The sequence below is a fragment of the [Clostridium] clostridioforme AGR2157 genome (genome assembly GCF_000424325.1).
GTDB classification, from domain to species: domain Bacteria; phylum Bacillota; class Clostridia; order Lachnospirales; family Lachnospiraceae; genus Enterocloster; species Enterocloster clostridioformis_A.
The window spans coordinates 1-103902 of the sequence record NZ_AUJR01000013.1 but is presented as its reverse complement, the minus strand read 5'-3'; the positions used below and the strand labels follow the sequence as shown (position 1 = coordinate 103902).

At 50.1% G+C, this 103902-nt stretch carries 93 protein-coding genes, 6 tRNA genes, 1 rRNA gene and 3 pseudogenes; 71 read left to right on the top strand and 32 right to left on the bottom strand.

What is annotated here, in order from left to right:
- The 11 genes and pseudogenes from G614_RS0108060 to G614_RS0108010 form a co-directional block, all read left to right on the top strand.
- A 23S ribosomal RNA gene (locus tag G614_RS0108060) occupies positions 1–340 on the top strand; the annotation flags it as partial.
- 169 nt (positions 341–509) lie between these two features.
- Positions 510–582: transfer RNA gene (locus G614_RS0108055), tRNA-Asn, on the top strand.
- Between the two features lie 20 nt (positions 583–602).
- Positions 603–674, top strand: a tRNA-Glu gene (locus G614_RS0108050).
- Between the two features lie 15 nt (positions 675–689).
- Positions 690–760 (top strand) — tRNA-Cys (locus tag G614_RS0108045).
- A gap of 354 nt (positions 761–1114) precedes the next feature.
- Positions 1115–1729 (top strand): hypothetical protein, encoded by a 615-nt coding sequence (locus G614_RS0108035; RefSeq protein ID WP_027641563.1) that lies wholly within the window; start codon positions 1115–1117, stop codon positions 1727–1729.
- A 153-nt stretch (positions 1730–1882) separates the two neighbouring features.
- Positions 1883–3520 (top strand): ABC-F family ATP-binding cassette domain-containing protein, encoded by a 1638-nt coding sequence (locus G614_RS0108030; RefSeq protein WP_027641562.1) that lies wholly within the window; start codon positions 1883–1885, stop codon positions 3518–3520.
- Positions 3521–3664: 144 nt separating this feature from the next.
- Positions 3665–4150 carry an S-ribosylhomocysteine lyase gene (locus tag G614_RS0108025; protein ID WP_027641561.1) on the top strand — a complete coding sequence of 162 codons (486 nt, stop codon included), beginning with the start codon at positions 3665–3667 and terminating at the stop codon, positions 4148–4150.
- 78 nt (positions 4151–4228) lie between these two features.
- Positions 4229–4984 carry an exodeoxyribonuclease III gene (locus tag G614_RS0108020; RefSeq protein WP_027641560.1) on the top strand — a complete coding sequence of 252 codons (756 nt, stop codon included), beginning with the start codon at positions 4229–4231 and terminating at the stop codon, positions 4982–4984.
- 1 nt (position 4985) lies between these two features.
- Positions 4986–5141: pseudogene (locus tag G614_RS0108015) on the top strand (ATP-binding cassette domain-containing protein); the annotation flags it as partial.
- Positions 5132–5269: an ATP-binding cassette domain-containing protein gene (locus G614_RS35005; RefSeq protein WP_420341524.1), complete on the top strand. Its 138-nt coding sequence runs from the start codon at positions 5132–5134 to the stop codon at positions 5267–5269. The pseudogene G614_RS0108015 and the gene G614_RS35005, both read left to right, overlap by 10 nt.
- A 140-nt stretch (positions 5270–5409) precedes the next feature.
- A complete protein-coding gene (locus tag G614_RS0108010; RefSeq protein WP_027641558.1) occupies positions 5410–7269 on the top strand; it encodes an ABC-F family ATP-binding cassette domain-containing protein in 1860 nt (619 codons plus the stop codon).
- 156 nt (positions 7270–7425) lie between these two features.
- On the opposite strand, the gene G614_RS0108005 is transcribed toward G614_RS0108010, so the two are convergent.
- The gene (locus G614_RS0108005; protein WP_027641557.1) at positions 7426–7665 is read right to left on the bottom strand and encodes a hypothetical protein; all 240 of its coding nucleotides are present in this window, start codon (positions 7663–7665) and stop codon (positions 7426–7428) included.
- Positions 7666–7882: 217 nt separating this feature from the next.
- Between G614_RS0108005 and G614_RS32565 the strand changes: the two genes are divergently transcribed.
- The 15 genes from G614_RS32565 (at position 7883) to G614_RS0107930 (ending at position 26157) form a co-directional block, all read left to right on the top strand.
- On the top strand, positions 7883–8122 hold the full coding sequence (locus tag G614_RS32565; RefSeq protein WP_080664492.1) for a DUF6262 family protein: 240 nt from the start codon (positions 7883–7885) through the stop codon (positions 8120–8122).
- Positions 8123–8207: 85 nt separating this feature from the next.
- On the top strand, positions 8208–8522 hold the full coding sequence (locus G614_RS0107995) for an ABC transporter C-terminal domain-containing protein (protein ID WP_242828032.1): 315 nt from the start codon (positions 8208–8210) through the stop codon (positions 8520–8522).
- A gap of 26 nt (positions 8523–8548) precedes the next feature.
- Positions 8549–10576, top strand: a complete 2028-nt coding sequence (locus G614_RS0107990) for an alpha-amylase (protein WP_027641555.1) — start codon at positions 8549–8551, stop codon at positions 10574–10576.
- A gap of 79 nt (positions 10577–10655) precedes the next feature.
- A complete protein-coding gene (locus tag G614_RS0107985) occupies positions 10656–11633 on the top strand; it encodes a M20/M25/M40 family metallo-hydrolase (protein WP_027641554.1) in 978 nt (325 codons plus the stop codon).
- 218 nt (positions 11634–11851) lie between these two features.
- Complete coding sequence (locus G614_RS0107980; RefSeq protein WP_027641553.1) at positions 11852–14608, top strand: cation-translocating P-type ATPase; 2757 nt, start codon at positions 11852–11854, stop codon at positions 14606–14608.
- A 119-nt stretch (positions 14609–14727) separates the two neighbouring features.
- Positions 14728–15624: a fumarylacetoacetate hydrolase family protein gene (locus tag G614_RS0107975; protein WP_027641552.1), complete on the top strand. Its 897-nt coding sequence runs from the start codon at positions 14728–14730 to the stop codon at positions 15622–15624.
- Positions 15625–15640: 16 nt separating this feature from the next.
- Positions 15641–16105, top strand: a complete 465-nt coding sequence (locus G614_RS0107970; RefSeq protein WP_002586797.1) for a methylglyoxal synthase — start codon at positions 15641–15643, stop codon at positions 16103–16105.
- A 69-nt stretch (positions 16106–16174) separates the two neighbouring features.
- Positions 16175–18763 carry a 1,4-alpha-glucan branching protein GlgB gene (glgB, locus tag G614_RS0107965; protein WP_027641551.1) on the top strand — a complete coding sequence of 863 codons (2589 nt, stop codon included), beginning with the start codon at positions 16175–16177 and terminating at the stop codon, positions 18761–18763.
- A gap of 210 nt (positions 18764–18973) precedes the next feature.
- Positions 18974–20476 carry a sensor histidine kinase gene (locus G614_RS0107960; protein ID WP_027641550.1) on the top strand — a complete coding sequence of 501 codons (1503 nt, stop codon included), beginning with the start codon at positions 18974–18976 and terminating at the stop codon, positions 20474–20476.
- Between the two features lie 10 nt (positions 20477–20486).
- Positions 20487–21278 (top strand): response regulator transcription factor, encoded by a 792-nt coding sequence (locus G614_RS0107955; RefSeq protein ID WP_027641549.1) that lies wholly within the window; start codon positions 20487–20489, stop codon positions 21276–21278.
- A 189-nt stretch (positions 21279–21467) separates the two neighbouring features.
- Complete coding sequence (locus G614_RS0107950) at positions 21468–22586, top strand: TRAP transporter substrate-binding protein (RefSeq protein ID WP_027641548.1); 1119 nt, start codon at positions 21468–21470, stop codon at positions 22584–22586.
- 72 nt (positions 22587–22658) lie between these two features.
- Positions 22659–23183 carry a TRAP transporter small permease gene (locus G614_RS0107945; RefSeq protein WP_022203057.1) on the top strand — a complete coding sequence of 175 codons (525 nt, stop codon included), beginning with the start codon at positions 22659–22661 and terminating at the stop codon, positions 23181–23183.
- Positions 23183–24478: a TRAP transporter large permease gene (locus G614_RS0107940; RefSeq protein ID WP_022203056.1), complete on the top strand. Its 1296-nt coding sequence runs from the start codon at positions 23183–23185 to the stop codon at positions 24476–24478. Before G614_RS0107945 ends, G614_RS0107940 begins: the two co-directional genes overlap by 1 nt.
- A 106-nt stretch (positions 24479–24584) precedes the next feature.
- On the top strand, positions 24585–25070 hold the full coding sequence (locus tag G614_RS0107935; RefSeq protein ID WP_027641547.1) for a YcxB family protein: 486 nt from the start codon (positions 24585–24587) through the stop codon (positions 25068–25070).
- Positions 25071–25137: 67 nt separating this feature from the next.
- Positions 25138–26157: a TRAP transporter substrate-binding protein gene (locus tag G614_RS0107930; RefSeq protein ID WP_027641546.1), complete on the top strand. Its 1020-nt coding sequence runs from the start codon at positions 25138–25140 to the stop codon at positions 26155–26157.
- A 116-nt stretch (positions 26158–26273) separates the two neighbouring features.
- Here G614_RS0107930 and G614_RS0107925 read toward each other — a convergent pair whose 3' ends face one another.
- The gene (locus G614_RS0107925) at positions 26274–27512 is read right to left on the bottom strand and encodes a hypothetical protein (RefSeq protein WP_027641545.1); all 1239 of its coding nucleotides are present in this window, start codon (positions 27510–27512) and stop codon (positions 26274–26276) included.
- A 210-nt stretch (positions 27513–27722) separates the two neighbouring features.
- On the opposite strand from G614_RS0107925, the gene G614_RS0107920 reads away from it, so the two are divergent.
- The 13 genes from G614_RS0107920 (at position 27723) to G614_RS0107855 (ending at position 41300) form a co-directional block, all read left to right on the top strand.
- Complete coding sequence (locus G614_RS0107920; RefSeq protein ID WP_027641544.1) at positions 27723–28301, top strand: HD domain-containing protein; 579 nt, start codon at positions 27723–27725, stop codon at positions 28299–28301.
- Entirely contained in the window at positions 28298–29638 is a 1341-nt protein-coding gene (locus tag G614_RS0107915) for a polysaccharide deacetylase family protein (protein ID WP_027641543.1), read from the top strand. Before G614_RS0107920 ends, G614_RS0107915 begins: the two co-directional genes overlap by 4 nt.
- Before the next feature lie 388 nt (positions 29639–30026).
- The gene (locus G614_RS0107905; RefSeq protein ID WP_027641541.1) at positions 30027–31058 is read left to right on the top strand and encodes a hypothetical protein; all 1032 of its coding nucleotides are present in this window, start codon (positions 30027–30029) and stop codon (positions 31056–31058) included.
- A gap of 74 nt (positions 31059–31132) precedes the next feature.
- Positions 31133–31966: a purine-nucleoside phosphorylase gene (locus G614_RS0107900; protein ID WP_027641540.1), complete on the top strand. Its 834-nt coding sequence runs from the start codon at positions 31133–31135 to the stop codon at positions 31964–31966.
- Between the two features lie 142 nt (positions 31967–32108).
- Positions 32109–32942 carry a hypothetical protein gene (locus tag G614_RS0107895; RefSeq protein ID WP_027641539.1) on the top strand — a complete coding sequence of 278 codons (834 nt, stop codon included), beginning with the start codon at positions 32109–32111 and terminating at the stop codon, positions 32940–32942.
- A gap of 216 nt (positions 32943–33158) precedes the next feature.
- Positions 33159–35750: an ATP-dependent chaperone ClpB gene (gene clpB / locus G614_RS0107890; RefSeq protein WP_027641538.1), complete on the top strand. Its 2592-nt coding sequence runs from the start codon at positions 33159–33161 to the stop codon at positions 35748–35750.
- Positions 35751–36061: 311 nt separating this feature from the next.
- Positions 36062–36241, top strand: coding sequence for a DUF4250 domain-containing protein (locus G614_RS0107885; RefSeq protein ID WP_027641537.1), 180 nt, complete (start codon positions 36062–36064; stop codon positions 36239–36241).
- 100 nt (positions 36242–36341) lie between these two features.
- The gene (locus tag G614_RS0107880) at positions 36342–37532 is read left to right on the top strand and encodes a type II secretion system F family protein (protein WP_027641536.1); all 1191 of its coding nucleotides are present in this window, start codon (positions 36342–36344) and stop codon (positions 37530–37532) included.
- A gap of 10 nt (positions 37533–37542) precedes the next feature.
- The gene (locus G614_RS0107875; protein ID WP_027641535.1) at positions 37543–39000 is read left to right on the top strand and encodes a hypothetical protein; all 1458 of its coding nucleotides are present in this window, start codon (positions 37543–37545) and stop codon (positions 38998–39000) included.
- Positions 38987–39622: a hypothetical protein gene (locus G614_RS0107870; RefSeq protein WP_027641534.1), complete on the top strand. Its 636-nt coding sequence runs from the start codon at positions 38987–38989 to the stop codon at positions 39620–39622. Before G614_RS0107875 ends, G614_RS0107870 begins: the two co-directional genes overlap by 14 nt.
- On the top strand, positions 39606–39965 hold the full coding sequence (locus G614_RS0107865; RefSeq protein WP_027641533.1) for a type IV pilus modification PilV family protein: 360 nt from the start codon (positions 39606–39608) through the stop codon (positions 39963–39965). Before G614_RS0107870 ends, G614_RS0107865 begins: the two co-directional genes overlap by 17 nt.
- Before the next feature lie 13 nt (positions 39966–39978).
- Positions 39979–40512, top strand: coding sequence for a prepilin-type N-terminal cleavage/methylation domain-containing protein (locus G614_RS0107860; RefSeq protein ID WP_027641532.1), 534 nt, complete (start codon positions 39979–39981; stop codon positions 40510–40512).
- On the top strand, positions 40509–41300 hold the full coding sequence (locus tag G614_RS0107855) for a hypothetical protein (protein ID WP_027641531.1): 792 nt from the start codon (positions 40509–40511) through the stop codon (positions 41298–41300). Before G614_RS0107860 ends, G614_RS0107855 begins: the two co-directional genes overlap by 4 nt.
- A 27-nt stretch (positions 41301–41327) precedes the next feature.
- Here the strand turns inward: G614_RS0107855 and G614_RS0107850 are convergent, their stop codons facing one another.
- A complete protein-coding gene (locus G614_RS0107850; protein WP_027641530.1) occupies positions 41328–42083 on the bottom strand; it encodes a prepilin peptidase in 756 nt (251 codons plus the stop codon).
- Between the two features lie 72 nt (positions 42084–42155).
- Between G614_RS0107850 and G614_RS0107845 the strand changes: the two genes are divergently transcribed.
- The 10 genes from G614_RS0107845 (at position 42156) to G614_RS0107800 (ending at position 54251) form a co-directional block, all read left to right on the top strand.
- On the top strand, positions 42156–43862 hold the full coding sequence (locus G614_RS0107845) for a GspE/PulE family protein (RefSeq protein WP_027641529.1): 1707 nt from the start codon (positions 42156–42158) through the stop codon (positions 43860–43862).
- Positions 43863–43901: 39 nt separating this feature from the next.
- Complete coding sequence (locus G614_RS0107840) at positions 43902–44258, top strand: pilus assembly FimT family protein (protein ID WP_027641528.1); 357 nt, start codon at positions 43902–43904, stop codon at positions 44256–44258.
- Positions 44259–44328: 70 nt separating this feature from the next.
- A complete protein-coding gene (locus G614_RS0107835) occupies positions 44329–44745 on the top strand; it encodes a type IV pilin protein (RefSeq protein ID WP_027641527.1) in 417 nt (138 codons plus the stop codon).
- A gap of 40 nt (positions 44746–44785) precedes the next feature.
- Positions 44786–46318, top strand: coding sequence for a cardiolipin synthase (gene cls / locus G614_RS0107830; RefSeq protein ID WP_027641526.1), 1533 nt, complete (start codon positions 44786–44788; stop codon positions 46316–46318).
- A 110-nt stretch (positions 46319–46428) separates the two neighbouring features.
- Entirely contained in the window at positions 46429–46932 is a 504-nt protein-coding gene (locus G614_RS0107825; protein ID WP_027641525.1) for a putative ABC transporter permease, read from the top strand.
- Positions 46933–47037: 105 nt separating this feature from the next.
- On the top strand, positions 47038–47790 hold the full coding sequence (locus G614_RS0107820) for a lysophospholipid acyltransferase family protein (RefSeq protein ID WP_027641524.1): 753 nt from the start codon (positions 47038–47040) through the stop codon (positions 47788–47790).
- Positions 47791–47792: 2 nt separating this feature from the next.
- Positions 47793–48929, top strand: a complete 1137-nt coding sequence (locus tag G614_RS0107815) for a bifunctional chorismate mutase/prephenate dehydratase (RefSeq protein WP_027641523.1) — start codon at positions 47793–47795, stop codon at positions 48927–48929.
- A 15-nt stretch (positions 48930–48944) separates the two neighbouring features.
- Positions 48945–50213, top strand: a complete 1269-nt coding sequence (locus tag G614_RS0107810) for an ATP-binding protein (RefSeq protein ID WP_027641522.1) — start codon at positions 48945–48947, stop codon at positions 50211–50213.
- Positions 50214–50325: 112 nt separating this feature from the next.
- Positions 50326–51891, top strand: a complete 1566-nt coding sequence (locus tag G614_RS0107805; protein ID WP_027641521.1) for an exopolyphosphatase — start codon at positions 50326–50328, stop codon at positions 51889–51891.
- A 2-nt stretch (positions 51892–51893) separates the two neighbouring features.
- Complete coding sequence (locus G614_RS0107800) at positions 51894–54251, top strand: RNA degradosome polyphosphate kinase (protein ID WP_027641520.1); 2358 nt, start codon at positions 51894–51896, stop codon at positions 54249–54251.
- A gap of 139 nt (positions 54252–54390) precedes the next feature.
- Here the strand turns inward: G614_RS0107800 and G614_RS0107795 are convergent, their stop codons facing one another.
- From G614_RS0107795 to G614_RS0107755, 9 genes and pseudogenes are all read right to left on the bottom strand, one after another.
- Positions 54391–54831 carry a helix-turn-helix transcriptional regulator gene (locus G614_RS0107795; RefSeq protein ID WP_027641519.1) on the bottom strand — a complete coding sequence of 147 codons (441 nt, stop codon included), beginning with the start codon at positions 54829–54831 and terminating at the stop codon, positions 54391–54393.
- A 218-nt stretch (positions 54832–55049) separates the two neighbouring features.
- The gene (locus G614_RS0107790) at positions 55050–56414 is read right to left on the bottom strand and encodes a sulfatase-like hydrolase/transferase (protein ID WP_027641518.1); all 1365 of its coding nucleotides are present in this window, start codon (positions 56412–56414) and stop codon (positions 55050–55052) included.
- 13 nt (positions 56415–56427) lie between these two features.
- On the bottom strand, positions 56428–57291 hold the full coding sequence (locus G614_RS0107785) for a carbohydrate ABC transporter permease (protein WP_027641517.1): 864 nt from the start codon (positions 57289–57291) through the stop codon (positions 56428–56430).
- Positions 57292–57303: 12 nt separating this feature from the next.
- The gene (locus tag G614_RS0107780) at positions 57304–58203 is read right to left on the bottom strand and encodes a carbohydrate ABC transporter permease (RefSeq protein WP_242828031.1); all 900 of its coding nucleotides are present in this window, start codon (positions 58201–58203) and stop codon (positions 57304–57306) included.
- A gap of 139 nt (positions 58204–58342) precedes the next feature.
- Entirely contained in the window at positions 58343–59896 is a 1554-nt protein-coding gene (locus G614_RS0107775; RefSeq protein ID WP_242828030.1) for an ABC transporter substrate-binding protein, read from the bottom strand.
- On the bottom strand, positions 59893–61446 hold the full coding sequence (locus G614_RS0107770; protein WP_027641514.1) for a response regulator: 1554 nt from the start codon (positions 61444–61446) through the stop codon (positions 59893–59895). Before G614_RS0107770 ends, G614_RS0107775 begins: the two co-directional genes overlap by 4 nt.
- Positions 61424–63223, bottom strand: coding sequence for a sensor histidine kinase (locus G614_RS0107765; protein ID WP_330366782.1), 1800 nt, complete (start codon positions 63221–63223; stop codon positions 61424–61426). The genes G614_RS0107770 and G614_RS0107765 overlap by 23 nt, the downstream gene beginning before the upstream one ends.
- A gap of 573 nt (positions 63224–63796) precedes the next feature.
- Positions 63797–63878: pseudogene (locus G614_RS35000) on the bottom strand (hypothetical protein); the annotation flags it as partial.
- Between the two features lie 144 nt (positions 63879–64022).
- Positions 64023–64283, bottom strand: a complete 261-nt coding sequence (locus G614_RS0107755; RefSeq protein WP_155245031.1) for a UPF0236 family transposase-like protein — start codon at positions 64281–64283, stop codon at positions 64023–64025.
- On the opposite strand from G614_RS0107755, the gene G614_RS27025 reads away from it, so the two are divergent.
- The gene (locus G614_RS27025) at positions 64223–64930 is read left to right on the top strand and encodes a sulfatase/phosphatase domain-containing protein (protein WP_278245980.1); all 708 of its coding nucleotides are present in this window, start codon (positions 64223–64225) and stop codon (positions 64928–64930) included. The two genes, G614_RS0107755 and G614_RS27025, sit on opposite strands and share 61 nt — an antisense overlap.
- Before the next feature lie 207 nt (positions 64931–65137).
- Here the strand turns inward: G614_RS27025 and G614_RS0107745 are convergent, their stop codons facing one another.
- From G614_RS0107745 to G614_RS0107735, 3 genes are all read right to left on the bottom strand, one after another.
- Positions 65138–66490 carry a GntP family permease gene (locus G614_RS0107745; RefSeq protein WP_027641510.1) on the bottom strand — a complete coding sequence of 451 codons (1353 nt, stop codon included), beginning with the start codon at positions 66488–66490 and terminating at the stop codon, positions 65138–65140.
- Between the two features lie 22 nt (positions 66491–66512).
- Positions 66513–67661, bottom strand: a complete 1149-nt coding sequence (locus tag G614_RS0107740) for a CdaR family transcriptional regulator (RefSeq protein WP_027641509.1) — start codon at positions 67659–67661, stop codon at positions 66513–66515.
- Between the two features lie 118 nt (positions 67662–67779).
- The gene (locus tag G614_RS0107735) at positions 67780–68592 is read right to left on the bottom strand and encodes an MBL fold metallo-hydrolase (protein WP_207637839.1); all 813 of its coding nucleotides are present in this window, start codon (positions 68590–68592) and stop codon (positions 67780–67782) included.
- Between the two features lie 296 nt (positions 68593–68888).
- On the opposite strand from G614_RS0107735, the gene G614_RS0107730 reads away from it, so the two are divergent.
- From G614_RS0107730 to G614_RS0107690, 9 genes are all read left to right on the top strand, one after another.
- The gene (locus G614_RS0107730) at positions 68889–69593 is read left to right on the top strand and encodes a response regulator transcription factor (protein WP_027641507.1); all 705 of its coding nucleotides are present in this window, start codon (positions 68889–68891) and stop codon (positions 69591–69593) included.
- Positions 69583–70719: a sensor histidine kinase gene (locus tag G614_RS0107725; protein WP_027641506.1), complete on the top strand. Its 1137-nt coding sequence runs from the start codon at positions 69583–69585 to the stop codon at positions 70717–70719. Before G614_RS0107730 ends, G614_RS0107725 begins: the two co-directional genes overlap by 11 nt.
- Positions 70720–70753: 34 nt before the next feature.
- Entirely contained in the window at positions 70754–73270 is a 2517-nt protein-coding gene (locus tag G614_RS0107720) for a hypothetical protein (RefSeq protein WP_027641505.1), read from the top strand.
- On the top strand, positions 73270–74232 hold the full coding sequence (locus tag G614_RS0107715) for an ABC transporter ATP-binding protein (RefSeq protein ID WP_027641504.1): 963 nt from the start codon (positions 73270–73272) through the stop codon (positions 74230–74232). Before G614_RS0107720 ends, G614_RS0107715 begins: the two co-directional genes overlap by 1 nt.
- Entirely contained in the window at positions 74210–75142 is a 933-nt protein-coding gene (locus G614_RS0107710; RefSeq protein ID WP_027641503.1) for an ABC transporter permease, read from the top strand. Before G614_RS0107715 ends, G614_RS0107710 begins: the two co-directional genes overlap by 23 nt.
- A 2-nt stretch (positions 75143–75144) precedes the next feature.
- The gene (locus tag G614_RS0107705) at positions 75145–76461 is read left to right on the top strand and encodes an SPFH domain-containing protein (protein WP_027641502.1); all 1317 of its coding nucleotides are present in this window, start codon (positions 75145–75147) and stop codon (positions 76459–76461) included.
- 27 nt (positions 76462–76488) lie between these two features.
- The gene (locus G614_RS0107700; RefSeq protein ID WP_027641501.1) at positions 76489–77574 is read left to right on the top strand and encodes an ATP-binding protein; all 1086 of its coding nucleotides are present in this window, start codon (positions 76489–76491) and stop codon (positions 77572–77574) included.
- Positions 77571–78527: a TPM domain-containing protein gene (locus G614_RS0107695; protein WP_027641500.1), complete on the top strand. Its 957-nt coding sequence runs from the start codon at positions 77571–77573 to the stop codon at positions 78525–78527. The genes G614_RS0107700 and G614_RS0107695 overlap by 4 nt, the downstream gene beginning before the upstream one ends.
- A gap of 282 nt (positions 78528–78809) precedes the next feature.
- Entirely contained in the window at positions 78810–79076 is a 267-nt protein-coding gene (locus G614_RS0107690; protein ID WP_027641499.1) for a GIY-YIG nuclease family protein, read from the top strand.
- Positions 79077–79116: 40 nt separating this feature from the next.
- Here G614_RS0107690 and trhA read toward each other — a convergent pair whose 3' ends face one another.
- The gene (gene trhA, locus G614_RS0107685) at positions 79117–79788 is read right to left on the bottom strand and encodes a PAQR family membrane homeostasis protein TrhA (RefSeq protein WP_027641498.1); all 672 of its coding nucleotides are present in this window, start codon (positions 79786–79788) and stop codon (positions 79117–79119) included.
- Positions 79789–80045: 257 nt separating this feature from the next.
- Between trhA and G614_RS0107680 the strand changes: the two are divergent.
- A pseudogene (locus G614_RS0107680) lies at positions 80046–80860 on the top strand (RluA family pseudouridine synthase).
- Positions 80861–81008: 148 nt separating this feature from the next.
- Positions 81009–81497, top strand: coding sequence for a DUF6465 family protein (locus G614_RS0107675; RefSeq protein WP_027641496.1), 489 nt, complete (start codon positions 81009–81011; stop codon positions 81495–81497).
- A gap of 183 nt (positions 81498–81680) precedes the next feature.
- On the opposite strand, the gene G614_RS34995 is transcribed toward G614_RS0107675, so the two are convergent.
- From G614_RS34995 to pflB, 10 genes are all read right to left on the bottom strand, one after another.
- A complete protein-coding gene (locus G614_RS34995; RefSeq protein WP_420341523.1) occupies positions 81681–81839 on the bottom strand; it encodes a helix-turn-helix domain-containing protein in 159 nt (52 codons plus the stop codon).
- A 147-nt stretch (positions 81840–81986) separates the two neighbouring features.
- On the bottom strand, positions 81987–82550 hold the full coding sequence (locus tag G614_RS32560; RefSeq protein WP_242828028.1) for a sensor histidine kinase: 564 nt from the start codon (positions 82548–82550) through the stop codon (positions 81987–81989).
- A complete protein-coding gene (locus G614_RS32555) occupies positions 82547–83092 on the bottom strand; it encodes a hypothetical protein (RefSeq protein WP_242828027.1) in 546 nt (181 codons plus the stop codon). The genes G614_RS32560 and G614_RS32555 overlap by 4 nt, the downstream gene beginning before the upstream one ends.
- Positions 83089–83697 carry an LCP family protein gene (locus tag G614_RS27015; protein ID WP_242828026.1) on the bottom strand — a complete coding sequence of 203 codons (609 nt, stop codon included), beginning with the start codon at positions 83695–83697 and terminating at the stop codon, positions 83089–83091. The genes G614_RS32555 and G614_RS27015 overlap by 4 nt, the downstream gene beginning before the upstream one ends.
- 590 nt (positions 83698–84287) lie before the next feature.
- Positions 84288–85844 carry an ABC-F family ATP-binding cassette domain-containing protein gene (locus G614_RS0107650; RefSeq protein WP_027641494.1) on the bottom strand — a complete coding sequence of 519 codons (1557 nt, stop codon included), beginning with the start codon at positions 85842–85844 and terminating at the stop codon, positions 84288–84290.
- Positions 85845–86209: 365 nt separating this feature from the next.
- Positions 86210–86926: a gamma-glutamyl-gamma-aminobutyrate hydrolase family protein gene (locus tag G614_RS0107645; protein ID WP_027641493.1), complete on the bottom strand. Its 717-nt coding sequence runs from the start codon at positions 86924–86926 to the stop codon at positions 86210–86212.
- A gap of 97 nt (positions 86927–87023) precedes the next feature.
- Positions 87024–87194: a DUF362 domain-containing protein gene (locus tag G614_RS0107640; protein ID WP_002566904.1), complete on the bottom strand. Its 171-nt coding sequence runs from the start codon at positions 87192–87194 to the stop codon at positions 87024–87026.
- A gap of 108 nt (positions 87195–87302) precedes the next feature.
- Positions 87303–88055 (bottom strand): pyruvate formate-lyase-activating protein, encoded by a 753-nt coding sequence (pflA, locus tag G614_RS0107635; RefSeq protein ID WP_027641492.1) that lies wholly within the window; start codon positions 88053–88055, stop codon positions 87303–87305.
- 92 nt (positions 88056–88147) lie between these two features.
- Positions 88148–88393 carry an autonomous glycyl radical cofactor GrcA3 gene (grcA3, locus tag G614_RS0107630; protein ID WP_002566902.1) on the bottom strand — a complete coding sequence of 82 codons (246 nt, stop codon included), beginning with the start codon at positions 88391–88393 and terminating at the stop codon, positions 88148–88150.
- A gap of 45 nt (positions 88394–88438) precedes the next feature.
- Positions 88439–90547: a formate C-acetyltransferase gene (gene pflB / locus G614_RS0107625; protein WP_027641491.1), complete on the bottom strand. Its 2109-nt coding sequence runs from the start codon at positions 90545–90547 to the stop codon at positions 88439–88441.
- Positions 90548–90888: 341 nt separating this feature from the next.
- Here pflB and G614_RS0107620 point away from each other — a divergent pair, with 341 nt between their 5' ends.
- The 4 genes from G614_RS0107620 (at position 90889) to G614_RS0107605 (ending at position 93337) form a co-directional block, all read left to right on the top strand.
- On the top strand, positions 90889–91092 hold the full coding sequence (locus tag G614_RS0107620) for a DUF1858 domain-containing protein (RefSeq protein WP_002586865.1): 204 nt from the start codon (positions 90889–90891) through the stop codon (positions 91090–91092).
- Between the two features lie 191 nt (positions 91093–91283).
- The gene (gene uxuA / locus G614_RS0107615) at positions 91284–92351 is read left to right on the top strand and encodes a mannonate dehydratase (RefSeq protein WP_027641490.1); all 1068 of its coding nucleotides are present in this window, start codon (positions 91284–91286) and stop codon (positions 92349–92351) included.
- Between the two features lie 28 nt (positions 92352–92379).
- Positions 92380–92628 carry a hypothetical protein gene (locus G614_RS33615; protein ID WP_027641489.1) on the top strand — a complete coding sequence of 83 codons (249 nt, stop codon included), beginning with the start codon at positions 92380–92382 and terminating at the stop codon, positions 92626–92628.
- Positions 92629–92659: 31 nt separating this feature from the next.
- On the top strand, positions 92660–93337 hold the full coding sequence (locus G614_RS0107605; protein WP_027641488.1) for a GntR family transcriptional regulator: 678 nt from the start codon (positions 92660–92662) through the stop codon (positions 93335–93337).
- A 157-nt stretch (positions 93338–93494) separates the two neighbouring features.
- On the opposite strand, the gene G614_RS0107600 is transcribed toward G614_RS0107605, so the two are convergent.
- Positions 93495–94244 carry an adaptor protein MecA gene (locus G614_RS0107600; RefSeq protein ID WP_027641487.1) on the bottom strand — a complete coding sequence of 250 codons (750 nt, stop codon included), beginning with the start codon at positions 94242–94244 and terminating at the stop codon, positions 93495–93497.
- A gap of 319 nt (positions 94245–94563) precedes the next feature.
- Here G614_RS0107600 and G614_RS0107595 point away from each other — a divergent pair, with 319 nt between their 5' ends.
- From G614_RS0107595 to G614_RS0107570, 6 genes are all read left to right on the top strand, one after another.
- Positions 94564–96057, top strand: coding sequence for a serine/threonine-protein kinase (locus G614_RS0107595; protein ID WP_334291505.1), 1494 nt, complete (start codon positions 94564–94566; stop codon positions 96055–96057).
- Complete coding sequence (locus tag G614_RS0107590) at positions 96054–96584, top strand: hypothetical protein (RefSeq protein ID WP_027641485.1); 531 nt, start codon at positions 96054–96056, stop codon at positions 96582–96584. The genes G614_RS0107595 and G614_RS0107590 overlap by 4 nt, the downstream gene beginning before the upstream one ends.
- Before the next feature lie 105 nt (positions 96585–96689).
- Positions 96690–96962: a hypothetical protein gene (locus tag G614_RS0107585; protein ID WP_027641484.1), complete on the top strand. Its 273-nt coding sequence runs from the start codon at positions 96690–96692 to the stop codon at positions 96960–96962.
- A gap of 253 nt (positions 96963–97215) precedes the next feature.
- Positions 97216–98898, top strand: coding sequence for a glycosyl hydrolase family 18 protein (locus G614_RS0107580; protein ID WP_027641483.1), 1683 nt, complete (start codon positions 97216–97218; stop codon positions 98896–98898).
- 27 nt (positions 98899–98925) lie between these two features.
- Positions 98926–100386, top strand: coding sequence for a metallophosphoesterase (locus tag G614_RS0107575; protein WP_027641482.1), 1461 nt, complete (start codon positions 98926–98928; stop codon positions 100384–100386).
- Between the two features lie 66 nt (positions 100387–100452).
- Positions 100453–101166: an N-acetylmuramoyl-L-alanine amidase gene (locus G614_RS0107570; RefSeq protein ID WP_027641481.1), complete on the top strand. Its 714-nt coding sequence runs from the start codon at positions 100453–100455 to the stop codon at positions 101164–101166.
- A gap of 157 nt (positions 101167–101323) precedes the next feature.
- On the opposite strand, the gene G614_RS0107565 is transcribed toward G614_RS0107570, so the two are convergent.
- The 5 genes from G614_RS0107565 to G614_RS32140 all read right to left on the bottom strand — a co-directional run.
- Positions 101324–101395, bottom strand: a tRNA-Gly gene (locus G614_RS0107565).
- A gap of 169 nt (positions 101396–101564) precedes the next feature.
- Positions 101565–101635 (bottom strand) — tRNA-Gly (locus G614_RS0107560).
- Between the two features lie 27 nt (positions 101636–101662).
- Positions 101663–101735, bottom strand: a tRNA-Phe gene (locus G614_RS0107555).
- 237 nt (positions 101736–101972) lie between these two features.
- The gene (gene rpoN / locus G614_RS0107545) at positions 101973–103358 is read right to left on the bottom strand and encodes an RNA polymerase factor sigma-54 (RefSeq protein WP_027641480.1); all 1386 of its coding nucleotides are present in this window, start codon (positions 103356–103358) and stop codon (positions 101973–101975) included.
- A gap of 283 nt (positions 103359–103641) precedes the next feature.
- Positions 103642–103902, bottom strand: a 261-nt coding sequence (locus tag G614_RS32140; RefSeq protein ID WP_044917487.1) for a hypothetical protein, incomplete at its 5' end; no start/stop codon positions are given.

Genomic DNA, 103902 nt, shown 5'->3' with positions numbered 1-103902 from the left:
CATTAAAGCGGTACGCGAGCTGGGTTCAGAACGTCGTGAGACAGTTCGGTCCCTATCCGGCGCGGGCGCAGGATATCTGAGAGGAGCTGTCCTTAGTACGAGAGGACCGGGATGGACAGACCGCTGGTGTACCTGTTGGCCTACCAAGGCCATGGCAGGGTAGCCAAGTCTGGACGGGATAAACGCTGAAGGCATCTAAGCGTGAAGCCCCCCTCAAGATGAGATATCCCATCGCGAAAGCGAGTAAGACCCCTTGAAGACGACGAGGTAGATAGGTTAGAGGTGGAAGTGCAGTAATGTACGGAGCTGACTAATACTAATCGGTCGAGGGCTTATCCAAAAGGTTAAGGGAAGAAAAGGTTTGTGGAACAATCGGAATTCAATATGCGGTTTTGAAGGTATGTATTACCTGCATAAATAATGCAGGTTTTTCATATAATATCTTCAAAAGGTACTTGATGAATTTTTTATTATAATGTATAATAAGGAATCGGAGAGCATCAACCTATTCCTCGATAGCTCAGTCGGTAGAGCACGCGGCTGTTAACCGCGCTGTCGTAGGTTCAAGTCCTACTCGGGGAGTTTTTAATTTATATATGCAAGGCCCCATGGTCAAGCGGTTAAGACATCGCCCTTTCACGGCGGTAACAGGGGTCCGAATCCCCTTGGGGTCATTTATAGGTTAATATGGCGACGTAGCCAAGCGGTAAGGCACGGGTCTGCAACACCCTTATCACCGGTCCGATTCCGGTCGTCGCCTCTCAGAAAGAACCACGGATATGTGGTTCTTTTTATTATAGCTTTAGTGGTGTAGCAAGGGGTAATTATAGCATCTGGTACTGGCGTTACAAGAAAGTTTTTCCCAAGGAAGTTTGGGCTAAGGAAGTCCAGGGTATACTTTTAAAAAAGGAAGGAACTGCCATGGAACTGTCGTCCACAGCCAGACGTCTTGTCATACTCCTGTGTCTTCGGCATCTGCCGGGGATTCTGGGCATGAGATTGTCCGGGGTACTGGTTATGATACCGGAAAAATTAAGGGAATCTTTATTGAAATTAACAGGATATGATGGTAAGCTTCATAGGTAATCTGATATAAGATGGGAGGATTCGTAATATGAAGAGACATTCATTAATTATAACAGCTGCCGTTCTGGCTGCGGCAATGGTACTGGGAACCGGCTGTGCCAGGAAACCGGCAGTGGAGACATCAGAGACAGTTACCAGCCAGGCTTCCACTGAGGAGACCACCAAAGCGCCGGAGACCACGGAGCAGGCGGCTGTGGCAAAGGAAGTATACCATATGCTTCAGGGAACCGTCACAAAGGTGTCAGAGGACGGCTCGGTGTTCACCCTTCAGGCGGACGACGGCAAGGACTATGATATCAGTCAGTCGGACATCCGGGATGTGGAGGTGGAGATTGAGGAGGATGTTCAGATAGCCATTGCATATATTGGGGAGCCCCTGGGCAAGCTGGAGGACGTGACCCTGGTGGTGGCTCTTCCGGAACAGGAGGAGTGGAGTATCCTTACGGAGAAAGGCACCACCACGTCTAACGCGATGAGCAGCTTTACCATGAAGACAGACGACGGCCAGGAGTTAAGCTTTCTAAAGGATAACTGCCCCATAGAGGAAGGGGCCCTGGCAGGCGACAGCGGGGATAAGGTGACCGTGACCTATGTGAATTCCCAGGGAGTAAACTATCCGGTGGAGATCAAAGGAACGAAATAGACGGGCTGCCGCCACAATTTTGCGAAAAACCCTTGCAAAATAAGTGTTTTCCCTGTACAATCTGATATTGAGTAAACAGCGTGAGAGGGGCCGTACATGACCCCTCTTTTACTAGAAATAACAACAGAACAGATTAAGAGAAAGGTAACGAACATGATTAGTACAAGCAACATATCTCTTCGCGTGGGCAAGAAGGCATTGTTTGAGGATGTGAATATTAAATTCACCGAGGGCAACTGCTATGGACTCATCGGCGCAAACGGTGCCGGAAAGTCCACATTCCTTAAGATCCTGTCAGGCCAGTTGGAGCCTACCAGCGGCGATGTCATCATTACCCCCGGACAGAGGCTGTCCTTCCTGCAGCAGGACCACTTTAAGTATGACCAGTACACGGTCCTGGATACGGTCATCATGGGCAATAAGAGACTGTATGAGATAATGAAGGAAAAGGAAGCCATCTACATGAAGGAGGACTTCACGGACGAGGACGGCATCAAGGCCGCTGAGTTAGAGGGTGAATTCGCCAATATGAACGGATGGGAGGCAGAGTCAGATGCTGAAAGCCTTTTAAACGGACTTGGTATTGAGCCGGAGCTGCACTATGCTCAGATGGGCTCCCTTCTGGGCGCCCAGAAGGTTAAGGTACTGTTGGCCCAGGCCCTGTTCGGCAACCCGGACATCCTGCTTCTGGATGAGCCTACCAACCACCTGGACCTGGATGCCATTGCGTGGCTGGAGGAGTTTTTGATTAACTTTGAGAACACAGTTATCGTGGTATCCCATGACCGTTATTTCCTGAATAAGGTCTGCACCCAGATAGCTGATATTGACTATGGGAAAATCCAGCTGTTCGCAGGAAACTACGATTTCTGGGTAGAGTCCAGCCAGCTGATTGTCAAGCAGATGAAGGAAGCCAACCGCAAGAAGGAAGAGAAGATTAAGGAGCTGCAGGAATTCATCCAGCGCTTCTCCGCCAATGCTTCCAAGTCCAAGCAGGCCACTTCCCGTAAGCGCGCCCTTGAGAAGATTGAGCTGGACGACATCCGTCCTTCCAGCCGCAAGTATCCGTACATTGATTTCCGCCCTTTCCGCGAGATTGGCAACGAGGTCCTGACCGTGGAGCACTTAAGCAAGACCATTGACGGCGAAAGGATACTGGACGATATCTCCTTCATCCTGGGCCGCGAGGACAAGGTTGCCCTGGTAGGACCAAATGAGCGGGCCAAGACCGTGCTCTTTAAGATTCTGTCCGGTGAGATGGAGCCGGATGAGGGAAGCTATAAGTGGGGCCTTACCACCTCACAGGCCTATTTCCCCAAGGACAACAGCGCCGAGTTTGACAACGACGACACCATCGTAGAGTGGCTGACCCAGTATTCCCCTGAGAAGGACGTAACCTATGTCCGCGGTTTCCTGGGTCGTATGCTGTTCGCCGGCGAGGACGGCGTGAAAAAGGTGAAGGTCCTTTCCGGAGGCGAGAAGGTGCGCTGCATGCTGTCCAAGATGATGATATCCGGGGCCAATGTGCTGATGCTGGATGAGCCTACGGACCACCTGGACATGGAGTCCATCGATGCTCTGAACCGCGGTATGATTAAGTTCCCGGGCGTGATGATTTTCTCCTCCCGTGACCACCAGATTGTGCAGACCACTGCAAACCGTATCATGGAAATCATCAACGGCAGGCTGGTTGATAAGATTACCACCTACGACGAGTACCTTGAAAGCGACGAGATGGCACGTAAGAGATTTACCTTCACACTGACTGAGAGTGAAGAGGCAGATGATTAATATAGTGGCAGTGACAGGGCGGCAGGATGGATAAATCCTGCCCCTTTTCAGTCGTTCTGAAAGGGGATGTAAGGTTGAGAAAAGCAGAGGCATGTGCCAAAATTCTGAACGAATATTATGGAACGTATTGAGAGGAGAACAGACATGGAAAAGATTACAAGTTTTACCATTGACCATAATAAGCTGCAGCCTGGAATCTATGTATCCAGGAAGGACCAGGTGGAAGGAGGAATTGTGACCACCTTCGACCTGCGGATGACCTCGCCCAATGAGGAGCCGGTGATGAACACCGCGGAAATGCATACCATTGAGCATCTGGGGGCAACCTTTTTAAGGAATCATGGTACCTTTGGCAAAAGGTGCATTTATTTTGGCCCCATGGGGTGCAGGACCGGATTCTATCTGCTGCTGGCAGGGGACTACGAGTCCGCGGATATCCTGCCCCTGATGGTGGAGATGTATGAGTTCATCCGGGATTTTGAGGGGGAGGTGCCTGGGGCATCACCAAAGGACTGCGGCAATTATCTGGATATGAATTTGGGTATGGCCAGATTCCTGGCTGGGAAGTACCTGGATGTACTGTACCATGTGGACGAGTTTCCGGAATCCAGGCTTGTATATCCGGAGTAGACAGCCGTTTAAAAATGACACAGGAACATACCGGGAAACCTATTCCCGGACCATGTTCAGGAGAGGAGCCATAAAGAAATGACAAAGTTGATTTCGTGGAATGTAAACGGCCTCAGGGCCTGTGTGGGTAAGGGCTTCCTGGATTTTTTCAGGGAAGCGGACGCAGATGTATTTTGTATACAGGAAAGTAAACTTCAGGAGGGCCAGATTGAACTGGACCTGCCCGGTTATCACCAGTACTGGAACTATGCCCAAAAAAAGGGATATTCCGGCACAGCCATGTTCACAAAGGAGGAACCCCTGTCCGTGTCCTATGGCATCGGCATGGAGGAACACGATGCGGAGGGACGCGTGATTACGGCAGAGTTCCCTGAATATTATGTGGTAACCTGCTATACCCCCAATTCACAGGACGGCCTGGCAAGGCTGGATTACAGGATTAAATGGGAGAACGATTTCCTGGCATATCTTAAGAAACTGGAAGAAAACAAGCCGGTGGTATTCTGCGGGGATCTGAATGTGGCCCACAAGGAGATTGACCTTAAGAATCCTAAGACAAACAGGAAAAATGCCGGCTTCACCGATGAGGAGAGGGGAAAGTTCACAGACCTTCTGGCAGCAGGCTTTGTGGACACGTTCCGCTATTTCTATCCGGACCTGGAGGGGATATACTCCTGGTGGTCCTACCGTTTCAGCGCCAGGGCCAAGAATGCAGGGTGGCGTATCGACTATTTTTGTGTATCAGAAAGCCTTAAGGACAGACTGGTAAGCGCGTCCATCCACAATACGGTCATGGGTTCAGACCATTGTCCGGTGGAGCTGGTGATTGAATAAGAAGGGGGAGAAGATAGGTCTGATTGGCATCAACGGTACGGGCAAGTCCACTCTCCTTAAGATTGTTGCGGGCCTGGAAGATGCGGACAGCGGCAGCGTGGTAAGGGGCCGCAGCCTCTACATACGCTATCTGTCCCAGATTCCGGAATTCGCAGAGTCCCAAGCCTGTCAGGCGGGGAGAGGCGGAGGCTTTACCTGCTGCGAATCCTAATGGAGGCGCCCAGTGTGATACTGCTGGATGTAAACTCCAGCCCTCTAAATGAGTGTGTATCATGTATAGCGTGATATTAGAGGCGTAAGTAGGAACTATATACACAGAAATAAAGAAAAATGTAATAGCGTAGGGTAGAGGGTGGTCAAAGTAGATGACTGCTTTTTTAATTTATTGTATAATGGATAGAAAGATAAAAAGAAAGGCATAGTCGATGAATCTGATTAATATAGAGAACATAACAAAAGCGTATACAGAACGCAAATTATTTGAACATGCGTCGTTTTCTCTGCAGGACGGTGAGAAGGTCGGTGTAATTGGTATCAATGGAACAGGAAAGACGACGCTCCTGAAAATGCTGGCTGGGAAGGAGGAGCCGGATGAAGGAACGATTACAATCGCTAATCATGTAGTGATCCGATATTTGCCGCAGCACCCGGAATTCGACCCGGAAATGTCAAGCCTGGAGTGTGTGCTGTCTGGAAATGTGTCGGATGAGAACAGATGGACGATTGAGAGTGATGCAAAGGCAATGATGACACGTTTGGGAATCAGGGATTTTGAACAACCGGCAGGACAGCTTTCGGGAGGCCAGCGTAAGCGTTTGGCTTTGATTTCTGTATTATTATCGCCTGCGGATATCCTCCTGTTAGATGAGCCGACAAACCATCTGGATAATGATATGGCGGATTGGTTGGAGGATTACCTGAAAAAGTGGAGAGGAGCGCTGATTATGGTAACCCATGACAGATATTTCTTGGACAGTGTGACCGACCGGATTGTGGAGATTGACAAGGGTTCCATATACAGTTATCAAACGAATTATTCTGGTTTTCTGGAGTTAAAGACACAGCGTGAGGAAATGGAGGCTGCAAGCGAACGTAAACGCCAATCGATCCTGCGGGTTGAGTTAGAGTGGATTCGCCGGGGGGCAAGGGCGCGTTCTACAAAACAGAAGGCGCATATCCAGCGGTATGAAGAACTGAGGGACAGGCAGGCTCCAGTGCAGGACAGGGAGGTGGAGTTAAGCTCCATTTCTACAAGATTGGGAAAAACGACAGTAGAATTGGAACATATCTGTAAAAGTTATGGTGAAAGAAAGCTGATTGATGACTTCTCTTATATTTTCTTAAAAGGAGACAGGGTGGGATTTATAGGTCCAAACGGCTGCGGAAAATCTACATTGATGAAGATTATTGCTGGAATTATCGCGCAGGATTCTGGTCAGGTAATTGTCGGGCAGACAGTGAAGATGGGGTATTATGCCCAAGAGATTGCTTCAGAAAAACCAAAAGATGACAGCCGGGAAAGTGACATTGATTTTTCTTATATGAATCCGGAGCAGCGGGTCATTGATTATGTGAAGGACACTGCAGAGTATATTCAGACTGCAGATGGAGTATTGTCGGCATCTGCTATGTTGGAACGGTTTTTATTTCCACCGGAGAAACAGTATAGCCCGATTGGGAAATTATCCGGCGGAGAGAAAAAAAGGTTGAATTTACTGAGAGTCTTGAGTTCCTCTCCTAACCTGATCCTACTTGATGAACCTAGTAATAATCTCGATATAGCAACTTTGACGATTTTAGAGGACTACTTGGATCGTTATGAAGGAATTGTAGTTGCAATTTCCCATGACCGCTATTTTTTAGATCGTACCATGAAACGCATCTTTGCTTTTGAGGAAGGCGGCAAGCTGCGGCAGTATGAAGGTGGATATACAGATTATGCAATCCGAAAAGCTGCTGAGGAAGGTGCGGAACAGGAAACAAGGACTGGAACGGCAGTAAAAACGAATGCTCCTGCGGCTGAAAAAGGACAGCGTACCCGTGGACCGCAGAAGTTGAAGTTTACCTATAAAGAACAAAAGGACTACGAGACGATTGAAACTGATATGGCAGACTTGGAAGAGAGGATCGTAGCATTGGATAAAGATATCGAGGCATCTGCTCATGATTTTGTTAAGCTGAATCAACTCATGGCTGATAAAGAAGAATTGGAAACTGCCTTGGAGGAGAAGATGGAACGGTGGATGTATCTCGAAGAATTGGCGGCGAAGATTGCAGAGCAGTGATAGAATCATGGAAAGTCTGTTCCGGGAGGATTACCTAAGAGGAAATGGCGGAGAGGCATTCCCCATTGACCGGAAACGCCGCCGCAGACTGACAGAGAAAAAACGGTGTATCAGTCTGGCTTTACATGGCTGGAAAATCCCTGCCTGCCATTTACATTATAAAGACCGTAAAATGGCAGCAGCGCGCTGCCGTTTCCTCTTGCCCATTCCATATTCTTCCACAACTTTAAGAGCTTCGTCGGTCATTTCTTCGGACAGCATCTCCTCATATGCCGCCTGATTCTGTACATCGCGCACCGTTTCCGCAGGAACCGTCCCGCAATTCCCGGATACACAGCCGCTTGCTGCAACCAGCAGACCGAAACAGACCACCATTGTCATTCTGTACTTTCGCATGATAAGCCTCCCAGTTCATTCTGTGTGCCGCCAATTTAGCAGCGCCGCGAGGACACTTTCCTTGTTTTATCCGTCCTTGCCTATATTAACATTAAACTTTCTCAAAAGTCTACAAGTTCCTAAAAATTTCCTGCCTGCGGCATCATATTTTTTCCTGTACCTGTCCGGCATCAGCGTAATGACAACTGCCCAGGCAGCGCCTGCTCTGTAATAATGATTGTCGAGGGGATTTTTTTATAAGAATCCAGTTGTCCGCAAAGAAATCAGCCGGGCGTTGGAACAACAGGTCGAGATGCCTGATCCAAGAAGAAATATTCTGGATATGGCGATGAACAGCGAGATCGAGCTGCTCCGGCAGAAGAAGGAGGCACTGGAGGCAGAGAACAAGCGAAATAATATTTGCGTTAAACATAACATAATGATGGAAAAATTTGTGAGTTTACATTATAATGGATAAAGAATATGAAAACGGACAAAAAATCCAGTTGTGTATACCGTTGAGTCCAGCGTTTACAAGGGATTGCGGGGAAGGGATGGAGATTATGGACGAGCCCCGCGTTGTGAACCGGAATAACTGGAAGCAGGCGGAAGCCGAAAAGAAGCGCAAGCTTTCCTTTAAGGAACAGCGGAAATGGGAAACCATTGAGGCAGACATCGCAGATCTGGAACAGTCCATCGGGGATTTGGAACAGGAGATTGGAAAATCTGCCACCAACTATACCAGGCTCAATGAGCTGATGGAGGAAAAGTCCGCCAAGGAAGCACAGCTGGAGGAAAAAATGAAGCGCTGGATGTATATCGTGTTTATACAGTTCAGAATAGAAAATCCACTTGAGCTATTGATAATAAAGGAATGATTATCTTAGGAAAGGCGGTAACAGCGATGATGAAGGGATTCCGGATAGACAGGAATGATGGAAGGATATATGCGATGGGAGCGACTGCTGTCTCTGGAGGGGTGCATTTTTCTTTCTCCTCTAAGGGAGAGACCTGTGCCGTTATTTTATATAGGAAAGGTGCGAAAAGCCCCAAGGGGAGAATCGTGTTTCCGGTAAATGCCAGAACAGGAGATGTGTGGAGCATGACTGTGCTGGGAGATTTTTCCGGTCTGGAGTATGTGTACGAGGTGGACGGACAGCAGGTGCCGGACCCTTACGGGAGGAAGTTTACGGGGATGGAGCGCTGGGGAAGCCTCGCGCGTCTGGACAAGCCGGTGCGCACACCGGTGGATACAGAGGGGAGCGCGTACGACTGGGAGGATGACATCCTTCCATGCATCCCTTATGACCAGTGCGTGATTTACCACCTCCATCCCAGGGGATTTACCAAACATGTCTCGTCTGGCGTGGAAGGGGCCAGCCGGGGAACCTTTAAGGGCGTGGCGGATAAGATTCCCTATCTCAAGGACCTGGGAATCACCACTCTGGAGATGATGCCCCCGGTGGAGTTTGAGGAGTTAATCATCCCGGAGCGTGTGGACGGAAGCCCCTTTGCAGCTGAAAAACCGGACGGAAAGCTGAATTACTGGGGATATACCAGGGGGTATTATTTTGCGCCCAAGTGTGCCTACAGCAGCGGACCTGTGAGGCAGCCAGAACGGGAGTTTAAGGATATGGTGAAGGCCCTGCACAGGGCAGGACTGGAACTGGTCCTGGAATTGTTCTTTGACGGGAAGGAAGCGCCCTCCTATGTGCTGGATGCGGTCCGTTTCTGGGCTCAGGAATACCATGTGGACGGCGTCCGCCTGGTGGGCTATGCGCCAGTGAAGCTTTTGGGAGAGGACCCTTACCTCAGCAGGCTGAAGCTGTTCGCGCCCGGGTGGGACGGTGTGGAGCCGGGGCAGGTAAAGCATCTGGCAGAATATAATGACGGGTTCATGATGGATATGCGCAGCTTTCTGAAGGGGGACGAGGACCAGCTTAACCGCCTGGTATACCACATCCGGCATAATCCGCAGCAGGTGGGCGTTATCAACTACATGGCCAATACCAATGGCTTTACCCTGATGGACATGGTATCCTATGACACAAAGCACAATGAGGCCAACGGGGAGGATAACCGGGACGGAACAGACTACAACCAGTCCTGGAACTGCGGTGTGGAAGGCCCCAGCAGAAAGAAACGAATCATGCAGATGCGCAGGAAACAGATACGCAATGCCCTGCTCATGCTGTTTTTGAGCCAGGGAACCCCTCTGATCATGATGGGGGACGAATTTGGCCGTACCAAGAAGGGAAACAACAACTCCTACTGCCAGGACAACGATATATCATGGCTTAACTGGGGACTGTTAAACTCCAACAGCAGCATCCATGAATTTGTAAAGCATGTGATTCAATTCAGAAAGGAGCACTCAGTGTTCCATATGGAGAAGGAGCCGGCTCTGATGGATTACCGCTCCGTGGGTCTGCCGGACGTGTCCTACCACGGCCTTAAGACCTGGTGTCCCATGTTTGACCGTTTCCTCCGCCAGCTGGGCATATTATACTGCGGAAAATATGGTAAGAAGCCGGACGGAAGAGAGGACGATTACTTCTACGTTGCATTTAACATGCACTGGGAACCTCATGAGTTCGCCCTTCCCAACCTGCCAAAGGATTTTAAGTGGCATACAGCCTTTAATACGGACGAGGACCAGGTGAACGGCATGTATCCCCGGGGCGGTGAACCGGTTCTGGAGAACCAGAAGTCCATGATGATCATGGCAAGGACCATCGTGGTTCTCATGGGAAAGGAGGTTCCCGCACAGAAGAAAGCTTCCAGGGGAAAGGCAGCAGGAAAAGGGGAAAGAAAGGAAGAGGAAGCAAATGATACTGTCAGAGGAAATGATACGGTATATAGAGAACCACAGGCAGGAGGCTTACAGCCTTCTTCTGGAGCTGGCCAGGATACCGGCGCCCTCAAATCATGAGGAGAGGCGGGCTGAATTCTGTTCAGACTGGCTTAAAGCCCAGGGCGCCAGAGACGTATATATTGACCAGGCCCTTAATGTGGTGTATCCGGCGGATGTAAGGCAGGACAGGCCGGTGGAGGTGTTCATGGCCCATATGGATGTGGTGTTTTCCGATGAGAGCGAACTTCCCCTCAGGGTGGAGGATGGACGTATCTATTGTCCCGGCGTGGGGGACGACACAGCATGTCTGGTATGTCTTTTGCTGGCGGGGAAATATATAGCCGAGCATGTGGATTCCCCCCAGTGGAGGGAAATCCGCAGGGAGGATGCCCCCGGACTTCTGTTGGTGTGCAATGCAGGGGAAGAAGGGCTGGGAAACCTGAAGGGAGTGCGGAAAATCTGTGAGGACTTCGGTGACAGGATAGAGCGCTTTTGTACCTTTGACAGCTCTCTTTCCAGCATCGTGGACAGGGCGGTTGGTTCCAAGCGTTTCCGGGTAAGGGTCCGCACCCGGGGCGGTCATTCCTACGATGACTTTGGAAATGATAATGCCATTGCGGGACTGGCGTCCCTGGTGGGGAAGCTGTATGGAATCCGGGTGCCGGAGGGCGGAAAGACTACCTATAATGTAGGCATGATATCAGGAGGGACATCGGTCAATACCATTGCCCAGGAAGCCGAGATGCTGTATGAGTTCCGTTCCGACCGGAGGGAGAACCTGGAATATATGGAACGGCAGTTCATGGAGGTGTTTGACCGGGCAAAGGCAGAGGGGATGGATGTATCCTTTAAGGTCATCGGGGTCAGACCCTGCGAAGGGCAGGTGGACCCGGAACAAAAACAGGCCCTGACAGACTGGGCTCACAGGGTGGTGGAGGAGATGACCGGACAGGCGCCGGAGCACCACGCCGGTTCCACGGACTGCAACATCCCTCTGTCTTTGGGAATTCCAAGCGTGTGCGTGGGAAGCTTCCGTGGCGCAGGGGCCCACACCAGGGAAGAATATGTGGAGACAGATTCCCTGGAGGAAGGCTATAAGGTGGCATTCGGTATGATTTTCGGCAGCAGGGACTGATTTTAAAGGACAGGCTGTAAAGCTTTCTCCCCCCGGCTGAGTACGGCCGGTCATAATGATTCTTACTAATTCATAGATTTAGAGTGGGTACTCTTATGGAGTGCTCCCGGAACCAGCGTGCGCATGCGCTTCCGGGAGCATTTTTAGGTGCGATTGGTACAGGTGCGGTTTAGCGCAGGCCCATAAGAACCATGAATTCGGTAAGAGGGGAGAGACAGATGGCAGATTGGTTTGAACAGCCGGAGGCAGAGGTGTTGGCCGGACTGGACTCCGGCAGGCAGGGAATTGACAGCGGGGAAGCGGAGCAGCGTCTTAAGGAATATGGGGAAAATGTATTGGAGGAGGCCGGACGGCTCCAGTGGTGGCAGGTATTTCTTGCGCAGTTCAAGGACCTTTTGGTCATCATCCTCATCGGGGCAGCCGCAGTGTCCATGCTCACAGGGGATCCGGAGAGCGCCATGGTCATATTTGCGGTCCTGCTGCTAAATGCGGTGCTGGGAACTGTACAGCACCAGAAGGCGGAGAAATCCCTGGACAGCTTAAAACGGCTTTCCTCGCCTGAAGCCAGGGTCCTGCGGGACGGACGCAGCATGACCATACCGTCCGCCCTGGTGGTGCCGGGGGATATACTGCTTCTGGAGACCGGCGATATGGTGGCCGCGGACGGAAGACTGCTGGAAGTGTACGGGCTGACCGTCAATGAGAGCTCCCTTACAGGGGAATCCCTGGGGGTGGAGAAACACACCGGAGCGGTGAAGGCACGGGAGGGAACCGTGGCATTGGCCGACAGGACCAACATGGTATTTTCCGGCTCCCTGGTGACTTCAGGCCGCGCCGTGGCAGTGGTTACAGCCACGGGAATGAACACGGAAATCGGAAAAATAGCCGTCCTGATGAACGGCACCAAGGAACAGAAGACTCCGCTTCAGGTGAGCCTGGACCGGTTCTCCGGCCATCTGGCCATTGCCATCATCGCCATCTGCGGCCTGGTGTTTTTGCTCAGCCTGTACCGCCGGGAACCGGTGCTGGATGCCCTGATGTTTGCCGTGGCTCTGGCCGTGGCGGCCATACCCGAGGCACTGAGCTCCATCGTCACCATTGTCCAGGCCATGGGCACCCAGAAGATGGCCAGGGAACAGGCTATCATAAAAGATCTGAAGGCGGTGGAGAGCCTGGGATGCGTCTCCGTGATCTGTTCTGATAAGACAGGAACTCTGACCCAGAACCGCATGGATGTGGAGCAGGTGTATATCAACCATACGCAGCAGCAGCCGTCATGGCTGGAAAATGAAACAAGAAGGAACGATGTCAGGCTCCTGCTTATGGCTGCGGTTCTTAATAACAACGCCTCCGGCCAGGATGGGGACCCTATGGAGACAGCGCTGTTCAACATGGCCAGGGAGGCGGGGCTTATCCCGGAACAGGTCCGGCTCCAGAGTCCGAGAAAGGGGGAGATTCCCTTTGACTCCCGCCGCAAGCTCATGACTACCATAAATGAGATAGAAGGCCGCGATATCGTCTTTGTCAAGGGGGCTGTGGATGTGCTGCTCAAGAAATGCACCCGCCTGGCCAATCCGGCAGCCGGTCAGAGGACAGGGGCAGCCGGTCAGAGGACAGGAGCATCCGACCAGAGGACAGAGGCAGCCGACCAGGGGACAGAGGCAGCCATACCCAGCCGGACCTTGTCGTCCTCGGACCGCCAGAGGATATTGGACCAGAACAGCCGCTGGTCTGCCAGGGGACTCCGGGTCCTGGCCTTTGCATGCCGTCCTTTAAATGAGGAAGGAAAGGAGCACGGTAATTCCGGCTTTGCCGGGACGAAAGCAGGAAACAGCCAGGAACGCTCATCCCTGTCAGGCAGGCTGGAGGATAATCTGGTGTTTCTGGGCCTCACTGCCATGATGGACCCGCCCAGGCCGGAATCACGCCAGGCAGTGGCCAGTGCCAGGCAGGCCGGCATACGTCCTGTGATGATTACAGGGGACCACAAAGTGACTGCCATGTCCATAGCAGAGCGGATCGGCATCTTTGCGCCGGGAAACATGGCGGTGACAGGGGCTGAGCTGGACAGCATGGAAGAGGAGGCTTTGAACCGGAGCCTGGAGCACATTTCAGTCTATGCCAGGGTGTCGCCGGAGCACAAGATACGCATTGTGAAGGCATGGCAGAACCGGGGACACATCGTGGCAATGACCGGAGACGGCGTCAATGACGCCCCGGCCCTTAAGAAGGCTGATATCGGCGTGGCCATGGGCCTCACGGGAACCGAGGTGTCCAAGGATGCGGCATCCATGATATTGGCGGACGACAACTTTGCCACCATCATAAAGGCGGTTTCCAATGGCAGGAATGTATACAGGAACATAAAGAATTCCATCCAGTTCCTCCTGTCGGGAAACATGGCAGGGATTTTCTGCGTATTATATACATCTCTGCTGTCCCTGCCGCTGCCCTTTAAGCCGGTGCATCTGCTGTTCATCAACCTTATAACGGACTCCCTGCCGGCCATAGCCATAGGAATGGAGCCCCCGGAGGAAGGGCTGTTAAAGGAGCCGCCCAGAAATCCAAAGGAGGGCATCCTCACTGCTTCCTTTATACGGGATATCCTGGTCCAGGGAGCCCTGATTGCGGCAGCCACCATGTGGGCCTATACCACCGGACTTCATGAGGGCGGTGCGGGAAGGGCCTGTACCATGGCATTTTCCACTCTCACCCTGGCCCGGCTGTTCCACGGATTCAACTGCCGGAGCAGCCATTCCATCATACGTCTGGGGCTGGGAAGCAACCTGTACAGTGTCATGGCGTTCCAGCTGGGCGTGGTTCTGCTGGCAGCAGTGCTCTTTGTGCCGGGTCTGCAAATCATGTTTGCCGCAGCCGACTTAAGCCTGAGCCAGCTTACCACCCTGGCGGCGGCCGCTTTCCTGCCTACCCTGGTAATCCAGATACATAAGATACTCCGGGAATCCATTTATTAGGCAGAAGGACCCTAATCGGGGGAAGGGCAATTTCTGAAATAATGGCAAAATCGTAGAAAAATTCGGAAAAATGTGGTAGAGTAAACATGAGATACACATGGTATGAGCAGGAGGGCATTATGAGACTAGTTACATATGAAATCGAACACAAATCCGGACTTGGAGTCATCAGCAGGGACGGAAGCTGGGTCTATCCCCTTGATACCCTGGATATGGATTATAAGACCATGCAGGAGCTGATAGAGAACATCAGCGATTCGGAGAAGCAGCTGCTGGAATATGCGTCCGGCCAGGACCCGTATAAAATCAGGGGGGCTGCCCCTATTGGGGAGGTAAGCCTTTTAGCCCCGATTCCCCACCCGCGGCAGGATGTTATCTGCCTGGGAATCAATTACATGGCTCACGCAGAGGAATCGGCCAGATTTAAGAAGGAGGCCTTTGACGGGGAAAGACCCTATGCCATCTATTTTTCCAAACGGGTGAACCGGGCCACGGATCCCGGGGCAGGCATCCCCAGCCACAGAGATATTGTATCGGATTTGGATTACGAGGCAGAGCTGGCAGTAATCATCGGCCGCGAGGCATCCCGTATCAGGGAGGAAGATGTAAAGGACTATATATTCGGATATACCATCATCAATGATGTCAGCGCCAGAACCCTGCAGACACGGCATAAGCAGTGGTATTTCGGCAAGGGGCTGGACGGCTTTTTGCCCATGGGACCATGCATAGCCACTGTGGATGAATTGTCCTATCCGCCCAAAGTACAGGTACAGTCCAGGGTGAACGGCGAGCTTCGCCAGGACAGCAATACGGAACTGCTCATATTTGATATCAGCCACATTGTAAGCGAACTCTCCCAGGGCATGACCTTAATGCCCGGAACCATTATTGCCACCGGAACCCCGGCAGGAGTGGGCATGGGCTTTGACCCGCCTAAATTCCTGGTTCCGGGAGATGTGGTGGAGTGTACCATAGAAGGGATAGGAACCATCGCCAACAAAGTGACAGACTGAAAGGAGACAGATGAAAATGGATTATTTACCTATGACAATACGCAAACAAAAGAACATTGCCCTGATTGCCCACGACCAGAAGAAACGGGAACTGATACAGTGGTGCGGGGAGCATAAGGATATACTGTCCAAGCATTTCCTGTGCGGGACCGGCACAACGGCCCGTATGATTACGGATGCAACCAACCTGCCTGTAAAGGGGTATAACAGCGGCCCCTTAGGCGGAGACCAGCAGATTGGGGCCAAGATTGTGGAGGGAAAAATTGATTTTGTGATTTTCTTTTCCGATCCGCTGACAGCGCAGCCCCATGATCCGGACGTTAAGGCTCTGTTAAGGATTGCCCAGGTCTATGACATCCCCATTGCAAATAACAAGGCCAGCGCGGATTTCATGATTACTTCTCCCCTTATGGATGAAGAATACGAGCATGATGTGGTTAATTTCAGACAGAATATTGCTGACAGGGCAAATACCCTTTAGGAGTAGGATATACAGCAGGCGTGCTGATATCAGACCGGAGAATAAATAAACTTACAAGGGGGCAAATATATGGAACAGAAATTATATGATTTGATGGATTGGGCAGGGATTGAAGAACTGGTGTATTCGGAGGCATCCAATCCCCATGCCATGCTGGGACCTCATCTGACAGAGGAGGGACTTCTGATTCAGGCGCTGGTACCCACTGCGGCTGAAATCAGTGTGAAGATTTCCTCGACCGGGAAGAAGTATCCCATGGAGCTGGCGGACGAGGCGGGTTTTTTCGCGGCGCTGATACCACGCAAGAGCAAAACGCCCTATACCCTGGTGGTCACCTATGACAACGGGGTGACGGAGGAACTCCATGATCCCTATTCATTTGCTCCCCAGTACCGGGAAGAAGACTTAAAGAAATTTGCAGCGGGGATCCACTATACGATTTATGAGAAGATGGGCGCCCATCCCATGACCATTGACGGGGTATCCGGCGTGTACTTTTCCGTGTGGGCGCCATGCGCCATGCGTGTCAGCGTGGTGGGGGATTTCAACCTTTGGGATGGAAGACGCCATCAGATGCGCCGCCTGGGAGAAGGGGACGGCAGTGTGTTCGAGCTGTTTATTCCCGGCCTGTATGAAGGTGAGATATATAAGTATGAGATAAAGACAAGGGCAGGGGAGCCCATGCTGAAGGCAGACCCCTATGCAAACTATGCAGAGCTGCGTCCCAACAACGCGTCTATTGTATGGGATATTGATAAATACAAATGGAACGACAAGTCATGGATGGCTCAGAGGGCAAAGACAGATACAAAGGACAAGCCCATGAACATATATGAGGTCCATCTGGGCTCCTGGATCCGCAAGGAGACGGTCAAGGATGAGGACGGACAGGACCTGGTGGGTTCCGAATTCTATAATTACCGCGAGCTGGCCGCAAGGCTGGCGGAATACGTAAAGGACATGGGATACACCCATGTGGAGCTCATGCCTGTGATGGAGCATCCTCTGGATGAGTCCTGGGGCTATCAGGTTACAGGGTACTATGCTCCAACCAGCCGTTACGGCGCTCCTGAGGATTTCATGTACTTTATGGACTATATGCACGGACAGGGAATCGGCGTCATACTTGACTGGGTACCGGCCCATTTCCCCAGGGATGCCTATGGAATGGCTGCGTTTGACGGCACCTGCGTCTATGAGCATATGGACCCCAGGAAGGGATCCCATCCCCATTGGGGCACCCTGATATACAATTACGGCCGTCCTGGCGTGTCCAATTTCCTGATTGCCAATGCGCTGTTCTGGGCGGACAAGTATCATGCGGACGGAATCAGGATGGATGCGGTTGCTTCCATGCTCTATCTGGACTATGGGAAGAATGACGGCGAATGGGTGCCCAACATATATGGCGGCAATGAGAATCTGGAGGCAATGGAGTTCCTGAAGCATCTGAATTCCGTATTCAAGGGCCGAAAGGACGGCACGGTCATCATCGCGGAGGAGTCCACTGCATGGCCAATGATTACAGGCGATCCAAAAGAGGGCGGCCTGGGATTTAATTATAAGTGGAATATGGGCTGGATGAATGATTTCACCAACTACATGAGATGCGACCCCCTTTTCAGGAAAAACAATTATGGGGAGCTGACATTTTCCATGCTGTATGCCTACAGTGAGGACTTTGTGCTGGTATTCTCACACGATGAGGTGGTTCACGGCAAGGGTTCCATGATTGGCAAGATGCCGGGTGAAACCCTGGAAAAGAAGGCCGAGAACCTGAGGGCTGCCTATGCCTTTATGATGGGACATCCCGGAAAGAAGCTGCTGTTCATGGGTCAGGAATACGCCCAGGTGGCAGAATGGAATGAGGGCGCGTCCCTGGAGTGGGGACTGTTGGAGTATCCCGTTCACAAGAACATGCAGAATTATGTGAAGGCGCTTAACAGGCTGTACCGTGAGCACCCGGCCCTGTATGAGATGGATTATGATCCCGATGGTTTTGAGTGGATTAATTGCAGCTATCAGAATGAGAGCATGATTATATTCCTGCGAAAAAGCAGGAAGAATGAGGAAACCCTTCTCTTTATCTGCAATTTTGATAACATGGAGCACGAGAAATTCCGTGTGGGCGTTCCCTTCCACGGCAAGTATAAGGAGATATTCAACACCGATGCCAGGGACTTTGGCGGGGAAGGCAGGATCAACGGGCGTGCCAAGACATCCCGGAAGCTGGAATGGGATGAGAAGGACGATTCCATTGAAGTCTATATACCGCCAATGAGTGTCAGCATCTACACATGCACACAGGTGGAAGAGAACGTAAAACCTGACGCAAAGAAGCCTGGGGTTAAAAAAGCAGCAGATAAAAAGCAGAAGCAGATAAGCACGTCCAAGGAAGCCCAGAAGCGGATAGGCACATCCAAGGAAGCCCAGAAGCAGATAGGCACATCCAAGGTAGCTCAGAAGCAGATAGGGACATCCAAGGAGGAGCAGAAGCAGATAGGCACATCCAAGAAGAAGCAGGAGCAGATAGGCACGTCCAAAGAAAAACAGAAACAGATTAGCACGTCAAAAAAGGGCCAGAAGCAGATCGGGACAACTAAGAAGAACCAGAGGCAGATAACCGCTTCAAAAACCGAAGATAGCGAAACAGAATAGGTGATTGGGAATAACTGGAGCGCAAGGCCGGGGGCTTTGCGCTCCCTGTTATTATATGGTATAATGGCGAAAGACACTGACCGGGCCGTGGGCATTCCCGGAGGGATGGCATGGTGAAGGACGTATGATACGATTACGCAGAGCGCAGACTCAACAAACAGCCGGAAGAAGGCAGGTTTCAGACACATTCTGGTGCGATTGGGGTGGGGTATGTTTTCTTATATTAAAAATCAGTGGCTTTCAATATCGTTGAAAAAAAAGCTGGGTGCATTTTCCGTCGTTGTCATTTTGGTGATGGGTCTGTCCATTGCCTTTAATATGCTGGTCATGAATTTCTCCCTGGAGAGTTTTAACGTGATACTCAATGACAATTCCCTCTGCTATGATGTGCAGGAGTCCATGGAGCAGGAAGCGGATGCCTTTGAACTCTATGTGAGGGAGCGGTCCTGGGAGAATGCAAAGCAATACAGGCTGGCCTGTTTTAAGACGGAGAGCAGTATAGACGCCCTGCCCTTTGACTATGATGTCATTGGACCAGAGCGGTATGCCAGGACGTGGAATATTAAGAATGGCTATGAAGGCTACCAGTATTTCCGGGACCAGGTCCTTCACATGGACCAGTCGGATGACGGATTTGTGATGCAATTGTACAGGGTATATGGAATGCAGGGTTATCTGCAGACTTATGCCAGAAGGCTGATGCAGTCCACCCTGAAGGAGGGAAAGCGCAGCTATCAGGAAAAGGTCCCTCTCCTCTATGACCTTCCCTACATGATTATGGCCTGTTCCGTCCTGATGATTATTACGGTCATCTGCCTGACCAAGCTTCTGTCCAATACCCTGATTGCCCCTATGGTAAAGCTGGCCCACAGTTCCAGGGAGATAGCCAGAAATGATTTCGGGGGCGAGGACCTGGTGGTGGAGAACCGGGATGAGATGGGAGAGCTGGTCCAGGCATTTAATAAGATGAAACATGCCACAGAGGGGTATATCAATACCCTGAAGGAGAAAAATGAGATGGCGGAGCGCCTTCATAAGGAGGAGGTGGAGCGTATCGAGATGGAGAAACGTCTGGACGCAGCCCGCCTGGAACTTCTTAAGAGCCAGATTAATCCGCATTTCCTGTTTAATACTCTGAATATGATATCCTGCATGGCAAAACTGGAGGAAGCCCAGACAACTGAGCGGATGATATCCAGCCTGGGAAATCTCTTCCGCTATAATCTTAAGACCTCAGAGCAGATTGTGCCTCTGGACCAGGAGCTTAAGGTGGTGCAGGACTATATGTACATACAGCAGATGCGTTTTGGCAGCCGTATCAGTCATGACTTCCGGCTGGAGGTGGACGGCAGCGAGACTATGATACCGGCCTTTACCCTTCAGCCGCTGGTGGAAAATGCCATCATACACGGCATAGCCAGGAAGGAAGAGGGGGGACGGATATTTTTAAGGATATGGAAACAGAAGGATAAGATAGTCATTTCCCTGGCTGACACCGGCGTTGGTATGGATAAAGAGACGCTGAAACGGCTTATGGATGCACTTAATGGGCATCGGACAGCCAGGGTGGGCATTGGGCTGGGGAATATATATCAGAGGATTAAATCCATGTATGAGGAGGGGGATTTGAGAATCTACAGCAGTGCAGGCAAGGGGACCGTGGTACAGATTATCCTGCCTGCCGCCCGGGAAGAGGACTATCAGAAGATTTAGGGGGGAGCCAATGTTACGTTTACTGATTGCGGATGATGAGATGATTGAGAGACAGGTCCTTTATAAGACGCTGCAGAAAAATCTGGGGGACAGATGCCGGATATTCCAGGCAGCCAACGGCAGGGAAGCCCTTAAAATCTATGAGGAGGAGAAGATACAGATTGTTATTCTGGATATTGAGATGCCGGGCATAAACGGCATAGAAGCTGCCCAGCGGATTCGGCAGGCGGACAAGGACTGCTGCATCATATTCCTGACAGCATTTGACGAGTTCTCCTATGCAAAAAAGGCCATCACGGTAAGGGCCCTGGATTATCTTCTGAAGCCTTACGACGAGGAGGAACTGATGCTGGTGGTGGAGGAGGCCATGCATATTGCAGGGCAGCACCGGCAGGGTGAAGGGGATGAGGATGAAAATGAGATTCCCGCGCCGCCGGACACAGAGGAGCCGGAGGACGGAGGACATGCCCGTCTGTCTAAGGTTACGTCATTAATCAGCCAGTACATACATGAGAATTATATGTTTGACATTTCCATGCAGGATGCCGCAAGGGCCATGAATTATTCAGAGGCTTATTTCTGCAAGCTGTTCAAGCAGTGTTTCGACCAGAATTTCACATCCTACCTGACACAGTTCCGGATAAAGGAGGCCAAGAAGATGCTGGGACAGCCAACGGTCAATGTGAAGGAGATTGGAAGAGCAGTGGGCTATGGCGATTCCAATTACTTTGCAAAGGTGTTCAAGCGCATAACGGGTCAGAGTCCCACGGAATACAGATTGTCTGTTTTCCAGAAGGGATAAAGATTGTATAAAGATGATATATGTAATTTTGCATAAATGGATATGATAAACAAGTTAAAATACTACTATGATTCACAAAAATTTACTATGTTCAGAAACGTGAAATACTCTTATAATAAAATAAGCGTTAAGAAAACATAAAAAATTATGCGAAAGCATGAAAAAGGTATTAAGAGGAGGACACGTTTCATGAAAAAAAGATGGATTAGTACCGCATTATGTGCAGCAATGGTAGCTGGTTCCCTGGCAGGCTGTGGCTTAAAGAGCCCTGATACAGCAACCACAGCAGCTCCCGCAGCAACTGAGGCACCTGCAGAGGCCGCAAAGACAGAGGGGGATGCTGCCGAGGAGGCTAAGACCGAAGCAGCAGCTGATACCAGCGACATGCCGGAGGTTACCCTGGTTATGGCAGAGGTTAACCCACTGGATACCATTGTTGGACAGACCGATTCTAAGTTTAAGGAGACCGTTGAGGAGATGTCCGGCGGCAAGATTAAGATTGACCTGCAGGCCAGCGGTGTACTTGGTTCGGAGAACGACGTTCTGGATACCATGCTGGGCGGCGGAGGCACCATTGATATTTCCCGTATTTCCGCATTTGCCCTGACAAGCTACGGCGCTGAGAAGTCCGTGCTTCTGTCCATTCCTTATACATTTGCAAACCGTGACCACTTCTGGAAGTTTGCTGACAGCGAGCTGGCTCCTGAGTTCCTCATTGAACCGCATGACAACGGACTTGGCGTAAGAGGCCTGTACTACGGCGAGGAAGGCTTCCGTCACTTCTTCACAGTTAAGGAGGTTAAGGGCTTAGACGACTTAAAGGGCATGAAGCTGCGTGTGTCCAATGACCCGATTATGAACGGTATGGTAGAAGGCCTTGGCGCAAGCCCAACGGTTGTTTCCTTCAACGAACTGTACTCCGCGCTTCAGACCGGTGTTGTGGACGGTGCTGAGCAGCCAATCGCTAATTACAAGTCCAACGCATTCCAGGAAGTTGCTCCAAACCTGATTCTGGACGGCCATACACTGGGCGCAATCCAGGTTATCATCACGGATGAAGCTTGGGATAAGCTGACAGAAGAGCAGCAGAACATCCTGGTGGAAGCCGGCAAGGTTGCATCTCAGTTCAACAGAACTATTTCCGAGGATAAGGAAAATGAGGTTCTTGATGCTTTGAAGGCTGAGGGTGTCAACGTGGTTGAGGTTCCTGATATCAAGCCATGGCAGGATGCTTGTAAAGACATCATCGAGTCTTCTACAAAGGACCAGGCTGAACTGTATCAGCAGATTCTTGACATGAACAAATAATAAACGGCAATCAGACAGGCACAGGGCAAATGAATAAACTCTGTGCCTGTAGTTCTTGAAAGGGGAATCAATATGCCTGTAATATTTCAAAAGATTGATAAAATCAGGCCTGCATATGATATGACATACAGGGCCGTACTGTTCCTTTGCAAGCTGCTTCTGGTAGTGGATATCCTTATCACAAGCATGGCTGTGGCAGGAAGGTACATTTCGTTCATTCCCGACCCTGCGTGGAGTGAAGAGGTAGTTCTGACCTGTATGTCCTATATGGCAGTGCTTTCGGCAGCTCTTGCCATCAGAAGGGGCGCCCATATACGCATGACCGCGTTTGACCGGTATCTGCCCCCCAAGCTGGTAAGAAGCCTGGATATCATCGCAGACCTGGCAGTGCTTGTGCTTGCAGTCATTATGATTACGGTGGGCTGGAAGTATGCCACGGGAATCGGCTCAAAGGGTACATATGTGAGCATGCCTAAGGTCTCCAGGTTCTGGATGTATTTCCCGGTGCCTCTGGCCGGCGTGGCCATGCTGGTTTTCGAAGTAGAGGCATTATATAATCATGTTAAGAGCTTCTTTGTAAAGGAGGGGATGGAGTAATGGATGCAAATAGCATGGCAATTCTGGTTTTGCTGGGCAGTTTCTTCCTGATGGTATTCCTGCGTTTTCCCATCGCCTATGCGGTGGCGCTTTCATCTGTGTTCTGCCTTCTGTTCCAGGGACATAACCTGACCACCATCTGCCAGCAGATGGTAAAGGGCATCAGCTCCTTCAGCCTGATGGCAGTTCCTTTCTTTATCACCATGGGATGCCTGATGGGTTCAGGCGGTATTTCCGAAAAGCTGATTGCACTGGCCAATGCATGTGTTGGCTGGATGCGGGGCGGCATGGCAATGGTTAATATTGTCGCTTCCTACTTCTTTGGCGGTATCTCAGGTTCCGCATCAGCAGATACGGCTTCCCTTGGCTCCATCCTGATTCCCATGATGGTGGACCAGGGATACGATGACGATTTCTCAACAGCTGTAACCATTACCTCATCCTGTGAGGGACTGCTGGTGCCTCCCAGCCACAATATGGTCATCTATGCCACCACGGCAGGCGGCATATCCGTGGGAAGCCTTTTCCTGGCAGGATATATTCCTGGAGCACTGCTGGCCGTAACGCTGATGATAGGATCCTATATCATTTCCGTTAAGCGCAATTACCCGAAGGGCGAGAAGTTCAGCATCATCAACCTGATTAAGCAGCTGAGTGTTTCCTTCTGGGCACTGGCAGCTGTGCTGATAGTTGTATTTGGCGTGGTAGGAGGCGTGTTTACGGCCACAGAGTCCGCAGCGGTTGCTGTTATCTACAGCCTGATTGTCAGCGTGTTTATCTACAAGGGACTGGACTGGAAGGGAGTCTGGAGAGTACTGGGAGACAGCGTGGACACCCTGTCTATCGTAATGATTCTGATTGCCACATCCAGTATTTTCGGATACTGCCTGACCCAGCTGCATGTGCCTGATCTGGCTGCCAGCGCAATCACAGGCATGACCAATAACCCCATTCTTCTGGCCCTGCTGCTGAACCTGATTCTTCTGGTACTTGGATGTATCATGGATATGGCGCCAATCATCCTGATTGCAACCCCCATCCTGCTTCCCATCGCAACATCCATCGGTCTGGACCCGATTCAGTTTGGTATCATGGTAGTGCTTAACTGCGGTATCGGACTTCTGACACCTCCTGTTGGTGCAGTTCTTTTCATTGGCTCTGCGGTTTCCAAGGTGCCTATGGAGCGGGTGGTTAAGGCTACGCTTCCATTCTACCTGTGTATGATTATTACTCTGCTGCTGATTACCTTTATTCCGTCTGTCAGCATGTGGCTTCCATCTGTACTGGCCCATTAATTACTGGATACGGGAAAATCGTTTTTCGTGTTATAATGAAATCTCAGAGTGGCGGCCCTGTCGCCACTCTGTTAAGATTCAGGACATCCGCACAAGGAGCATATGAATGAGATACACATACACATACAGGACAACGGCGCGGGATTTATGGCAGCTTTCCATGTATTATATATACGGTTCTCTGGCAGGACTTTGCAATATCATATTTACAGTGGCGGCCTTTGCACTGGGATTTTCCAGGTGGGACCAGGCCCAGGGACTCATGAGGTGCCTCATCGTTCTGGGTTGCTGCCTTTTTACAGTCATTCAGCCGCTGATGATTTATGCCAAGGCAAAAAAACAGGCGGCGGGGATTACCCAGGACACCCAGGTTACCATTGACGACAATGGGCTTCACATTCGGGTGGGAAATGATACATCAGATTTGCCGTGGAAGTCTGTGAAACGGATATCCAGGAAACCTGCCATGATTATCGTATTCAGCGATACCACCCATGGATTTGTATTTACAAACCGTGTGCTTGGAAATGAGAAAGAAGAATTTTACCGTTATGCCGCCTCAAAGGTGGAAGGCAGGACTGTGCATAATTAAAGGAAAGGCCTGCCTTGACCGGGTCTGGTAACTGGGGTATGATATATCCGAAGGGAGGGACGGCTGCTTGAGAAAAAATGTGATTTACCTGATGGCCTGCGCCGCTGTCATGATTCTGGCCGCATCCTGCGCAGGCAGCGGTAAGGACGGTACGGCACAGAAGACAGTTCCGGAGTTCGTCCTGACATATGCTGAGAATCAGGCGGAGGATTATCCCACCACCCAGGGAGCTTATAAATTTGCAGAGCTGGTATATGAAAAGACCGGGGGCAGGGTGGAGATACAGGTCAATGCCGGCGGTGTTCTCGGAGACGAGAAAACGGTTATTGAACAGCTGCAGTTTGGCGGTGTGGATTTTGCCAGGGTATCCCTGTCGCCCCTTGCCGAGTTCGTGCCCAAGCTGAATGTACTTCAGATGCCCTATCTGTATACGGGGCGGGAGCACATGTGGAAGGTGCTGGAGGGGCCGATTGGCACGGATTTCATGAATTCCTTCGGCGGTTCCAGCCTGGTGCCGCTGTCCTGGTATGATGCGGGCGCCCGTAATTTCTACAGTACGGCCAGGCCCATTGAGTCCCTGGACGACATGAAGGGACTTAAAATCAGGGTCCAGGAATCTGAACTGATGATGGATACGATTCAGGCTCTGGGGGCCGCGCCGGTGCCCATGGCTTTTGGGGATGTATATTCAGGCCTGCAGACAGGGGTGATAGACGGGGCCGAGAACAACTGGCCTTCTTATGAGTCCACCAGGCATTATGAGGTGGCCAAATATTTCACCCTGGACGAACACAACAGGGTTCCGGAGCTTCAGCTGGCAGCCCAGTCCACCTGGGATAAGCTGCCGGAGGAATACAGGAACATTATACGGGACTGTGCCCAGGAATCGGCTCTGTATGAGCGTGAATTGTGGGCTGAGCGTGAGAAGACCTCAGAAGACAGGGTCAGGAGAGCAGGCTGCGTGGTGACGGAACTGGATGCCAGGGAAAAAGAACGGTTCCAGGAAGCCGCGGCCCCTATGTACGAAAAATACTGTTCTGAATATGTGGATATCATTGACGATATCATGGATGCGGGAAGACAGTGACAGGATTTGGATAAAATATGGAATAGAATATTGAGTAAAAATAAGACCATGGTTCCGTGCAGGGAGTCATGGTCTTATTATTGAATTGATATTTTACAGATAGACTCAGATAAGTGTCAGCCCAGGGGTACGATGGTGACGTTATCTCCCGAGCCGTTATCAGGCGCCGGTGCCTGTGATGCCTGAGTGGGCGACGGTGCCTGTGATGCCTGAGTGGGCGACGGTGCCTGTGATGCCTGAGTGGGCGACGGTGCCTGTGATGCCTGAGTGTGCGATGGTGCCTGCGGGACGGCGGGAGACAGGGCAGCCGTTGTTGCCGCAGTTGATTCCTGCGCCTTGGTGGTTTCTGCGGCCTTAGTGGTCTCTTTGGCTTTAGTGGATTCCTTGGCATTGGCGGAATCCTTGGCCTTGGTGGATTCCTTGGCCTTGGTGGAGTCCTTGGCCTTGGTGGATTCCTTGGCCTTGGTGGATTCCTTGGCTTTGGTGGAATCCTTGGCCTTGGTGGATTCCTTGGCTTTGGTGGATTCCTTGGCCTTGGTGGATTCCTTGGCTTTACTGGTTTCCTTATCCGTGCCGGATCCCTTGGAGCCTCTGCCATTAGTGCCGTTGGTGCCGTCTGAGGGGAATTCCGTGTCACGGTTGCTGAGGTCTAAGCCGTCCTTCAGGCTGGTATAGGAGCTCTTTATGGTATTGCCCGCGTAATCCTCCACAAACACCACAAGGGTCTGGGTATCCATGGGGAAGGTGATCTCTCCGGATTCTTTATTAATATGGCTGGGTTTGACGGTCTTTTCATCTTCATCCGTGGCATAGACAGCATCAAAGTTAATACCTGACTGGCTGTCCTCCGCCGTGATGGTAAGGATTCCTTTTTCCATCACATAGTCTTCCTGAATGGTAGGTGCCATATCGTCCAGGGCTTGAATGGTGTCAGACAGTCTGGCAGACATTCCGTTCCAGCCCTTCACATATATCTGCAGGGTCCCGTTGTTGGTCAGGGTAGCTGTGTAGACTCCCTTTTCCTTTTCCATTTCAAGGGGCTGGGATTCCATGGTGACGCTCATCTCGCGTATAGGGAGAAGGGAACGTATGCGGATGGATATATCTACGCTGCGGTAATCCCTGGTGTCAGACGCATCATACTCTATCTTGGGTGTGGATGTGGCCAGGATGAATATGACCAGATTGATTAAAATAAAGGGAAGTATGTAGAATACCAGGGTATGCAGTTTTCTGTTATCGTTCCATGAACGTTTATTATAGGTGTTGCGTTTACTGCTCCTGCCGCGGTTGCCGCCGTAAGAACCGGAAGCACGTTCGCTGCGGGGAGCCGAATATGACGAATGACGATCCATGAATTATCCTCCTTAAGTATTGCGGAAAAAATACTTCTATAGCATATCAGAAATTCTCTTTTCTTACAAGTTTAACTTGGAAAATGGCAAAGATTCCACAATACCCTTCAAAATGCCGGCTGAATATGGTATGATAGGTATGATTCCTGACATCAAAAGGAGAGGTACATAAGGAATATAAATAGTGCTATCACAGAAGGAGTTAGACCTATGATTGGAGAAGCGGCTGCGTTTGCAGATAAAGCACACAAGGGAGCTTTCAGAAAGGGCACGAAGATTCCGTACATCACGCATCCCATGGAGACGGCAGTGATTGTGTCCGCCTTTACGGATGATGAGGAAATCATTGCGGCAGCCCTGCTCCATGATGTTATGGAGGATGCAGGAGTTACCAGGGAAGAACTGGAGGACGCGTTTGGTCCCAGGGTAGCGGATCTGGTAGTGGATGAGAGCGAAGATAAAAGCCGCAGCTGGCAGGAGCGAAAGACCCGTACGGTCAGGCATCTCTGCACGGCTTCCAGGGAGATTAAGATACTGGCTCTGGGGGACAAGCTCAGCAATATGCGCTGTACGGCCAGAGATTATCTGGTGGTGGGCGATGCCATATGGCAGCGGTTTAACGAGAAGGATAAGCGGAAGCATGCCCGGTATTATTGGGGGATAGCCCATGCTCTGAAGGAGTTGGAGGACCACCTGTATTTCAAGGAATATGTGATGTTATGCAGGACCGTGTTCGGAGAGGATGTCATTTCCTCAAATAAAGATAAGATGCAAGGAGAATGTGAATGATCAGATGTGGGAAAAAGTCAAAGATTCTGGCTGCTGTTGTGGCAGCCGGAATTATTTTAAGTATGCAGGGAATGACGGCATTGGCCGGAAGCACGGGGGTAGGTGCGGCAAAGTCGGCCCAGACAGGGCCGGGAGTGGCAGCACAGACCGATAGCCAGGCAGGCCAGCCGGAGGGTCAGGCGGTACAGCCGGAGGGTCAGGCGGTACAGCCGGAGGGGCAGGCAGCGCAGCCGGACGGCCAGCCAGCCCAGCCGGAGGGCCAGGAGCCCCTCCAGGTAAACTACAGCGCTTTCATATTGCAGCAGGGATGGAGCGCGGCCACGGCTGACAACAATATGTGTTCGGCCCCGGTCAACTCGTGGGTCACGGCCATAAGGGCCAATCTGATTAATATTCCGGCCGGTACGCAGGTGGGCATACGCTATCAGGTGAATCTGAGCGGTTCCGGATGGCTCTCCTGGGCAGAGGACGGAGCTGAGACAGGCGGCGCGGAAGGCGTCATGCCTCTGGAGTCCATACGCATGGAACTGACTGGCGGCGGAGCAGCCGGATATGATTTATACTATAAAGTACTTCAGAACGGATCCTGGACGGACTGGGCAGCCAATGGCGCATCCGCCGGACAGGAGGGTGCAGGTCTCAGGGTGGACGGCATACGTGCTTCCATCACGGCTAAGGGTGCAGGGATTCCCGCGGACCCGGTGGTTTCCCATGGGATTGACCCGTCCAGGCCCATGATTGCCCTCACATTTGACGACGGACCTAAGACATCAGTGACCAGCCGGATACTGGACAGCCTGCAGGCCAATGGAGGAAGGGCAACTTTCTTCATGCTGGGCTCCAATGTTAATGCAAATGCAGGCGTCATCAAGCGGATGGCGGACCAGGGATGCGAGGTTGCCAACCACACCCATGACCACAAATATCTGACTAAAATCGGTGCGGAGGGAATCGTAAGCCAGGTGGGTGCCACCAACCAGAAGATCCAGGCTGTCTGCGGCGTATCACCTGTCCTCATGCGCCCGCCGGGCGGATATATCGATGCAGCGTCCCTCAACGTGCTGGGCTCCATGGGTATGCCGGCCATCATGTGGTCCATTGATACCAGAGACTGGCAGCACAGGAATGCACAGAGGACCATTGACACCGTGCTGAGCCAGGTAAAGGATGGGGATATCATACTGATGCATGATATCTACAGTACGACAGCAGATGCGGCGGTGGTGCTGATTCCGGAGCTGACAGCACGGGGATATCAGCTGGTGACAGTAAGCGAGCTGGCGGCCTACAGGGGAGGAATTGCTCCCGGACACAAGTACAGCCAGTTCAGACCGTGATTCATCTGACAGTGCAGTGACAGATAAGTTTAATACGGTATTCCTTCTATAGGAGAGGGGATACCGTATTTTTGTCCGGCCCGCGGTCAATGGAGGACCGGGACCGGTTTTTTTCGGTCAAGAAGAAGCGCTGTCTGAACTGTTTCATATGAGGAGAATAATATGGGAATTGCCCTTGATTCTTGTTCTCAGGTTATGTATAATAAGACCACAGATTGTTTTCTTCAGACATCTGGCTGTGCATCAGCACAGAGACGAGGTTTCCTTCTGAAACCCGTGATTCCCATTTTAGCAGGCGGTTTTCATTTATGCACCTTGACATATACATATGATTTGTATTCTGTTTTCCTACAGTTTGTAAAATGGCAGATAGCCGGGAGGAATGCTTATGGCAGATAGAGGGAAAAGAATACCGTTGGAAAAACGGATAAATATAAGGGGGAAAATAGGCAGGGCTGTATTTGCTGTGACTGCCGTGACGGCAGCTGTTTTCTGGCTGTCAGGCAGTGCGCTGGCCATGCCGCAACAGGAACCGGAGGAAGGGGAACGATACGGCCCAGAGCTTCGGATTACCCGGAACGTGGAGACGGCAGAGGATGGGGAATTCCAGGAACCCTCTGACCGGTATTGGGACGGCGATGGAAAGGAGTACAGGCTGGATTACTGGGAGATACTGACGATTCCGGGACAGGATGTCAGCCAGCGTCTGGAACGGAGGATGGTGTATACCGGTGTGGAAGGAGCTGAAGAGATTCCCGAGTCTATTTCCCTGGAAGAGGATGTATCGGGAAATCAGGCAGAGGGAACCCTGTTCCTGAAGGAAAGCCGGATTGTAAGGGAGGAATGGCAGGATGGATTTACGGCACCTGTCACCTTCCACGCCTATGGCGCGGATGAATATCATGGAGGTTCCCTGGTCATACCGGGGGATGCGGTCTTAGAGACCTGCGTGTCCATGGGAGGGCAGCTGCTGGAGTTTATGGGGCTGTCTCCTCTGGAGTACCGCATACTCTCCGCAGACTGGTCAGGGGAGTCATACGAGGATGAGGAGGGAAGAATGTGCCGCCAGGCCATGGTCTGGGGCCAAAAGCTCCTAAGAGACTATGAGGCCGCATATGAGGGGGAAGTCAGCTGGACAGAACCGGAAACACATGAACTGGAAATGGTTTACAGGCAGGTTTCCCCGGTTTCTCCCGTCTCTCCGGAAGCGGCTCAAGTGGCAGACCATGTACCTGTACCGGAGGTTCAGGGTGAAGGCAGGGAGGGAAATCTCTGGTACTGGGTACGCAGCGGTTTTGTCATAACAGTTGGGGCGGGGCTCATAGGCATAAGCGTGGGACTGCTGGCCCTTTTGGCAGTGTGGTACAGGCAGAACCGGCGGGAACACCGAAGAAGATGCCTGCCCCGCATAAAAGGTTGAGCCCTATGGCTCAGGTATGATATACTTCACATAACAAGGGAGGGATAAGCTCCCGTAAGAAAAGGAGAACAGATATGACAAATCCTGTGTATGACAAGCTGAGAAACTGCTATTACAGCATAAAGGATAAGATTCCCTTTGAACCTAAGGTGGCCCTGGTGCTGGGATCCGGCCTTGGCGACTATGCAGAGCAGTTGGAAATCCAGGCAACCATTGATTACCGTGATATAGAGGGATTTCCTGTATCTACGGTACCCGGCCATAAGGGCAGGTTTGTGTTCGCCCGCATAAATGAGGTTCCGGCAGTGCTGATGCAGGGACGGGTTCACTATTATGAGGGCTATCCCATGTCAGATGTGGTCCTTCCTGTTCGGCTTATGAAGCTCATGGGGGCGGAAATCCTCTTTCTGACCAATGCGGCGGGCGGAGTGAATTATGATTATGGGGCAGGGGATTTTATGCTCATTAAGGACCAGATATCCTGCTTTGTCCCCTCCCCGCTCATCGGGCCGAATCTGGAGGAGCTGGGACCAAGGTTCCCGGATATGAGCCACATATACGATGAGGACCTGAGGGACATCATCCGTTCAACTGCTTTTGAGCTTGGAATCAGGATACAGGAGGGGGTATATGTACAGCTCACAGGACCTGCCTATGAAAGTCCGTATGAGGTAAAGATGTGCAGGATACTGGGCGGGGATGCAGTGGGCATGAGTACGGCCTGCGAGGCAGTGGCGGCCAATCACATGGGCATGAAGATATGCGGTATTTCCTGTATATCCAATCTGGCCTGCGGTATGACAGACGCGCCTTTGTCCCACAGGGAGGTCCAGGAGGCATCGGATAAAATGGCTCCCCTCTTCAGAAAACTGGTATCAGAGTCCATCAAAAAAATGGGGAGTATTTAAATTTTATGAAAAATTAAAGAAAAAGTCATAGTAAAATAGTGTTTTTCGTAGTAATATGTAACGTGGACGACGGCAGGGGGAATATGCTGCCCGTCCTGGCATATCATATGACATAGCATGATTTAGAAAAGAGGAGATTATTATGAAGAGACACTATTTGGCAGTTGCAGTCCTGGCGCTTGCATTGGGGATGACAGCTTGTTCTTCCGGCAATAAAGAAACTACAGCGGCCCCAACTACTACAGCAGCACAGACTGAGACAGAGAAATCAGCAGACGCAGAAGATGATATGGAACTGGAGTACTTCTATGGTTTCGTGGGAGAGGTAGCTGATAAGGTGGTTACCGTTAAGGACGACGCAGGCAAGGAAGCGAAGTTTGATGTATCTGAGGCCAAGATTGAAGGTGCGGATGCCATTGGAGAAGGTGATGAGGTAGAGATTGCATATGCAGGAGAGCTTTCCGCAGACACAACCAAGGCAAAGTCAGTGGACATCGTTACATCTGCCGCGGCAGAGGCAGCGGAAGAAGCAGCCGCTGAGGAGGATGCCATTGTCACGGGAACCATAGAGAAGGCAGACGACAATACCCTGACCCTGACCACGGACGAGGGTACATATACCTTTAACACCAAGATCGCACAGAAGGTATCAAAGGACGGCATCAAGTCCGGCGTACAGGCGGATGTGACCTACTACGGGGACCTGGAAGACGATACCGACAAACCGGTGGCAACCAAAATTGTGACTGAGGATGCCATGGATTCAGAAGACGCTAAAATCAATACCCTTTCCGGCAAGGTGGCAGAAGTTGGGGCGGATTATGTGGTCATCGACACAGTGGACCCTGAGAATACCCTGTTTACCTTCCTGGGAAAAGAAGGCATGTTTGACAAACTGAAGATAGGGGATACTGCAACCATTATCTACAAGGGTACCCTTACGGACAAGACAATCACAGCTACCGGCGTGAAGTAAAGATTATGCGGCTGGCCGCGGCCACAGATAAATGACGTCTGTGCCGCGGCATTTTTATTTAAAAAAATTAGCACTCGACCCTTGACAGTGCTGATAACATGTGTTATAGTACGACTAGAACAAAGGCGACAAAGCACAATTCCGTAGGCCGCTGCTCCCGGAGGATTCACACAGGCAATCTGGTCAGAGGCGGCAGAGAAGAAAGGGGAATGGGCAATGAATATTAATAAATTTACTCAGAAGTCAATGGAAGCAGTCCAGAACTGTGAGAAGCTGGCATATGAATACGGAAACCAGCAGATTGATGAGCAGCACCTTCTGTACAGCCTGCTGACCCTGGAGGACAGCCTGATTCTTAAGCTGATTACAAAGATGGGGATACAGGGAGATATGTTCTCCAACGAGGCAAAGCAGGCAGTGGAGCGTCTGCCCAAGGTAAGCGGCAGCGGCCAGCTTTACATCAGCAGTGATTTGAATAAGGTGCTCATAAGCGGCGAGGACGAGGCAAAGGCCATGGGTGACGAATATGTATCCGTGGAGCATTTGTTCCTGTCTCTTTTAAAGCATCCGAATAAGGATATTAAGGCGTTATTTAAGTTATATAACATAACCCGGGAGACATTCCTTCAGTCACTCTCTACTGTAAGGGGCAACCAGAGGGTGGTCAGCGATAATCCTGAGGCGACTTATGACACATTAGCCAAATACGGATATGACCTGGTGGAGCGGGCCAGGGACCAGAAGCTGGACCCGGTAATCGGCCGTGACAGCGAGATCCGTAATGTTATCCGCATCCTCTCCCGTAAGACGAAGAATAACCCTGTGCTCATCGGTGAGCCTGGCGTGGGCAAAACAGCCGTGGTGGAAGGCCTGGCCCAGAGAATCGTGCGGGGGGATGTTCCGGACGGATTGAAGGATAAGAAGCTGTTTGCCTTGGATATGGGCGCCCTGGTGGCAGGAGCCAAGTACAGAGGTGAATTTGAGGAACGTCTGAAGGCTGTGCTGGAAGAGGTGAAAAAGAGCGACGGGCAGATTATTCTGTTCATCGATGAGCTGCATACCATTGTGGGGGCAGGCAAGACAGAGGGTTCCATGGATGCGGGCAATATGTTAAAGCCCATGCTGGCCAGGGGAGAACTCCACTGTATCGGCGCCACCACCCTCAATGAGTACCGCCAGTATATAGAGAAGGACGCGGCGCTGGAGCGAAGATTCCAGCCGGTGATGGTGGATGAACCCACGGTGGAGGATACCATATCCATACTGAGGGGGCTTAAGGAGCGCTATGAGGTGTTCCATGGAGTGAAGATAACAGACTCTGCTCTGGTGAGCGCTGCCACCTTGTCCGACCGGTATATTACCGACCGTTTCCTGCCGGATAAGGCCATTGACCTGGTGGATGAAGCCTGCGCCATGATTAAGACAGAGATGGATACCATGCCTGCGGAGCTGGATGAGATGTCCAGGAAAATCATGCAGATGGAGATAGAAGAAGCAGCCCTTAAGAAGGAAACAGACCGTCTGAGCCAGGACCGTCTGGCTGACCTCCAGAAGGAGCTGGCTGAGCTTCACGATGAGTTTGCGTCCAGGAAGGCCCAGTGGGAGAATGAGAAGGCCAGTGTGGACCGCCTCTCCGCCCTCAGGGAAGAGATAGAGAGCGTAAACAGGGAGATTCAGGACGCACAGCAGAAGTATGACCTGAATAAGGCGGCGGAACTGCAGTATGGCAGGCTGCCGGAGCTTCAAAAGGAGCTGCAGGCGGAAGAGGAACGCATCCGGAATGAGGACTTAAGCCTTGTGAGGGAGAGCGTATCAGAGGATGAGATTGCAAGAATCGTATCCAAATGGACCGGAATCCCGGTTGCCAAGCTGACAGAGAGCGAGAGAAGCAAGACCCTGCATCTGGATGAGGTTCTTCACAAACGTGTGGTGGGCCAGGATGAAGGCGTGCAGCTGGTGACCCAGTCCATCATCCGTTCCAAGGCAGGCATCAAGGACCCCACCAAGCCAATTGGCTCCTTCCTGTTCCTGGGGCCCACCGGCGTAGGTAAGACGGAGCTGGCCAAAGCCCTTGCAGAGGCATTGTTTGACGACGAATCCAACATGGTGCGGATTGACATGAGTGAGTACATGGAGAAACATTCCGTGTCACGTCTTATCGGAGCGCCTCCGGGATACGTGGGATATGACGAGGGAGGACAGCTGACAGAGGCCGTGCGCCGCAAACCATACAGCGTGGTACTGTTTGACGAGGTGGAGAAGGCCCACCCGGATGTGTTCAACGTACTCTTACAGGTACTGGACGATGGACGTATCACGGATTCCCAGGGCAGGACCGTGGACTTTAAGAATACCATCATTATCCTGACCTCCAACATCGGATCCCAGTATTTGCTGGAGGGAATTGATGAAAACGGAAACATCAGGCCGGAGGTGGAAAACGCGGTGATGAATGAGCTTCGCGCCCATTTCAGGCCGGAGTTCTTAAACCGTTTGGATGAAACCATACTCTTCAAGCCGTTAACCAGGGAGGATATCGGAAGAATCGTGGATCTCTGTGTGGCTGACCTGAATAAACGTCTGGCTGACAGGGAACTGACCATAGAGCTGACAGCGGGAGCCAAGGAATTCGTTACGGATAAGGGATATGACCCGGCATATGGTGCCCGTCCCCTGAAGCGTTATCTCCAGAAGAATGTGGAGACCCTGGCAGCAAGAATTATACTGGGTGACGGAGTCCGTGAAGGAAGCACCATTGTCATAGATGTGGATGAGGACAAAACACGGCTGATTGCATATGTGGAATGATTTTAGATAAGTATATAATGAAGATACAGGTGAGGGAGGGAATCTGCGCAAACAGGTTCTTTCCCTTATTTTTTCCATAAAATAGGAGGTATTTTTCAGAATACTTCTAATAGAGAAACATAATTCAATCAACTTCCGGTGATGACGAAAAAAGTAGGGAAAATACCCTAACTTTATGTTGAAAACGTTACTTGCAGGTGATATAATCGTTTCTGCTGAAAGCCGGAGTACCTATAGCAGGAATAGGACTAGATGTAGGGTATTTGATGTTAATTGAATCAATATGAGGTAATAGAAAGCAGGTAGAAATTGTGAGTACCATTCCGAAAGACCCAGTTATTTTGCTGAGTTATGTAAACACACAGCTCCGTGACAATTACAGTTCTCTGGACGAGATGTGCCAGGCATTGGATGCGGATAAGTCCAGGATTATATCTGTACTGTCTGGTATTGGCTACCAATATGAGCCGGCTCAGAATATTTTCCGTTAATAAATCATATATAAGTGTTTTGCGGCCGGCTTTGTCTGACATATATCAGATAAAGCCGGTTTTGTACATATGAAACCGTTATGGAAAGGGGAAGGGAGCCATGCCGCGTTACAGATACAAGGCGAAAAGTGAAGATGGCAGAGTTCACTGTGGAACCGAGGAGGCAGACAGCGGCAGGGCTCTTTTTGCCATACTCAAATCCCAGGGACTCTATTGCTATGAATACAGTTCCCAGGAGAGGACGTCCGCGGCTCTTCCGGCAAAATTGAACCAAAGACAGCTTCCGCTGTTGTGCAGACAGATAGCAGCCATGCTGACAGCCGGAGTGCCGCTGTCCAGGGCCCTGGAGGTGAGTGCCGGGTCTGCCAGGGATAAGACTCTAAAGGCGGCCCTTGCCGGACTCAGGGAGAGCATTCATAAGGGACGTACCTTGTCAGAGGCCATGGAGGAGATGAAAGGAGTATTTCCTAATCTGCTGGTTTATATGACGCGCACGGGCGAGTCCAGCGGAAGACTGGATGAACTGCTTCATAAGATGGCGGAGTACTACGGCCGGGAGGAAGAGTTAAATGGAAGGGTGCGGGCGGCTATGACCTATCCGGTCATATTGTTTTCCATTACCGTGATAGCGGCTGTATTTATGCTGACCATGGTTCTTCCGCAGTTTGCCTCCATGCTGCAGGAGCAGGAACTGCCCTGGATGACCCGGATGATGATGAGGCTCAGTTTCAGCCTCCGCAGCAGCGGGTTTCTTTACATTATGCTTATTCTGGTATTGATGGCCCTGTTCAAGGGGATTCTAAAATGTCCTTCCGTCCGGCTGCAGGCAGACCGGGCTGTGCTGTATACTCCAATTATAGGAAAACTTTTAAGAACCGTATATACATCCCGTTTTGCATCTGCCTTTGCCGTGCTTTACGGAAGCGGGATTGGAATTCTGGATGCCATGCACACGGTGGGGCGGGTAATGGGAAACTCATATGTGGAGAAAGGGCTGGCCCAGGCCGCGGAGAGCTTAAAAGGAGGTGTGATGCTGTCGCAGGCGTTGGAGGAGCTGAATCTGTTCCAGCCGGTGCTCATCTCCATGGTGGCAGCGGGAGAGGAATCCGGTGCATTGGATATGGTGCTGGAGGATGCGGGAAGTTTTTATGAAAAGGCGGCAGCCAGGGCGGTCAACCAGATGATTGCGCTTCTGGAGCCAGCCATGATTCTCATACTTGCCCTGGTGGTGGGAAGTGTGGTCATGGCCATCATGATGCCTGTATTTAACATGTACTCGTCGATGCTGTAAGAGGTAAAAAATGAAATATTACATATGTTTGGAAGAGGACAGGATATGGTATGTCCGCGGCAGGTTTAAACGGTGTCCGGGTTGCGGCAGCCACCGCCGCCTTGAAATAGTGGATTGGGAATTCGTGGAGCCGGTGCCTGATGTGGCATCGGCCCTGACGCGTCTGGCTGAAAAACACGGCATGGAGGGAAAGCGGGTCAATCTGATAGTTGGACGGGATGTGAAGATGAAGAGCTGCACCATTCCAAAGGCAGGAAAGAACGCCATGAAAAGGATGGCAGTCAATGAAATGTCCCTGCTGGACGCAGGCTTTGGGAACCATGCGGTGGCCCTGGATCTGAGGGCGAAAACCGGCAGGACAATGGCTGCTGTTACCGCTTACTATATGGAACAGCGCAGTCTGGATGCGTATAAGAAAGCACTGGAGGACGGGAAAATGATATGCGGCCGTGTCCTGGTCCTGCCTGACTGTATGGCGCTTATGGCCAGGGAACTCTGGCGGGAAGAACGGGTTCTTCTGTTGGATGTGAGCCAGGGCAGCATGGGCTTTTATGTGCTGTCAGGCGGACATTGCCTGGCATGCCGCATGACAGGCCTGAAGGCCGGCTGTTTTTTGCGGGAGGGAGCATTGGACATGCTCTGTGAAGAGATGGCGGAGCAGGTGGAAGGACTGATACAGGACTGCGCCGCAGCGGCAGACATACCTGTCCCGGATTGTATGGTCATCATGACCTCCTGTATTCCTGATGCGGAGGCGGCAGCGGAATATATGTCCGAAAGGTTCAAGATCCCCTGCTGTGTCAGGATGCCGGAACCAGTGGACGCCATATGTCTGGCAGTTTGTGTGGCCGGTTCCCTGGAGGGAAAGAGAAAGGCGCTGGAACTGGAGAAACTGGGATATGGGGATGGGGAGAACTCCCTCCTGGGCCACGGGCCGTTTATGACCAGGGGCTGGGCCTTGTTCCTGCTTGCCAACGGATTGGCTGCCGCAGGCCTGTCCCTTCACGCTGCCTATCTGAACCATGCGGCAGGGAAAGAACTGGCCCGGACAGAGTATGCGATGGAAGGACCGGAGTGCAAGACCCGTGTCCGTGAATCCATGCAGATGGAAGAAAGAATAGGTGAAATGTCGGATGCCTGGGAGAAGACCCGGGCAGCGAAGGCGCTGTTAGCCGGGAAGAATCTGCTGGGCATGGATGGATTCAGGGCATTTACTGAGGCCATGGATCCGGATATGAGGATTGAATCCATTTCCTTTGACGGTAAGGGGCCTTGCCTTCAGATGGTGGTGTCCATGGAGCGCTCTGAGGATGTACCGGCCTATATTAAGCGGGTGGAACATTCAGGGGTTTTCAGGCAGGTAGGACACAGCCTGTGGGAAAAGAGGGCAGAGGACAGGGAGACGGATCGGGTATATGCGACTGTTTACGGAACTCTGGGAACAGGAGGACAGGATGAAGCTCAGTAGCAGGGAGCGGTTTCTCATAGGCGTATTGTTCACCATCATCATCTGGGCTGTGGCGTTGGAAGTATTTATCTGGCCGTGCCGCGCCGGATACCGGAAGTCCAGGGAACTGATGGAAAGTGGGAAGCAGGAAATGGAGGGAATGGAATTTTACCTGAGCCACTATGAGGAGCTGGAGCAGAAGTTAAAGGAGTGGGAAAGTTTAAGGAATAAAGAGGATTTCTTCTACCGGGATATTGATGACACATTCATGGACAGAAGCCTGCAGGCCATGGCAGCCAGGGCAGGGGTTAGCATATGCCGTATGAGTATAGGCGAGGCTGTTGTGGCAGAATTTCCCTATGACACGGAGGTGGATGACCCGGAGGACGTCGGGAAGGAAGCCCCGGAAAACGGGCCGGCCGGCGGGACGGTAAAGGAATCAGTCATTACCATGGAAATAGAATGTCCGGACGCAAAGGGTGTGATGACATTTTCAGATGAAATATACAAGGAACAGAAAAGTGTTCTGGTAAGCTTTATGGATGTGGAAGCTGTGTATGAGAGCGGAGAGGACGGACAGGAAACGTATCAGGGAATGAAAGGAATCGTGGAGGTCAGATATTATTATGAAGAAATCGGATAGCAGGTCATCCAGGGGAGGTTTCTCTCTGATTGAGGTTGTGGTGTCAACTGCCCTCCTGGCAGTTGTCTGTACAGGGTTTCTGATGATGACGGCTGCGAATGCCGGCCAGCTGTCCAGGGAGCAGAGGCTGGAACAGTCTAATTATAGCCTCAGCGCCCGGGCCGGCGAAGGAGAGGGCGACCCTACCGGAGAGACCATTGCGGTGGAGTTCAGCCTGGAGGAAAGAGGCCGGAATGCCGGGAGGTATGGTGATAACCAGGTCCGGGAAATATTTGAACAATATGAAATCACCGAATCGGGGGAGGATACAGGCAACCATATGACATTTTACAGGCACAGATAAAGGCGGGGAGTATATGGCGAAAGGAAGCAGGACAGGGAAGAAAAACAGCGGATTTACATTGATTGAGACAGTGGCGGCACTGTTCACTGCTGCTGTCCTGGCTGTATTTATTTCCGGTTTCATCCATCCGCAGATGAAGCTGTATTACGATTGGGACCGGATTTCCCAGGCAAAGGCAATGTGCAGCGAGGCCTATCGTGGTCTGGAGGAAAAGCTGAGGTACGGCTATGTATTTTTCTGCGATTCCCGGGATACAGGCGTGATATCTTACTATGTAAGGAACAGACAGGAGATTCCGGACCTGGAGGAGGGCGAGTCATATTATGAAGAACTGCCGCCGGTGGAGGACTGGCCGAGTATCTCCGCAGAGGAGCTGGATGTGACAAAAATGGGCGGTATGGAATTAGAGCTGGATTTTAGCGGAACTAAGAATACCAGGGCCAAAGTGAGCATAAAGGTGAAGAAGGACGGGGATGTTATATATGAGCAGGAGGCGGTCATCGGTTCCATGTATGGTTATACCATGGATTGGGAAGGCAGGACATGATGAACAGGGGAAGAACAGAAAGAGAAAATAATGGGAATACCCGTGGAAGCAGCCTGATGTATGTGGTCCTGCTCATGACGCTTTTGGCTGTGCTGTCCGGCGGTTATATGGCTATTTCCCGGTACAATATGAAAGCTGCCCTGAGCAGAAGGCGCTATATGGAGGCCCAGCTCTCCGCCAAGACCATTCACCGTTCATTCTGCGAGGCAGTAAGCAGTGGGGAGTCCCCGGCCATGAACCTGATCTGGCAGAGTTTTCAGGAGGACTGCGACAGGTTAAGGGAAGAATTTGACGCAATGATGGACGAAGAAGATGCAGAGACAGAGGAAGGGAAAGAAAGGGGGCTTAAGGCAGAAGAATCTGATTCGGAGGAAGATATGGCCACAGAGGAAGAAATTCGCTGGGAACGGTATCTGTACCATGCACTTGGAAACAAGAAATATGTGGTCCGTGGAAAGGGAGCTTACGGGGATTCCGGTGTAATGGATGATTCCGCAGCGGATGACCCCGCGGCAGACGGTTTCACGACAGATGACACCGCGGCAGACAGCTCCACAACGATTGACATAACTTTGACAGCGCATCCCCTTAAATCTCTGGCCACGGTCCACACCAGGGTGGAAAGCAGCGGTTATAGCTTTTCCATGATGGCGGACATTGTATTTGATGACCGGGACGGATCGGTGATGGTTATTCGCAGACCGTACCGATCCGGCGGAGGGGACGGCCCGGAAGTGAAAGTTTATCTGAACGGAAACGGCGTATACCGCTATTATGAGGGCGGCTGACCATGAGAAATAGAAGGGCGTCATCCCTTACCGGAATAAGCCCAGATACCACAGGAACAGCTGGCGGAACCAAAGACCGCATATCATCAGGGACACTGCAAAAAACGGGGCCATGGGTATCTGTGTCTTTCGGCCAATCCTTCCCCGCACAAGGGGAACTGCATACCAAAGTCCTGCTGTGACATAGCCCATCAGAAGGGCTGTCATGGCAGGGGCGGCGCCCATCAGCAGACCGCTGGCAGCAAAGAGCTTCACGTCACCCCAGCCAACGCCTCCCCGGCTAAGCAGATTTACAAGAGCCAGGAAACCGCCTGTGAGGAGGGAACCGCTCAGCCGGTTAATAAGGGAGGGGCCGGATCCGGCTGCCAGTGAGATACAGGACAGCAGCAGAATCAGGATATGGATGCCGTCAGGTATATACATGTGCCGTGCGTCTATAAATGCAGCTGTAATGAGAATACCGGAAAACATGCACATAAGGGCTGAACCCATACCTGGCCCTTTTGACAGGAGGCATAGGATGAAGGAAGATGCAGTGAGAAGCTCCACAGCCGGATACTGCATGGAAACAGGTGCCCTGCAATACCGGCACCGGCCCTTTAGGAATAGCCAGGACAGAACGGGAACCATATCGTAAAAAGCCAGCACATGTCCGCAGGCAGGACAGTGGGAACGCCCGGTCACGAAATTTTGGTTTTCAGGTATGCGCAGGATACAGACATTCAGAAAGCTGCCTGTCACTGCGCCTGACAGTCCGTAAAATACAAAATAGATAAAAACCATGGTATTACCTCGCTTCCATCACAATCTGCTGTCTGGCGAAAGTATACCATATGGAAGGGAGAGGAGACAATAGTGCCAGATAAAATACCCATAGAAAACCTGCTGATTGACAGGGGATATCTGACCCGGAGACAGATGGACCGCGTCATGCGTCTTAAGGAGGGAAGGCCGGAACGCTCCATTGAGGAAATACTGACAGAATTCGGTTATGTTACTGAGGCAGCCCTTCTGACCTGTGCAGCTGTCAGGGACCATATGGAGGTGGCGCCTTCCGGCCCTCTCAGGGCTGACCGCAAGGCAGCCGCCGTGATTGAGCCGTCCTTTGCCATGAGGAACCGGATTCTTCCCATGAGATTTGAGGAGGAATGTCTTTTGGTGGCAGCAGCCTATCCGGTGTCTCCCGATGTGCTGGATGAGGTGGCCACCCTGTCCGGCAAGGAGGTCAGGGCTGTGCTAGCACCGGAGAAGGAGCTGAGGAAGGCGCTCAGAAAAGCCTATGGATATGCGCCGGAGCAAGTATACGGAGAGAATGCATATTTCCCAATGGAGACGCCGGGTACGGCACCGGAAGGATCTGGTTCAAAGCTGTCCTTCATGGAGCGGGTGGAAAGCGCTCCTGTGGTGCGCATGGTCAACGCGGTCATCGAGGATGCCTTCCATAAAAATGCCAGTGATATTCATGTGGAGCCGGGAAGGAAAGACCTGGTCATCCGCATCAGAATCAATGGGGACCTGATTGTCCATACTACACTTAAAATGGAATATCACCGTCCCATGATAACCAGGCTTAAGCTGATGGCAGGCATGGACATAGCTGAGAAACGTCTTCCCCAGGATGGAAAATACCATTATGAGCGGGGCGAGGTGTCCACGGACCTGAGAATCTCCACACTGCCCTCCATCTACGGCGAGAAGGCAGTGCTCAGACTGCTGAGAAATGACAGGGATAATTCGCTGATGGATATCAGGCGTCTGGGAATGGAGGAAGAACAGAGAACGGTATTTGAACATATCCTTAAGGCGCCTCACGGCATGGTCCTGGTGACAGGTCCCACCGGAAGCGGAAAGACAACTACCCTGTACGCTGCCCTGAACCGTATGGTGAAAAAGAAAATCAACATAGTCACGGTGGAGGACCCGGTAGAGAAAATCATGGAGGGAATTACACAGGTCCAGGTCAATCCCAAAGCCGGTCTTACATTTGCGTCTGCCCTGCGTTCCATCTTAAGGCAGGACCCGGACGTGATCATGGTAGGTGAAATGAGGGATGAGGAGACAGCGGCCATCGGAGTAAGGGCAGCCATCACAGGGCATCTGGTGCTGTCCACCCTTCATACCAATGACTGCGCTTCTACTATCCACAGACTTCGCAATATGGGAGTTCCTCCTTATATGGCGGCGGCTTCCCTGTCCGGCATCGTGGCCCAGAGACTGGTGAAGCTGCTCTGTCCCAACTGCCGTGAACCGTATGAGCCGGATGGGCGGGAACGCCGGATATTTGCAGAGCGCAGGGCAGATGTTCCAGACAGGCTGTGGAGGTCTGCGGGCTGTCCTCTCTGCGGCGGCACAGGGTATGTCAGAAGGACCGCGGTCTATGAGATGATGGATGTGGATGAACAGATTAAGGCCATGATACTTGACAATGAACCACTTTTGTCCATACGGGAATATCAGGAACAGAAAGGCTCCATGCCTATCAGGAACCATGTCCTGAGGATGGCTGCCCGCGGGGAGACAGACATGGAGGAGGCTGAGAAGATACTGTATTCTGTCCAGTAGGGAGCTGCAATCGTACAAAAGAAAAGAGGAGTCATGATAATGAACATACATATGAAAAAGGGAAAGAAGAGAACCAAAGGATTTACGCTGATGGAACTGATTTGTGTCATTGCCATACTGGGAATACTGGTGGCCCTAGCAGTGCCTTCCTACCGGGGAATCCAGGATAAATCAGCGGAGCAGGTAGCCATATCCAATGCCAGGTCAAACTATACCCTGGGAAAGGCGCAGCAGGACATGATAGATGCGGGCGTAATGAAGATGTCTGAGTCAAAGGAGTACCATTATGACAAAGAGGATAACAGCGCCTACTGGGAAGGCCAGATAAACGGTAAGATCTATAAGGCCTATTATTACGGCGATACCGGGGAGGGCAAGATTGAGTCTGGAAATTAAGCCACATATGTGGTACAATGAGCCATTATCGGCGGCATATGACAGGAAGTGTAAGATGAGGAAAAAGGACATGAAGAAAAAGGGAAATTCCGCATTTACCCTGGTGGAGCTGATTGCAGTGGTTGCAATCCTGTCCATACTGCTGTGCATCGCGGTGCCTAATATGGTGAATTATATTAATGCTGCCCATAAGGCAACGGCAAAAACAGAGGCCCTGATTTGCGTGGATGCGGTACAGCGTTATCTGAATGATGAGAGGGAGAAGGGGAAGCTGAAAGGAGCACAGTTACGCAGGCTCATGAACCTGGACCTCAGTAATTCCGACGGGCCGTTAAAGGACTATTTATCCGGAGGACAGAAGGAGGCCAGAATCATCTCCATGGAGGTGGACTTAGGTACCGGCCGCCTGCTCAGTCTGGGATATGAGAACCGTCACAGCACCGTGAAACTGAACATTGACTATGAAGGGAATATAACGGAAGGCTAGTACGGCAAACGGGTAGGCAAACTAGGAGAGAGGCTGTCAAATGGAAATAATCTGGAGTACGGTATTGACGGTATGGGGATGGCTGCTGGACCATCTGCTGTATATCAATCTGGCATTTTCAATCATTATCATATTTTTTCAGCGCAGGGACCCCAGAAGTGTCTGGACCTGGCTTCTGGCCCTGTATTTCATCCCTGTGTTTGGAATCGTCTTTTACCTGCTCTTTGGCCAGGATATGAAGAAGAGCAGGATGTTCCGCGTAAAGGAAGTCAGCGACAGGCTGAACCTGCCGGTGAAAAGCCAGGAGGATATCATACGCTCCGACGACATCCCGGAGGAAATGATGGACTCCATGTCCAGGGATTTTAAGAGCCTGATTATCTATAACCTGGAGACATCGGGTTCCGTGCTCACCGTGGACAACCAGGTGCAGATATACACGGACGGCCAGGCCAAATTCGAGGCCCTGAGAAATGCCCTGTGCCAGGCCCATCGGTTCATCCACATACAGTACTATATCATCAAGAACGATGAGCTTTTTGACTCCATTGTCCCCATTCTCCTGGAGAAGGTAAGGGAAGGGGTGGAGGTGAGAATCCTGTGTGACGGCATGGGCGGCCGCTTCATGCCAAAGAAGCGGTGGGACCAGATGCGCCGCGCGGGAATTAAGGTGGGAGTATTTTTCCCTCCCTTTTTGGGATGGCTTAACCTGAGGGTGAATTACCGCAACCACCGGAAAATCGTGGTGGTGGACGGTACCACGGGCTTTGTGGGGGGCTTTAATATAGGCCGGGAATATATATCCCGGGACCCCAGGTTCGGCTACTGGCGTGATACCCACCTGGAAATCAAGGGAGAGGCAGCCATCAGCCTTCAGATTCGTTTTGCCCTGGACTGGAACTATGTCACAGGTGAGAATCTGTTTAAGGAAATACGGTATTTTGGGGAGGAAGCAGAGTATGCCAGACGCAGGCTGAACGGCCAGATTCATGCTGTCTGGCCGGACCCGGACCATGTAAGCGAGATGGTCTGCATGCAGATTATCACCAGCGGACCGGACACCAGGGAGCCTCATATACGGAACAATTACCTGGAGCTGTTCCACAAGGCAAAGCACCATATCTATATACAGACCCCCTATTTCATACCGGATGACGCCATTTTCTCCAGTCTTAAGATTGCGGCTCTTTCCGGGGTGGACGTGCGGCTGATGATTCCCTGCAAACCGGACCACCCCTTTGTGTACTGGGCCACATGTTCCTATGCAGGGGAGCTTCTGGACTATGGCGCCAGGATTTATGTGTATGAAAATGGGTTCCTCCACTCCAAGGGCATCATGGTGGACGGAAGGGTGAGCTGCTATGGAACGGCCAATATGGACATACGCAGTTTTGAACTGAATTTTGAGGTCAATGCCACCATCTATGACGAGGAAGTCACCGGCCAGCTGGAAGAGGCGTTTATGAATGACCTGCCCCACTGCAGGGAAATCACAAAGGAGGAGTATAAGGACAGGAACATGTGGATGCGCATTAAGGAGCAGTCCAGCCGTCTTCTGTCCCCGCTTCTGTAGGAGGCCGGCCAGGAGGATTTTGTCAAATCCTGAATCCCGGCACAGGTACCCGGAAAGTTTTGGAAAAGCAGCCGACTGCGAATAGAAGGCTGCTGCCCGGGCCCATACTAATGGCTATGAGAGCGCAAACAGGACAAATCAATCACGTAAATAAAATATATGGATTACTCCTTAATTTCTGCAGATGCGGAATTGCAGGATGGTGTCTGGAGGTCATGTTCACCTCCGTGGATTCCTTTATGGCCGGGGACTGGAGGCTCATAGGCCGGACTTCCCTTATCATGTTTCCCATCTACGGCATGGGGGCCCTCCTGCTTCCCATAAGCCGGTTCATCGACAGCTGGCTCACAGGACTTCCCGGACTGGAGGACGCGGGACAGGACAGACTCAGCCGTGCCGGCCGGAGCATACGCCACGGACTGATTTATATGGTGCTGATTTTCATTGCCGAATATATAACCGGCATGTGGCTTACCGGCATAGGAATCTGCCCATGGGATTACTCCCTGTGGCCTGATAATGTGGGCGGGGTCATACGGCTGAAGTTCGCTCCGCTCTGGTTTATGACAGGCCTTTTGTTTGAATATATCACTAAGCCTAAGGACGGCGATTAAATGACAAACCTGGTTGGAAGGTATTGTATTTAAGCCGTCCTTTTTGATATAATGGAAAATAAATATTTCTTGACTTATAAATAATGATGTATGAAGGAGAAGGCAATGATACGTATCATATTGGTGGCGCTGACTATCGTACTGTACCTGATTTTTTCCATACCGGTACTGGCCGTACTTAAGTTCAGAGCCCAAAAGGACCCTGTGGGAGTGCAGGAAAAGAGTTTCAGCAGGATTCAGGAGATATTCCGCTTCATATTGAAGCTGTCAGGTGTTACATACGAGGTACAGGGGCTGGAGAACATACCGTCGGACCGGGCCGTCCTCTATGTGGGGAACCACAGGAGTTATTTCGATATACTGGTGGGCTATATGACGGTTCCGGGGCTGACCGGGTTTGTGGCCAAGAAGGAGATGTTAAAGATACCCCTTCTGCGCGCCTGGATGCGGAGGGTCAATTGTCTTTTCCTGGACCGTGTGGACATAAAGGAAGGCCTTAAGACCATACTGGAGGGAATCGAGAAGGTAAAATCCGGCGTATCCATATGGATATTCCCGGAGGGTACCCGCAATGAGAACCAGGAGCTGGCAGAGCTTCTGCCGTTCCATGAGGGGAGCCTGAAGATTGCGCAGAAAAGCGGATGCCCTGTCATACCCGTGGCCATCACGGGGACGGCCGAGATATTTGAACAGCACCTGCCTTTCATAAAGCCCAGCCATGTGTGCATACGCTACGGAACACCTATCTATATCAAGGAGCTTCCGGCTGAAAGCCGTAAGTTTCCCGGGGCATATACAAGAGACGTCATATCAGGCATGCTGAAAGACATGAAGGAAGGACAGGAGCAGGAGAAATAACCATGGAGAATCTGGATTTACAGGAAATCAGGGACCAGCTGGATGAGATAGACGCCAGACTGGTGGAACTGTTTGAGAAACGGATGGAGCTGTGCGGCCAGGTGGCCGAGTTTAAGATTGGGTCAGGAAAGGCTGTGTACGATGGGCAGCGGGAAAAGCAGAAGCTGGAAGCAGTGGCTGCCATGGCCCGCAGTGAATTCAGCAAGAAGGGAGTTCATGAGCTTTTCTCGCAGATTATGACCATCAGCCGCAGGCTTCAGTACCGCCTTCTGGCAGAGCATGGCAGGGACGGGGATACCGGCTTTACCATGGTGGACCAGCTGAAGCGGGAAGGCGTGCGGATTGTCTATCAGGGTGTGGAAGGGGCCTACAGCCACAGGGCCGCCCTCCAGTATTTTGGGGAAAATGCCGATGTGTACCACGTCCCGGTATTTGAGGACGCCATGATAGAGGTGGAGGAGGGAAGGGCTGACTACGGAGTGCTTCCCATTGAGAATTCCCTGGCAGGGGCTGTGATTGACAATTACGATAATCTGCTGAAGCATGACATATACATTGTGGCCGAGACAAAGGTGGCTGTGGACCACGCGCTTCTGGGCCTGCCGGAGGCCTCCCTTCAGGACATCAAACGGGTCTATTCCCATCCGCAGGGCCTGATGCAGTGCTCCGGGTATCTGGGCGCCCACAGGCAGTGGAGCCAGATAAGTGTGGAGAACACGGCCGGGGCAGCCAAAAAGGTGCTGGAAGAGGGAGATATATCCCAGGCAGCTGTGGCCAGTCCCACGGCAGGAGCTTTTTACGGCCTGAAGGTCCTGGAGTCCTCCATCAACAACAATAAGAACAATACCACCAGGTTCATCATCGTTGCCAGGACTCCCATGTACCGGAAGGATGCAGGCAAGGTCAGCATATGCTTTGAAGGTTTACATAAGAGCGGCTCCCTGTACAATATGCTGGGAAACTTTATCTACAACGATGTGAACATGCTGATGATAGAATCCCGGCCCATAGAGGGACGCAGCTGGGAATACAGGTTCTTTGTGGATGTGGAGGGGTCGCTCGGCGACCCGGCCATCCGCAACGCGCTGCTGGGAATCTCCGAGGAAGCTGTCAGCATGAGAATTCTGGGAAATTATTAGGGAGGCAGGAAGGCCATGGATATCAAAGATTTAGTAATATACAGGAACCTGGAACACCAGGAGCTGTTCCGGGATATCGCCCATCTGATGGGATACGCGCAGGGAGGGCAGGAGCCTGACGGCGCGTCCTGCGGGGGACGCCTTACGGAGCTGGCTGTTAAGTACGGATTTGAGGGTAACCTCTGGCATTGTTTCCTGGCCTTCTGTCTGGCGAACAATGAGAACGCGTACACCACCACATGTGAGATAACAGGGGCAGCAGGCGGTTCCCTGGATGAACTGGCCAGGGAGGACTGCCGAATCTTCAAGGCCCTGTTTGATTACGATATACGAAACCTTGAACCCTCCGGTCTGTGGGCCCTTATGGAGGATTACAGGCCGGCCAGAAAGGACAGCCGGGTATTCAACCGCCGTGTCAGGGACCGGATTGTGAATCTGGCGGTGCAGTTAGAGGAATCCGCGGATGCAGGGGAGTTCCAGGACCATGTGGTGGAATTCTACAGGGAATTCGGCGTTGGCAAATTCGGGCTCAATAAGGCCTTCCGCATCATTGAGAAGGAGGAAGGGCAGCCTGTTATCATAGACCCCATCATCAATGTGGAGCACATATATTTTAAGGATATTGTGGGCTATGAGCTTCAGAAGCAGAAACTCATAGAGAACACCGAAGCCTTTGTGGAGGGCAAGGAAGCCAACAATGTACTTCTCTTCGGAGATGCAGGTACAGGCAAGTCCTCCAGTGTCAAGGCAGTGCTCAATGAATATTATGGAAGGGGTCTGCGCATCATTGAGGTATATAAGCATCAGTTTAAGGCGCTGTCCGATGTGCTGGAGCAGATTAAGGACAGGAATTATAAGTTCATCATCTATATGGACGACCTTTCCTTTGAGGATTACGAACTTGAGTATAAATATCTGAAGGCGATTTTAGAGGGAGGATTGGGCAAGCGCCCTGGCAACGTACTCATCTATGCCACCTCCAACCGCCGCCACCTTATCCGTGAGAAGTTCAGCGACAAGAGGGAATTGGACGACGAGCTTCACAACAACGACACGGTGCAGGAAAAGCTGTCCCTGGCCGCCAGGTTCGGGGTTACTATTTACTACGGCTCGCCGGATAAGAGGCAGTTTGAAACCATTGTAAAGGCGCTGGCGGAGCGCCATGGCCTGGACATGCCGGAGCAGGAGCTTTTTGCCGAGGCCAACAAGTGGGAACTGAGCCACGGAGGTCTGTCGGGAAGGACAGCGGCCCAGTTCATAACCCATCTGAAGGCAAGGCAGTAGCGTTTACGCAAATTTTACATAATATTTACCGCCTTTCGATGTATGATGGGAGGAGGCCGTTTATAATAACCATGAGTTAACCTATAAGGCAACCGATAAGGAGTTGAAAGAAGTGGCAGTTCGGACATTTGCGGCGATTAATGTGGGTTCATTTGAGCTGGAGCTGGGCATCTATGAGATGTCTTATAAGACAGGAATCCGGCGTATTGACCATGTCCGCCATGTAATAGCTCTTGGAAAAGATACCTACAGCACGGGAAAGATAAGCTATGAGCTGGTGGAGGAGATGTGCCAGGTACTGGAGGAATTTGTCCAGATTATGAAGTCCTATAAGGTAAAGGACTACAGGGCATATGCGACCAGCGCCATGAGGGAGGCGCACAACCGTCAGATTATCCTGGACCAGATTCGGGTGAGGACAGGGCTTACTGTGCGCATCATCAGTAATTCGGAGCAGCGTTTCATCAGTTATAAGGCCATAGCTGCCAAGGCAACGGAATTTAACAAAATCATCCAGAAGGGAACCGCCATCGTGGATGTGGGATTCGGAAGCGCCCAGCTGTCCCTTTTTGACAAGGATTCCCTGGTGACCACCCAGAACCTGCCCCTGGGCACCCTTCGAGTAAGAGGGCTGCTGGACAGGATACCGGCCACGGTGGAGGAACACAAGCAGCACATAGAGGAGATTGTGGACAATGAGCTGTTTACCTTCCGGAAGATGTACCTGAAGGACAGGGAAATCACAAACCTCATTGGTATCGGGGAGAACATACTTTATATCATCAGCAGGCTGGATCTTAAGACCTACGGGGACAAGATTGACGCTGTCGCCATGAATCATTTCTACGACCGCATGTGCCAGATGACAACGGACCAGATTGAGGAGCGCTTCGGGGTCAACAGCGAATACGCCTCCCTGCTCCTGCCGAGCATGGTGGTATACAAACGGATTCTGGAGCTGACCGGCGCAGAGATGTTCTGGGTGCCGGGCATCCGTCTCTGTGACGGCATTGCGGCAGAATATGCCAACGAGAACAAGCTGGTCCGGTTCAGCCACAATTTTGAGAACGACATTCTGGCAGCATCCAGGAACATTGCAAAGCGATATAAGTGCCACACCAGCCATAACCAGGTGCTGGAGCAGTACGCCCTGGGTATTTTTGACAACATGAAGAAATTCCACGGACTGGGACAGCGGGAGCGGCTGATGCTGCAGATAGCGGTGCTGCTCCATGCCTGCGGAAAGTTCATAAGCATAAAGAATTCCAACGAATGCTCCTATAACATCATCATGTCCACGGAAATCATCGGCCTGAGCCATCTGGAGCGTGAAATCATCGCCAATGTGGTGCGATATAACATCCGTGATTTCGACTATGACAAGGTGCAGCTGGAGACCCAGGTACACCAGGAGGAGGACAGCAAAATGAGCCGCAACGCCATCACTATCCTCATTGCCAAGCTGACAGCCATCCTGCGTCTGGCTAATTCCATGGACCGCAGCCACAGGGGAAAGCTGGTGGACTGCCGCATGGCCATCCGGGAAAATGAACTGGTAATCACCACTGGTTATCCCGGGAATATGGCGCTGGAAGCCGCATCCTTTGAGCAGAAGGCGGACTTCTTTGAAGAGATATTCGGCATAAGGCCGGTACTCAGACAGAAAAGGAGGGTGTAGATATGGCAGAATCAGCTGGAAAGCCTCAGGCAGCCAAAACCAAGGCAGAGAAGGCAAAAGTAGAGAAAAATAAAGCGGAGAAATCCCATACGGCAAAAGCGGCTTCGGTAAAGGGCGGCTCATCCAGGCAGAATGCCGGTGGCAGGGCGGACGCTGAAGCCAAGGCAGGCGTTGGGGCCAAGGCAGGAGCTTTAGCCAGGCCGGATTCAGCCCCCATTGATTTTGCCGCGGCCCCTGGGAATTATGTCAACCGCGAGCTGAGCTGGCTGGAATTCAACTACCGTGTTCTCAGCGAATCCAGGGACAAGAGCAACCCTCTTTTTGAGCGCCTTAAGTTCTTAAGCATAACCGCTTCCAATCTGGACGAGTTTTATATGGTCCGGGTTGCTTCCTTAAAGGACATGGTACATGCAAAGTACACCAAGCCCGACATCGCCGGTCTGACGCCCCAGGAACAGCTGGACCGAATCAGCGAGAGGACCCATGAGCTGGTGGAGATGCAGTATTCCACCTATAACCGTTCCCTGGTGCCCACCTTAAGACAGAACGGGCTGCGCATCATAACAGAACATGAGGATATGACCGGGGAAGAAGCGGCATATGCGGACGAGTATTTTAAGAAGAACGTATATCCGGTCCTGACGCCCATGGCCTTTGATTCCTCCAGGCCCTTCCCGCTGATACGGAACAAGACGCTGAACATTGCCGCCCTTTTGAAAAAGAAGAGTGGTGAGGATGAGGAACTGGAATTCGCCATGGTGCAGGTTCCTTCGGTCATTTCCAGGATTGTGGAGCTGCCCAGGGAGATAGACGAGGACGGCAAGGAGCAGAGGGTGGTCATCCTTCTGGAGGAAATCATAGAGCGGAACATGCCTGCATTGTTCCTCAATTATGACATTGTGGCATCCCATCCATTCCGCATCATGAGGAACGCCGACCTTACCATAGACGAGGAGGAGGCCGTGGACCTGCTGGAGGAAATCCAGAAGCAGCTTAAGAAACGTCAGTGGGGCGAGGCCATCCGCCTGGAAATAGAGGACAATGTGGATAAGCGCCTCCTTAAAATCCTCCGAAAGGAATTGTCCATTAACAGCCAGGATATCTTTGAGATTAACGGTCCCCTGGACTTGACATTCCTTATGAAGATGTACGGACTGGAAGGCTTTGAACTGTTCAAGGCGCCCCGGTATGTGCCCCAGCCCGTGCCTGCCCTTATGAATGAGGATGATATATTCACCAATATCAGAAAGGGCGATATCCTGCTCCACCATCCATATCAGAGCTTTGACCCGGTGGTGAACTTTGTGCGCAGCGCGGCAAGGGACCCGGAGGTCCTGGCCATCAAGCAGACCCTGTACCGGGTCAGCGGAAATTCTCCCATTATTGCGGCTCTTGCAGAGGCAGCGGACAATGGAAAGCAGGTGTCGGTGCTGGTGGAGCTGAAAGCCCGTTTTGACGAGGAGAACAATATCAACTGGGCAAAGATGCTTGAGAAGGCAGGATGCCATGTAATATACGGCCTGGTGGGCCTTAAGACCCACAGCAAGATTACCCTGGTGGTAAGGATGGAGGAGGACGGAATCCGCCGCTACGTACATCTGGGCACAGGCAATTACAATGATTCCACAGCCAAGCTCTACACGGACTGCGGCATACTTACCTGCAATCCCCAAATAGGGGAGGACGCCACTGCCGTGTTCAACATGCTGTCCGGTTATTCCGAGCCACTGGCCTGGAATAAGCTGTCCGTGGCGCCCCTGTGGCTCAGGGGAAGGTTCCTGCGAATGATACGCAGGGAGGCGGAACATGCCAGGGCCGGCCGGCCGGCCCACATTATGGCCAAGATGAATTCCCTGTGTGACAAGGAAATCATCACAGCTCTGTATGAGGCGTCCTGCGCGGGAGTCAAGGTGGAAATGATTATCCGCGGCATCTGCTGCCTGAAGGCAGGTGTGCCGGGACTCAGCGAGAACATATCCGTGCGCTCCATTGTAGGCAACTTTCTGGAGCACAGCCGTATCTTTTATTTCTTCAATGACGCAAGCCCGGAGGTATACATGGGCAGCGCGGACTGGATGCCCAGGAACTTAGACCGCCGGGTGGAAATCATGTTCCCGGTGGAGGATGAGGTATTAAGGGAAAAAGTCATCCATATTCTGGAAGTGGAGCTGGAGGACAATGTGAAGGCCCATATCCTGCAGCCGGACGGCAGCTACGAGAAGGAGGATAAGCGGGGCAAGGTCCTGGTCAACTCCCAGGAACAGTTCTGCCGCGAGGCCGTCCTTATGGCTAAGGAGTCCGCAGATGAGGAGGACCCGGCCAGGAGCAGGGTGTTTAAGCCGGTTATGAGCAGTAATTAGGAAACGTTCCGAAAAGAATCGTTTCTAAAAGAATCCCTAGGTCGTGCAAGGCTTGGGGATTCGCTTAATGTAAAAGTAATCCGGCTTATTGTTCAGTACTCTGTTTTTCGCAATCTCCTCCATAAGAGGCAGACAGGCATCAAAGAAAATATTTTTTAAAAGCTTTTCCAAAATATCCTGCATTGGAATATCCGGTTTTTTCTGCAACCTCATAGATCAGAAATTCCGGTGACTGTAAAAGCTTCCTGGCTGCCTGCATCCGGACATCCGTGAGATAAGTGGAAAAATTCACTCCCGTTTCCTTTTTAAACAGGTTGCTTAAGTGGGACGGCGTAATATTTACCAGTTCTGCAATCAGGTTCAGGTCAATATTTTCACTGTAATGAAGCTGCAGGTATTCTTTGATCTTCAGGATTTCGGGGCGTTCACCGGAACGTTTTTCACGGATGAATTCCGTAAACTTTCTGGTAAAGCCGGACAAGACCTGTTCGCAGGAGCGAAGGGTGTTCCGTATCCCGCTTTCACGGATCAGACTGTCTGCATTGCTTTTTGTCAGTATCCGGACAGACTCATCAAACATTGAGAAGGTATCTAAATGTTTCTAAAAATCCTCCTTGGCATCCACTAATCCACTGACAAGCGCTTTAATCAATGTTATAATATCCAGCCAATACTCTTTTCATTTATTTTTTATCAACTGACTATTTCTTTACTCCAACTACAACTTATATATCACACCGTTTTACAACATATAAGCCTCACCGTTTTGCACATATATGTCACACTGATTTCAGCCACCTATTCCCACGGCAGGATAACCGGGGCCTCCTCGCCCGCTTTCACCATCTCTTCAACAAGCTGTGAAGCCAGCTCCTCACGTACCGTCGAATATGCAGGGCTTTTTACCAGGTTATTCAATTCATATGGATCTTTTTTCAAATCATAGAGAAAGTCTTCTACATAGATGCTGCTGCTCCCATCGGCCCATCCGTCGGAATCCGGAGCGCAGACACTGTATAAATATTTCTCAGTCCGTATACACCGCCCCATACGGCTCTCACTAATCTGCGCAAATATTCTGTTTGTTCTTCCTGAAGTCAGCCCGTCTGCAACCGTCTTCAAATCCTCTCCAATCATCCTGTCCCCTACATCTACTCTCGCCATAGCGAGAAAAGTCTTTGGCAGGCTGCAGGTGCTCACCAACTCAGGAACCCTTTTTCCACCATGAAAGCCGGGACCAGAGATAACCAGCGGTACTTTCAGACAGGCGGAATGACAGGACCTCTTATAATCATCACAGCCTGTCATGTGCTCATCTTTATTTCTGGTCTTAAAATGAGAGCCGTGGTCCGAGGCATAAACCCAGATTGTATTGTCATAAAGCCCCTTTTCCTTAATTTTTTCAATCAGGCGTCCGAGGTTATCGTCCAGACTTTTGCAGCACCCCAGATAATCCGGATACATTTCCCGCGCATCACCCTCAAGGGCTGCAAGGTCTCCCGGCAATTCAAAATCACAATACCGTTCTTTTGAGCCAGCCGGCCCTTCGTAACGCCCATGGTCATTCTGATGATGCGGTTCAATATGGGAAATTGTCATAAAAAACGGTTTCTCACCTGTATACTGGTCCAGGTACTCAAGTGCATAATCAGTAATGCAGTCAACACGATACCCGTCAAAGGCATGTTTCTTCATATTTTCATCGAATACATATCCCCCATATCCATGAGATGTAGCTTCCAGCACATCTGCTGCACGCCAGAATCCGCGATATCCCCCACGCCTCTCAAGCGGGATGGCGCAGCTTTCATAATCCGCAATCGGAGGGGCATCATATGAAGTTCTCTCACTGGCAAGATGCCACTTTCCAATATATGCCGTTTCATATCCCGCTTCATAAAAATAATCGGCAAGAGTTTTGACATTTGACGGCAGCGGCAGCGCATTCCGATAACAATTAATATCTGTCGGCCATTTCCCACTTTGGAAGATAGCCCTGCAAGGTCCGCAGACCGGCTGCGCAGTATAGGCTTCTTCAAACAGAACCCCTTCACCGGCAAGCCTGTCAAGATTTGGGCTGATGTCAAGCCGTTGTCCATAGCACCCTAATGTATCCGCTCTCTGCTGGTCCGGAAAATAAAAGATAATATTTGGTTTGTTCATAATACCTCCTCGTCTACTTCAGTCCTGATGTAACAATTCCCTGTACAAAATACTTCTGTGCAAATAAGAATAAAAGTATCATAGGCAAAACAATCAGTACCGCTATAGCCATCATCTGATTCCATTGGATTGTAGTCTCCGTTTTGAACATGGTCAGGGCAAGCTGAACCGTTTTGTGACTTTCTGAGTTCGTCATGACAAGTGGCCACAGATAATCATTCCACACCGCCACACCTTTCATTAATGCAAGTGTAGCAAGTATTGCCTTAGAGTTCGGCAGGTATATCAGGAAAAAGGTTTTCCATTTTCCGGCTCCATCAATCTCTGCTGCCTCGTCCAACGATTTGGGGAAATTCTCATAAAACTGCTTACATAAGAAAATACCATAAGAACCCGAAACAAGTGGAATAATCAAGCCTGCAAATGTATTGATAAGTCCCGTGCCTCCCTGTCCCAAAATATTATTTCCTCCTGCAAAAGGAAATTTAGCCATAATCAGGAATGTAGGAAGTATAGTTACCTGTGCCGGCATCATAAGCCCAATCATCAGAAGGCTAAACAGCACCTTCGACCCTTTGAATTTCAGTCTTGCAAACGCATAACCTGCAATGGAATTAAATAATAAGGAAAAAACTACTGCAGATATCGTAATAATCAACGAATTCCGAAAATATAAGAGCCAATTTCCACTTCCCAGTGCATCGATATAGTTCACCAGAGAAAAATGTTCCGGTATAAGGTGGAATACCGAGGATTTAATTTCTTCCATGGATTTGAACGAGGTAACAAACATCATAATAACCGGCGTAAGCATGACCAGTGAGACGGCTGTCATGGCAACAGCCCAAATTCCGTGATATATTTTTCTGTGTTTCATCTTAAAACCTCCTTATGATACGTCAACATCCTGTCCACCGCTTCCAAACTTGAATACCAATATAGTAATCAGAATTGAAAACAACAACAGGACTACAGACATTGCGCCTGCATACCCCATCTTGAACTCCAGAAAACCTCTTCTGTAAATCTGATGAACAATGGTAGTCGTCCTGTTTAGCGGACCTCCGCTGGTCATAATATTAATCTGCTCAAATACAGAAAAACTGTTCACAATTCCTGTTACCAACAGGAAAAATGTAGTAGGCTTAAGCATTGGCCATGTAATATGTAAGAATTTTTTTATAAAACCCGCTCCATCCAACGACGCCGCTTCATAAAGCGAATCCGGTATAGACGTCAAGCCCGAAAGGAAAATAACCATGGAATAACCACAGTTTTTCCAAATACCCATCAGGATTACACAGGGCATTGCCAGTTTCGGATCCTGCAGCCATTGCTGCACAGAAGAACCAAATGCTTTTAGAACCATGTTAAGCAGACCATATGTCGGGTCATAAATCCACAGCCAAACCATTGACATACACACCATAGACATAACATTCGGCAGATAAAACGCTGTACGGAAAAAAGGAATCATTCTTGACCTTCTATAAAGCATTATAGCAAAAAACAGGCCAATCGCAAGCTGTGGAAACAATGTAAATACAGTATAAAACAGTGTATTCCTGACTGAAATCAGGAAATCCCCATCCTGAAATAAGTTAAGATAATTTTTAAATCCTACAAACTCCGGAACGGAATACAAGTTAAAATTCGTCAGGCTGTAATAAATAACAAATCCAATAGGAACAAGTATAAAAACGGCAAATACAAAATAAGCTGGAAAAATCATAGCATAAGCGCATTTATCATACTTTGTTTTACTTTTCATTTTTTCCGGTTTATTCACAATTACCCTCCTCCTTCATGTTAATATTATGATGTTGGGGTCAAAAGGTATTTTGACCCCTATGATACACGGATTGCTTCGCATTTCATGCTCTCGCAATCCTGGTATCATATTATGTTTTTATTGCCTATACTCGGCCTTATAGATTATCTACCTCTTTCTGGATTTTTTTCGCTCCGTCATTCATGGATTTCCCAGGCTCATCCACTCCATACATAATCTTTTCCATGGATTCATTCACGATATTGTATACGGAATTCGCATATGGGACTTTCGGTGAACCGTTCCCACAACTGATGGACTCATAAATAACCTGATTAATTTCCGGGTTTTCGGCAATGAATTTATCTTTCAGAGATTCCCTCAACGGCGCACTTCCAAGTTCTTCATACCGCTTCCACATATTCTCGGGGCTGGATATATATTCCATAAAACGCCAAACTTCTTCTTTATGTTCTGTTTCACCGCTCATAAACAGAAAGCTCATGCCACAGAACGTTGCCTGCTTTTTATTTTTTAATGGAGATGCCATAGCAATCTTATCTTTCAAAGCTCCGCTGTTCCATGTCTGGAAATCCTGATCGCTCCCGAATGTCATCGCTGCAAGTCCGGTACTAAACGGATTCTGGTCGCTGTTTGTACTGTCCCACTGAACAACGCCCAACTCTTTGAGCTTAAGCATATATTCTGCTGCCTCTACCGCCTCCGGGGTGTTAATCAAAATGGAGTTGTCATCTTCATCTACCAGATTCTTCACTCCATTTTCTTCTGCAAAAATAGAGAACCACTGATGCATATTTGAACCGGACGTAGGAATACCCATGCCGGTCTGCACGACGCTGTCTCCGTCCTTCTTGACCAGTTTTTCATGTGCTGCAAGAAGTTCATCCCAGTTAGATGGCGGATTCTCTGAATTCAGCCCCGCCTCTTCAAACATTTCCTTGTTATATATCAGCACACGGGGATCCGCAAATACCGGAAGACCATAGAGTGAATCATTGATTGTCCCCAGTTTCAAGGCGTTTTCCATAAAATCATCTTTGCCTTCCCATAAATCTACATACTTATCCAGCGATTCATACTGGCCCAACGGGACTCTCGTTCCCATAGACGCCATTGTAAAATTAATAATATCCGGTGCAGTACCGGAGGCAAATCCAGTATTCAGTTTTGTCTCAAAATCATCGCCATAAGGACATTCCTGATATTCGATATCAATATCCGGGTTCTCTGCCTCAAAGCCTTCAATCATTTCCTGCCAGTAATTCTTTTTTGCCTTCTCTGTCCCTGCCCTTAAAAACACAAGTTTAGTCACTTTGCCATCTGTGTCCTGCGCAGAGGAATCCTCCGCAGATGATACGAGTTCTTCATTTCCGTTATTACCGCAGCCAGTAGTTCCAAGTACCGCAGATACACCAATGACCGCCGCGCATAACATTGCCATTTTTTTCTTCATAAAAAAACCTCCTTCACCGTAATGATAAAAATATAATAAAAAAAATGGAGTGCTGATACCATGTTTCAGATTCATATATCTTTGCACACCATTTTCATTTTCCATTATTTTTATTTTATCTATACTGGTCTTTTTAATAATTTGTATATTTTCATGCTTATTTTGCACAATTTTTAACTTCCAGCCCTCTTTCTGATAATACTTTGGAATATCTCCAATCCACTTTCCCGAAATCATTCAAGCTTTCTATATTCCAAGGGTGACATCTCATAGCGTTCTTTGAATACCCTGCTAAAATGAGCAGCATCAAAAAAGCCAGTCCGTTCCGCTATTTCATTAATCTGAAGTTTCGTTGTTCTCAATAAGCGGCAGGAATTCTCCAGCCGGATTCTCTGAAGATAATCGCTGAACCTTTCGCCCGTCTCTTTTTTAAACAGCACAGAAAGATATGTCCTGCTTAAGTGAACCGAATTCGCAATATCCTCCATAACAATCCTTTCCTGATAATGATGCTCAATATAATTTACCACATCCCGTATCTGGGAAGAGTACCGATTCCCTACACACTTTTTCTGAAAAACATCGCACAGGTATTTTCTTGCCTTCTGCATCCTCTGGTTTAATTCATAAAATGTATGTATATTTTCTCCCAGAAGCAATTCAATGCTCCCAATTGCTTTCTTTTCTTCTTCCTCCAACTCCTGACGCCAGAGTCTGTGCATAAATACTGTGAGCAGTTCATTGCACAGTGCCTTCACATAAGTCGGGGGCAGAAAATCGGCGTGTCCAATCTGTTCCAGTAATTCACCTGACTTTTCTTCTGCCTCACTGCATTTTTCTTTATCCAGAAGCTCTGATAACTCTTTAATTGCATCGCTAAAATACAGTTCCTCTTCATTATCCTCCTTATTCACCCGCATTTCATCATACAACTGACACCCCGGTATGTCAAAAAAGCGCCTGTTATCTTTTGCAAGCGATGCCTGACGGCACAGCGAGTTAAGCTTGGACAACCCATCCTTCCTGACACTTATTCCGATGTACAATTTCATGCCCAAATGGACCTGTAGGATATGAAATAACTCCTCCGCCAGATTACGCCGGGTCCATTCATTCCGGTGATTATAAAGAATCATAAATTCCTGAGAATCGCTCTGGTAAAAATACCAGCATATATGTTTTTCCTCAAAAAAAATTTCAAATAAGTCTTTCGATTTTTCAATATTCTTTCCGGTTTCAAAATAAATACTCATTGCAGTCAGATTCTTCGCTTCAAGCATAATCTTATTACTCAGCAGCAGGCCTGAGATTTCCTCTTCTGTCATGACAGCGTTTTTATCCATAAGGCTTCTGAGTATTTCCTGCTGCTTTTCTGATTGGAAGACGCCCTGGGCGCTGTCACTGCCTTCTGTGGCAAGGTAACTTTGGGCATCTTTCAGGATTCTCTTCAATTCGCTCTGGGTAATCTCCGGTTTTAGTAGGAACTCGTGAACCCCAAGCTTAATTGCCTCTCTGGCATATTGGAATTCATCATATGCGCTCAAAATGACTTTATATGGATGCATATCCAATCGCAGAATATTTTTAAGGAACTCCATACCATCCATCGTGGACATACGGATATCCGTGAAGATAACATCCACACTTTCCTTTTTGCAGTATTCAAATGCCTGACGCCCATTAGAAAATACTCCTACTACAGAATAATCAGCACTGATATCTTCTACTTTTTTCTTAATCCATTGTCTGGTTATACTTTCATCATCAATAATTAATATCTTTACCATACCGCTCTCCTGCTACTATTTCCTCTCCGGCTTCTCCCTTGTCAAGCACCGGTATACGCATCGTTACACATATTCCTCCATCCTGTACATTCTCAACTGCCATTCCATATTCTTTGCCAAAAATGAGCTGCAGACGTTCCTGCACATTTTTCACGCCAATCCCGCTGACTTGGTCTTTCCGTGTGATTTCCAGGGAATCCATAAGCAGCTTACGGATTTCTTCCGCATTACCACCAACCCCATTATCTGTCACCGTAATAAACAGTTCCCCGTTTTCTGCATAAGCATTGACTGTAATATGTCCCATATCCTCCTTGCCGCTGAATCCGTGAGAAATAGAATTTTCCACCAGCGGCTGAACGGAAATCCTTGGAATCCTGCATTCCCTTGCATCATCGGATACCTGAATTTCCCATTCAAAAGTATCCTGATAACGGTTACTCATAAGAATCAAATAGTTCTCCAGATTCTGCATTTCCTCACGGACTGTTATCAGCTCACGATAGTCTGAAAAAGTCCTCCGCAGAAGTTTTCCAAGTGCCAACAGGGATTCTCCGGCTTTTTCTTCCATCCCCATTTCCAACAGAAACCGGATAGATGCCAGAGTATTATACAGAAAATGAGGATTAATCTGAGCCTGTAACGCCTGTAATTCAAGCACCCGCTTCTCTTCATCTTTTGCTTTTAACTGCGCTATAAGCTCTTCAATCTTATCAATCATTTCGTTAAACTGAAAACTCAGTTCCTTGAATTCGTCTATGTCCGAAAGTTCCGTACGCACACTCAAATCCCCTTTATAGACCATCCGCATATCCTGTTTCAGTTTTTTAACCGGACGGCTGATATATCTGGAATTATACACCGACATGAATATCGCAAGCAACGTTTCAATTACGGTCGCAGCTATGATGCAGACATATCCTTTATTCTGACTCCATACCAGATTCTGCCGTTCCTCGTACATCACGACCCGCCAGCCTGTAGAAGGATTTGTGACATAATACACCTGAGAGGGAAGTGAATTACTGGTACTCTGAAAGTATCCATGGTCGTATCCCTTCAGCTTGGACAGATAACTTTCATTTATAATCTTTTTCCCAACCAATTCTCTGTTTGTGCTTCCGATAATCCGGCCATCTGTATTCATTATAAATACATCCTGTTTATCATTTTCCACTCCTTCGCCAAGCAGTTCTTCCAGCGTTTCATAGGGTACGCTTACGTCCATCATCCCAATAATTCTTCCGCTATTGAAATTCCTCATTAACCTTGCAATTCTGAATGCACTGGAATCGTCAAATTTTGTAAACTCTTTGCTTTCATATGTAGGGATATAGCATACACTATTTTTCTCTTTCAGGACGCCATACCATGCTTCCTTCTTCAGCTTTTCAAGATTCGGAAATTCAACCGTCACCTGTCCCCCGTCTTCTTCCGTCGAATAATTGCAGTCATTTTCCCCTATAATTTCCAGATTATACCTTCCGTTGGCATAAAGACGCCTATTCTCGCGTAAATAATCCCGGACTTTCTGTTTCGTCTGTATTTTTTCATATTCATTGCCAAAACTGATGGTTGAGATAAGCCTGTTCATCTCAAAGTCGCTGTAAAAACTCTCTGAATATGCAATACCATTGTACAGATAATTTTCCAGATTACTGTTAATCTGATTTAAAACCACCATTTTTGACTGATTCAGCCTTCTGTTTCCCTCTGTATTAATAAATGATACGATACTGACAGAAAGGAGCAGACAAGGGATAACAAACAAAAACATATTAGTAATAAGAATTTTGCGTTGTAACTTAATCGAATGATTTTTCCTCTTCCTCATATTTCCATATTCCTCACCGTCAGAGTTTGTATCCTCTTTGTGTCCTATCTGCATTCGGACAGACTCTCTTCTCTCCGTCTGCTGTATTTTTTTATTATATCTTATTAATCAAGGAAACGTCAACGATACGTTCCTGAAAGGATGAAGTAAATGAATTGTCAGTTGACATGAAAAAGACTGCTCCTAAGAAGATATAACTTTAGACTTGTTTTCTCAATCATACAACTGGCTTTTCTTTTTGGCAAGATTATATATTCCCAATCTGTTCCCGAATGGCAAGGATCTTCCGTACTGTGGAAGTCCCTGATAGCGTTCCATGCAGAGCCTCCGCATACCGTTGGACCTCCCTTTGCTTCTCTGTATACCGTTTCCGCTGCGACTCTTCAATCACCCCATCTGTCCCTGTTGACACAGCGCTCGCCATCTCCAGTTCTCTACGGTAATTTACCAAGTCGATTACTTTTTCCCTTCCATAGTTCCGGATAAAACATCTCAGCCTGCACATCCTGTCTGAGCCCGTCTCACTCCATCCCATCGGTCGTGAGCTCATCCTCTCTGAAAAAACACTGCTCACATGCCCTTCTGCGCTGCACCCTAACACATGCTTATCATGGAACGCCCTTTGAATATACTCCCAGTTCCCTGCCTTCCCTTTGTAATGGTTACTCATCTAATGTATACCGTGCAATTCGGTTGATATATTTCATCAGGTGAAACCGGTCTGCCACAAGTTTACTCTTACCTACATATCGGAACCTGTATAAAGCCCTCCAAAGTAAAAAGGCGACACCAGCTTTCTCCTGCCATTACAGATTTCTTCTTTTCCTTCAAAGAGATAGACCAGCTTGCCGATAAAACATCCCTGCTCCTTTCCATCTTTCTGTCGGTGGATATGGTCCTCATCTGCCTCAAGATAAAGGTATTCACAGATTTTCTTTTCCTTTGCCGGTTCTTCCATCTCCAGGATTTCATCTGGACCGGCTTTCAGGAGAAGGGGCCCCATTTTATTTAAGTGTCCATGGGCTGGAAGAGGATACAGTGATCATCTTTACTTCCGATAACGGTATGAACCTGGGGCAGCACGGAATCTGGGGAAAAGGAAACGGTACCTATCCGCCAAATATGTATGATTCATCCGTAAAAGTTCAATTTATTATTAAAGTTCCCGAATACGAAGCACCTGGATCCACCTGTTCTGCTATGGCCGGACAGTATGATATTTTCCCTACTATCCTGTCACTGGCAGGATGCAAATATGAGCTGGAGCCGCTGCAGCCGGGAAAAAGCCTGTTGGAGCAGATCAATCATCCAACGGAAAAATATGAAGACCGGTTTGTTGTATTTGACGAATACAGCAAGACCCGTATGATAAAAAAGGGAAGTTTAAAATATATCCACCGTTACGGAGACAGTCCCTGCGAGTTTTATGACCTGTCAAAGGACCCGGATGAGGAAACCAACCTCTTCGGAAATCCAGAATTTGAAGAGCAGATCAGGATCCTTAAGACAGAGCTGGAAGGATGGTTCGACCGCTATTCCGTTCCTAAAATGGATGCAAGAATATGCGGTGCTGTAGGCCGGGGACAGGAGAAAATGTGTTATGAGAAAAATGCATTTGATCAGTCTATAGAGTTATATCATCGTTCTTAAGGACGCATTTTGCTATTAAGGATTCCTGATCGTATTGTCAGCGCCAGCCGGCCCTTTGTCCGGCCTATTGTACGGGGCCTTTGATGGCTGCGATGAAGCCAGAAACCTCCAGGCGATGGCTTCCGGGAACGGGAAGGGCGCTGCCCAAGCCGCATCCTGGCAGATAGGATCTACCGGAACCGGAAAATAGTGTTTGTTCTGCAGACATTAGCTATGGACACCACAGAACACCAGTGAAAGTATAAACACAATGATAATGGTCACAATACCCATAACCCCGGTCATACCGGTCTGGCACTTATAGGCATCCTTTGTCTCCATGTCAGAGAACTGGGATACCACCCAGAAGTAGGAGTCATTGGCATGGGACACGGTCATGGAGCCGGCGCCAATGGCCATGATGACAAGCACCTTTGCCAGCGGGGTGGTGAATCCCAGGGCAGGCATCAGAGGCGCAATCATAGCGGAGGTGGTAATCATGGCCACGGTGGAAGCGCCCATAGCTGTCTTTAACAGGGCTGCAATGATGAATGGAAGGAATACGCCCACTCCAAGGCCCAGAAGGGATGCGCTCAGCGCGTCAGCGATAGGCAGTTTCTGAAGGATGGCTCCAAATGCGCCGCCTGCGCCGGTGATGGCCAGGATACCTGCGGAGTTGGTGACACCTTCTGTAATCCAGGACAAGGTATTTTTCTTCTCAGCGGCCGGAACCAGGGTCATGGCCAGGAACACGCCTAAAATCAGGGCAATGACAGGGTTTCCGATGAAGGAGAAAAGCATCTTTACAGCGCCGTCTCCAAAAGGAGCACTGGGGAAGTCGCCTACGGATTTAAGTGCAATCAGTACGATGGGAAGCAGGATGGGTGAGAAGCTGTGAAGGGCGCCGGGCAGTTTGCCGTATTTCTCAAGCAGCTCATCCACCGTGTACTCAGGGTTGGCAGGAATATCAATTTTGCTGGATACCTTTTTGGCATAGAACAGCGCTGATAAGGTGGCTGGTATGGATACCAGAAGGCCCACCAGTATGGTCAGTCCCAGGTCAGCTTCCAGGGTACCTGCCATGGCAATTGGGCCAGGGGTAGGCGGAACCAGACAGTGGGTTGCATATAAGCCGCCGGACAGGGCGGTAGCCATGACGGCCAGGGATACATTGCTCTGGCTGGCCAGGGCTCTGGAGATAGGGCTTAAGATGACGAAGCCGGAATCGCAGAATACAGGGATGCCTGTCACATAACCGGTGAGGGCCATGGTCAGAACGCTGTTTTTCTTTCCGACCAGCTTGAGGATGGTGTTGGCCATGGTCAGGGCAGCGCCTGTCTTTTCAAGAATGGTCCCAATAATGGTTCCTGCCAGGATTACGATACCTATGCTGGCAAGTATGTTTCCGAAGCCGCTTTTTACTGTGTTGATGACTTCCTCCGTGGGAATACCGCACACCAGTCCCACTGCAATGGCTATGACCGTAAGTACGATAAACGGGTGCTGGTTAAATTTGGATATGGCCAATACCATACATACTACGGCCAGAAATATGACTAAAAATATAAATAAACCTGACATTCTAAAACCTCCTCAAATATGTTTAAGTGATATCATCTACCGGATGATACATGAAAATCAGACGAACCAGGAATTCCCTGGTAAAGGGAGTCTCATTTTCCAGGTCCAGCAGCTGGAACAGCCGTTTCATCCTGTAAAGAAGGGTGTTCTTGTGAAGATGAAGCCGCTCGGAGGCCTTCTGCACGCTGCCGTTCTCCTGGTAATATACCCTGGCAGTCACCAGAAGGACCTCGGCCTGCCTGGCATCCTGGCTGGCTGTCAGCTTCCGGTACAGCATTTCTGCATACTTTGTACCGCCGTGAATCAGGGACTTGTAAAGCAGATACTGAATTTTGACCTGGCTGTCCTCCAGATTACGGACCGGTCCGCCCTCCATGGAAATCAGGGTGTTGGATTCCTTCATACCGCCGGGAATGTCCTCCAGCCGTACGCAGGCGCCGCTGACAGCAATACAGAGTCCCTCCTCCCGGACTACCTGGGCTATGATTTTGTCCAGGGCCTCGTCCGCCTTCCCTTGCCTGGGAACACTGTGAATAATGATGCAGTCGTTGTTCTGGATGCCGAACACATCCCTGGAGCGGTCCAGGGTACCCTGCCACATCATGTTCTGGAAGAGCTGGGTGTAGTGGTTCATCTGCTCCCTGGTATTTTTGCCTTTGCCTGCCCGTATCATAATGACCTTTACGGGAAAGGCCAGCTGGATCGGAATCAGGGCGGACAGCTGGTAAATGGTTTCCATCTGCCCGGTGTCCCCCAGAAGCAGAAGGCTCAGAAGGCGGTTTCTGACCTCGGACTCCACGTTCTGCTTTTGTGTCATGGCCTGCTGGGCAAAATGATGGGTTACATAGACCTTCAGAAGGTTGGCTACGTTTAACATCTGCTCCTCACATCCAAAGATGCCCACCACCCCAATCAGTTCATCCCTCAGAAAGATGGGCATGTTGTAGCCCTCCTTTGCGCCGGGATACCGGGGTAGGTCCCCTGTCTCAATAAGGACCGGCTTTCCCGTGGCAATGACCTCGGCCGCGCCCTGGTGGAAGGTGCCGATACGCTCCTTTTCCGTGGAGGCGATAATGGTCCCTTCCCGGTCCATGATGTTGATGGTGCGTCCTCCCACCAGGGAGGATGTGGCTTCCACAAAATCCTGTGCCATACTGGAAAATTCTAGCATACCCTCCTCCTGCCAGGAGATGCATCCCTGATGTAATCAAAGGAATCATAAAATCAAAGGAATCATAAAATCAAAGAAATCATTATATCAAAGGAATCAAAATCCAACATCAAGGAAATCAGAGGAGCAGGCAGTCGCCTGCGCCCAGATACACGGTGTTCATCTCCGGATTTTCAGCCATCATGTTCCGGAGAAGTTCCCCGGAGCAGTGGTTAAAGCCCAGAAGTCCGATGCCCATGTCCTTCATGGTTTGGATGGTCATCTGTATGCGCTCCCGGTCAGCCTCCACCAGGTGGGTCCCTCCCACCACTGCACGTATGGGCCGGGAGAAGCGCTGCCTTACCGTATCCAGGATGTTAAGGATGCCCGGATGGCTGCATCCCACGATTACCACCAGTTCACCTCTGTCCTCCAGCACAAGACAGACCTCATCCTGAAAATAATCCTGCTTCCATCCGTCCTTGTCCCGTATCACAAAACGCTCCGGGACTGTCTCAAAGTCATGGGACCGTCTGATGTCGCCCATGACCCAACAGCCCCTGCCAATGGGAAGGACAGACCCACATACCATATGCCGGATGCCGTGTTCCTCCAGGAACAGGCTGTCAAATCCTGTACCCAGATAGGTTGCCTTGAGGCCGTTCTTGGCATATTTTTCCTCAAAGAACCCATTTCCTGTAACCAGGGGACAGCCAAGGCCTGCCGCAACAAAATCCCTGTAACCGGCGGCATGGTCATAATGCCCGTGGCTTCCCACTGCAACGTCTGCCTGTTCCGGCCGGATTCCCAGCCTGAGGGCATTTTCCAGGGCGTGTCTGCCTGCTCCGAAGTCAAAGAGGATGCGCATATCCCCTGTCTCCACATAAAAGGACAATCCATGTTCTGCCTTCATGGCTTTTTGTTCCCCTGCCAGATTGTCCATGACAGTCACTATCTTGATGATCCTCACCTCCTGAAAGTCTATAAAATTTTTATAATGTTTATGAAATGATTATATCATAATTTACTTCTTTTTCCATTGTGACAGAACACAAATATTTGCAAAAAAATCTATTTTTCAGTCTATTTTTGTTTAAAGTATACAAATGAATGAAGATATTACCATTATAGGGAGGCCCGGTGTATTGTAACAGAAATTCCCACAATTTTTCAAGAAAAAAGTAAGGAAAACCTTGATATATTATGTTAGAATAGGTCATATAAGTTAACATATGAGGAGGGGACATCATGCCCGATATAAATATCCTGGTAGTAGATGATGAAAAAGAGATAGCGGATTTGATTGAGATTTATCTTGTAAGTGATGGCTATAAAGTATTTAAGGCGGAGAATGCTGCCAAGGGGCTGGAAATTATTTCCAAAGAAGAGGTACACCTGGTACTGTTGGACATTATGATGCCGGGGATGAACGGCCTGGAGATGTGCAAGAAGATAAGGGAAAACAATAACATCCCGATTATCATGCTCAGCGCTAAGTCCACGGATTTAGATAAGATATTAGGTCTGGGAACAGGGGCGGACGACTATGTGGTGAAGCCCTTTAACCCGCTGGAACTGACGGCCAGGGTCAAATCGCAGCTGCGCCGCTACACCCAGTTAAACCCAAACAGCGCTTCCAGGGAGAAGGCCAACAACGAGATTACCATTAAGGGAATGACCATTAATAAGGATAATCATAAAGTGATCGTGGACGATGAGGAAATCAAGCTCACCCCCATTGAGTTCGATATCCTGTACCTGCTGGCTTCCAACCCGGGCAAGGTATTCAGCACCGACGAGATATTCGAGAAGGTGTGGAATGAAAAGGTATATGAGGCCAACAACACGGTCATGGTACATATCAGACGCCTGAGAGGCAAGATGAAAGAGGACACCAGACAGAATAAAATCATCACCACAGTGTGGGGAGTAGGTTACAAAATTGAAAAGTGATATGAGCAGGCGCTACCATACCCGGGTTATCACCAACATTATATACAGCGCCATCATTACCTGTCTTGTGGAAATATTTCTGGTGACCAACGTGTCCATGATTGCCAGATATATGGAGGAATCCGGACGTATGAACCGCCTGCTTCAGGCTGTGCTGGATTACCATGTGGCGGTGGTGCTGGTTTATGTGGTATCCGGGCTGGTGCTGTTTGCGGTGACCTTCATGATTCTCCAGGAACCCTATATCCGCTATATCAGCAATATATCGGATGCGGTCCAGAGCATATCAGAAGGCAACCTGAATACCACCATTGATGTGATTGGGGATGACGAGTTCTCCAGCATGGCTGCCAACCTTAACAAGATGGTGGAGGATATCCGGGAGCTGATGGATAAGGAGAGGGAATCGGAGCGCACCAAGAACGAGCTCATAACCAATGTGGCCCACGACCTGCGCACACCCCTTACGTCCATCATCGGATACCTGGAGCTGCTGGCCGGCAACAGTAAGATACCGGCGCAGATGCAGCATAAGTACATAGAGATTGCATACGGAAAGGCTCGCCGCCTGGAGAAACTGATTGAAGATCTGTTTGGATTTACCAAGCTCAATTACGGCAGGATATCCATGCACGTATCCCAGCTGGATGTGGTAAAGCTGCTGGGACAGCTTTTGGAGGAGGCATATCCGAACTTTGTGGAAAAGAATCTGTCATATGACCTGCAGAGCAATGTACCGGCTAAAATCATAACAGCTGACGGCAATCTGCTGGCCCGTCTGTTCGACAACCTGATTGGCAATGCCATCAAGTATGGCGCTGATGGAAAAAGAGTCCTGGTAAAGATACTGGCCCAGGAGGATGTGGTGACTGTTTCCGTTACAAATTACGGCTACGTCATACCGCCGGAGGAGCTGCCTCTGATATTCAACAAGTTTTACCGGGTGGAACAGTCCCGGTCCAGCAGTACAGGCGGTACGGGCCTGGGACTTGCCATTGCAAAGGAAATCGTGGACATGCACGGAGGAACCATCAATGTGACCAGCGATTTGGACGGCACTGTGTTCACAGTAAAGCTTCAGGTAAATTTTGACATCAATAAAGAGAATTTTGGAACTATTAGCTGACTTAAACGGAGAATATAGGATGAGGAAGTGTAACATGCGGATATTTCCAGAGATAATAAAAAGGGCGCTGAAAAGCACCCTTTTTGGCTTAATGCTGGCAGCGTCTGTCACTGTCCAGTCCCCGGGAGTCCAGGCTTTTGGGACGGACAGTACGGCTGCCAAGGAGGAAACCGTGGAATCACCCGTTGCCATGGACGTGGTCTACGGTTATCAGAATACAGCGAAAAGCGGCCGTTTCCTGCCCCTTAAAATCGAGCTGTCCAGCCAGTCCGGCCAGGCGTTTAAGGGAACCCTGTGTATTCTGGCCATGGAGTCGGATTTTCAGGGATATAACATGAACCTGGATTATGATGTATACCGGTATGAGTATCCGGTTGAAATTGAACCTGGCAAAAGCGTGAACAAATCAGTGAGCATATCGCTGGGGGCAAGGGTTGACCAGATGTATGTGCGCCTGCTGGATGAGAATGGAAATGAGGTGCTGAGCAAACGTCTGAAGCTGAATCTGAACCTGGAGACAGCAGAGCTTTTTATCGGCGTACTCAGTGACAACCCGGCGGAGCTTCTGTATTTTAATGGCGTGGGCATTAACTACAGTACCCTCAGGACCAAGACCATCGAGATGACGGCAGCCACTCTGCCGGCGTCGGAACTGGGCCTGGACCAGCTGGATGTGCTGCTGATAACGGATTTTGATTCCGGAAAGCTGTCAGGTCAGCAGATAGAGGCTGTGTGGGAGTGGGTCCGCAAGGGCGGTGTTCTGCTCATAGGAACCGGTGACAGGGGAGAGGATACTCTGAGGGGCTTTGGCAAGGAACTCCTGGAGCAGCCCCTTCCCCAACCCGACGAGCGGGTCATCAACATGGGTGTGGAATACGCGGTGGACCGGCCTGAAGGCGCTTCCATCCCTCTGGTCTGCACGGATGTCATGCTGAAAGGCGGCACCGAGGTGCTGGGCAGCGATGAGCTGTCCGTCCTCTCATCGGTTTCCGTGGGGAACGGACTGGCTGCCGTGGCCATGTACGATTTTGTGGACATAGAAGAATTCTGTCAGGCCAATATCTCTTATATCGACAATCTGTTCACCACCCTTTTGGGGGAGGATAAGATAAACGGGCTGGCCAGCGCCATGGACGGAAGCACATCCAGCCAGTTCTGGTCAGTCCAGGGACTGATTAATACAGGCAATATCAATAATCTTCCAAAGGTGGGCCTGTACGTGACCCTGGCGGTGGCATATGTGGCCCTGGCCGGACCCGGCCTCTACTTCTTCTGGAAACAGAGGGGAATGCGCCAGTATTACCAGCTGTCCGTGGGGCTCCTGTCCCTGTGCTGTACCGGCATGGTTCTTCTCATGGGCATGAGTACGCGGTTTACAGGACCCTTCTTCACCTATGCAACCATAAAGGATACGGACAGGGATGAGATATCGGAAACCACATTCATCAACATGCGGGCCCCCTATAATAAACCGTATTCCGTAACGCTGAATCCGGAATACACCCTGTATCCCATTACGGGAAGCGCCTACTACAATATGGGTCTCCTGCCCAAATTCACGGGTGAGGAGACACCGTCCATAACCATACATTATGATGAGGAGGGTACCAAGGTCAGGTCCGACAATGTGGGCGCATTCAACTCAAAGTTCTTCATGATGGAGCGCCGCATGGAAAACGGACAGCAGGAGGGATTTACAGGCGATGTGAATTCCTTTGACGGTAAGGTGACAGGGACCCTGACCAACAATTACGGCCAGGAAGTGGACAATGTGGCCATCCTCCTGTATAATCAGATGATTCTCATTGGCCACATGGAGCCGGGCGAGACCGTAAGTCTGGACGGCATGAAGGTCATATACGGAATCACCAATTTCGGTTATGCCATGGCAGAGCAGATCACAGGGGCTTCCCGCTATAAGGAGGACAAGGATATACGGGACGCGGCCTATGTGCAGGCATTGGAGAGGACCAACCTCCTGTCCTTCTATATGGGAAACTATCTGTCAGGCTATCACTCAGAGGCCAGGGTACTGGGATTCAGCAATGAGAAGGAGGAGACTGTATTCTTAAAGTCCTCCAACTATGAGACATATGGTTCCACCCTGCTGACCTCCTCCATTGATGTCAATTATGAACAGGACGGCATGATATACAGGTCCGCGCTCCAGAAGCAGCCCAATGTGCTTTCAGGTGAGTATTATGCGGCCAACAACAGCATGTACGGCCTGACTCCGGTCATGTTAGAGTATTATCTGGGAAATGATATCGAGGTGGAGAAGCTGTCCTTCCATCAGATGAGCGATGAGGCGGTGCAGAGCATGCGGTATTACTATACGGTGCCATTTGCCGGCAATATGTATTTCTATAACTACAATACAGGAACCTATGATTCCATGGATACCCATGTCCAGTCCTATGTCAGGGAGGAGCTGGAGCCATACCTGTCCCCGGGCAATACCCTGACCATCAAGTATGTGTACGATGCCACAGGCGATTACACCTGGAATATCATGCTGCCCATACTGACTGTGACAGGAAGGAGTAAATGATGCTGGAGATAAGAGGATTACACAAGATATACGGAAAATACCATGCATTAAGCGGCCTGGACATGACGGTGGAGACCGGCGCCCTCTATGGGTTTGTGGGGCCCAACGGAGCGGGAAAGACCACCACCATTAAAATCATGACAGGGCTTCTGGAGGCGGAGGAAGGCAGGATTACCATAAACGGCATGGACGCCCGTGCCGACCTGGGAAAGCTTAAGTCCATGATTGGTTATGTGCCGGATTTCTTCGGGGTGTACGATAACCTGACCGTGTCGGAATACATGGAATTCTTTGCGGCCTGCTACCACATAAGCGGCCTGGTGGCAAGGAAGAGATACACGGCCCTGCTGGAGCAGGTGGGGCTGGAGGATAAGCTGGATTTCTTCGTGGACGGACTGTCCAGGGGCATGAAGCAGAGACTGTGCCTGGCCAGGGCCCTGATTCACGATCCGGCCATCCTTATACTGGATGAACCCACATCGGGGCTGGACCCCAGGACCCGCTTTGAGTTCAGGGAGATATTAAAGGAGCTCCAGGAATCGGGCAAGACCATAGTAATCAGTTCCCATGTCCTGTCTGAGCTGTCCGAGCTCTGTACGGATATAGGAATCATAGACCAGGGGAGGATGGTGCTGGAGGGAAATATAGACGATATCCTGTCCAGGGTCAATACCTCCAATCCGCTGGTTATATCTGTGTTCACCAACATTGATAAGGCGCTGTCCATTCTTAAGAGCCATCCCTGCGTGCAGACCATATCCCTGCGTGAACAGGATATCTGCGTACGGTTTGCGGGGGATGCCCAGGACGAGGCCCTGCTGCTCCAGCGGCTGATTGACAGCGACGTGCTGGTCAACGGATTCACCCGGGAAAAGGGAAGCCTGGAATCCGTATTTATGCAGCTGACAGAACATGAAGAGGAAAGGGTGGTGATGTCTTATGATGCGAAATCCGGTCTATAGCCGGGAGATGAAGGCCAGTTCCAGAAGTATCCGGCTGCCCCTTATCATCGTGCTGTTCAATGGAATCCTGTCCATGGTCACACTGCTCAACATGTATTCCGCCGTGGCCCAGGTGGAGTCCGCAGCGGTCATTCAGTACAGCAGCTTCATGGATATGTATGAGTTTGTCACCACCATTGAGTTCATACTGCTGATGTTCATAGTGCCGGCCGTGACAGCGGCCAGCATAAGCGGGGAGCGGGAGCGGCAGACCCTGGAATTGATGCTCACTACCCAGATGACGGCATCCCAGGTGGTGATCGGGAAGCTGATGAGCGCGTTGAGCACGCTGCTCTTACTGATTGTGTCCAGTTTCCCGGCGGTGGCCATGGTATTTGTCTATGGGGGAATCACATGGCAGGATATCCTGTCTCTCCTTCTGTGCTATATCACGGTGGCCTTTTTTGCGGGAAGCCTGGGAATCTGTTTCTCGGCCCTGTTCAAGCGGTCTACCATATCCACAGTAGTTACCTATGGAGTGCTTATAGCCGTGGTGGCCGGGACATACTTTATAAATAAGTTTTCACTCTCCCTGTCCTCCATGAATATAAGCAATTCAGTGGCGGCCTATGGTTTCGGGGAAAATGTGGTCAAACCATCATCGGGAAATGTGATTTATCTGCTGCTTCTCAATCCTGCGGCTACATTTTTTACAATCATAAACGGACAGATGGGAGGCAGCACACCCACAGCCAAGATGGCAGGTTATTTTGGGATGCAGTCCACTGGTTTTGTGATGAAGAACTGGATTATCATCAGCATAGTGATTCAGCTGGCCATAGCCGCGCTGATGATTTGGGTGGCTATCAAGGCAGTGGAGCCGGTTAAGCGCAGGCGCAGACAGAAGAAGGCAGCTAAGAAAGGAGATTAATCATGGGAATCATTAAAGCAGTTACCACAGCAGTGGGAGGAGCCCTGGCAGACCAGTGGCTGGAGGCCATAGAGCCGGATGATATGGGCGGCAGGACCGTCTTTGTCCGGGGCATCCAGGTGCGCAGGGGAAAGGGGGCTAATACAAAGGGGTCATCTGATATCGTGTCAGACGGTTCCGTCATCCATGTGTATCCCAACCAGTTCATGATGCTGGTGGACGGCGGAAGGATAGTGGATTATACGGCGGAGGAAGGCTACTACAGGGTCAGCCGTTCCTCCATGCCCTCCATGTTTAACGGACAGTTTGGGGAGGCGCTGAAGGAATCCTTTAACCGTATCCGTTTCGGCGGCGTGACACCGGGAGTCCAGAAGGTGTATTATGTCAACCTTCAGGAGATAAAGGGAATCAAATTCGGCACCCGCAACCCAGTAAACTATTTTGACAACTTTTACAATGCAGAGCTGTTCCTGCGGGCCCATGGAACGTACTCCATCAAAGTGACAGACCCCATTAAGTTTTATGCTGAGGTTATCCCTAAGAATGCAGACCATGTGGAAATAGATTCCATCAATGAGCAGTACCTGTCAGAATTCCTGGAGGCCCTGCAGACATCCATGAACCAGATGTCGGCAGACGGCATCAGGATATCCTACGTCACATCCAGGAGCCGGGAGCTGGGACAGTATATGGCTCAGACCCTGGATGAGGAATGGACCCGGATGAGAGGAATGGAGATACAGGCAGTGGGTATTGCCAGCATTACCTACGACGAGGAATCCCAGAGCCTGATTAACCTGAGGAACCGGGGAGCCATGATGGGCGACCCGTCAATCAGGGAGGGTTATGTACAGACCACCATTGCAGAGGGGCTTAAAAACGCGGGATCCAACGACAACGGAGCCATGGCCGGTTTTATGGGCATGGGGATGGGAATGCAGATGGGCGGCGGCTTCATGGGCGCGGCAACCAACACCAACATGCAGCAGATGCAGATGAACCAGGCTCCGGGCCGTATGTCCGGAAATACCGGAATGCCCGGGATGGGCGGCCGGCCTGTGGGGGAGCAGCCGGCCGGGGGCCAGTGGGCTGCGCCGAACCAGATGGAAGGGGCACAGCCGGGCGGCGCGGGAATGGCCGGCCAGATGCCCGGAACGCAGCCGTCCGGGGCATGGACCTGCCCCGACTGCGGGACTTCCAATACGGGCAAGTTCTGCGGCGAGTGCGGACATTCCCGTCCCGATACACCGTGGACCTGTGCCTGCGGAAACATCAATACAGGAAAATTCTGCAGCGAATGCGGTAAACCAAGGCCGTAAATGCCGTGATTACAGGAGAGAGAGAATATGGCAGCCATAACCTACAAATGCCCCAACTGTGACGGCGGCCTTGTATTTGACCCGGCTTCACAGAAATACCACTGCGAATATTGCCTGTCTGATTTTACCCAGGAAGAACTGGAACGCCTGAGTCCGGAACCGAACCGCCGGGAAGCAAAACACCAGGAATCGGAGCTCCAGGAACCGAACGGCCGGGAACCTGGCGGCGCTGAGGCTCAGCCGGTTCTTTATACCTGCCCCAGCTGCGGCGCCCAGATTGTGACGGATGAGACCACTGCGGCGACCTTCTGCTATTACTGCCATAATCCGGTGGTACTGGCAGGACGGCTGGAAGGGCAATTCAGGCCGGATTATGTGATTCCCTTCCAGATAGACAGGCAGAAGGCAGAGGAGATTTTTTCCCAGTGGATAGGGAGAAAAAAGTACGTGTTGGAGGCATTTTACAATAAGAAACAGATTGAGAGCATGAGCGGGGTTTATTTCCCGTATTGGCTTTACAGCTGCCGGGTGGACGGGGAGCTGGACGCCCAGGGGACCAGGCTCAGGACATGGGATAACGCAGGCATGAGGTATACAGAGACAACGATATACGATGTAAAGCGCCAGGGAACCATGGAGGTGGACCATGTGGCCAGAAATGGCCTGAGAAAGGCCAAACGGCAGCTGGTGGAAAGCGTGCTCCCCTACAGGATGAATGAAAAGGAGAATTTCTCCATGGGATATCTTTCCGGATTTCTGGCCGAGAACCGGGATATGGAAAAAGAACAGTTTGTGCTGGACGTGCAGTCAGAGGTCAGGCAGTTCGCCCTTCAAAGCCTTCAGGACCAGGCCGGGAGCTACAGCAGTATGCAGGTGCGCAAAAAGGAGGCAGGCATAAGGGATGAGAAATGGAGTTATGCCCTGCTTCCCCTATGGACCCTTACATATCATGACAAGGCCAGGGGAAGGATATACTATTTCGCCCTCAACGGACAGACCGGAAAAATCTGCGGAAAGCTGCCTGTGGACAGGAAGAAGATTATAATTCTCTTTTTCTCTGTGTTCCTTCCGCTGTTTTTATTACTCATGACAGGAGGGTATTTCTTAGGATGACAGGACGAAGGATGGTTAGATGGCTCAGGCTCCTGGCAGTTTCGGCGGCCGTGGTGTGGCTGGGAGTCTGGAGCGGAGCAGGGAACATACTGGATTCCCAGGCACAGGAATCCGGGGCATATGACAAGGCTCAGACCTATGATAAGGACCAGACCCATAAGAATGCCCGTAGGCTGTTCGATGAAGCGGGCCTTATGACATCAGAGGAGGCCGGAACGCTGGAGGAACTGATTGCCCGGTGCAGGAAAAAGACCGGGATGGATGTGGCGGTGGTCACTGCTTATAATGACGGCAGCCATGCGGCCAGGGAATATGCAGATGATTTTTACGACCAGTACGGCCTGGGCACGGGCAGGAAAGCCAGCGGAGTGCTGTTTCTGATTTATATGGACAGTCCTGGCAGCTATGGAGGCGAGAGCTATGTGTCCACCACCGGGAATATGATACGGATTCTCACAGACCGGCGAATCGAACAGATACAGGATGATGTGGCCTATTCCCTGAGAAACCTTGATTATGCAGGGGCGGCAGCCGAATTCCTAAAGGATGTGGAGTATTATGTGGACCGTGGAATTCAGAGGGGACAGTATAATTACGACACGGAAACAGGGGAAATCAGTATCTACAGAAGCATACGCTGGTACGAAGGAATGTTTGCATTCCTGGTATCAGCCGGGGTGGCAGGCTCGGTGTGCCTGGGAGTGAGGCGGCGGTATTCCATGGAGCAGACCGAACGGGAGAGGGCCAACAGCCTTCTGGCCTACCGGGCAGATGCCAAATTTGCCTTTGGCGATTCAGGGGACAGTCTGATTCGCAAATTTGTTACATCGGCCCCCATACCAAGGCCCACACAGAATCACTCATCCGGAGGTTCAGGACGAAGCTCAGGGCGAAGTTCCACCCACAGATCCAGCAGCGGCAGAAGCCACGGAGGCGGCGGCAGAAGATTTTAGAGGAATATTAAATGTGTTTTATGCACATTTTAAGGGTATGCGCGATATAATAACGTATAGATGTGGTTCAAAAATACCTTCTATCTGGTTGTGCCGCGCATCCAGCTGGTGCTTTAATCATAGATTACAGGGCAACCTGGGCGGTGATGACGTGTTGCAGGCGTTATTGCCGTTTACATAGCCGGCATTATCTGATAAAATGAAACAGGAAGGGCATTCCCTTAATGGGACGCCCTTTTTATTGCTGTCAGGAATTTGATTACCGGGAAGGAAGGGATATCCATGAATTATACCTATATCCTCACCTGTGCGGACGGCACGTTTTACTGCGGCTGGACCAATGACCTGGACAAGCGTCTAAAGGCCCATAACCAGGGTAATGGAGCCAAGTATACCAGACCCAGACGTCCGGTGGTGCTGTCCTATTATGAGGCCTTTGAGACAAAGCAGGAAGCCATGCGCAGGGAATATGCCATTAAACATATGAGCAGGGCGGAGAAGGAACATCTGATAAAAGGGACAAGTCCCCAGAGGACAAGCTGCCGTTGAGCCTGCTGTTACTGAAACTGTATTAATTTCCTATTAAACCTTATGCCACAAACCGGTACATCATCACATAGTGGCAGAGGCTTCCGCCCATAACAAAGAGATGGAAAATCTCATGGGAACCAAAATACCTGTGGTGGGAGTTGAAGAATGGAAGCTTCATGGCATAGATAATACCGCCAACCGTATAGATGATACCGCCTGCCAGAAGCCACATGAAGCCTGCCCTGGGCATGGAGCTTAATATTTTGGTTATGGCCAGTATGCACACCCAGCCCATGGCAATGTAAATCAGGGATGAGAACCATTTGGGGCATGTAATCCACAGTGCGTTGATGAAGATACCCACAGTGGCAATGCCCCACACCAGGGTCAGCATGGTCCATCCGGTTTTGTCGCCCAGGACAATCATGCATACAGGCGTATAAGTGCCTGCTATCAAAATGAAAATCATCATATGGTCTATCTTGCGGAGCAGCTTATTAATCTTAGGGGAGATATCCAGGGTATGGTATATCGTGCTGGCCGCATAAAGGCCAATCATGCTCAGTATGAAAACCGCCAGTGCGCTGATATGCATATGTCCGGAATCGCGTCCTGCCTTTGAGAGCAGCGGTATGGCTGCGATGATGGCCAGAATCATAGCAATGAAGTGGGTCAATGCGCTTCCGGGATCCTTAACCCTGGTAATCCCGCGTTTTAAATTTGCTGTCATAGTATCCAGCCTCCTTTTATTGAAAATACAGTACAGTTTATTAGAAACCATGATATGTAGTTTTTAATACTACATCTGTCTGTATTCTATACTATACACCTAAGACTAAAAATATGCAATACTTTTTAAGAATTACTTTGAACATAAAACTAATTTCTGAATATAATCAACCGGGCAGGGGCAAAACTATGGTATAATCAAAAGCGTTCCTTTAGAATCGTCTGAATAGGAAACAGACAGATAAGCGAGGTCGAGGTATGGTACCAATATTATATGAAGATAAAGATATTATAGTAGTGCGGAAACCGGCGGGATTGGAGTCCCAGGTGTCCAGGGGATTTGCGCCGGATATGGTAAGTGAGATACGCCGTTATCTACATAATCCACAAGATATCCACAGCCGTCCACAGGGAGCATCCACAGCCCAGCCGCCCTATGTGGGGGTTATCCACAGACTGGATAAGCCGGTGGAAGGAATCATGGTATATGGACTGAACCAGAAATCCACAGCATCATTAAGCGCCGCTTTGCAGGCCGGAAAAATGGAAAAATCATACCTGGCAGTGGTTTGTGGAAAACCTGTGGATAAACAGGGGACATATGTGGATTATCTGCGCCATTGCAAGGAAAACAACACAACGAAGATTGTGGATAAGTCTGATGAAAAGGGCAAAAAAGCGGTTCTTAATTACAGGGTCCTGGAGGTTATCAACAACCCCGGGAACCAGGAGCAGATGTTATCCCTAATAGATATAGAGCTGCTTACAGGAAGGCACCACCAGATAAGGGTACAATTTGCCGGACACGCAACTCCCTTGTACGGAGATGAACGTTATGGAGGCGGGTTATCCACAACTGGGACTGTGGACAGAGGAAGGAAAAGACCGGGATTTGGGGATGGACGCCAGTCTCTGGCCCTGTGTGCCCGCAGGCTGGCATTTCCGCATCCGTCTACCGGGAAAATGATGGAATTTGCCATGGTTCCGTCGTCGGGAGCCTTTGCCTGGTTCCCGGACAGGCCCGGAAACTGATTTCCGGACAGGAATGTGGCAAATGCCATAAAGAAATATGACAATCTGTCAGTATATGCTTGAAAATTTTCCATAAAGGCCTTTGTTTAGCAGTTTATTTTCCATATCCGCGACATTGACAAAAAAATGGGCCTGCCGTATAATCCCCATTGACACTGGAAATCGGATTGAAAAAAGGGAGGAACTAATATGGCAAGACCAAAGAGGACTATGGCTGCGGCAGCGCAGACAGGCGCCGCGCAGACCAGGACAGCAGAGGTTAAGAAGGCAGCAGAGGTTAAGAATACAGCAGATGTTAAGAATACAGCAGATGTTAAGAATACAGCAGAGGTTAAGACAGCAGAAGATGTTAAGAAGGCAGATGAGCCCGCAGTTAAGGAAGCAGTTAAAGAGACTGTTAAGGAGACCGCGGCAGCTGTGAAGGAAGAAATAAAGGAAACAGCAAAAGAGACTGTGAAAGAGGTTGTAAAACCGGAGATTGAGAAGAGCGTAGTAGTGGAGTTCGGCGGCAGGCAGGTAGCAGCAAAGGATGTGCTGGCGCAGGCAGAGAAGGCATACGCACAGACGCATCCGGGAACCGTAATCAAGTCCATCAAGCTGTACATATCTCCGGAGCAGAATGCAGCCTATTATGTGGTAAACGGCGAGGGTTCAGACGATTTCAGAATCGAACTGTAGAATGGGGTTTGTCAAGTTAAATGTGTAAGTTTTTCTAAAAATATTTCAGAGAGATGATCTGAGGGGATGGGGGAGAGTCCATGAGCCTGGTTATCAGGATACTTTTAGAGGGTTCTTCTCCACCTTTGTTTTAGGGCGACTTTAACCAGGCTGTCCCATTTTTAATTATGGGACACCTGCCCATCAGACATTCTTTTTTAGCCTCTGCACAGTGCTTTTGGGAATACCCGTTTCAGCGGATATCTCCCTTATGGTTTTTCCCTGTGCGGATAAGGCTTTGATCTGTTCCTGGGCCTCCGGCCCATTTTTTCTTCTCCTTCCCGCTTTTCTTGGATTCTTCATGGCCTGCAGGGCAGTGGAGGCATCCTCACTCTTGTCCTCGATTCCGCTCACGTCCCTTGTGCGTTTGGGGATGGACTGCGGCTCAAAAGAGGCTTCCCTGTCCACACACTTTATTTTACACTCCCACCTTTCCTGGAATTTCTCTCTTCAATTTCTCGACAGGTCGATAAAGAGCATTTCTCTGGCCTTTCTCATCTTAAAGAGAATCCAGCCCTGGCCCTCCGGCATGGAGTGGGCGGCCTCATAGGCATTGTCAAGGAGGTTGGCAAAGAGACTGCATATATCCTGGTCCTTCATGGGGCGCAAATCAACGGCGTCCGCCTGTACGGTAAAGGTTATATGGGACTGGCTGCAGCGGTTTCTGGTATGGTTCAAAAGCACATCCAGGGTGGAGGTGCCGGTCCATATGGAGGGAGACAGGCGCTCCAGGGGAATGCCCAGCTGGCCCATATAATTCCGGGCTTCCTGGTATTTTCCTTCCTTCAGCATGGTATCCATGACTAAAAGGTGGTTCTTCAGGTCATGGGAAAGGGACTGCTGTTCCTGTTGAAGCTGTTTGACCATCTCATATTCCTGGCGCACCATCTGGTCCTTCAGTTCAAGGATGCTTCTGAGCTCATGCTCCTTCATGTAATTGGAATAAAAGAGCAGGAGAAAGATAAAGCACAGTACCATGATAAGGCACAGGCTCCAGCTGAACAGGGTAATCACGGAAATATCCTGGAGGGTGACCACTGAAAGGTAATGCCCAGAATGCCCAGAAGGGAAATGGCGAACAGCATCCGCGGACTGTAGAGCAGCCCGCCCTTAAAGGCGTGTCTGATAAGCATATATAATAAAAGCAGGAGCGTTGTATCCGCAGCCAGATAAATACAGCGCAGCAGCTGGTTCAGGATGAACTGCGCAAACTGTCGGTTGCCCGCAATGACCCCCATGACGGACATACAGAAATAATTGATTACATAGAGGCACAGGATATAAAAGCTTACAAGGGATACCGCATAAAACAGATTCACCTGAAACAGCACCACCGTGGTCATACAGATATAAAATACAAACCAAAGAATGCCCAGTGTATCCATGGCCCGGACAGAGCCCACCAGGAGCAGAGACAGGATAAAAGACGGCACCTTTCCCCGGACCCGGTCCGGCAGGAACAGCCCCACGAAGCCATAGCAGAGCCACGCTTCAATGAAGTCTGAAAAAATTTCAAACATCTGGTACATGGACTGATACCAGTGGTTCATAGTCATTGAGTGGAGGGGATTCCAGTGGTGTCCACGGTCTCCGTGATGAAGGCATTGATATAATAGAATTCCGCCTTGGACAGCTCTATATCCACGCCGCCCAGAAGGTTGATGGCTTCAGCCGCGCTGTTCCAGTTAAAGGATACAAAGTCCTCCACCTTCATGTCCAGGTTGGTGTTGATGGCAGAGATATTGCCCGATGGGCCCTGGAGAAAGTAGGATTGGTTCAGTTTTCCGTATCCGCTGTTTGCGGTGTCATTCATCAGGAATGTGTCGCGGTATAATGATACAAGGCGTATTTCCCCTGTATCCCTGTTGATGGAGCACAGCATCTGTACGTCGGCATTATTTTCTTTTCCAAGTTTTCCGTTGCGGCTGTCCACCCCAAAGACAGCAATGGTCCAGTATCCGCCCAGTTTTTCTCGGGTCTCTGTGTCCAGGTTTTCATTGGTCATGGCTGAGGCCAGTTCCGGTTCGTCCTCCGGCCGGGTAATATTGATGGAGCCGGCCATCTTTGTGATGTAGAGAAGGCCGGAGCAGAGGGCGAAGAGCAGTGTGGACAGCAGGATGATACCTGCCTTTTTTAATATGGTTTTCCAGTTAAGGTTCATGGGTGCAGCTCCTTTCAGTGAGAATGATGCGGTTTCCCGGTATGCCGCTGTACTCAGTACTGATGGTTCCATTATAGCATTTAATGGGGAGAAGTGTGGAATTTGTCCGCGAATGGAAGGAAATGGGGCCTGAAAGTGAAATGGGGGCATTTGGAGTATACAAAAAGTAAGTTTCTGCTATGAGAAGAATACCTCAATTTAGGAGTTGCACTGAGGCAATTGTATCCAACCTGGCATTATTGAATGATTATGCAATAGAAATATATGAGAGACATAATCATAATGCGGCTGAGGCGATGAAGGAACTGAGTGTAAAAGCACTTGAATGTACCGGTGACCCGGCACATAAGGCATATTTAAAATTTCCATTTTCATATCTCGGCGGGATTCCAATTTGAGGATATATTTCTTCTGGTTTGATGATAGAATTGAAGGGGAAAAAGTTTTGATAGGACATATTGGAAAATATCCTTATTAGTAAAAAAAAGCAATTATATAGACGCGGGCCATTATAGCTGAATTCAAAACAAAAAGGAACCCCCGAAAAGGTAGTCTCCAGGAGATTCCTTTTTGTTTCAAATTTATTCTGCCTAAGACAACTTCAGCGCCCATTCCTTACAATCCCACACATCGGTTGCCAATCCCTCATAAAACTCAGGTTCATGGCAGATTAACAGGATACTGCCCTTATATTCCTTAAGGGCCCGTTTCAGCTCGTCCTTTGCGTCCACATCCAGATGGTTGGTTGGCTCATCCAGCAGAAGGACATTGGATTCCCGGTTAATCAGCTTACAGAGCCTGACCTTGGCCTGCTCGCCTCCGCTGAGCACCCTGACCTGGCTTTCGATGTGTTCCGTGGTCAGGCCGCATTTTGCCAGGGCGGAGCGGACCTGGTACTGTGTATAGGCGGGGAATTCCGTCCATATTTCCTGAAGGCAGGTGGTAGTATTGCCGGGGGCCATCTCCTGTTCAAAGTAACCGATGGACAGGTAGTCGCCCAGCTCCACACTGCCGCTTAGGGAAGGCGTAAGGCCCAGTATGCTCTTTAACAGTGTGGTCTTGCCGATGCCGTTGGCGCCTACCAGCACGATTTTCTGGCCTCTCTCCATCACCAGATTAAGAGGACGGGACAGAGGCTCGTCATAACCGATGATTAAATCCTTTATCTCAAAGATATATTTACCGGGAGTACGGGCTTCCAGGAAATGGAACTCCGGCTTGGGTTTTTCCCTGGCAAGTTCAATCACATCCATCTTATCCAGCTTTTTCTGGCGGGACATGGCCATGTTCCTGGTGGCCACTCTGGCCTTGTTCCTGGCCACAAAATCCTCCAGCTCCGCAATTTCCTGCTGCTGCCGCTTATAGGCAGCCTCCAGCTGGGACTTCTTTACTGCGTATACTTCCTGGAATTTGTCATAATCCCCCACATACCGGTCCAGCCTCTGGTTTTCCATGTGGTAAATCAGGTTGATGACGCTGTTGAGGAAGGGGATGTCATGGGAGATGAGGATGAAGGCATTTTCATACTCCTGCAGGTAGCGTTTCAGCCAGTCAATGTGCTGTACATCCAGATAATTGGTAGGCTCGTCCAACAGCAGGATGTCCGGCTTCTCTAACAGAAGCTTGCCTAAGAGCACCTTGGTGCGCTGGCCTCCGGAAAGCTCCGTCACGTCCTTGTCCAGCCCTATGTCAGCCAGGCCAAGGGCGCGGCCCACTTCCTCCACCTTGGAATCAATGATATAGAAATCATGGGCCATGAGAAGGTCCTGTATGGTTCCCAGCTCATCCATCATGGCGGCCATCTCATCCTCGCCGGCTTCCCCCATCTTATCGCAAATCTGGTTCATGTGTTCTTCCATATCAAAAAGGAAGGCGAAGGCGCTCTTTAACACATCCCGAATGGTCATTCCCTTTTCCAGCACCGCATGCTGGTCCAGATAACCGACCCTCACGTTTTTTGCCCACTCCACCTTGCCCTCGTCAGGCATGAGCTTGCCGGTAATGATGTTCATAAAGGTGGACTTTCCTTCACCGTTCGCCCCAATCAGGCCAATGTGCTCCCCCTTTAACAGGCGGAAGGAGACATCCTGGAAAATGGCCCGGTCCCCAAAGCCGTGGCTTAAATGCTCTACGTTTAAAATGCTCATATTGTTACAGACTCCTTTTATGAAAACACCTTTATTTACAGGTGCTGTCATTCTTTTATTTCAGCAGTATTATTCTACATGACATAATCTGTTCTGACAAGCATAACCTCACTTTTATGGGGGTTTTGTTGGGATATGGAGTAAAAAATAGAGCAAATGCAAAAAATAATTTCAAATAAAATGAACCGTCTGCTCACCAATTTCATAGATAATAAGCAGTAGGCAGATAAGGACAGGAATAAGAACAGGATATAGGTAAGTTGGCCCCGTATGATACAAGCAGCATTCCGCAGCGTGAGTCGTGCAGGGCCTTCCTGTTGCCGGTTCTATCTGCTGCCGGCTTTTCCTGCTGTCCGCCATTCCTGCTATCCCTGACAGGCATCCACAAAGCTTTTAAATATATTGGCGGACACAGTGTCTGTCTGCCACATATACTCCGGATGCCACTGCAGGGCCAGAAGATAGGGATAATCCGGCATCTCCAGGGCCTCGATGATGCCGTCGGGCGCATGGCCGCTGGCTATGAGGCAGGGAGCAATCCTGCGTACCGCCTGATGATGGGAACTGTTTACTGCGATTTCCGTTTTCCCCTCCGCAATCCCGTACAGCAGTGTATCCCTGCGCACATCCACGTGGTGGGAAGGCAGGCAGCATGAATAGGGCTGCTTATGGGCAATGGGAAAGACGGTTTCCGTCTGGCTGGGAATATCCTGATAGATGTCGCCTCCCAGCCCCACATTAATGATCTGGGCTCCGCGGCAGATTCCTAACACCGGCTTTTGTGCTTCCACGGCAAGCTTCAGGAGGGATAGTTCCATGGTATCCCGCGCCATGGACACATTGCCGCACTGCGTATGTGTTTCCTCCTTCAAAAGGAATGGATGAATGTCCGGGCCGCCGGAAAAGAGAAAGCCGTCACACAGCTTAGACAGCTGTTTTAAATCTTCCCCGGATACCTCCAGGGGAAGAAGGATGGACAGGCCTCCCGCCGCTTCAATGGCCCTCAGGTAGGTGGGGCGCACACTTATATCGTCGTTATCCGTATTGTGGGATGGGGTTATGCCGATTACTGGTTTTTTCATGGTATTTGGATTCCTCCATGTGCTCTGTGAATAATATATGCTGAATATATGAAAAAGAGTCTCTTCCGTCTGGAAGAGACCCTTATGTAATACTTAATTAGCCTTCGGAAATAGCTCCGGTTGGGCAGGTAGCTGCGCAGGTTCCGCAGTCGATGCAGGTATCAGCATCGATAACGTACTGGCTGTCTCCCTCGGAAATTGCACTTACTGGACATTCAGCTGCACAGCTGCCGCAGCTTACACAAGCATCACTGATTACATATGCCATGATAAAATACCTCCTTAAGATTTGTCTACATTGTTATTTTATTTTATACTATAACGTCTAATTATTCAAGAGGAAAATCGTTCCTAAACCAGCGAATATTGTATAAATTTAGGAGCAATGGGCCCTTTCGTCGCGCATTCCCTGAAGAATAATTTTGCGGGCCTCTGCCGCCTTTGCAGGAGGCAAGGGGGCGGTGTCCTCTAATGGGTAGGGGATTCCAAGCTGATGGTACTTAGCCTTCCCCATGTCGTGATAAGGCAGCGCATCCAATGCCTTTACGTTCTTAAGCGTGCCGAGATAGCGCCCAAGGCGGTACAGATATTCCTCCCGGTCCGTTATGCCCGGAACCACCACGTGGCGGATCCATATGGGTATCCGCTTCTTCTCCAGGTATCCGGCAAAAGCCAGTATATTATCCTGGGGCTGGGCGCACAGCTTCACATGCTCCTTAGGGTCAATATGCTTGATATCCAGGAGTATCAGGTCTGTGGAAGCCAAAAGCCGGTCAAAATGGGCCATGACTGCCTGTGAACCCGGGTTAAAGGTAACGCCGGAGGTGTCCAGGCAGGTGTGGATACCGCTTTTTTTGGCTTTCTCAAAGAGCTCTGTCACAAAACCTATCTGCATCAGCGGTTCACCGCCGCTGACCGTGATGCCCCCTTTTTTGTAAAAGGGACGGGCCTGCTCATACTGGTTCAGTATTTCCTCCGCCGTCATGGGGGTGCCGCCCTTGGGGTCCCATGTATCCGGATTATGGCAATAGAGACATCTCATGGGGCAGCCGCTTAAGAAGATTACCATGCGGATACCGGGGCCGTCCACGGTACCAAAGCTTTCTATGGAATGTACGCGTCCAATCATAAGGCTGTGCTCCTTTCTGAGAAACATGGATGCCGACCGGGGCGGATAATCTTCCTGTCCAGGCGGCATCCAAAGCAGTTTGCAGACAGGATTTAGATGGATCCGTGGAAGGTTCTTGAAATGACCTCATCCTGCTGTGCCTTTGTCAGCTTATTAAAGTTCACTGCATAGCCGGATACCCTGACCGTGAGCTGGGGATATTTTTCGGGGTGGGCCTGTGCATCCAAAAGGGTTTCCTTACTGAATACATTTACGTTCAGATGGTGTCCGCCTTCCTGGGCATAGCCGTCTAACAGAGCCACCAGGTTATCAATCTGTGATTCGCTTGCTTTTACCATAATATAATCCTCGCTTTCTCAAGAAGATGGTTTATATGCTGCTTATCAGGATTCCTCGATGCCGGCTTCGGAATCCAGCCCTTCAAAAAGGGTAGGTGCTTCACAGCCGCCTCCGCAGCCGTTCAGCTCCACTTCCAGGTCTCCCATGAAAATCTGGTCATCCTTGCCCAGAGCGCCCGGTATGATGGAGAAGGTATTGGAGATACCGTCCTGGGCGTCCTTGAACGGAAGCTTTGCAACAGATGACAGGGATGCCACTGCGCCGTGGCTGTCTCTGTGGTGCATTGGGTTTGCGCCCGGCGCAAAGGGCTGGCCTGCCTTCCTGCCGTCCGGGGTAGCGCCCGTATTATTTCCGTACACCACGTTGGAGGTGATGGTAAGGATGGAAGTGGTGGGGATGCCGCCGCGGTAGGTGTGGTTGCCCTTTATATAGCTCATGAAGGTGTGCACCAGGTCTGCTGCCAGCTGGTCTACCCGGTCGTCGTTATTTCCATATTTAGGGAAATCGCCTTCCACGATATAATCGGTCACAATGCCCTTTTCATTGCGTACTGCCTTGACCTTGGCGTATTTGATGGCGGACAGGGAGTCTGCCACAACGGAAAGGCCTGCGATGCCGGTTGCGAACCAGCGGGTCACCTTCTTGTCATGGAGCGCCATCTGAAGCCTCTCATAGCAGTATCTGTCGTGATTGTAATGGATGATGTTCAGGGCATTGACATATACCTTGGCCAGCCATTTCATCATATCCTTGTACTTGTCCATCACGTCGTCAAAATCCAGATACTCGGTGGTCACGGGACGGTATTTCGGGCCCACCTGCTTGCCGCTGATTTCATCCACACCGCCGTTGATGGCGTAGAGCAGGCACTTGGCCAGATTGGCCCTGGCGCCGAAGAACTGCATTTCCTTTCCGATACGCATACTGGATACGCAGCAGGCAATGGCATAATCATCGCCGTGGGTCACCCTCATCAAATCGTCGTTCTCATACTGGATGGAGGAGGACTCGATGGAGGTCTTGGCACAGAACCTTTTAAAATTCTCAGGAAGCTTTGTGGACCACAGTACGGTCAGGTTTGGCTCAGGGGCAGTGCCCAGGTTCTGAAGGGTGTGCAGATAACGGAAGGACATTTTGGTCACCATGTGACGGCCGTCAATGCCGATTCCTCCGATGGATTCCGTAACCCATGTGGGGTCGCCGGAGAACAGTTCGTTGTATTCCGGTGTTCTGGCAAATTTTACAAGACGCAGCTTCATGATGAAGTGGTCCACGAATTCCTGAATCTCTTTCTCCGTATAGCGTCCTTCCTTTAAGTCGCGCTCAGCGTAAATATCTAAGAAGGTGGAGGTGCGTCCCAGTGACATGGCTGCACCGTTCTGCTCCTTGACAGCGGCCAGGTATCCCAGGTAGGTCCACTGGATGGCTTCCTTAACATCGCAAGCCGGCTTTGAGATATCAAAACCGTAGATACGCCCGAGCTCCTTCAGCTCCTCCAGAGCCCGGATCTGCTCGGACAGTTCCTCACGCTCTCTGATAACATCAGAGTACATAATGGTGCGTGTGGAATCCTTTTCTTCCTTTTTCTCCTGAATCAGGGCATCCACGCCGTAAAGGGCAACCCTGCGGTAGTCACCGATGATGCGTCCGCGTCCATAGGCATCCGGCAGTCCTGTGATGATATGGCTGGAACGGCATGCCCTCATCTCCGGGGTGTAGGCGTCGAATACGCCTGCATTATGGGTTTTCCTGTGCTTGGTAAAGAATTCCACAATTTCAGGGTCAACCTCGTATCCATTGTCCTGGCAGGCCTTCATAGCCATGCGGATGCCTCCATATGGCTGGAGGGAACGCTTAAAGGGTTTGTCGGTCTGAAAGCCTACGATAGTTTCCTTGTCCTTGTTTAAATATCCGGGGCCGTGGGACGTGATGGTAGAAATGATTTTGGTATCCATATCCAGGACTCCGCCGGCTTCCTGTTCCTTCTTTGACAGCTCCATAACCTGGTCCCAGAGCTCCGTTGTATTCTGGGTAGGACCTTCCAGAAAATCGTCGCTGCCGTCATAGGGGGTGTAGTTTTTCTGTATGAAGTCGCGTACATTGATTTCCCGCTGCCATACACCGCCTTTAAATGTGTTCCACTCTGTTCTCATAGACTTTTCCTCCTGTGAAATGCGTGAACCTATATATAAAAACTATTGTTAACCAAATGTTTCACAGCCATACCGGTTTTGCCGGACATCCATAGTCTACTAGAAAAACCTGATATATGCTGTTGCTTTTGCAACACTTATTATATTATGCACATTGTATACACGTCAAGAGGGCATAGTGATAATATTTTTTAACAAGCCTTGATAATTATGGTTAATATGAAAAATATGTAAGTCTATGCAGGACTTGTCAAATGCCGAAAAACGTATTATGATGGTAGAAGCGTGGTAGACCGATTAATTGGTTATACTTATAGCAGAAATATAAGGAGGACAAAGAGATGCAGATTAGTAAAGACATGCTGATTGGCCAGCTTATTCAGGTCGATGAGAGCATACCGCCAATTCTGATGCGTGCCGGAATGCACTGCCTTGGCTGCCCGGCTTCCCAGGGTGAGTCTCTGGAAGAGGCTTGTATGGTACACGGCATTGACTGTGACACACTGGTTTCTCAGATTAACGAAATTCTGGCAGCTAAAGCCTGATGATAGTCTGAAACAGTGATTGGAGGATCCTGGCTCAGGGGATATATGACTGAGCCGGGTTCTTTTTATGTTCTCCTGTATTGACAGATTGTTTTCAAAAGAGTAATATATTAGTATATTAAGATATTTATTTTCGGAAAACCGGAAAAGCACAAAAGTACCGCACAGATATTTCAAGGAGGAAATTAGTTATGGATATGACATTGCGTTGGTTCGGTGAGGGTGTGGACTCTGTATCTCTGGAGCAAATCAGGCAGATACCGGGTGTGAAAGGCGTGATTACCACCCTGTATGACATTCCGGCCGGAGAGGTCTGGCCCATGGAGCGCATCCTTCAGATGAAGGAACAGGTGGAATCCAGGGGATTAAAGGTCCTGGGAATTGAGAGTGTCAATATACACGATGCGATCAAGGTGGGAACTCCTGACAGGGAACAGTACATTGCCAACTACATAACGACCCTGGAGCGTCTGGGCCAGGCCGGAATTCATGTGGTGTGCTATAATTTCATGCCGGTCTTTGACTGGACCCGTTCCGATCTGGCTAAGGAGCGTCCGGACGGTTCCACGGTGCTGGCTTACAGCCAGAAGGAGATTGATAAGATTAATCCTGAGAATATGTTCCAGTCCATGGGAGAAAAGTCTAACGGATTTGAGCTTCCCGGATGGGAGCCTGAGCGTATGGCGCGCATTAAAGAGCTGTTTGACATGTATAAGGATGTGGATGAGGACCGTCTCTTTGACAATCTGGTGTATTTCCTCAAGGCAATCCAGCCCGTATGTGAGAAGTATGATATTAAGATGGCCATACATCCGGATGATCCGGCATGGCCCGTATTCGGATTAGCCAGAATCATTACCGGCAAAGAGCGGCTTCTCAAACTGATGAAAGCCGTGGACGCGCCGTTTAACGGCGTCACCCTGTGTACCGGCTCCCTGGGAAGCAATCCGGAAAATGACATCCCGGATATCATCCGGTCCTTAAAAGGAAGGATTCCCTTTGCACATGTGCGCAATCTGCAGTATAATGCTCCTGGAGAATTCCAGGAAGCTGCCCATCTCTCAGCAGACGGCAGCATGGATATGTATGAGATAATGAAAGCGCTGTACGACATTGGTTTTGACGGAATCATGCGCCCTGACCACGGAAGGGCTATCTGGGGAGAGGTGTCCATGCCCGGATACGGCCTCTATGACAGGGCCCTTGGGGCATGCTACCTAAATGGTTTGTGGGAGGCTATCCGGAAGCAGAACCGTTAGGCGTATACAGCAGCAAAGGATGGGTGCGATGAGCGGCATCCTGAATGCCCTGTACTGCGCGGACCGGGCCATGGAGCTGGCGGATCAGTACGGCATCGGCATGGTGGGAATCAGAAATACACCCACTGGATGCGGGGCATTGGAAGGGATCGGCCTTTTCGTTCATGCTGGATATCCTGGGGGCAGTGCTCACGGACGGCATAGGAGCAGCCGGCATGGACCAGAAGGGATACGGCATCTGCGGGATGATGTCCGGGAGGAGATACAGTCACTGTAGGCTTGGGGAGTGGCATTAGGAGGTTTTACCCATGAAGATAGAGGAAAAGAGACATGGAGAGACTGCCAGACAGTATGCATACCGGACCCTGCGGGAGAATATCATATCTCTGGATTTGGAACCCGGGGCGCCCTTTAACGATGTGGAAATGTCCCAGATGATAGGCATCAGCCGCACGCCCGTGCGGGAAGCAGTCATACAGCTCAGCGAGGAATCCAGAATCATTGAGATATTCCCTCAGAGGGGGATGCGCATTGCATTGATTGATGTGGAGCTGGTGGAGGAGGCGCGCTTTCTGCGCCTGGTCCTGGAAAAAGCGGCCGTGGAGCTGGTCTGCGGCCAGGCGGATGAAGAGGACCTGCTGTGGCTGGATGAGAATATCAGACTTCAGGAGTTTTATCTGGAGGGAGGTTCATCCCAGAAGCTTTTGGAGCTGGACAATGATATGCACCGGAAGCTGTTTTCCATCTGCCGGAAGGAGCTTATCTATGAGATGTGCCAGAGACTGGCGATTCACTATGACAGGATTCGCAGCCTGTCCGTGGCAACGGTTAAGGACCATAAGATAATTGAGGACCATAAGAAACTGCTGGAGGCCATACGGCGCCGCGATAAAAAGCAGGCCGCAGAGATTATGGAACTCCATCTGAACCGGTGGATGATGAATGAGCAGATGTTCAGAAACCAGTACCCGGCATATTTTAAGTAAATATTTAAGGTAAATCTTTAAGGCAGTAATTTAAGACAATAATTCAGGGCAATAATTTAAGGCAATATAATACCCCTGCGGCAATGCGGCCGCAGGGGTGTTTTGTAATGTTTCCATATATTTAAAATTTCCATATATCTACAGTAAGGCCCCGTCCTTAAATCCTGGCAAGATTCTGAAGGGCATTATCCTGAATGATGACCTCATAGTGCTCCTTAAAATATGCCTCGCTGGCGGATTCCCCTGACAGCTTGGTGGCATACTCCGCCAATATGTTGCACACACGGGAGAAATCCAGGTCGCCGCAGTCCAGGCGTTTTACAATGAGATAATACTGTCTGGTGCCGGGCTTCTTATACAGGGTGTTGACGCCGTCATAGATTCCGGATACGGCCCGGGAAGCCTCACTTATGCGGTCCAGGCTGTTGAACCGGAAGATGCGGCTGCCGGCAACGGAACCTGCATTCTTCTTGGCGGTAGCTTCAGAGGCACTGTCCGCGGCGCTCTCATCCCCAACCTGCTCCACGGAACCTGGTTCCAGGTAATTCAGGGAATCCGAAGCGCCTTCCAGGAACTCGCTGGCTAACTGCGACACAAGGGAATTCTGGTTGTCGTCCGTGAAAGGTGAGAACTTGGCAAAACGGGTATCCAGTTCTTCCGGGTCTTCGATTTTAGTGATGACCAGCATGATGCTTTCGCTGGACAGAGGAATCGCCTCAACCATCAGAGGAATGTCCTCCGCCTCAAAGCCCACTTCATTGGAGGCTTTCTGAATCATTTCCCTGAACAGCTTCCTGGCTTTTTCCGTTCCATAAGCCAGTTCTACCAGGTTGATATTGCGCGCACTTAAATCAAAGCTGGTCAATGTACAGCGAATCTGGTTTTCATTGATACGTTCTATCTTCATTAGGATCACTTCCTGTTCTGTGTCAAATGTGGTGGCATCTGCTTTGGACCAGGGTGTTTTTTTGAAACTTCAGGCCGAAAGTAGACTTCTACACTTTAAATATACTACATTACAGGTGGAAATATCAATCATTTCATAAAAATTTAAAAAATATCGTGCCGCAGGATGTTTTCAGGTTGTATAAATAGCATATGAAAAGCCATGGAAGATATAACGACCATAGACAGGTGACAAGGAAAAGGGTAAAATTGGAATATGAGATGATATTGTGACGAAGGAGGGGTGAGTAAAGAATACCATTTTATTTGGCAAATACCGCCTGCTGCACAAATTGGGAACAGGCCGGGCAGGAACCGTATGGCTGGCAGTGCACATTGGCCTGGAGGAATACAGGGCCATAAAGCGCATTTCTAAGAGGGATGCCGACTATGACACCTTCCGAAGGGAAGCATTGGTGCTAAAAGAACTGCACCATCCTGGGATTCCCATGATTTATGATTTAGAAGAAGATTCCGATTTTTTTTATTTAATCGAGGAATATCTTGAAGGATATTCTCTATATGCCCTGATTGCGAATCAGGGGCCTATTCAAGAGGCAGAGGCAGTCCGTTACGGGATGCAGGTCTGCGGGCTTGTAGCTTACATGCATTCTGCGTGTGAAATACCCATATTACATTTAGATTTACAACCAAATAACCTGATAATCTGCAACGGCACCGTAAAGCTGATTGATTTTGATCATGCCGCAGGCTGCCGGTGGGCAAACATTGCCCCAAAGCGATTCGGTACAGTGGGCTGCGCGGCTCCTGAACAGTATGCTTCTGACCGTATGTTGGACCAAAGGACCGACATTTATGCCATTGGTGCAGTCCTCCGTTTTATGACAGCCGGAACCCTGAGAGAGGACGCCGGACAGTCTGCCGCCCTATCGGAGGCTTTTGAGCGGATTATCAGAAAATGCATGGACTCCAATATGGAGAAACGGTACGCTTCCGCCGGAGAGGTGGAGGATGCGCTTCAGGCGCTGTGTACCAGGAAGCTGACAGAAGAAAAAGAACAGAAGGCGATACCATCTCATATTTTGATTCTGACCGGAATGAAGGCTGGGACGGGCACCACACATTTAGCCTTAGGGCTGGTATATTTTCTGAACAGGAATGGGTACCGGGCGCTTTATGAGGAACATAATGTCTCCCGGGCAGTGGTCACCATGGCCCAAAGGGCAGGTATGCGTCCGGACCGTTTTGGAATCTATACCATGAACGGCTGTTACTTAAAGCCGTGGTATGGACCTGCCGTGAAGCTGGATGAAGGGACAGGATTTGACATCATAGTGAAAGACTATGGAACAGACTGGCAGCAGGCGGAACAGGAATTAAAGGCGGCGAAGGCAGATTTATTAGGGACAGGCAGCGCCAGCGTCTGGGACGGCCGATACATCAGGCGGTACATATCCTGGATGAATCAGGCCTGGACGGGACGGTGCGGCGGGAACCGTGTGCTTATATTTCGGGGCACACGGGCCATATGTCAAAAGGAACTGAAGGCCATGACCAAATCAGACAAGGCTTTAAAGGGAATAAAGCTGTTTGTCTCGCCGGAGTACGAAAATCCTTTCAGCCAGAAAAGAGAAGATGCCTTTTTTCAGTCTTTATGGTCTGCCGTGGCCGGCAGCGGCGGGAGAGGGAAGAAAAAAAGAGGCTTATTAAAAAGATGGGATTTTCTAAGAAAACCTTTTTTAAACACAGCCGGGAGCCTGCGAAAGGGTGCAGGGTTGTCGGAATCACAGGAACAGGACGGGGAACAGGGGTGACTCATCTTAGCGTCCTGGCGGCCAATTATATGGCCAGTGCCCTGCAGCGCAGGACTGCGGTGATTGAGTGGAATGACCATGGCGCATGGAAGACCATGAAGGATATATGTCAGGCCGGTTCCGCAAAGCAGGCAGATTCTGCGGACTACAGATACAAAATCTTCGGGGTTACATATTATATGCAGGGAGCCCCAGGCGTGCTGGCGTCCTGTCTGGATGGAACATATGACGAAATCATTATTGATTTTGGAGAGTTGAGACCATCCATCAGGGCGGAATGGCTCAGATGCGAAGTGAAGATTGTCATGGCTGCACTGAGCGAATGGAAGCTGGAGGCATTTTTGGAGCTTTTATCAGAGGAGGAAGGACGCAGAGCAGGGTGGATATATACGGCTGCCTTTGGCAGTGAGGACACCAGAAAACAGATAGAGAGGCAGTTTGGGATTTCTCTGGTCAGGGTTCCTCTTTCAGTAGATGCGTTTTCAGTGGATTACGAGACCATGCGGTGGTTTGAGAGGATTTTGTGAAGAAAAAAGAGACAGAAGGAAACGGCGCACAAAAGTATGTCACGGAAACAACTCCTTGGTGCTGCCGTCCGGCTGTCCCGCGGTAATAGGGGAGGACTTATCAGTATGATAAGAAATGTCGAGTATGGAGACCGGAAGAAACACCAGAGAACCTATCTGGACGGATTGAAGAGATACAAGAACAAAGGGGTTCGGATTACCATTGACGGAGTCGAGTGCCCGGAAAAAGAATGGGAGAGGATATTCGAGATGGGAGAAGACGGGGGCTTTTACATGGGAGACTATGTTGGCGCCGAACAGGGCTGTCTGAAGGAATTCAGATTTGACAAAGTGTATCTCAGCGACCCTCCCAAAGAGAAAAAAGATAAGGATTCATGAGCGGACAATAGCAGATAGCGAGAACATTTAATAAGAGCAGATAACAAGAACAGATAACAAGAGCAGATAACAAAAGCCCGGATTATACGCTGCCATGAGTACCGTCTCAGCCTGTGCAGCCAAAGCAGGCGGCGCATACCGGGCTTTTGTTCCTGTTTCCTCCATAATGACTGTAAATTGTAAGCAATTAATTGGTACATACACTCTATTTTGTGGTAGAATAAAAACAATCATTAGGAAACTGGAGGACAGGATGAGCAGAAGAAGAAAAGGTCACGGCTGCGGAATCACGGCGCTGGTTCTGCTGTTCATATTTATCCTGGCAGGCGGTGGTCTGGGAGTGCTTTTTGCCAAGAAATACATACCCAGCAATGAGCTGGCGGATAAGAGCAGGATATTTGGTATTAAGGACGGCCAGGTGGCCCTTATTCTGGATAACCAGGTGCAGGAGGAGAAGGGAATCTACGAGGATGGCCAGGTGTACCTGCCTGTGGACTGGGTAAATGAACATCTGAACGAGCGCTTTTACTGGGATGAGGGCGAAAAACTGCTGGTGTATGCACTGCCTGAATCCATTGTGTATGCGGACGAAAGTACCCGGGGCGAGAAGGGACCTCTCTTTAAGGTCACACAGGATGGGATGTACCTGTCCCTTGGGGTTGTGGTGAATTATACGGATATCCGGACTCAGGCCTTTGCCACAAGCCAGATTAAGCGGGTGTTCATCGACACCTCCTGGCAGCCCTATGACACGGCAGTGCTGAAAAAAACAGGACAGGTCAGGGTGAAGGGCGGTGTAAAGAGCCAGATTATCACAGAGGCGGCGGCAGGAGAGACTGTGGATGTACTGGAAACCATGGAAAAGTGGTCCAGGGTCAGGACATCGGACGGTTATATCGGATATGTGGAGAACCGGAAACTGGAGGCAGGAGAGCAGGTTGCGCCTGTCAGCACCTTTGAGGCGCCTGTGTATACCAGCATTTCCATGGACGGGAAAGTAAGGCTGGGATTTCATCAGGTCACACGGCCGGAGGGAAATAATACCCTTGAGGAATACGCGTCCAACGCCAGGGGGATGAATGTGATTGTGCCCACCTGGTTCAATGTGGTGTCCAGCGATGGCACCTATACATCACTAGCCAGCAGGGATTACGTGGATAAGGCCCATGATATGGGACTGAAGGTGTGGGCCATGGTGGAGAATGTGAGTACGGAGGAAAGCGTCAAAAATCTAAACACAAAGACCCTGATGTCCTCCACCAGTACCAGAAAAAAGCTCATTGAAAAACTGATGAATGAGGCGGATACCTATGGCTTTGACGGATTCAACCTGGATTTTGAGAGCCTGAAGGCAGAGGCAGGGCCCCATTATGTGCAGTTCATAAGGGAAATGTCGGTTGCCTGCCGCAATAAGGGACTTGTGCTGTCTGTGGACAACTATGTACCATCCTCCTATACTGCGTTTTATAACAGGAGGGAGCAGGGAATCGTGGCTGACTATGTGATTGTTATGGGATATGATGAACACTATGCAGGAGGAGAAGCCGGTTCCGTATCGTCCATTCCCTATGTGAGGGAGGGCATTGAGAATACCCTGAAAGAGGTCCCCAAGGAAAAGGTCATCAATGCGGTCCCCTTCTATACCAGGGTATGGACCGTAAATGAGGGGAAGACCTCTTCCAAGGCATATGGCATATCAGATGCCAGGCAGTGGGTGGAGGAGAACCAGGTGGAGCTTACCTGGGATAAGCTTTTGGGGCAGTATTACGGTGAGACTGTGAGCGGAAGCGGACAGCAGTATATATGGATGGAAGAGGAAGATTCCATGAAGCTTAAGATTGACCTGATTAAGGAGTTTGACCTGGCAGGAGTTGCCTGCTGGAAGCTGGGATTTGAACCAGCGGACATATGGGATATTGTGTCAGAGGTTAAATAGTAACAGTTCAGACGCCGGAGGAAGGAAATGAGAGGAAGAACAAGGATAACGGGAATCATGACAGCGGTCTTGATGGCTGGAATCATGGCAGGGTGCAGCGTACAGACTGGAAACCAGGTGGCACCCACCACCGAAAAACAGCAGACAAAGGAAACGGTTCAGGAAACAGAGCTGCAAAAGCCCACCCATCCTGCGCCTTCGCAGATACAGCCTTTTCCGGATGTTGAAAAGGAGACAAAGGCAGAGCCGCTGATTGGAGGAAAACGCATTATCCTTATGACAGATATACATTATCTGGCAGAATCCCTGACGTACCGGGGGGATATGTTTCAGTCCATGGTAGAGCACGGCGACGGGAAACTGACCAATTACGTATGGGAGATAACAGATGCCGCACTGGAGGAAATCAAGCTTCTGAGTCCGGATGCCCTGATTATCAGCGGAGACTTAAGTCTTCAGGGAGAAAAGAAGAGCCATGAAGAACTGGCGAAAAAGCTGGATGAGGTGGAGAAAGCCGGTATCACGGTTTTGGTTATACCGGGCAACCATGACATTAATAATCCAAGCGCCTCCGTGTATTCCAGGGGAGACCGGTACCCGGCAGAACCTTCCACGCCGGAGGATTTTGAGCGTATTTATAAGGAATTCGGATACTCAGAGGCCGGCAGCAGGGATGCCGATTCCCTCAGTTACACCTATGACCTGGGACCGTCCATGCGCCTGCTCATGCTGGATACCTGCCAGTATGAACCCCGCAATAAGGTTGGGGGGATGATAAAGACAGAGACCTATGAGTGGATAAGGGAGCAGCTTGAGCAGGCTGCCCGGGACAGCGTGATTCTTCTTCCGGTGGCCCATCACAACCTGCTGGAGGAGAGCAAGGTATATGCGGATGACTGTACCATCGAGCACAGTGAGGAGCTTATACAGATGCTGGAAGGGGAGAATATCCCGCTGTTCCTCAGCGGACACCTGCATGTGCAGCACTTTATGAGGAATAACGATATCGGTATCTATGAGGTGGTCACCAGCTCCCTGTCCACGCCTCCCTGTCAGTACGGTGTGCTGGATTACATGGAGGATGAGACATTTTATTACTATACACGCAAGGTTAATATGGAGAAATGGGCCAGGAAAAACAAGAGCACGGATGAGAACCTGCTGAACTTCGACACATACAGCCCACCTGTTTTAAAGCAGATATTCTATAATCAGGCCTATGACGCCATGAAGAATTCTGCGGAGGAGGAGACGGGCAGCATATTTGTGAAGCTGACAGAATCGGAGAAGCAGCAGATGGCAAAGGTATATGGGGATATCAATGCCGCATGCTATGGCGGCAGGGCGTATGAGGTGGTGAAGGAGGCTGTGAAGCAGCCCGGATACGCCATGTGGAAAGAGTACTGCTATCCCAGCATCCTGTATGAATACCTGGAATATATCATAGAAGACGCGGTACAGGATTATAACGTTCTGAGTATGGAGTAAAAACCGGTTCATTTTCATCAGGCGGGTGAATATACTGGAATAAAGGTTATCAGGGAGCGCCCATTGATGAAGCATTCAGCATGGCAGACAGTGATGGGGATTCTGCTGCTTTGTATCGTGGCACTGATATCATGGCAGGCAGGGACACTGGTGGCTGTCCATAATCAGGCAGCGGAGGCAGACAAGGCAAGGCCGGTGGTGGTCATAGACGCCGGACACGGAGGCAGCGATCCGGGCAAGGTAGGGATAAATGGTCAGCTGGAAAAGGATATTAACCTTAAGATATCAGAGCAGCTGAAAGCATATCTTGAGGCCTCCGACGTAGAGGTGATCCTCACCAGGGATTCGGACCAGGGGCTTTACAGCTCTGGGGACAGTCATAAAAAGATGGCAGACATGAGAAAACGGTGCGAAATCATAAATGAGGCAGCGCCGGATTTGGTGGTCAGCATTCACCAGAACAGTTACCATGAGGAATATGTATCCGGAGGCCAGGTCTTTTACTATAAGACATCAGAGAAGGGAAAGTATCTGGCGGAAATTTTGCAGAAGCGCTTTGACTATGTGCTGGGCGAGGCCAACAAGAGGATGGCCAAGGCCAATGACAACTATTATCTCCTGCTTCATGTGAAGGAGCCCATCGTCATAGTGGAATGCGGATTCCTGAGCAATGGAAAGGAAGCCAAGCGCCTGGAGGATGAGGAATATCAGGACAGGATGGCCTGGACCATACATATGGGAATCATGGAGTACCTTAATACGGTCAAACAGAAGCAGTAAAAGCCGGGGAGCCGGCCCTGCAATCAGAAAAAACAGATTTGAAAATGGGAAGGCTGTCCGTGTGAGGGCGCCTTCCCGTTGCTTTATATAAGCTTTGGATCTGAAAGAAACAAAAGGCCGGAGAACTGACAGTGCAGTCTCCGGCGGGAAATAAAAAAGCGCGAGACGGGATTCGAACCCGCGGCCCCCACCTTGGCAAGGTGGTGCTCCACCCCTGAGCCACTCGCGCATGAAAGTATGATATTACTTTGACGTGGTATAGTCTATCATATTTTCTCTGATAAATCAAGAGGTTTTTTGTCTGTTGGTTTAAAATAGTTTGACTGAAGTTTGACTGAAAAACCATCCGCAAAAGCTAAACAAAAAAAGCCTCTCTAAGGCTTTTTCGCATTTTACAGAGCAGGTGATGGGAATCGAACCCACGTATCTAGCTTGGAAGGCTAGTGTTCTACCATTGAACTACACCTGCGTAATGACCGATGTGTCATACGGTCAGTGCCCAAAGTCGGAATCGAACCAACGACACGAGGATTTTCAGTCCTCTGCTCTACCAACTGAGCTATCTGGGCATTTGCCTATCCGGAACAAATAGGTATCATCAGTAATTATCCTTACAAGCTCTGTTCCATCAGCGACATCAACAATTCTACAAGATTTCTCCAATATTGTCAAGATGAATTTTGAGTAAAATAAACTTAATTCGGTTTTTTTGGCATACTCTCAGATATAAAATCCGCATTCTCCCCTGTGTATTTGGGGTAAATAAAAAGACATGGCCGGTCTGCCATGCCTCTAAGAATATTTTGTTACACATACTCCTTACGCCCGCTGGCGTCCGCAATGCCTTCCTCTTCCCTGTACTTGGCAACGGTCCGGCGGGAGATGGATATGCCGCGTTCTGCCAGCTTTTCACCCAGAAGGCGGTCGCTGTAAGGCTTCTTTTTGTTTTCTTCCTCTATGATTTCCCTAAGCACCCGCTTGATATCCGCGGCAGTTACGGACTGGGCGCCGTTTTCACTGCTGCCGCTTCCCTGGACAGCCACGCTGCGCGAGAAGAAGAAGTTCATAGGATATACGCCCCAGGAACACTGAAGGTATTTCTTGCTGACAGCCCTGCTGACAGTGGATTCGTGGATGTCCAGTTCCTGGGCGATATCTGCCAGCCTTAAGGGATTCAGGTGGGCGGGCCCAAAGGTGAAGAATTCCTCCTGGTGTTCAAGGATGGCCCGGGATACCTGCATCAGCGTCTTTCCGCGCTGGGTCACACACTGCTTCACCCACTCGGCCTGCCGGATTTTATTGCCCAGATACTCCTTCAGTTCGGAGGACTCCGGATTCTGGTTCATCTGGCGGTAGTAGCTGTTAAGCTCAATGGTGGGATACATGGATTCGTTCAGCAGGATATCAAAATGGTCTTTGAATTTTACAATGGTCACATCCGGTATGATATAGCGGAGCTGGTCCCTGCTGCTGAAGGATACGCCCGGCTTTGGATTCAGGGATTTAATAATCTGACAGTAACCGGCAGTTTCAGTGGGAGAGAGGCGCAGCTTCCTGGCAATGGCCGGAATCTGGTTCTTGGCAACCATTTCCAGGCAGTTGTCAATGATGGATTCCAGTACCGGGGTCAGCATATTCCTGCGTTCCAGCTGCAGCTTCAGGCATTCCTCCAGTGTACGCGCGCAGACGCCGGAGGGGTCCAGAGCCTGGAGGTCGGACAGGAGATCTTCCACAAGCTCGGTATCGGTCCCAAAGTAGGAGGCAATGGTCTCTATGCTCTCTTCCAGGTAGCCCTTGTTGTCAAGACATTCCAGCATGAACTTGATGATTTCCGTTTCCTGGTCCGTGAAGTTTTCCGTGATGAGCTGAGACCACAGATAGTCCTGAAGGGTCTCTCCGTCGTCCGTGTTTATGTTCCAGCTGGATTTAAAGTCGTAGTCATCGTCATTATTCTGGCGCTGGTACAGATAGTAATTCTCCTCATTGAAAGAATTAAGCCATTCCTGCTGTTCGATGGACTCGCGCTGCTCTTCTGCCGTGGGGGGCTCCACAATGTCGATTACCGGGTTTTCCAATGCCAGTTCATTGATATAAGTATTCAGCTCCTGAGAGGTCATCTGAAGAATCTCAGCTGACTGAATCATCCGCTGTGACAAAGTCTGGGTTTGCTTTACCTGTAATTTTAAGTCCATAACACTTCCTTCTTTCGTGATATCTCATAATGTATTAGAGAGTATCTGAATATTGCTTTCCGTGCGGGAATGAATTTTCAAACAGGCTCCGGAGAGGTGATGATTGCGCCCGGGCAGTATGAGACAAAAACTGTTTCCGGTCTGTCCGGGAAAATTTTAATGAGATAATTATATCACAGATGGCCTTTTGGTACAATGATGCACTTGGACATGGCAGCGTCAATTTACTTTCGGAAACGAAAGGTCAGAAATCACCCTTGTGATTGGTTTCGATTTGCTTCCCCTATTTTACCAGGTTCCCTACCTTTACTCTACTGGTTTTTTTATCCATCCATTGCTTCTGTATTTTACGGATGGGAAAGAAAGAACTCAAGGGTTCATGAACTGCTGCGCAGCCCTTGACTTCTTTCTTTCTCATCCTGTGTGTAGTACTTAAGCACTGTATGTCCTTCTCTAGCAGATTAACTGCTGATTCAATATATCCCTCATCCATTTCATGCTGTGAATCTCTTTTCCGGGGATACTTCCCTGTAATCTCTCGGCG

Excerpts from the sequence above, each read along its gene's own strand:
- clpB (WP_027641538.1), top strand. The coding sequence starts at position 33,159 with ATGAATATTAATAAATTTACTCAGAAGTCAATGGAAGCAGTCCAGAAC.
- G614_RS0107895 (WP_027641539.1), top strand. The coding sequence starts at position 32,109 with ATGAAGAGACACTATTTGGCAGTTGCAGTCCTGGCGCTTGCATTGGGG.
- G614_RS0107825 (WP_027641525.1), top strand. The coding sequence starts at position 46,429 with ATGGCTATGAGAGCGCAAACAGGACAAATCAATCACGTAAATAAAATA.
- G614_RS0107900 (WP_027641540.1), top strand. The coding sequence starts at position 31,133 with ATGACAAATCCTGTGTATGACAAGCTGAGAAACTGCTATTACAGCATA.
- G614_RS0107995 (WP_242828032.1), top strand. The coding sequence starts at position 8,208 with ATGGACGAGCCCCGCGTTGTGAACCGGAATAACTGGAAGCAGGCGGAA.
- G614_RS0107860 (WP_027641532.1), top strand. The coding sequence starts at position 39,979 with ATGGCGAAAGGAAGCAGGACAGGGAAGAAAAACAGCGGATTTACATTG.
- G614_RS0107790 (WP_027641518.1), bottom strand. The coding sequence starts at position 56,414 with ATGAACAAACCAAATATTATCTTTTATTTTCCGGACCAGCAGAGAGCG.
- G614_RS0107935 (WP_027641547.1), top strand. The coding sequence starts at position 24,585 with ATGAGATACACATACACATACAGGACAACGGCGCGGGATTTATGGCAG.
- G614_RS0107645 (WP_027641493.1), bottom strand. The coding sequence starts at position 86,926 with ATGAAAAAACCAGTAATCGGCATAACCCCATCCCACAATACGGATAAC.
- G614_RS0107815 (WP_027641523.1), top strand. The coding sequence starts at position 47,793 with ATGGAGAATCTGGATTTACAGGAAATCAGGGACCAGCTGGATGAGATA.
- G614_RS0107775 (WP_242828030.1), bottom strand. The coding sequence starts at position 59,896 with ATGATTTCGGGAAAGTGGATTGGAGATATTCCAAAGTATTATCAGAAA.
- G614_RS0107770 (WP_027641514.1), bottom strand. The coding sequence starts at position 61,446 with ATGGTAAAGATATTAATTATTGATGATGAAAGTATAACCAGACAATGG.
- G614_RS0107690 (WP_027641499.1), top strand. The coding sequence starts at position 78,810 with ATGAATTATACCTATATCCTCACCTGTGCGGACGGCACGTTTTACTGC.
- G614_RS0107840 (WP_027641528.1), top strand. The coding sequence starts at position 43,902 with ATGAACATACATATGAAAAAGGGAAAGAAGAGAACCAAAGGATTTACG.
- G614_RS0107960 (WP_027641550.1), top strand. The coding sequence starts at position 18,974 with ATGTTTTCTTATATTAAAAATCAGTGGCTTTCAATATCGTTGAAAAAA.
- G614_RS0108010 (WP_027641558.1), top strand. The coding sequence starts at position 5,410 with ATGAATCTGATTAATATAGAGAACATAACAAAAGCGTATACAGAACGC.
- G614_RS0107715 (WP_027641504.1), top strand. The coding sequence starts at position 73,270 with ATGCTGGAGATAAGAGGATTACACAAGATATACGGAAAATACCATGCA.
- G614_RS0107870 (WP_027641534.1), top strand. The coding sequence starts at position 38,987 with ATGAAGCTCAGTAGCAGGGAGCGGTTTCTCATAGGCGTATTGTTCACC.
- G614_RS0108035 (WP_027641563.1), top strand. The coding sequence starts at position 1,115 with ATGAAGAGACATTCATTAATTATAACAGCTGCCGTTCTGGCTGCGGCA.
- G614_RS0107575 (WP_027641482.1), top strand. The coding sequence starts at position 98,926 with ATGAGAGGAAGAACAAGGATAACGGGAATCATGACAGCGGTCTTGATG.
- G614_RS0108025 (WP_027641561.1), top strand. The coding sequence starts at position 3,665 with ATGGAAAAGATTACAAGTTTTACCATTGACCATAATAAGCTGCAGCCT.
- G614_RS0107585 (WP_027641484.1), top strand. The coding sequence starts at position 96,690 with ATGATAAGAAATGTCGAGTATGGAGACCGGAAGAAACACCAGAGAACC.
- G614_RS0107810 (WP_027641522.1), top strand. The coding sequence starts at position 48,945 with ATGGATATCAAAGATTTAGTAATATACAGGAACCTGGAACACCAGGAG.
- G614_RS0107875 (WP_027641535.1), top strand. The coding sequence starts at position 37,543 with ATGAAATATTACATATGTTTGGAAGAGGACAGGATATGGTATGTCCGC.
- G614_RS0107800 (WP_027641520.1), top strand. The coding sequence starts at position 51,894 with ATGGCAGAATCAGCTGGAAAGCCTCAGGCAGCCAAAACCAAGGCAGAG.
- G614_RS0107925 (WP_027641545.1), bottom strand. The coding sequence starts at position 27,512 with ATGGATCGTCATTCGTCATATTCGGCTCCCCGCAGCGAACGTGCTTCC.
- G614_RS0107620 (WP_002586865.1), top strand. The coding sequence starts at position 90,889 with ATGCAGATTAGTAAAGACATGCTGATTGGCCAGCTTATTCAGGTCGAT.
- uxuA (WP_027641490.1), top strand. The coding sequence starts at position 91,284 with ATGGATATGACATTGCGTTGGTTCGGTGAGGGTGTGGACTCTGTATCT.
- G614_RS0107765 (WP_330366782.1), bottom strand. The coding sequence starts at position 63,223 with ATGTTTTTGTTTGTTATCCCTTGTCTGCTCCTTTCTGTCAGTATCGTA.
- G614_RS0107970 (WP_002586797.1), top strand. The coding sequence starts at position 15,641 with ATGGATTATTTACCTATGACAATACGCAAACAAAAGAACATTGCCCTG.
- cls (WP_027641526.1), top strand. The coding sequence starts at position 44,786 with ATGGAAATAATCTGGAGTACGGTATTGACGGTATGGGGATGGCTGCTG.
- G614_RS0107640 (WP_002566904.1), bottom strand. The coding sequence starts at position 87,194 with ATGGCATATGTAATCAGTGATGCTTGTGTAAGCTGCGGCAGCTGTGCA.
- pflA (WP_027641492.1), bottom strand. The coding sequence starts at position 88,055 with ATGATTGGACGCGTACATTCCATAGAAAGCTTTGGTACCGTGGACGGC.
- G614_RS0107820 (WP_027641524.1), top strand. The coding sequence starts at position 47,038 with ATGATACGTATCATATTGGTGGCGCTGACTATCGTACTGTACCTGATT.
- G614_RS0107785 (WP_027641517.1), bottom strand. The coding sequence starts at position 57,291 with ATGAAACACAGAAAAATATATCACGGAATTTGGGCTGTTGCCATGACA.
- G614_RS0107705 (WP_027641502.1), top strand. The coding sequence starts at position 75,145 with ATGGGAATCATTAAAGCAGTTACCACAGCAGTGGGAGGAGCCCTGGCA.
- G614_RS0107795 (WP_027641519.1), bottom strand. The coding sequence starts at position 54,831 with ATGTTTGATGAGTCTGTCCGGATACTGACAAAAAGCAATGCAGACAGT.
- G614_RS0107580 (WP_027641483.1), top strand. The coding sequence starts at position 97,216 with ATGAGCAGAAGAAGAAAAGGTCACGGCTGCGGAATCACGGCGCTGGTT.
- G614_RS0107915 (WP_027641543.1), top strand. The coding sequence starts at position 28,298 with ATGATCAGATGTGGGAAAAAGTCAAAGATTCTGGCTGCTGTTGTGGCA.
- G614_RS0107695 (WP_027641500.1), top strand. The coding sequence starts at position 77,571 with ATGACAGGACGAAGGATGGTTAGATGGCTCAGGCTCCTGGCAGTTTCG.
- G614_RS0107570 (WP_027641481.1), top strand. The coding sequence starts at position 100,453 with ATGAAGCATTCAGCATGGCAGACAGTGATGGGGATTCTGCTGCTTTGT.
- G614_RS0107835 (WP_027641527.1), top strand. The coding sequence starts at position 44,329 with ATGAAGAAAAAGGGAAATTCCGCATTTACCCTGGTGGAGCTGATTGCA.
- G614_RS0107700 (WP_027641501.1), top strand. The coding sequence starts at position 76,489 with ATGGCAGCCATAACCTACAAATGCCCCAACTGTGACGGCGGCCTTGTA.
- G614_RS33615 (WP_027641489.1), top strand. The coding sequence starts at position 92,380 with ATGAGCGGCATCCTGAATGCCCTGTACTGCGCGGACCGGGCCATGGAG.
- G614_RS0107955 (WP_027641549.1), top strand. The coding sequence starts at position 20,487 with ATGTTACGTTTACTGATTGCGGATGATGAGATGATTGAGAGACAGGTC.
- G614_RS0107605 (WP_027641488.1), top strand. The coding sequence starts at position 92,660 with ATGAAGATAGAGGAAAAGAGACATGGAGAGACTGCCAGACAGTATGCA.
- G614_RS0107745 (WP_027641510.1), bottom strand. The coding sequence starts at position 66,490 with ATGTCAGGTTTATTTATATTTTTAGTCATATTTCTGGCCGTAGTATGT.
- G614_RS0107600 (WP_027641487.1), bottom strand. The coding sequence starts at position 94,244 with ATGAAGATAGAACGTATCAATGAAAACCAGATTCGCTGTACATTGACC.
- pflB (WP_027641491.1), bottom strand. The coding sequence starts at position 90,547 with ATGAGAACAGAGTGGAACACATTTAAAGGCGGTGTATGGCAGCGGGAA.
- G614_RS0107710 (WP_027641503.1), top strand. The coding sequence starts at position 74,210 with ATGATGCGAAATCCGGTCTATAGCCGGGAGATGAAGGCCAGTTCCAGA.
- G614_RS0107755 (WP_155245031.1), bottom strand. The coding sequence starts at position 64,283 with ATGGGGCCCCTTCTCCTGAAAGCCGGTCCAGATGAAATCCTGGAGATG.
- G614_RS0107945 (WP_022203057.1), top strand. The coding sequence starts at position 22,659 with ATGCCTGTAATATTTCAAAAGATTGATAAAATCAGGCCTGCATATGAT.
- G614_RS0107855 (WP_027641531.1), top strand. The coding sequence starts at position 40,509 with ATGATGAACAGGGGAAGAACAGAAAGAGAAAATAATGGGAATACCCGT.
- G614_RS0108020 (WP_027641560.1), top strand. The coding sequence starts at position 4,229 with ATGACAAAGTTGATTTCGTGGAATGTAAACGGCCTCAGGGCCTGTGTG.
- G614_RS0107975 (WP_027641552.1), top strand. The coding sequence starts at position 14,728 with ATGAGACTAGTTACATATGAAATCGAACACAAATCCGGACTTGGAGTC.
- G614_RS0107990 (WP_027641555.1), top strand. The coding sequence starts at position 8,549 with ATGATGAAGGGATTCCGGATAGACAGGAATGATGGAAGGATATATGCG.
- G614_RS34995 (WP_420341523.1), bottom strand. The coding sequence starts at position 81,839 with ATGAAGAATCCAAGAAAAGCGGGAAGGAGAAGAAAAAATGGGCCGGAG.
- G614_RS27015 (WP_242828026.1), bottom strand. The coding sequence starts at position 83,697 with ATGAACCTTAACTGGAAAACCATATTAAAAAAGGCAGGTATCATCCTG.
- G614_RS0107650 (WP_027641494.1), bottom strand. The coding sequence starts at position 85,844 with ATGAGCATTTTAAACGTAGAGCATTTAAGCCACGGCTTTGGGGACCGG.
- G614_RS0107980 (WP_027641553.1), top strand. The coding sequence starts at position 11,852 with ATGGCAGATTGGTTTGAACAGCCGGAGGCAGAGGTGTTGGCCGGACTG.
- G614_RS0107865 (WP_027641533.1), top strand. The coding sequence starts at position 39,606 with ATGAAGAAATCGGATAGCAGGTCATCCAGGGGAGGTTTCTCTCTGATT.
- G614_RS0107675 (WP_027641496.1), top strand. The coding sequence starts at position 81,009 with ATGGCAAGACCAAAGAGGACTATGGCTGCGGCAGCGCAGACAGGCGCC.
- G614_RS0107850 (WP_027641530.1), bottom strand. The coding sequence starts at position 42,083 with ATGGTTTTTATCTATTTTGTATTTTACGGACTGTCAGGCGCAGTGACA.
- G614_RS0108030 (WP_027641562.1), top strand. The coding sequence starts at position 1,883 with ATGATTAGTACAAGCAACATATCTCTTCGCGTGGGCAAGAAGGCATTG.
- G614_RS0107880 (WP_027641536.1), top strand. The coding sequence starts at position 36,342 with ATGCCGCGTTACAGATACAAGGCGAAAAGTGAAGATGGCAGAGTTCAC.
- trhA (WP_027641498.1), bottom strand. The coding sequence starts at position 79,788 with ATGACAGCAAATTTAAAACGCGGGATTACCAGGGTTAAGGATCCCGGA.
- G614_RS0108005 (WP_027641557.1), bottom strand. The coding sequence starts at position 7,665 with ATGCGAAAGTACAGAATGACAATGGTGGTCTGTTTCGGTCTGCTGGTT.
- G614_RS0107905 (WP_027641541.1), top strand. The coding sequence starts at position 30,027 with ATGGCAGATAGAGGGAAAAGAATACCGTTGGAAAAACGGATAAATATA.
- G614_RS0107950 (WP_027641548.1), top strand. The coding sequence starts at position 21,468 with ATGAAAAAAAGATGGATTAGTACCGCATTATGTGCAGCAATGGTAGCT.
- G614_RS0107940 (WP_022203056.1), top strand. The coding sequence starts at position 23,183 with ATGGATGCAAATAGCATGGCAATTCTGGTTTTGCTGGGCAGTTTCTTC.
- glgB (WP_027641551.1), top strand. The coding sequence starts at position 16,175 with ATGGAACAGAAATTATATGATTTGATGGATTGGGCAGGGATTGAAGAA.
- G614_RS0107730 (WP_027641507.1), top strand. The coding sequence starts at position 68,889 with ATGCCCGATATAAATATCCTGGTAGTAGATGATGAAAAAGAGATAGCG.
- rpoN (WP_027641480.1), bottom strand. The coding sequence starts at position 103,358 with ATGGACTTAAAATTACAGGTAAAGCAAACCCAGACTTTGTCACAGCGG.
- G614_RS32555 (WP_242828027.1), bottom strand. The coding sequence starts at position 83,092 with ATGACTATGAACCACTGGTATCAGTCCATGTACCAGATGTTTGAAATT.
- G614_RS0107740 (WP_027641509.1), bottom strand. The coding sequence starts at position 67,661 with ATGCTAGAATTTTCCAGTATGGCACAGGATTTTGTGGAAGCCACATCC.
- G614_RS0107920 (WP_027641544.1), top strand. The coding sequence starts at position 27,723 with ATGATTGGAGAAGCGGCTGCGTTTGCAGATAAAGCACACAAGGGAGCT.
- G614_RS0107720 (WP_027641505.1), top strand. The coding sequence starts at position 70,754 with ATGCGGATATTTCCAGAGATAATAAAAAGGGCGCTGAAAAGCACCCTT.
- grcA3 (WP_002566902.1), bottom strand. The coding sequence starts at position 88,393 with ATGGTAAAAGCAAGCGAATCACAGATTGATAACCTGGTGGCTCTGTTA.